76 protein-coding genes, 1 pseudogene and 1 riboswitch (1 of these 78 running past the window's edge) are annotated in these 82,835 nt (G+C 70.5%); of the genes and pseudogenes, 41 read left to right on the plus strand and 36 right to left on the minus strand.

Annotation, left to right across the window (positions count from 1 at the left end):
• Both FXO23_RS20075 and FXO23_RS20080 read right to left on the minus strand, forming a co-directional pair.
• Positions 1-159 (minus strand): annotated as a pseudogene (locus FXO23_RS20075) (metallophosphoesterase family protein); its annotated part reaches 699 nt to the left of the window's first position; the annotation flags it as partial.
• A 207-nt stretch (positions 160-366) separates the two neighbouring features.
• A complete protein-coding gene (locus FXO23_RS20080) occupies positions 367-1,002 on the minus strand; it encodes a TetR/AcrR family transcriptional regulator (RefSeq protein ID WP_158886900.1) in 636 nt (211 codons plus the stop codon).
• A 79-nt stretch (positions 1,003-1,081) separates the two neighbouring features.
• Here FXO23_RS20080 and FXO23_RS20085 point away from each other — a divergent pair, with 79 nt between their 5' ends.
• The 3 genes from FXO23_RS20085 (at position 1,082) to FXO23_RS20095 (ending at position 3,569) form a co-directional block, all read left to right on the plus strand.
• Positions 1,082-1,978, plus strand: a complete 897-nt coding sequence (locus tag FXO23_RS20085; RefSeq protein ID WP_158886901.1) for an oxygenase MpaB family protein — start codon at positions 1,082-1,084, stop codon at positions 1,976-1,978.
• Between the two features lie 98 nt (positions 1,979-2,076).
• Positions 2,077-3,258 carry a helix-turn-helix domain-containing protein gene (locus FXO23_RS20090; protein ID WP_246257577.1) on the plus strand — a complete coding sequence of 394 codons (1,182 nt, stop codon included), beginning with the start codon at positions 2,077-2,079 and terminating at the stop codon, positions 3,256-3,258.
• A gap of 101 nt (positions 3,259-3,359) precedes the next feature.
• The gene (locus FXO23_RS20095; RefSeq protein ID WP_158886902.1) at positions 3,360-3,569 is read left to right on the plus strand and encodes a hypothetical protein; all 210 of its coding nucleotides are present in this window, start codon (positions 3,360-3,362) and stop codon (positions 3,567-3,569) included.
• 3 nt (positions 3,570-3,572) lie between these two features.
• Here the strand turns inward: FXO23_RS20095 and FXO23_RS20100 are convergent, their stop codons facing one another.
• A complete protein-coding gene (locus FXO23_RS20100; RefSeq protein ID WP_158886903.1) occupies positions 3,573-4,028 on the minus strand; it encodes a hypothetical protein in 456 nt (151 codons plus the stop codon).
• 120 nt (positions 4,029-4,148) lie between these two features.
• On the opposite strand from FXO23_RS20100, the gene FXO23_RS20105 reads away from it, so the two are divergent.
• The 11 genes from FXO23_RS20105 (at position 4,149) to FXO23_RS20155 (ending at position 14,664) form a co-directional block, all read left to right on the plus strand.
• Positions 4,149-4,475 carry a helix-turn-helix domain-containing protein gene (locus FXO23_RS20105; RefSeq protein ID WP_158886904.1) on the plus strand — a complete coding sequence of 109 codons (327 nt, stop codon included), beginning with the start codon at positions 4,149-4,151 and terminating at the stop codon, positions 4,473-4,475.
• A gap of 108 nt (positions 4,476-4,583) precedes the next feature.
• Complete coding sequence (locus tag FXO23_RS20110; RefSeq protein WP_218952101.1) at positions 4,584-5,759, plus strand: TetR/AcrR family transcriptional regulator; 1,176 nt, start codon at positions 4,584-4,586, stop codon at positions 5,757-5,759.
• 93 nt (positions 5,760-5,852) lie between these two features.
• Positions 5,853-6,659: an MlaE family ABC transporter permease gene (locus FXO23_RS20115; protein ID WP_158886905.1), complete on the plus strand. Its 807-nt coding sequence runs from the start codon at positions 5,853-5,855 to the stop codon at positions 6,657-6,659.
• On the plus strand, positions 6,659-7,504 hold the full coding sequence (locus FXO23_RS20120; protein WP_158886906.1) for an MlaE family ABC transporter permease: 846 nt from the start codon (positions 6,659-6,661) through the stop codon (positions 7,502-7,504). Before FXO23_RS20115 ends, FXO23_RS20120 begins: the two co-directional genes overlap by 1 nt.
• Positions 7,501-8,724 (plus strand): MCE family protein, encoded by a 1,224-nt coding sequence (locus FXO23_RS20125; protein WP_158886907.1) that lies wholly within the window; start codon positions 7,501-7,503, stop codon positions 8,722-8,724. The genes FXO23_RS20120 and FXO23_RS20125 overlap by 4 nt, the downstream gene beginning before the upstream one ends.
• Positions 8,721-9,740, plus strand: coding sequence for an MCE family protein (locus tag FXO23_RS20130; RefSeq protein ID WP_158886908.1), 1,020 nt, complete (start codon positions 8,721-8,723; stop codon positions 9,738-9,740). Before FXO23_RS20125 ends, FXO23_RS20130 begins: the two co-directional genes overlap by 4 nt.
• The gene (locus FXO23_RS20135; protein ID WP_158886909.1) at positions 9,737-10,729 is read left to right on the plus strand and encodes an MCE family protein; all 993 of its coding nucleotides are present in this window, start codon (positions 9,737-9,739) and stop codon (positions 10,727-10,729) included. Before FXO23_RS20130 ends, FXO23_RS20135 begins: the two co-directional genes overlap by 4 nt.
• A complete protein-coding gene (locus FXO23_RS20140; RefSeq protein WP_158886910.1) occupies positions 10,729-11,802 on the plus strand; it encodes an MCE family protein in 1,074 nt (357 codons plus the stop codon). Before FXO23_RS20135 ends, FXO23_RS20140 begins: the two co-directional genes overlap by 1 nt.
• A complete protein-coding gene (locus FXO23_RS20145; RefSeq protein ID WP_158886911.1) occupies positions 11,799-12,845 on the plus strand; it encodes an MCE family protein in 1,047 nt (348 codons plus the stop codon). The genes FXO23_RS20140 and FXO23_RS20145 overlap by 4 nt, the downstream gene beginning before the upstream one ends.
• A complete protein-coding gene (locus FXO23_RS20150) occupies positions 12,842-14,092 on the plus strand; it encodes an MlaD family protein (RefSeq protein ID WP_158886912.1) in 1,251 nt (416 codons plus the stop codon). The genes FXO23_RS20145 and FXO23_RS20150 overlap by 4 nt, the downstream gene beginning before the upstream one ends.
• Positions 14,092-14,664: a hypothetical protein gene (locus FXO23_RS20155; RefSeq protein WP_158886913.1), complete on the plus strand. Its 573-nt coding sequence runs from the start codon at positions 14,092-14,094 to the stop codon at positions 14,662-14,664. The genes FXO23_RS20150 and FXO23_RS20155 overlap by 1 nt, the downstream gene beginning before the upstream one ends.
• Here FXO23_RS20155 and FXO23_RS20160 read toward each other — a convergent pair whose 3' ends face one another.
• Positions 14,665-15,534, minus strand: coding sequence for an SRPBCC family protein (locus tag FXO23_RS20160; RefSeq protein ID WP_158886914.1), 870 nt, complete (start codon positions 15,532-15,534; stop codon positions 14,665-14,667).
• A gap of 46 nt (positions 15,535-15,580) precedes the next feature.
• Between FXO23_RS20160 and FXO23_RS20165 the strand changes: the two genes are divergently transcribed.
• Positions 15,581-16,102 carry a DinB family protein gene (locus FXO23_RS20165; RefSeq protein ID WP_218952102.1) on the plus strand — a complete coding sequence of 174 codons (522 nt, stop codon included), beginning with the start codon at positions 15,581-15,583 and terminating at the stop codon, positions 16,100-16,102.
• A gap of 33 nt (positions 16,103-16,135) precedes the next feature.
• On the opposite strand, the gene bioB is transcribed toward FXO23_RS20165, so the two are convergent.
• Positions 16,136-17,194 carry a biotin synthase BioB gene (bioB, locus tag FXO23_RS20170; RefSeq protein ID WP_158886915.1) on the minus strand — a complete coding sequence of 353 codons (1,059 nt, stop codon included), beginning with the start codon at positions 17,192-17,194 and terminating at the stop codon, positions 16,136-16,138.
• Between the two features lie 183 nt (positions 17,195-17,377).
• Between bioB and FXO23_RS20175 the strand changes: the two genes are divergently transcribed.
• Both FXO23_RS20175 and FXO23_RS20180 read left to right on the plus strand, forming a co-directional pair.
• Complete coding sequence (locus FXO23_RS20175) at positions 17,378-18,625, plus strand: amidase domain-containing protein (RefSeq protein WP_158886916.1); 1,248 nt, start codon at positions 17,378-17,380, stop codon at positions 18,623-18,625.
• An 8-nt stretch (positions 18,626-18,633) separates the two neighbouring features.
• Positions 18,634-18,954, plus strand: coding sequence for a hypothetical protein (locus FXO23_RS20180; protein WP_158886917.1), 321 nt, complete (start codon positions 18,634-18,636; stop codon positions 18,952-18,954).
• On the opposite strand, the gene FXO23_RS20185 is transcribed toward FXO23_RS20180, so the two are convergent.
• From FXO23_RS20185 to FXO23_RS20200, 4 genes are all read right to left on the minus strand, one after another.
• Positions 18,951-20,216 carry a class I SAM-dependent methyltransferase gene (locus FXO23_RS20185; protein WP_158886918.1) on the minus strand — a complete coding sequence of 422 codons (1,266 nt, stop codon included), beginning with the start codon at positions 20,214-20,216 and terminating at the stop codon, positions 18,951-18,953. The genes FXO23_RS20180 and FXO23_RS20185 overlap by 4 nt on opposite strands.
• Before the next feature lie 29 nt (positions 20,217-20,245).
• Positions 20,246-21,631, minus strand: a complete 1,386-nt coding sequence (locus FXO23_RS20190; protein WP_158886919.1) for an FAD-binding oxidoreductase — start codon at positions 21,629-21,631, stop codon at positions 20,246-20,248.
• Between the two features lie 52 nt (positions 21,632-21,683).
• Positions 21,684-22,175, minus strand: coding sequence for a DUF309 domain-containing protein (locus FXO23_RS20195; RefSeq protein WP_179956815.1), 492 nt, complete (start codon positions 22,173-22,175; stop codon positions 21,684-21,686).
• 92 nt (positions 22,176-22,267) lie between these two features.
• Positions 22,268-23,002 (minus strand): alpha/beta fold hydrolase, encoded by a 735-nt coding sequence (locus FXO23_RS20200; protein ID WP_158886920.1) that lies wholly within the window; start codon positions 23,000-23,002, stop codon positions 22,268-22,270.
• 66 nt (positions 23,003-23,068) lie between these two features.
• Between FXO23_RS20200 and FXO23_RS20205 the strand changes: the two genes are divergently transcribed.
• Both FXO23_RS20205 and FXO23_RS20210 read left to right on the plus strand, forming a co-directional pair.
• Positions 23,069-24,709: an ABC-F family ATP-binding cassette domain-containing protein gene (locus FXO23_RS20205; protein WP_158886921.1), complete on the plus strand. Its 1,641-nt coding sequence runs from the start codon at positions 23,069-23,071 to the stop codon at positions 24,707-24,709.
• A gap of 91 nt (positions 24,710-24,800) precedes the next feature.
• On the plus strand, positions 24,801-26,660 hold the full coding sequence (locus tag FXO23_RS20210) for a sialidase family protein (RefSeq protein ID WP_158886922.1): 1,860 nt from the start codon (positions 24,801-24,803) through the stop codon (positions 26,658-26,660).
• Positions 26,661-26,976: 316 nt separating this feature from the next.
• Here FXO23_RS20210 and FXO23_RS20215 read toward each other — a convergent pair whose 3' ends face one another.
• The 5 genes from FXO23_RS20215 to FXO23_RS20235 all read right to left on the minus strand — a co-directional run bounded on the left by FXO23_RS20215 (position 26,977) and on the right by FXO23_RS20235 (position 33,339).
• Positions 26,977-27,783 (minus strand): MauE/DoxX family redox-associated membrane protein, encoded by an 807-nt coding sequence (locus FXO23_RS20215; protein WP_158886923.1) that lies wholly within the window; start codon positions 27,781-27,783, stop codon positions 26,977-26,979.
• Positions 27,784-27,949: 166 nt separating this feature from the next.
• Positions 27,950-28,561 (minus strand): cell wall protein, encoded by a 612-nt coding sequence (locus FXO23_RS20220; RefSeq protein ID WP_179956816.1) that lies wholly within the window; start codon positions 28,559-28,561, stop codon positions 27,950-27,952.
• An 11-nt stretch (positions 28,562-28,572) separates the two neighbouring features.
• The gene (locus tag FXO23_RS20225) at positions 28,573-29,004 is read right to left on the minus strand and encodes a septal ring lytic transglycosylase RlpA family protein (protein WP_218952103.1); all 432 of its coding nucleotides are present in this window, start codon (positions 29,002-29,004) and stop codon (positions 28,573-28,575) included.
• A 14-nt stretch (positions 29,005-29,018) separates the two neighbouring features.
• Positions 29,019-30,227 carry a hypothetical protein gene (locus FXO23_RS20230; protein WP_158886925.1) on the minus strand — a complete coding sequence of 403 codons (1,209 nt, stop codon included), beginning with the start codon at positions 30,225-30,227 and terminating at the stop codon, positions 29,019-29,021.
• A gap of 148 nt (positions 30,228-30,375) precedes the next feature.
• Entirely contained in the window at positions 30,376-33,339 is a 2,964-nt protein-coding gene (locus tag FXO23_RS20235) for an AfsR/SARP family transcriptional regulator (RefSeq protein WP_158886926.1), read from the minus strand.
• A gap of 146 nt (positions 33,340-33,485) precedes the next feature.
• On the opposite strand from FXO23_RS20235, the gene FXO23_RS20240 reads away from it, so the two are divergent.
• Together FXO23_RS20240 and FXO23_RS20245 are read left to right on the plus strand one after the other, a co-directional pair.
• Positions 33,486-34,145, plus strand: coding sequence for a hypothetical protein (locus tag FXO23_RS20240; protein ID WP_179956817.1), 660 nt, complete (start codon positions 33,486-33,488; stop codon positions 34,143-34,145).
• A gap of 18 nt (positions 34,146-34,163) precedes the next feature.
• Entirely contained in the window at positions 34,164-35,720 is a 1,557-nt protein-coding gene (locus FXO23_RS20245) for an alkaline phosphatase D family protein (protein WP_158886927.1), read from the plus strand.
• Position 35,721: 1 nt separating this feature from the next.
• Here FXO23_RS20245 and FXO23_RS20250 read toward each other — a convergent pair whose 3' ends face one another.
• The 3 genes from FXO23_RS20250 to FXO23_RS20260 form a co-directional block, all read right to left on the minus strand.
• A complete protein-coding gene (locus FXO23_RS20250; RefSeq protein ID WP_158886928.1) occupies positions 35,722-36,411 on the minus strand; it encodes a TetR family transcriptional regulator in 690 nt (229 codons plus the stop codon).
• Positions 36,412-36,619: 208 nt separating this feature from the next.
• Positions 36,620-37,030: a DUF6401 family natural product biosynthesis protein gene (locus FXO23_RS20255; RefSeq protein WP_246257578.1), complete on the minus strand. Its 411-nt coding sequence runs from the start codon at positions 37,028-37,030 to the stop codon at positions 36,620-36,622.
• A gap of 80 nt (positions 37,031-37,110) precedes the next feature.
• A complete protein-coding gene (locus tag FXO23_RS20260; RefSeq protein WP_158886929.1) occupies positions 37,111-38,052 on the minus strand; it encodes an endonuclease/exonuclease/phosphatase family protein in 942 nt (313 codons plus the stop codon).
• Between the two features lie 247 nt (positions 38,053-38,299).
• Here FXO23_RS20260 and FXO23_RS20265 point away from each other — a divergent pair, with 247 nt between their 5' ends.
• Positions 38,300-38,941 carry a helix-turn-helix transcriptional regulator gene (locus FXO23_RS20265; RefSeq protein ID WP_158886930.1) on the plus strand — a complete coding sequence of 214 codons (642 nt, stop codon included), beginning with the start codon at positions 38,300-38,302 and terminating at the stop codon, positions 38,939-38,941.
• Here the strand turns inward: FXO23_RS20265 and FXO23_RS20270 are convergent.
• Both FXO23_RS20270 and FXO23_RS20275 read right to left on the minus strand, forming a co-directional pair.
• Positions 38,913-39,794, minus strand: a complete 882-nt coding sequence (locus tag FXO23_RS20270) for a DUF11 domain-containing protein (RefSeq protein WP_158886931.1) — start codon at positions 39,792-39,794, stop codon at positions 38,913-38,915. The two genes, FXO23_RS20265 and FXO23_RS20270, sit on opposite strands and share 29 nt — an antisense overlap.
• A gap of 68 nt (positions 39,795-39,862) precedes the next feature.
• Entirely contained in the window at positions 39,863-40,600 is a 738-nt protein-coding gene (locus FXO23_RS20275; RefSeq protein WP_158886932.1) for a zf-HC2 domain-containing protein, read from the minus strand.
• A gap of 162 nt (positions 40,601-40,762) precedes the next feature.
• Here FXO23_RS20275 and sigC point away from each other — a divergent pair, with 162 nt between their 5' ends.
• From sigC to FXO23_RS20295, 4 genes are all read left to right on the plus strand, one after another.
• Complete coding sequence (gene sigC, locus FXO23_RS20280) at positions 40,763-41,329, plus strand: RNA polymerase sigma factor SigC (RefSeq protein ID WP_158886933.1); 567 nt, start codon at positions 40,763-40,765, stop codon at positions 41,327-41,329.
• Positions 41,330-41,421: 92 nt separating this feature from the next.
• The gene (locus tag FXO23_RS20285; RefSeq protein WP_158886934.1) at positions 41,422-42,642 is read left to right on the plus strand and encodes an ABC transporter substrate-binding protein; all 1,221 of its coding nucleotides are present in this window, start codon (positions 41,422-41,424) and stop codon (positions 42,640-42,642) included.
• On the plus strand, positions 42,639-43,682 hold the full coding sequence (locus FXO23_RS20290; protein ID WP_158886935.1) for a FecCD family ABC transporter permease: 1,044 nt from the start codon (positions 42,639-42,641) through the stop codon (positions 43,680-43,682). Before FXO23_RS20285 ends, FXO23_RS20290 begins: the two co-directional genes overlap by 4 nt.
• Entirely contained in the window at positions 43,682-44,467 is a 786-nt protein-coding gene (locus tag FXO23_RS20295) for an ABC transporter ATP-binding protein (RefSeq protein ID WP_158886936.1), read from the plus strand. Before FXO23_RS20290 ends, FXO23_RS20295 begins: the two co-directional genes overlap by 1 nt.
• Here FXO23_RS20295 and FXO23_RS20300 read toward each other — a convergent pair.
• Together FXO23_RS20300 and FXO23_RS20305 are read right to left on the minus strand one after the other, a co-directional pair.
• Positions 44,449-45,345 carry an L-tyrosine/L-tryptophan isonitrile synthase family protein gene (locus FXO23_RS20300; RefSeq protein ID WP_158886937.1) on the minus strand — a complete coding sequence of 299 codons (897 nt, stop codon included), beginning with the start codon at positions 45,343-45,345 and terminating at the stop codon, positions 44,449-44,451. The two genes, FXO23_RS20295 and FXO23_RS20300, sit on opposite strands and share 19 nt — an antisense overlap.
• Positions 45,339-46,625 (minus strand): cytochrome P450 family protein, encoded by a 1,287-nt coding sequence (locus FXO23_RS20305; protein WP_158886938.1) that lies wholly within the window; start codon positions 46,623-46,625, stop codon positions 45,339-45,341. The genes FXO23_RS20300 and FXO23_RS20305 overlap by 7 nt, the downstream gene beginning before the upstream one ends.
• Positions 46,626-46,695: 70 nt before the next feature.
• Here FXO23_RS20305 and FXO23_RS20310 point away from each other — a divergent pair, with 70 nt between their 5' ends.
• Entirely contained in the window at positions 46,696-47,517 is an 822-nt protein-coding gene (locus FXO23_RS20310) for an SAM-dependent methyltransferase (protein WP_158886939.1), read from the plus strand.
• Here FXO23_RS20310 and FXO23_RS20315 read toward each other — a convergent pair.
• Entirely contained in the window at positions 47,514-49,856 is a 2,343-nt protein-coding gene (locus FXO23_RS20315; protein ID WP_158886940.1) for a Tex family protein, read from the minus strand. The two genes, FXO23_RS20310 and FXO23_RS20315, sit on opposite strands and share 4 nt — an antisense overlap.
• A gap of 171 nt (positions 49,857-50,027) precedes the next feature.
• On the opposite strand from FXO23_RS20315, the gene FXO23_RS20320 reads away from it, so the two are divergent.
• Entirely contained in the window at positions 50,028-51,497 is a 1,470-nt protein-coding gene (locus FXO23_RS20320) for a chitinase (protein WP_158886941.1), read from the plus strand.
• A 294-nt stretch (positions 51,498-51,791) separates the two neighbouring features.
• Here the strand turns inward: FXO23_RS20320 and FXO23_RS20325 are convergent, their stop codons facing one another.
• Both FXO23_RS20325 and FXO23_RS20330 read right to left on the minus strand, forming a co-directional pair.
• Complete coding sequence (locus FXO23_RS20325) at positions 51,792-53,480, minus strand: GMC family oxidoreductase (RefSeq protein WP_158886942.1); 1,689 nt, start codon at positions 53,478-53,480, stop codon at positions 51,792-51,794.
• Entirely contained in the window at positions 53,477-54,964 is a 1,488-nt protein-coding gene (locus FXO23_RS20330) for a flavin-containing monooxygenase (protein WP_158886943.1), read from the minus strand. Before FXO23_RS20330 ends, FXO23_RS20325 begins: the two co-directional genes overlap by 4 nt.
• Before the next feature lie 115 nt (positions 54,965-55,079).
• Between FXO23_RS20330 and FXO23_RS20335 the strand changes: the two genes are divergently transcribed.
• A complete protein-coding gene (locus FXO23_RS20335; protein WP_158886944.1) occupies positions 55,080-56,156 on the plus strand; it encodes an AraC family transcriptional regulator in 1,077 nt (358 codons plus the stop codon).
• A gap of 114 nt (positions 56,157-56,270) precedes the next feature.
• On the opposite strand, the gene FXO23_RS20340 is transcribed toward FXO23_RS20335, so the two are convergent.
• Genes FXO23_RS20340 through FXO23_RS20350 form a run of 3 tightly spaced genes read right to left on the minus strand, consistent with a single transcriptional unit; the run spans position 56,271 to position 59,052 of the window.
• A complete protein-coding gene (locus FXO23_RS20340; protein ID WP_158886945.1) occupies positions 56,271-56,900 on the minus strand; it encodes a TetR/AcrR family transcriptional regulator in 630 nt (209 codons plus the stop codon).
• A 23-nt stretch (positions 56,901-56,923) separates the two neighbouring features.
• Positions 56,924-57,895: an NAD(P)H-dependent flavin oxidoreductase gene (locus tag FXO23_RS20345; protein ID WP_158886946.1), complete on the minus strand. Its 972-nt coding sequence runs from the start codon at positions 57,893-57,895 to the stop codon at positions 56,924-56,926.
• Between the two features lie 14 nt (positions 57,896-57,909).
• Positions 57,910-59,052 carry an acyl-CoA dehydrogenase family protein gene (locus FXO23_RS20350; RefSeq protein ID WP_158886947.1) on the minus strand — a complete coding sequence of 381 codons (1,143 nt, stop codon included), beginning with the start codon at positions 59,050-59,052 and terminating at the stop codon, positions 57,910-57,912.
• Positions 59,053-59,546: 494 nt separating this feature from the next.
• Here FXO23_RS20350 and FXO23_RS20355 point away from each other — a divergent pair, with 494 nt between their 5' ends.
• Positions 59,547-59,810 (plus strand): hypothetical protein, encoded by a 264-nt coding sequence (locus FXO23_RS20355; RefSeq protein ID WP_158886948.1) that lies wholly within the window; start codon positions 59,547-59,549, stop codon positions 59,808-59,810.
• Between the two features lies 1 nt (position 59,811).
• Here FXO23_RS20355 and FXO23_RS20360 read toward each other — a convergent pair whose 3' ends face one another.
• From FXO23_RS20360 to paaI, 3 genes are read right to left on the minus strand one after another with little or no spacing between them, the layout of a single operon-like run.
• Entirely contained in the window at positions 59,812-60,417 is a 606-nt protein-coding gene (locus FXO23_RS20360) for a TetR/AcrR family transcriptional regulator (RefSeq protein ID WP_158886949.1), read from the minus strand.
• Positions 60,414-61,709 (minus strand): phenylacetate--CoA ligase PaaK, encoded by a 1,296-nt coding sequence (gene paaK, locus FXO23_RS20365; RefSeq protein WP_179956819.1) that lies wholly within the window; start codon positions 61,707-61,709, stop codon positions 60,414-60,416. The genes FXO23_RS20360 and paaK overlap by 4 nt, the downstream gene beginning before the upstream one ends.
• A complete protein-coding gene (paaI, locus tag FXO23_RS20370) occupies positions 61,706-62,101 on the minus strand; it encodes a hydroxyphenylacetyl-CoA thioesterase PaaI (protein WP_158886994.1) in 396 nt (131 codons plus the stop codon). The genes paaK and paaI overlap by 4 nt, the downstream gene beginning before the upstream one ends.
• 111 nt (positions 62,102-62,212) lie before the next feature.
• Between paaI and FXO23_RS20375 the strand changes: the two genes are divergently transcribed.
• The 8 genes from FXO23_RS20375 to paaE all read left to right on the plus strand — a co-directional run bounded on the left by FXO23_RS20375 (position 62,213) and on the right by paaE (position 70,098).
• Positions 62,213-63,076, plus strand: coding sequence for a 3-hydroxyacyl-CoA dehydrogenase family protein (locus FXO23_RS20375; RefSeq protein ID WP_158886950.1), 864 nt, complete (start codon positions 62,213-62,215; stop codon positions 63,074-63,076).
• Positions 63,077-63,079: 3 nt separating this feature from the next.
• Positions 63,080-64,315: a cytochrome P450 gene (locus FXO23_RS20380; RefSeq protein ID WP_158886951.1), complete on the plus strand. Its 1,236-nt coding sequence runs from the start codon at positions 63,080-63,082 to the stop codon at positions 64,313-64,315.
• Positions 64,316-64,414: 99 nt separating this feature from the next.
• Positions 64,415-66,445 (plus strand): phenylacetic acid degradation bifunctional protein PaaZ, encoded by a 2,031-nt coding sequence (gene paaZ, locus FXO23_RS20385; RefSeq protein ID WP_158886952.1) that lies wholly within the window; start codon positions 64,415-64,417, stop codon positions 66,443-66,445.
• Positions 66,442-67,377 (plus strand): 1,2-phenylacetyl-CoA epoxidase subunit PaaA, encoded by a 936-nt coding sequence (gene paaA / locus FXO23_RS20390; protein ID WP_158886953.1) that lies wholly within the window; start codon positions 66,442-66,444, stop codon positions 67,375-67,377. Before paaZ ends, paaA begins: the two co-directional genes overlap by 4 nt.
• The gene (gene paaB, locus FXO23_RS20395) at positions 67,374-67,652 is read left to right on the plus strand and encodes a 1,2-phenylacetyl-CoA epoxidase subunit PaaB (protein ID WP_158886954.1); all 279 of its coding nucleotides are present in this window, start codon (positions 67,374-67,376) and stop codon (positions 67,650-67,652) included. The genes paaA and paaB overlap by 4 nt, the downstream gene beginning before the upstream one ends.
• Positions 67,652-68,533, plus strand: a complete 882-nt coding sequence (gene paaC / locus FXO23_RS20400) for a 1,2-phenylacetyl-CoA epoxidase subunit PaaC (protein WP_158886955.1) — start codon at positions 67,652-67,654, stop codon at positions 68,531-68,533. Before paaB ends, paaC begins: the two co-directional genes overlap by 1 nt.
• Complete coding sequence (gene paaD, locus FXO23_RS20405; RefSeq protein WP_158886956.1) at positions 68,527-69,018, plus strand: 1,2-phenylacetyl-CoA epoxidase subunit PaaD; 492 nt, start codon at positions 68,527-68,529, stop codon at positions 69,016-69,018. Before paaC ends, paaD begins: the two co-directional genes overlap by 7 nt.
• Positions 69,019-70,098: a 1,2-phenylacetyl-CoA epoxidase subunit PaaE gene (gene paaE, locus FXO23_RS20410; protein ID WP_158886957.1), complete on the plus strand. Its 1,080-nt coding sequence runs from the start codon at positions 69,019-69,021 to the stop codon at positions 70,096-70,098.
• Positions 70,099-70,145: 47 nt separating this feature from the next.
• Here paaE and FXO23_RS20415 read toward each other — a convergent pair whose 3' ends face one another.
• Positions 70,146-70,934: a DeoR/GlpR family DNA-binding transcription regulator gene (locus FXO23_RS20415; protein WP_158886958.1), complete on the minus strand. Its 789-nt coding sequence runs from the start codon at positions 70,932-70,934 to the stop codon at positions 70,146-70,148.
• Positions 70,935-71,006: 72 nt separating this feature from the next.
• Here FXO23_RS20415 and FXO23_RS20420 point away from each other — a divergent pair, with 72 nt between their 5' ends.
• From FXO23_RS20420 to FXO23_RS20430, 3 genes are read left to right on the plus strand one after another with little or no spacing between them, the layout of a single operon-like run.
• Complete coding sequence (locus FXO23_RS20420) at positions 71,007-72,515, plus strand: xylulokinase (protein WP_158886959.1); 1,509 nt, start codon at positions 71,007-71,009, stop codon at positions 72,513-72,515.
• Positions 72,512-73,561, plus strand: a complete 1,050-nt coding sequence (locus FXO23_RS20425) for an NAD(P)H-dependent glycerol-3-phosphate dehydrogenase (RefSeq protein WP_218952104.1) — start codon at positions 72,512-72,514, stop codon at positions 73,559-73,561. The genes FXO23_RS20420 and FXO23_RS20425 overlap by 4 nt, the downstream gene beginning before the upstream one ends.
• Positions 73,558-74,592: a zinc-dependent alcohol dehydrogenase gene (locus FXO23_RS20430; RefSeq protein ID WP_158886960.1), complete on the plus strand. Its 1,035-nt coding sequence runs from the start codon at positions 73,558-73,560 to the stop codon at positions 74,590-74,592. Before FXO23_RS20425 ends, FXO23_RS20430 begins: the two co-directional genes overlap by 4 nt.
• A 103-nt stretch (positions 74,593-74,695) precedes the next feature.
• Here FXO23_RS20430 and cobN read toward each other — a convergent pair whose 3' ends face one another.
• From cobN to FXO23_RS20455, 5 genes are all read right to left on the minus strand, one after another.
• Positions 74,696-78,280 (minus strand): cobaltochelatase subunit CobN, encoded by a 3,585-nt coding sequence (gene cobN, locus FXO23_RS20435; protein ID WP_158886961.1) that lies wholly within the window; start codon positions 78,278-78,280, stop codon positions 74,696-74,698.
• A gap of 55 nt (positions 78,281-78,335) precedes the next feature.
• Positions 78,336-78,403, minus strand: a riboswitch (cobalamin riboswitch).
• Between the two features lie 73 nt (positions 78,404-78,476).
• Complete coding sequence (locus tag FXO23_RS20440; RefSeq protein ID WP_158886962.1) at positions 78,477-78,710, minus strand: helix-turn-helix transcriptional regulator; 234 nt, start codon at positions 78,708-78,710, stop codon at positions 78,477-78,479.
• Positions 78,711-78,713: 3 nt separating this feature from the next.
• Positions 78,714-79,568, minus strand: a complete 855-nt coding sequence (locus FXO23_RS20445) for an ABC transporter permease (protein WP_158886963.1) — start codon at positions 79,566-79,568, stop codon at positions 78,714-78,716.
• Positions 79,565-80,449, minus strand: a complete 885-nt coding sequence (locus FXO23_RS20450) for an ABC transporter ATP-binding protein (RefSeq protein WP_158886997.1) — start codon at positions 80,447-80,449, stop codon at positions 79,565-79,567. The genes FXO23_RS20445 and FXO23_RS20450 overlap by 4 nt, the downstream gene beginning before the upstream one ends.
• 204 nt (positions 80,450-80,653) lie before the next feature.
• A partial coding sequence (locus FXO23_RS20455) for an arabinosyltransferase domain-containing protein (RefSeq protein ID WP_246257579.1) occupies positions 80,654-82,835 on the minus strand: 2,182 nt, incomplete at its 5' end.

Here is an 82,835-nt window from a genome sequence, read left to right on the forward strand (position 1 = left end):
CACCACGGCCGCCGGGTTCATCGCGCCGACCAGGGCCGCGGTTTTGGGATGGACGCATTTCGCGTCGCTCGCGGTGCACCGGTCGGCGATGTCGCCCGCGGCGGCCACCACGTAGGTCCCCGGTGCTGTTGTCCACTGTGGACTCGCACCGGCGCTGGAGAGCGGCAGCAGCGCGAGCAGCGCCACGCCGAGGGCGGGGAACAGCCGGGACAGGGATGAGTTCACGTCGTGCTCCTCGGGAACCGGGGCGGCGGTAGGGGAGGCTGCGTGCTCTTGTTAGGAAACCTTCTTAACAAATCTCTTCTTGACAAACCCGCCGCGAACCGGTCAAGCCGCGTTGCTCCATCCGGGGTTCGGCCCCGGGATTCAGCGCGGGGCCGAGGAGACCGAGGCGGCCGCGATGACCAGCCCGGACAGGTGCTCGATCAGGCGCTCCCGCGACACGTCCAACCGGCCGTCCAGGTAGGCGCCGCCGATCTCGGCCAGCGCGCCGACCATGGCCGGTGCGGTGAGCCCGACGTCGACCGGATCGGGCGCCCGGTCGCCGAGGAAGTCGTGGGCGAGTTCGGAGATCAGCGCGGCCTGCGCCTGCAGTGCCTCCTGGCGCCGGCGCTGCAGCGTCTCGTTGGTCATCGCCTCCAGCGCCAGCACGCGTCCCTTGCGCGGATCGCCGGTGAGCAGTTCGACCCCGGCGGTGATCACCGCGCGCACGGTCCGGCCGAAGTCGCGTGGCGCCTGGGCGACCGCCTCGAGGCAAACCCCGATCGCTTCGACCAGGACCTGGTCGTAGACGGCGAGCAGGAGCGCCTCGCGGTCGGCGAAGCTCTCGTAGAAGTAGCGCTCGGTGAGCCCGGCCCGGCGGCAGACCGTGCGCACGGTGGCGGCCGCCCAGCCCTGGGTCCCGATCACGTCCAGCCCGGCCTCGACCAGGAGCTTCCGCCGCTCGGCCCGGCGGTCCTCGGCGCTGACGCCGCGCCAGCTGCGGGTGGGGTTCGTGCGCATGGCTCCCAATCTTGACATCGGCCGTTGTCCATAGTCTATCGTGAAAGTGGACTACGGACGTTGTCCAAAGGAGGGCACCATGGGTTCGGTGCGCATGACGGATCGCGAGGCATTCGCCCTGACGCTCGGCCGGGACTCGGCCTCCTGGCAGTACGCGAGCGATGTCCGGGGTTTCCTGGTCGCCGGGTGCACGCTCCTGTTGCAGGTGGCGCATCCGACGATCGGTTCCGGCGTGCGCGATCACTCGAACTTCCGGCAGGAACCCTGGCAGCGGCTCTTCCGCACGCTCGACTACGTGATGCTGACCGTCTACAGCGGGGACGACGCGGTCGAGGTGACCCGCAAACTGCGCGAGATGCACAAGCGGATCAAGGGGGTCAACCCCGACGGCAGCCGGTACCACGCGCTCGAACCGGGCGCCTACGCGTGGGTGCAGGCGACCCTGGTCTACGCCCTGGTCATGGTGCACGAGCGGTTCGGTCGTGGCATCCGGCCCGACGACCTCGAGCGCCTCTACCAGGAATGGCTCGGGCTGGGACGCCTGCTCGGCATCCGCGAGGGGGACCTGCCACCGGACTGGGCCGGGCTGCTCGCGTACGTCGACGAGGTGGTCGAGACCCGGCTCGAGCACACCGAGACCGTGGACGTCGTGCTGCGCAGCATCGCCGCACCGGCGCGCCCGCCGAAACTGCCCGCGTGGACCGAGCCGCTCTGGCGCGTGGTCCGGGCTCCGGCCGCGCACGTGCTCACGCTGTGCACCGTCGGCCTCCTCCCGCCGGTACTGCGGGCGCGCTTCGGCCTGCGCTGGACCGCGGGGCAGGACCGCCAGTTGCGCGCCCTCGCCGCGGTGTCCCGCGCGCTCACCCCGATTCTGCCCCGGACCCTGCGGATCAACGGGCCGCTTTACCTCCGGACCCGCGCGAAAGCAATACCCCGGGACGAGTTCGCCCCGGCGCAGTACGCGGTTCGGAAATAACACCGAGCAGCGATCGTCTGCGGAAAGAAATTCCGCATATGCTCACCCGACTGAAGTCGATCATGTTCACTCGGTCGTGGTTTCGCTACTCTGGAGTTATGCCATCGGGGATGGGACGCACGCTGCGTCAGATCCGGCATGCTCGCGGCAAATCGCTCGCCGTGGTCGCGGGTTTGGCCGGAATCTCGCCTTCCTATCTGTCGCGGCTCGAATCGGGCGAGCGCGCGCTGGACCGCCGTTCGCTGATCGTCGCGCTGGCGAACGCGCTGGAAGTGGCGCCGAGCGAGCTCACCGGCGAGGCGTCCCGGGTGCCCGGCGAACTCGACGAGGACCGCTCGCTCAACGACGTCCGCCTCGCCCTGCTGTCGGTGAGCATGAACGAACCCGGGGGCCAGGTGGTGCCGGTCGAAATGCTGACCGCCCGGGTCGCCGACGTGCTCGACGCGCAGCGCGACTGCCGGTATCCCGTGGTCGGGGAGGCGTTGCCGTCCCTCATCCGCGATCTGCACACCACGCTGGACGCCGGGCAGGACGAGCGCGCGGTGTTGCGCCTGCTCACCCTCACGCACGTGCAGGGCACCCAAGCCTGGTTGATGGACGTGGGCGCCTCGCTCGATCTCGGCTGGCAGGCCGCCACGCTGGCCCGGGAAGCCGCCGAGCGGCTCGAGGACGATCCGATCTCGCAGGCGGTGAGCGCGTTCGGCACGGCGTTCGGCCTGCTCGGCGCGGGCGCCTTCGAACTCGCCGCCAAGGCCCTGGCGTCCCCCGAAGTCGGCACCGCGACCAGCGAGGACCAGCAGGTCTCCGGCATGCTCGCGCTGACCTCGTCCCTGGTCGCCGCGGCCAGCGGCGATCAGGGCGGCCGGACCGCCGCCCTCGACCAGGCCGCCGCGCTGGCCGACCGGACCGGCGAGGGGAACGCGCTGTGGTTCGGGTTCGGCCCGAGCAACGTCGGCGTCTGGCGGATGTCGGTCGCCCTGGAGATGGGGGAGAACGCCGAGGCGGCGCGGATCGCGACCACGGTGAACCCGCACGCCCTGCCGTCCCCGACCCGGCGCGCGGCCTACTGGCGGGAATATGGCCGGGCGCTGGCGCATCTGCCCCGCCACCAGAACGACGCCGTGCTGATGTTGCGTCGCGCGGAACAAATTTCCCCGGCCCGGATTCACCGGCATCCGTTCATGCGCTCGATCATCGCGGAATTGCTCGCGAGATCCAGGCGGGATTCGGTCGGACGCGAGTTGCGCGGAATGGCATATCGCGCCGGACTGCCGGTGTAGCCCATTCGAGTGTTTGCCACGCAGACAACATTTTCGCGGATTCGTGTTCCATTCTGCCCGGCGTGATACGGAGGTCCTCGGCACCGGGAGTCGGTCGTTGGATGGCGAGTCAGATCGGAGTACCACAGCGCGCCAAGCATTTCGTACCGCAGTCCACGCCGGCCGAGACCGACCACGACGGCTGGCCCGTCGGCTACCTCGCCGACTGCGGTGAACTGTGCATCCCCGCGGACAAGCGCTACCTCGCCGGGCTGCCGTTCTGCGCCCTCTGCAAGGCGCGGCACCTCAACGCCGCCGGGGAGCCGAACTGAACTTCAGTCGTGGCGATGCCGGTCGGCGTCGAACGGGAACGAGGCCCATTCCCGCCAGCGCCGCGCGAAGTCGTCCTCGGCGCTGTCGCCGGTCTCGGGTGGCGGTTGGGCGGGGTCCGGCTCGTCGCCGTCCGGTGTGCTCAGCCGCGCGAGATCGTCCAGGGCCGGTTCGACCAGTGCCACGCCGGTGGTGAGGCAGCCGCGCAGGGCTTTCAGATCGGCGAGCAGATCGCCGAGAACCTCGTGCCGCGCGGGTTCGTCGAGCACCGCGGGCGCCTGGTCGGCGAGTTCGTCGGTGATGGCGGACAGGGTGGTGGTCACGCGGAGCGTGTCGGCGAGTGCGGCGTGCAGGGCCTCGACATCCAGATCGGCCACCCGCAGCCGATCGTGGGCATCCTGCAAAGACCGATGGGCCCGGTGAAGTTCGGCGGCCACATCCGGGGACTGCTGCGCGCTCATCGGAGCTCACCTGTATTCCTCTACCTGGACGCACCAAAACTTCTATCGTGCGGTGCAGATTGAGTCAATGAGCCGATGTAGTTAACATGGATCAACGGTAGCGATTCAGTGGAGTGTCCCGTGGCAGGACTGCACAAGCTCGACGACGAGGACTATCCCGCCTACACCACCGGCCAGGCCGCCGAATTGCTCGACGTGCAACAGGCCTTCCTGCGCAGCCTCGATTCCGCCGGCGCGGTGTCGCCGCATCGTTCGGCGGGTGGCCACCGGCGATACACCCGGAGACAGCTCACCATCGCGGGCCGCCTGCGCGCGCTGTTCGACGAGGGGTACAGCCTGACCGCCTCCCAGCGCATCCTGGCCCTGGAGGACGAACTCGCGCAGGCTCGCGACGAGATCAGCTTCCTGCGCGCCCGGCTCGGTCTCGAGGGCGCCGCCGAAGCCTGATCGAGCGAACCGTCGCTTACTTCCGGACACGAATTCCGCTTGGTTCGAACGAAGTTGACACCGGCCGACGCGATCGACGCCTCACCCGGTCGGCTAGACTCCGCGATTGTGACGTCCAGCAGCCAGGCTCCGGTCCGCCGGCCGAGGAACCGCAAGGCCCAGATCGCGGAGACCGCCGCCGAGCTGTTCTGCGCGCGGGGATTCCACAACGTCGGGGTGGACGACATCGCCGAGGTCGTCGGCATCACCGGCCCCGCCATCTACCGGCATTTCCGCAACAAGCAGGAAATCCTGGTGTGCGCCGCCGAGGAACTGTGCGCGTTGGTCGAATCGGTCATCGAGACCGGCGCGGAAACCGGGGGGCTCGACGGCGCGTTGCGCGCGGCGGCCGCGGTGGCCCTCGACCGCCGGACGGTCGGCCGGTTGTACCAGTGGGAGGGCAGGCACCTGCCCGAAGCGGGTCGATTGGTCTTCGCCGGGCGGATCGAGAAGCTGATCCGCCGGCTGCGCGATCTGTTGCTCCGGAGCCGGCCCGCACTGTCCAAATCGGACGCCCGGTATCTCGTGCTGACGGCGCTGAGCGTGCTGGCCAGCCCGTCGACGCATCGGGTCAAACTGTCCCGGGCGAAGGCGGAGGCGATCCTGCTCGCGATCGCCGACGACGTGCTCGGGGTCGCCGAACTGCCCGCCGCGGGGAAGGCCGCCGACGAGCCCGCCCCGGGCCACGGCGCGCTGCTGCCCCGCCGCGAACGGCTGCTCGGCGAGGCCGTGCGCCTGTTCAACCGGCACGGCTACCACGAGGTGGGCATCGAGGACATCGGCGCGGCCGCCGGGATCAACGCGTCGAGCGTGTACCGCCACTTCCCGGGCAAGGCGAGCCTGCTCGCCGCCGTCTACTACCGCGCCGCCGAACGGCTCAACGTGGCGACCAACGACGTCCTGGCCGCGGCCGTCGATGCCGAGGACGCGCTGAACCGGCTGATCGAGTCCTACGTGCGGCTGACCTTCGACCAGGCCGACCTGGCCGCGGTCTACGTGTCGGAGAACGAGAACCTGCCCGCCGACGACCGGCACGCGCTGCGGGCCGCGCAGCACCAGCACGTCGACACCTGGGTGCGGCTGGTCGGCTCGGTCCGCCCCGGGGAGCCCGCGGCCGAGGTCCGGTTCCGGGTGCACGCCGCGCTCAACGCGGTCACCGACCTGGTGCGCCTGCGCGCATCGGCCCCCACCGGGCCGGAGCGGGTGACCACCCTGGTCGACACCATCCTGCGTGGCACACGGTAGGCGAACCGCGCCTAACAAATCGCAACCTTATTGGTTAGCGGTCGTTGTGTTGTTACAGTCACAACGCGAATGACCGTTAACCAGGAGGCGTCGATGCAGACGGCTGGAGTCGAACGGGGCGCTGTGGGCCGCGCCCTCGCGGAGTCCGGCGAGCTGGTCGCCTTCGCCTGGTACACGGTCCGGTCCGCGCTGCGGACGGTGTTCACCGGCCGGTTCTCCTGGTCGGAATGCCTGCGCCAGATGTGGTTCCTGGCCACCGTGACGACCGTGCCGTCGGTGCTGGTGATGATCCCGTTCGGGGTGGCCGTGGCGCTCAACGTCGGCTCGCTCGCCGCGCAGATCGGCGCCGAGGCCTACGGCGGCGCCGTGGTGGCGTTCCTGATCATCGGGCAGGCCGGGCCGATGGTGTGCGCGCTGATGATCTCCGGGGTCGGCGGCTCGGCCATCACCGCGGACCTCGGCTCGCGCAAGATCCGCGAGGAGACCGACGCGCTCGAGGTGATGGGCGTGTCCACGGTCGCCCGGCTGGTCGTGCCCCGCGTGGTCGCCGCGGTGCTGATCACCATGCTGCTCAACGGCGTGGTGATGGTGGTCGGCATCGGCGCGAGCCTGCTGTTCCACGTCTACGTGATGGAAGGGACGACCGGTGGCTTCCTCGGCACGCTCACCCAGTTCGCCTCGGTGAACGACTTCCTCTCCTCCGAGCTGAAGGCCGCCGCGTTCGGGCTGTGCTCGGCGATCGTCGCCAGCTACAAGGGGCTGACCGCGAAGGGCGGGCCGCAGGGGGTGGGCAACGCGGTCAACGAATCGGTGGTGCTGGCGTTCATCCTGGTGTTCGTCGTGAACACCGCGATCAGCCAGCTGTTCCCGCTCTTCGTCCCGGCGCGGGGGGAGTACTGATGCTGGTGGTCCCCGCGCCCGCCCGGCGGGCCACGCGTGCCGGGGTGGACGGCCTGGCCGCGCTCGGCGGGCAGTTCGTCTTCTACGCCCGCGCGATCGCGGCCGCCCCGCGCACGTGCAAACGCTACTGGCGCCACGTGATCCGGTTGATCGCGGAGATCAGCTTCGGCTCCGGTGCGCTGCTGGCCGGGGGTGGCACGGTCGGCGTGATCTTCGCGATGTCGTTCGTCTCCGGCACCCAGGTCGGGCTGGAGGGCTTCCGCGGGCTCAACCTCGTCGGGCTTTCCCCGATGGCGGGGGTGATGTCGGCGGTCGCCAACACCCGGGAGATCGCGCCCGCGGTGGCGAGCGTGGCGCTGGCCGCGAAGGTGGGCACCGGTTTCACCGCGCAGCTCGGCGCGATGCGGATCTCCGACGAGGTGGACGCGCTGGAATCGATGAGCGTGCCGTCGATCCCGTTCCTGGTCACCACCCGCATGATCGCCGCGTTCGTCGCCGTCATCCCGCTCTACCTGGTCGGCCTGTTCGCGTCCTACGTGGCCACCGGGGTCACGATCGTCAACCTCAACGGGCAGTCCCAGGGCACCTACGACTACTACTTCAACCTCTTCCTGCCGCCGCAGGACGTGGTGTACTCCCTGCTCAAGGCGTTGCTGTTCGCCGGGATCGTCACGCTCGTGCACTGCTACCACGGCTACTTCGCCTCCGGCGGGCCGGAGGGCGTGGGCCGGGCGGCGGGTCGCGCGCTGCGCACCAGCATCGTGCTGATCATGTCCGCCGACGTGCTGCTCACCATGCTCTTCTGGGGCCTGCACCAGACCTTGCCGGGAATGGGGCCGCAATGATGCCGGTCGACTCCCGCAAACGCTTGCGGTACGCCGCGGGCGGCCTGTTCGCGGTGTTCCTGCTGGTCGGCGCCGCGGTGACCGCGGTGGCCTACAGCGGAGGAGCGTTCGACTCCGATCCCGAGGTGACCGTGGTCGTCCCGGCCTCGGCGGGGCAGCTGAAACCGCAGTCCGCGGTCCAGTTCCGCGGGGTGGTCGTCGGCACGGTGACCGAGGTGCGGGGCGATGTCGAGGAATCGACGCTGACGTTGCGGATTTCCCCGGCTCAGCTCGGTCTCATCCCCGGTTCGGTGAAAGCCCGCCTGCTGCCGCGGACCCTGTTCGGCGACACCTACGTGGATCTGAACGCGAGCGGGCCGGCCGCCGAGCCGTTGCACGCGGGCGCCCGGGTCGCGCACGACGACACCGCGGCCACCGCTCAGCTGTACACCGTCGGCCGCCGGTTGTACGACCTGGTCACCGCGGTGCAACCGGCGAAACTGTCCGGCGCGCTGGGTGCGGTCGCCGACGTGCTGCGGGGCCGGGGCGCCGAACTCGGCGGGATGATCGACCGCGCGGGGCAGCTCGCCCGGGACGCCGGCCCGCTCACCGACACGCTCTTCGCCGATCTGTCCCAGGCCTCCGACCTGGCCCGGCAGCTGGCCGCGAGCGCACCGGACCTGTTCCGGGCGCTGGACAACGCGGTGTCCCTTTCGGACACCCTGGTCCAGCGCAAGGAGGATCTCCGGCGGCTGCTCGCGGCCGGGACCCAGGGCGCGGGGACCGTGGAGAACCTGTTGCGGGACAACGCGGATCGGACCATCCAGCTGGTGGGCAACCTGGACCCGATCCTGACCACGATGAACGACCGGTCCGGGGCGTTGCGGGACACGGTGACCAGCCTCGGCACCGCGCTCGACGCCGTTCGCGGGGAACTGTCCAACGGGCCCTGGCTGACCCTGAAGGCGCCGCTCACCTTCGACAGCCCGTATCCGTATACCGCGAAGGACTGCCCGCGCTACGGCAGCCTCGCCGGGCCGAACTGCGGCGCGGCGGCGCCCCAGCGACCGGCGGCCCCGCCGCCCGCCGCACCCGCGCCCGTTCCGCAAGGAGCGGTCGGTCCGGTCGGTGGCGAGCAGGAGAAGAAGACGATCTCCGAGGTGATGACCGGGCCGCCGGATCTGCTCAGCCTGCTGCTGGGCCCGTTGCTGCGCGGCGCGAAGGTGGTGACCGGCGGATGAGGCCCGCCCTGGTGCGCACCTCGATCAAACTCGCGGTGTTCCTGGTGATTTCCGTGCTCTGCCTGGTGATGGTGGTGAACACCCTGGCCAAACCGCTCGACGGCCCCGCGAACCGGTACTCCGCGGTGTTCACCGACGCCATCGGGCTGACCGCCGGGTCGGACGTGCGCATGGGCGGGGTCCGGGTCGGCCGGGTCGACGAGGTCGTCCTCACCGAGGGGCAGGCGAAGGTGACCTTCGACGTGGACACCGCGCAGCGGGTGCCCGCCGACGCGCGGCTCGCCATCCGGTACGCGGACATGCTCGGCGCGCGCAACCTCAACGTCCTGCCCGGCCCCAGCGGTCCACAAGCGACGGAGACCCTGCCGCCGGGTGCGGTCGTCCCGGTCGACCGGACCGTGCCCGCGCTGGACCTGACGAACCTGCTGAACGGTTTCAAACCGCTGTTCGCGGTGCTGGACCCGCAGGAGCTGAACCAGCTCGCGGGCGAGTTGATCGGGATCTTCCAGGGCCAGGGGCCGACCGTGCAGAGCCTGCTCACCCGCACGATCGCGGTGACCAAGGACCTCGCCTCGCGCGACCAGGTCATCTCCGGCGTGCTGCGCAACCTCAACTCGATGGTCGACTTCACGCTGGCGAAACGGCAGGACTTCCGGCAACTGCTCGACGGGCTGAACCAGCTCGCCGCCGGGCTGGCCGAGGACCGGGGGCAGATCGTCGACGCGCTGGACGCGGGTTCGGCGCTGGCCCGGTCGCTGTCCGGGCTGGTCGACCGCATCCAGCCGGAGCTGACGCCGACGGTCGAATCGGTGGACCGCGCGGGCAAGGCGCTGGCCGGCAACACCGAGCAGTTCAACCAGGCGCTGAACCTCGCGCCGGGCCTGCTGGACAACCTGACCCGCGCGGCGGACTACGGCTCCTGGGTCAACGTGTACCTCTGCAACCTCAAGCTGGACACGGGTCTGGGCAATCTCGACCTGTCCGGTGGGCCGCATTCGGAGGTGTGCCGGAAATGATGTGGCTGCCCAAGGGAAATCCGGTGCGGGCCGGGCTCGTCGGCGCGGTGGTGATCCTCGCGATCCTGGCCGCGGCCGTGCTCGGGCCGGCCGCGTTGTTCGCCGCGAAGACCGCGGACTTCCACGCCCAGCTGGCCAACGCGAGCGGGCTGAAACCGGACGATCCGGTGTATGTCGCCGGAATCCCCGCGGGCCGGGTCACCGGGGTCGCGCTCGCCGGCAACAAGGTCGACGTCGCGTTCCGGCTGGACCGGGACACCACGCTCGGCACCTCGACCCGGGCCTCGGTCAAGCTGATGACGATCCTGGGCCGCCGGTACCTCAACGTCGAGCCGTCCGGCGGGGGCCGGATGCGCGGCGGGGACACGATCCCGGTCGACCGCACCACGGTTCCCTACATTTTGGACGATCTGGGGCGGCAGGCGCGGCAGACCACCGAGCAACTCGACCTGCCCCGGCTGCGGCAGTTGCTGAAGACGTTCACCGAGATCGCGCCGAAGGAGCCGGGCCAGCTCGGCGAGGCGCTGGCCGGGGTCAGCGCGGTCACCCGCATGGTGAACCAGAACGACGACCAGATCAACCAGGTGCTGGCCGGGGCGCAGGCGCTGACCCAGTCGCTGCTGGAGCAGAAGGACACCTTCGTCTCCCTGCTGGGCAACGCGGATCTGGTGCTGCGCACCCTCGTCGAGCGCAAGGACGCGGTGACCGCGCTGATCTCCGACGTCGGCAAGCTCACCGACGTGGCCACGACCTTCTTGGCCGAGCACAAGAACGAGCTGAACTCGGTGCTGGACGAACTGCATTCCATCTCCGGCACGCTCTCGGCCAACGAGCGGAACCTGGCCGCGACGATCGAGAAACTCGGCCCCTTCTCGCGCTACCTGGCGAACGTGAGCGGCAACGGGAACTGGGTCGACGTGGCCGCCCCCTCGGCGGTCATCCCGGACAACGTCCTGTGCCTCGCCGGACTCGTCAGCGGGTGCAAGTGATGGGGAAGTGGTACCGGATCGGGGCGGCGGCGGTGGTCGCCGTGCTGCTGGTCGCGGGCGGGCTGTGGTACTTCCGGGACAAGCCCACGCTCACCGTTTCCGCGGACTTCGCGCACGCCGACGGGATCTTCCCGGGCAACTCGGTGAACATCCTCGGGGTTCCGGTCGGCACGGTGAAATCGATCGAACCGCGCGGCGGCACGGTCCGGATCACCATGTCCCTGCCCGCGGACACCCGGATCCCGGCCACCGCGCGGGCGTGGGTGCTGACCCCGGCGGTGGTCAGCGAGAAGTACGTGGAGCTTTCCCCCGCCTACGAATCCGGGGACGCGCTCGGCGAAGGCGCGGTCATCCCGGTCGAGCGCACGCATTCCCCGATCAAATGGGACGATCTGGTGCGCTCGCTGGATTCGCTGCTGACCGCGCTCGGCCCGGAGAGGCTGAACTCCGGGGGCGGTCTCGGCCAGGCGCTGTCGGTCGGCGCGAACCTGATCGACGGCAACGGGCAGCCGTTCCGGGACGCCGTGCGCGGTGTCGCGCAGGCTTCGGAACTGCTGGCCGGGAAGTCCGACGACGTCACCGGGCTGCTGGACAAGCTGAACCAGCTCGTGCAGCTCCTCGTGGACAACAAGTCCACAGTAGACTCATTGACCGGTTCGGTGAGTCAGGCGACGCAGCTGTTCGACCAGCAGCGCGGCGCGATCACGAACACGATCGGGCAGCTTTCCGGTGTGCTCGGGGACCTGTCCGAGCTGATCCAGCGGCACGGCAAACCGCTGACCGAGGATCTCACCAAGCTGAGCCAGTTGAGCGGCAGCATCCTGAGCCGCCAGCAGGCGCTCACCGAACTGCTGGACACCGCGCCGCTGGGCTTCGAGAACTGGACCCGCGCGATCAGCCCGGACGACCGGATCCGCATCCGGCTGAACATCTCCACGAACTTCGCCCAGTTCCCCGCGGGCAAGGCGCTGTGCGACCGGTTGCCGATCCCGTTCTGCACCGGCGCGGGGATCACCAATCCGATCCCGTTCCCGCCGAACATCGCCGGGTTGCTCGGGGGTGCGGCCCGATGAGCGCCCGGTTCAGGATCGCCGCGCTCGCCGTGCTGGTCACCGTCCTCAGTGGATGCGGGGTGAGTTTCCAGAACCTGCCGATCGGCCGGAACCCGGACGGCGACTCGTACCCGATCACGCTGGTCTTCGCGAACGCGGCGAACCTGCCGATCGGCGGCCAGGTCAAACTCGGCCAGTCGGTGGTCGGGCGGGTGAGCGACCTGGCGGCCAAGGACTTCCAGGCGCTCGTGACGGTCCGGATGACCAGGGACGTGCGCCTGCCGATCGGCACGAAGGCCGAGCTGCGGGTGACGTCGGCGCTCGGCGAGGAGTTCGTCAACCTCGAAGTACCGCCCGGAACTCCCAGCGGTTACCTGGCCGAAGGCGCCACGATCGGGGTGCGGGACACGGCCACCGGGCCGAACGTGGAGGACCTGCTGGCCGCGACCGGCACCATGCTGAACGGGGCCGGGCTGGACCAGGTCAAGACGATCGTGGCCGAGACGAACACCGCGCTCGCCGGGCGGGAGCAGACGGTCCGGGACATGTTCGGCGAGCTGAACGGGCTGCTCGGCTCGATCGACGCGCGCCGGGGCGAGCTGACCCGGACCCTCGACGCCCTGAACTCGCTCACCACCACCGTCAACAACGAGCGGTCGACCATCGAAGCCGGACTGACCAGGCTCACCCCGGCGATCCAGGTGCTGCTGGACCAGCGGGGGAGTTTCGAACAACTCCTCGGGCGGGTCACCACGCTGAGCCGCACCACCACCGAGGTGCTCGGGAAGACGCAGGACAAACTGGTCACCGAGGTCCGCAAGCTGCGCCCGGTGCTCGACGAACTCGGCAGCTTCGACCGGACGCTCGGCGACACGCTCGCCAAGGTCGAGCCGATGAGCAAGCTGTTCGCGCGGGCGATCCCGGGGGACTACCTGGACATGGACGGCACCGTGGACGTCCCGAACACCCTGCTGTCGCTGCTGGGCCTGCCGGGCGCGCTGCTCGGCGGCACGCCGCCACCACCGCGGGACCTGAACGACTTCCTGGCGAGGGGGACGCGATGAGCAGGGGCGCCCGGCGCGTCGCGAACGCCACGATCGTGCAGCTCGTGCTGTTCGTGGTGATCGCGATCGCGTGCACCAGCTATGTCGGGGTGCGGGTGCTCGGCGCGAAACCGCTCGGCGGCGTCTACCGGGTCAGCGTCGGCCTGGCCGACACCGGCGGGCTGACCCCGACCTCGGAGGTCACCTACCGCGGGGTGTCGGTGGGCAAGGTCGAGTCGATCCGGATCGACCCCGGTTCGGCGGGGGTGACCGCGGTGCTGGCGCTGGAGCGGGGCACCGACATCCCCGCGTCCAGCCGGGCCGTGGTCAGCCAGGAAAGCCCGATCGCCATCCAGAAACTGGACCTGCGGCCGGACAATGCGAATCCGCCGTTCCTGGCCGACGGGAGCCGGATCGGGAGCGAGGCCACCAGCCGCCCGCTGCCGCTGGAAACCCTGCTCGTGCACTTCATGCGGGTGGCCGATTCGGTGCACACCCAGGATCTCGTGACGCTCGCGAACGAACTTTCCGCCGGACTTTCCGGCACCACCGGGGACCTACGGCGGATCATGCACAGCGCGGACGCCCTGGTCGAACTGATGCGGCGCAACCAGCCGACCATCGTGAACCTGATCAACGGCGGCAAGTCCGTTTTGGACAGTACTGGTAGCGGTGGCGGCCTGCCGGAGATCGCGGCGTCGCTGCGGCGGTTGACCGCGGGTGTCCAGGAGCAGACACCCGCGGTGAACACGCTGCTCGACCGCGCGCCCGCACTGGCCGAGCAGGTGCTGCCGATGCTCGCGAGCAGCGCGCCCGCGGTGTCGGCGATGCTGGCGAACGCGGTGGGCGCCACCCGGATCGTGGCGCTGCGGACCCCGGCGCTCAACCAGCTGCTCATCGCGGCGCCGGAGTTCTTCGGCCGGATCGCCGACACCGTCCACCACGGAGTCGGTGACTTCTACCTGGTCGGCGCGCAGGGCGCGGTCTGCTACTACGACAATCCGCGGCGCACGGTCACCGACACCGCGCCACGGCAACCGAATACGCAATTCGGATGCCGTGGCGACCAGCCCGGCCTCCAGCAACGGGGCGCGGCGAACGCGCCGCGCCCGAAGGAGGAACCGGTGGCGGTGACGACCTACGATCCGGCCACCAACCGGCTGACCGCGCCGGACGGGCAGCAGATCCAGTTGGGTTCCGACGGCGGCCAGGCCAGCGTGCTCGGGCCGCGGTCGTGGTACGCCCTGATGTTGCAAGGAGCTCAGTGATGGTTGCGACCGAGACCAAGTTGAAGCCCTCGCCCCGGCCGCGGACCGAACCGGCCGCGGAACCGGTCGACGAGTCGAAGCGCTCGTTGTGGCGGAAGTGGTTGCGGCCCAAGGTGCTGGCGGTCGTCGTGCTGGTGCTGCTGGTGGCCGGTGGCGCGGTGTTCGGCTGGCTGCGCATCGAACGGCTGTCCGCCGCCGAGGACGCCCGCGCCGCGGCGCTGCGGTCCGGCACCGAACTGGCCACCATGATCTCGACCTTCGACGCCAAGGACCCGCAGGCGAGCGTCAACGCCGTCGTGGCGCACGCGACGGACAAGTTCGGCGCGGAGTATCGGGACACCTCCGGGAAACTGGTGCCCGTGCTGCGGCAGGCGCAGGCCAGTACGCAGGGGACGGTGCTGAAGGCCGCCGTCGCAGAGTCCACTGTGGACCGTGCCGTGGTGATCGCGTTCGTCGACCAGACGGTCCGGAACACCAACCTCAAGGAACCGCGGATCGACCGCAGCCGGATGCAGCTCACCCTGGTGCGGGCGGGCGACGACTGGCGGCTCGACGAGTTCACCCTGCTGTAGTCACTCCTCGTCCTCGGGAAGCTCGGTGCTGGGTGGCTGCCAGCCGGGGCCGGTTTCGTGCAGTTCGACCAGGTTGGCGAGACCGCCCAGCCAGCCCGCTTCGTGCTGGGCGGCGTTGTCGAGTTCGTCCGGGGCGAAGCCGCTCTGGACGAAGGTGAGGTGGGTCTTTCCCGCCGAATCCCGGAGTTCCCAGCGGACGACGGTGCCTTCGGAGTCGCCGTAGGCCAGGGTCCGGCCGGGTTCGAACTCGAAGATCTTGCCGTCCGCGCCGAAGGTCATCCGGCCGCCGAGGCGCGGCTCGATCTCCGGTTCCCAGCCGAACCACTGCTTGATCCGGTGCGGGTCGACGAGCGAGCCGAAGACGTCGTGCGGCGGTGCGTCGATGGTCAGTTCGATGCGGATCTCCGGGGCGCGGGAGCCGCTGAAGTCGCAGCGGGGGAGCGGGGCGCGGCCGCGCAGGTGGGCGTTGAGGTTGGCGAGTGCCATCGGCCAGAACGTGTGCATGGTGTGCAGCCCGTCGCGGCGACCGGCCGGGGCCATCAGTTCTTCGAGGGTGGGCAGCGGCGACTGGGTGAGCGTGAGGGTGGTGCCCCGGGGACCGGGGGCGAGGTCGATTTCGACGGTCGTCGGCTGGTCGTCGAGGGTCCAGGTGAAGGCGAGGCGGGTGCCCGGTTCGGCGTGACGGAGGCGGTGGTGGCCGCGGGCGCCCTGCGGGGTGTGGCGGCCCCAGAACTCGAAGCGGTCGCGGGGAAGGTCGATGTCGGCGTGTTCGGCCAGCCAGGCTCGCACCTCGGTGGCCGTGGTGAGGGCCCGGTAGGTGGTGGCGGGCGGGGCCGGGAGGTGGGCTTGGAGTTTGAGCTGGTTCTTCACGAAGGATAGTTTTTACGTACAAACTCCCTTTGTCAATGGATCCTGGATGATGTCGGACGTGTCCACACCTCGCCCCGTGCCGCCGATGAACGCCGACGAACGAGCCACGCTGGAGGGCTGGCTCGACTTCTACCGGGAAACCCTGGCCTGGAAGGTCGCCGGGCTCGACGACCCGCGGTTGCGGGAAACCTCGGCCGAGCCGTCGCCGCTCACCCTGCTCGGGCTCGTCCAGCACCTGTCCGAGGTGGAGCGGAACTGGTTCCGGCGGGTCCTCGCCGGTGAGGACGTCGGGCCGATCTACCCCTCCGCGGCGGGCCCGGACGGGCACGACGGCGGGTTCGAGCTGACCGAGGACGTGACCGCGGAGCAGGCGCTCGCCACCTGGCGGGCGGAAATCGACCACGCCCGGGCCAACGCCACCACGCGGGCCCTGGACGACTGCGGTGCCTTCCGCGGCGCCCAGGTGAGCCTGCGGTGGATTTACGTGCACATGATCGGCGAGTACGCCCGGCACGACGGCCACGCCGACCTCATCCGCGAGCGCATCGACGGCGCCACCGGGGTGTGACGCTACCAACCGGGGCGCCGCCGTTGCTGCCCGTCAGGCGTTGGCCGGGCGGTCGGTGCCCGCACCCCGGCGGCGCAGCGCCACCAGGTCGTGGCGCGCGTCGGGCAGGGTCTGCTCCGCCAGGCCCTCGATGACGAACCCCGCGTCCGCGATCAGCCGCCGATCGTCCACACCGGACTGTCCTTCGCTGGTCAGGTAGTCGCCGAGGAAGATCGCGTTGGCCAGATGCAGGGCCAGCGATTGCATACCGCGCAGGTGGATCTCGCGGCCACCGGCCAGCCGGACCTCCACGTCCGGGAAGAAGAACCGGAACAGCGCCAGGATGCGCAGGCACCGCTCCGGGGTGAGTTCCCAGTTCTGGCCCAGCGGGGTGCCTTCGAACGGGATGAGGAAGTTGACCGGTACCGAATCCGGATCCAGCTCCCGCAGGCGGACGGCGAGATCGATGATGTCGTCATCGCTCTCGCCCATCCCGAAGATCGCGCCGGAACACGGCGACAGCCCGCCTCGGGCGGCGCGCTGGACGGTGTCCACGCGGTCGGCGAAGGTGTGCGTGGTGCAGATGTCGGCGTAGTTCTCCTCGCTGGTGTTGAGGTTGTGGCTGTAGGCGTGCGCACCCGCCGCGCGCAGGCGATCGGCCTGCCCGTCCTTGAGCAGTCCGAGGCAGACGCAGATCTCGGCGTCGGGCTGGCGGTCCCTGATCGCGTCGATCGTGCCGGCGACGCGTTCGACGTCCCGGTCGCTCGGCCCGCGGCCGCTCGCGACCAGGCAGACGCGTTTCGCCCCGGCGCGCATCGCGCGGTCCGCGGTTTCGGCCGCTTCGCGCTCGCTGATCCAGGAGTACTTCAGCACGTCGGCTTCCGACCCGAGCCGCTGCGAGCAGTAGAAGCAGTCCTCCGGGCACAGGCCGCTCTTCAGGTTGATGATCGTGTTCAGCTTGACCCGGCGACCGAAGTAGTGCCGCCGGACCCGCGCCCCGGCGGCCACCACGTCGAGCAGTTCGTGTTCGGCGGACAGCACGGCCAGCTCCTCGGCCCGAGTCGGCGTTTCGCGGCGGATCGCTTTGGCGGCAAGGGAATCCAGGAACGTCATGCCGCCATCGTTCGGCGGCCCGGCCAGGCCCGGCAATGATGATCACCGACAAGATCGGCGGGACGCGTTTGTACCCGCGTCGCTCACCAGGCGTTTTGTTCCGCCGTGCAGGTGGTGTGTTCCGGCTGCGCAAGGCCCGTCCCACCCCGCAACGCGTCCGGCCGGGCCGTTCGTCGGAGTGGCATGGTCAGCTTTTCGGAATTGCAGAACGCCAAACCCGCGCTGTGGTCGGCGGCCGCGGACGATTGGATCAAGGTGGCGCAGGAGGCCGAGCGCTCCGCGGAGCACATCTACCAGCGGGGCACCGCGAAGCTGGCGGAGCACTGGAGCGACGCCATGGGGCAGCGGGCCAAGGCCGGAATGGAGAAACTGGGCAAGGAGTTCGAGGCCGCCGCGATCGTCGTCCGCGCCGCCGCGACCACCCTGGACGGGTTCGCGGAAGGGCTGGAGATCATCCAGCAGAACCTGAAATCCGCGGTCGCCTTCGCGCGCGGGCACGGCCTCACCGTGCACGAGGACGGGCGGATCACCGATCCGGCCGAGCGCAGCGACCCGGCGAAGGCGGCCTACGCCCGCCAGGCCGCCGCCCAGATCACGGACGCGCTCAACGACGCCAACCGGCTGGACCAGAAGGCTGCCGCCGAGCTGAACAAGGTCAAGGCCGCGGTGGGGGCCACCGATCCGCTGAAGGTGCGGGACACCCTGCTCACCGAGGCGTCCCAGAACCAGCTGGAACTGATCCGGGCCGGGCTGCCGATGGATGCGGATCCGCGAACCCAGGCGGCGTGGTGGAACTCGATGACTCCGGCGCAGCAGGCCGAGTTGAAGAAGGCCGTCCCGGTCGAGCTGTACGACATGCAGGGGCTGCCACCGGAGTTGAAGAAGGAACTCGCCGGGCCCGGCTACAACCGGGTCGAGATGATCCGCTGGGCGCGGGAGAACTGGAACGGCCCGCGGCTGCACGGCGGCAACGACTGCGCCAACTTCGTGTCCAACTCCCTGCACTACGGCGGTGGTCTGGGCGAACGGCAAGCGCGGTGGGGCATCTTCGACGACGACCACTGGGGGCAGGGCGAGCGGACCGGTTTCGGGCCGCTCGACCAGCGCACCCAGTCGGACTCGTGGCACGGCGCGAACGCGCAGCGGGACTTCATGCTCAAACACGGCGGCAAGGAGGTCGGGCTGGCCGGTGCACGGCCCGGCGACCTCATCTACTGGGAACAGTCCGGCGACAGCCCGGACCACAAGCGCGGCGAGGTCTACCACGCCGCCGTGGTCACCTCGGTCACCCCGGACGGCGACGTGCACTACACCCAGCACGGGCCGATGCGCGACGCCAGCCTCAACGGGCGGATCCCGTTCCAGCACGTCCACCACGGCAACGCGCGACCGGTCGTGGTGCACCTCGATCCCGACTGGGCGAAGAAGTAGGAGGAACCATGGCACCGAACATCCACATGAAACCGGACGGCGTGCACCAGGCCGGTGGTCAGCTGAAGGACCTGGCCGCGCAGGCCAAGGGCACCCTCGGCCGCCTGTTCGACAGCAGCGAAACCGCGGCGAACGGCTGCCGCGGTTTCACCACCGCGGGCGCGCTGACCGGCTGCGCGCAGTCCTGGCAGCAGCGGACGAACCAGCTCGTCGACGAGGTGGCGTCCGCGGGACAGGGCCTCGCCGCCGCGGCGGACAAGGTGACCGCCGCCGACGGCGAAGCCCTGCGCCGGTTGAACGCGGTGCTCGGCGAACTGAGGCAGGCCTAGACGCCCCAGTCCGGGCGCAGCGGCATGCCCGCCCGGCCCGAATCGTCGACCTTGACGCCGAGCACCTGGTGCAGCTCGATGTTGCGCTGCTCGAACGACAGCCGGGACGCCGCCATGTACAGCGCCCACACTCGCGCCCGGCCTTCCCCGGCCTCGTGGACGGCCTCGTCCCAGTTCTCGTCCAGGTTCGCGCACCAGGCGGCCAGCGTGGACGCGTAGTGCTCGCGCAGGTTCTCCTCGTGCCGGACCTCGAACCCGTTGTCCTGCATGGCCGCGATGATCTCGCCGACGCCCTCCAGTTCGCCGTCCGGGAACACGTACCGGTCGATGAACGCCTCCGACCGGTGCTTCTCGAACGTGGTCGGGTTCGTGATGCTGTGGTTGAGGAGGCGCCCCTCCGGGCGCAGTTTCGAAGCCAGGAACCGGAAGTAGCCGGGGAGGTTGCGGGCGCCGATGTGCTCGGTGAGCCCGATCGAGGAAACCGCGTCGAACCCGGTTTCGGTGACGTCGCGGTAGTCCAGGTGCCGGACCTCCGCCCGGTCGGCGAGTCCCTTGGCGACGATGTCCTTCTGCGCCCACAGCGCCTGTTCCCGGGACAGGGTGACGCCGAGCGCGCGCACGCCGTAGTGCTCGGCGGCGTGCTCGACCATGCCGCCCCAGCCGCAGCCCACGTCGAGCAGCCGCATGCCCGGGCGCAGGTCGAGCTTCCGGCAGACCAGGTCGAACTTGTGCGCCTGCGCCTCTTCCAGCGTCGCGTCCGCGGTCGGGTAGCACGCGCAGGTGTAGGCCATCGACGGGCCGAGCACCAGCTCGTAGAACCGGTTCGAGACGTCGTAGTGCCGCGAGATCGCGGCTTTGTCGCGGGCCTTGGAGTGCCGCAGCCCGTTCACCGTGCGGCGGAACCGGCCGGGCAGCTCCTCGGCCGGCGCGGGCACCCGGTCCAGCAGGTGCGGGGCCAGCGCGCGCATCAGCCGGAGCCGGTCGACCCAGCGCAGCTCGTGCAGGCGTGGGCCGAGCGTGCGCAGCACGGTGTACACGTCCCCGAAGACCTTGAGATGCCCGGTGACGTACGCGCGGGCGAGGCCGAGCTGGCCCGGCGCCGACATCAGGTAGCTCAACGCCGTCGGCGAGGTGACCTCGAGGCGCGTCGGCGCGTCCGCCGGCCCGGCCGTGCCGCCGTCGTAGGTGGTGATCGCGACCGGCGAATCGACGCCGAGGACGTGCCTGAAGGCATCGGCGAGTTTGGAACGTGCGGAACTCATATGATCCCCTCCCTGGTTGATCCGGGGCGTCACCGCCCGCGCACACATTTGTCGTAGAGGTCGAGCAGCCGGTGGTCCGGGTCGTAGCGGTCCTTGAGCGCTCGGTAGGCGGGTCCGTTGTAGAGTCGCCAGAAGTCATCCTCGTCGTAGAAACTCTCCGAATACAGCGATTTCCGGCCGCCCAGTTCGTCCACTTTGGCCTCGATCATCCGGTTGTAGGTACCGGCGGGCTCGCCCGGTCCGAGCGCGACCGAGGACCAGAAGCCGAAGTTGACGTACAGGGTGTCCGGTTTCAGCGTGTACAGCGGCCATTCCCGCTCGGTGCTGCGCTGCTGGATCGGGCACACCCACACCGGAGAGATCCCGATCTCGCGCTGGAAGAACTCGAGGAACTCGGCCGCTTTGCCCACCGGCACCTCGATGTCCTGGACCACCGGTTCCCGGGCGGGTTTGCCGAGCCGCCGGTTGAGGCGGCTGGTGATGCGGTGCCGCCGTTCGAAGGCGACCACCTTCCAGTACACGTCCGAACGGAGATACCGGCGGCCCGCGAGCAGGCGCACGAACCGGTTCTGCGCGCCCAGCGCCCGCGAGCACCAGAACCAGTCGGTGTCCCAGCGCCACAGGTAGTCGCGCACGGTGAGGTGGTCGGTCACCCGTTCCCGGATGGACTTGTAGTAGATCTCCAGCCACGTGTAGTCGCTGGTGCCCGGCACCCGGTCGGTGAACGTGCCCAGGGTCAGGTACGCCTCCCCGGGCCCGAATACGGTTCCGTCCGCGAAGTCCACCGGTTCGCCCTCGAAGGTCCGGGCGCGGCAGGCCTGTTCCAGCGCGGTGAAGTACTCGGCCGGGTCCTGGTAGCGGAGGTGCCGGAGCCGGACGTACGGGCGCACCGGTTCCAGTTCGATCCGCAACCGCAACGCGTAGCCGAGCGTGCCGTAGGAGTTGGGGAAACCCAGGAAGAGATCGCGGTGCTCGTTGTCCGGCCGGGCGAGCACGATCTCGCCGTTCCCGGTGAGCAACTCCATCTCCAGCACGGATTCGTGCGGCATCCCGTTGCGGAACGAGGACGACTCGATGCCGAGCCCGGTGACCGCGCCGCCCAGGGTGATGGTCTTGAGCTGCGGCACGACCAGCGGCATCAAGCCGTGCGGAAGGGTGGCCGCGACGAGCCGCTCGTAGGTCACCATGCCCTCGACCTCGGCGGTCAGCGTCTTCGGATCCACCTCGAGCACGTTCGTGAACCCGGAGACGTCCAGGCCCGGGGTGGCCGTCTCGCTGCGGCCGCGGAACAGGTTGGACGTGCGTTTCGCCAGCCGTACCGGGGCGCGCGGCGGCAGGGCGGCCAGCTGCTCGCGGAGGCGGGCTACCCGCGTGGCGTGGGCCTCGGAAACGACCTCGGATTCGCTGTCGGGCATCCTTTCATCCTGGTCCGCCGATACTCGGTTGTCGACACGGACGCGAGGAAGATCATCCGTCGGGACGCAGCCGGGGCGCCCGGATGGCGGGGTCGACGGTCGGCGCGCCGCGGTCCGATTCGAGTTCGGCGGACAGTGCGCCCGCCCAGGAAATCAGGCCAGAAATGTCTATTTTGTACGGTTTCTCGGCGCGATAGGACTCGATGTTCCCGGCTCCCCGGCGCAGCAGCGACGCGCCGCCGGTCGGGTTGCCGCGCGCCGCGTGGGTCAGGCCGACCGCGAGCTGGGCGAGGCCCCGCCACAGTTCCCGTTCCGCTTCCGGACCGGATTTCCAGGCGTCCTCGAACACCTCGTGCGCGTGGAAGGGCTTCCCGGAGTCGAGCAGGTCCTGCGCCTCGGCGAGGGTGTCCTCCGGGGTGCGTTCGATGCCTTCGGGCTGCCGTTCGACCCCCTCGGCGCCGTAGGGGAGCGGGCGGCCCAGGCCGTCCCGGGGGCGCGCGTTGCGTGCCCGGCCCTCGGGGTCGCGGTCGCGTTCGGTACCCACGCGGGTGATTCTCGCATCAGCTCGCCCGGTCCAGCTCCCCCGGCGCGGCGACGGGGAACAGTTCGGGAAGCAGGCGCCGGAACCCTGCCGGGTCACCAAGCACCCGGAACGGTGAAATGCGGCGGATCGCCGAGCACGGCGCGCAGCGAGGCCAGCGTGGCGGGCGGGATGACGTCGTCGCGGTCACCGGCGACGGTGACCACCGGCAGCCCGGCCAGGCCCGCGAGCGCGGCGGACAGGTCGGCGGTGCGCGCGAGGTGGCCGACCCGCCAGAGCGCGCCCGGATTGCGCAGGAGGTTCGGCACCGCGCCGCACAGGATCGGCGGGAGGGCGCGGGTGAGCCGGGCGATCGGCAGGAGATCGGCCTGCAGGCGCCACGCCCAGTCCCAGACCGGCCGTTCGCGGAGGCCCCGGCCCGGGGTCCAGGCGTCGCCCCCGATCGAGTTGATCAGGATCAGCCGGGCGACCCGCCCGGGCGCGGCGTGCGCGGCCTGGATGGCCACGCCACCGCCGAACGAATGCCCGATCAGCGTGCACGGCGTGGGAATCCCGGTGGCGCGGGCGAATTCCGCGAGCCAGCGCGCGTACCCGGCGAAGGTGCGGTCCTCCGGTGGCAGGTCCGCGGTGCCGCCGAAACCGGGCAGCGCGGGCGCGCAGACCCGGTGACCGTGGGCGGCGAGGCTTTCCAGCACCGGGGCGTACGCGTGCGGGGTCAGTCCCCACGCGTGCAGGACCAGGACCGGTGGCCCGTCCGTTCCGGCGGTGAGGTACCGGGTTCGGTGTCCGGATACGTCGATTCTTCCCCCGATGAGCATGTCGTCCCCCATGTTCGCTCGTATCTCCGGGAGTCGAAGGCGGGGCGAACCGCGTTACCGCATAGCATCGGAAATCTGATGAGCGCAACACTTGTCGCGAAGGGTCTCGCCGCCGGGCACGGCGATCGCATGCTGTTCTCCGGGCTGGATCTCGTGGTCGCGCCCGGGGACGTGGTCGGGCTGGTCGGCGTCAACGGCGCCGGGAAGTCGACGCTGCTGCGCACGCTCGCCGGAATCGCCGCGGCGGAACGGGGCAGCGTGCGGCTCACCCCGCCGGCGGCGACCGTGGGACATCTGCCGCAGGAACCCGAGCGGCGGCCCGGGGAGACCGTCCGGGCGTTCCTCGCGCGGCGGACCGGGGTCACCGGGGCGCAGCGGGAACTCGACGCCGCGACCGAGGCCCTGACCGAAGGGCACGCGGGGGCCGACGACCACTACGCCACGGCGCTGGAGCGGTGGCTCGCCCTGGGCGGCGCCGATCTGGAGGACCGGACCAAGGACGTGGTCACCGAGGTCGGGCTCACGGTCGACCTGGACCGGCCGATGACCGCGCTGTCCGGGGGCCAGGCGGCGCGGGCCGGGCTGGCGTCGCTGCTGCTGTCCCGGTACGACGTCTTCCTGCTCGACGAGCCGACCAACGACCTCGACCTGGACGGCCTGGAACGGCTCGAGCGATTCGTCACCGGGCTGCGGGCGGGGACCGTGCTGGTCAGCCACGACCGCGAGTTCCTGGCGCGGACGGTGAACCGGGTCGTGGAACTCGATCTCGCGCAGCAGCAGGTCCGGACCTACGGCGGTGGTTACCAGTCGTACCTGGAGGAGCGGGAGATCGCGCGGCGGCACGCGCGCGAGGAGTACGAGGAGTACGCCGACACCCGCGCGGCGCTCGAGGCGCGGGCGCGGACCCAGCGGGCGTGGATGGAGAAGGGCGTGAAGAACGCCCGGCGGAAGGCGACCGACAACGACAAGGTCGGCCGGAAGTTCCGCAGCGAGGCCACCGAGAAGCAGGCCGCCAAGGCGCGGCAGACGGAACGGCTGATCGAGCGGCTCGACGTGGTCGAGGAACCGCGCAAGGAATGGGAACTGCGGATGGAGATCGCCGCGGCCCCGCGCGCCGGCGCGGTGGTCGCGACGCTGTCCTCGGCGGTGGTGCGCCGCGGTTCCTTCACCCTGGGCCCGGTCGACCTGCAGATCGACTGGGCGGACCGGGTGGCCATCACCGGGGCGAACGGGGCCGGGAAGTCGACGCTGCTCGCGGCCCTGCTGGGCCGGACCCCGCTGGACGAGGGGCGGGCCGCGCTCGGGCCCGGGGTCCGGGTCGGCGAGGTCGACCAGGCACGCGGGCTGTTCTTCGGCGAGCAGCCGCTGGTGGACGCGTTCGGCGCGCAGGTGCCCGAGCAGACCCCGGCCGAGGTGCGCACACTGCTCGCGAAGTTCGGGCTCAAGGCCGCGCACGTCCTGCGGCCCGCCGACACGCTGTCCCCGGGGGAGCGCACCCGCGCCGCGCTCGCGCTGCTGCAGGCGCGCGGGGTGAACCTGCTCGTGCTCGACGAGCCCACCAACCACCTCGACCTGCCCGCGATCGAACAACTCGAATCCGCGCTCGCGAGCTATCCCGGCACGCTGCTGCTCGTCACGCACGACCGGCGCATGCTCGACGCGGTGCACACCACCCGCCGGATCCGGGTCCAGGACGGCCGGGTGCGAGAAGAACACTGACGCGGCGCGTTCAAGGGAACATTGGGCGCATTTTCGGTGTACGGCAAGTAAAATGTACCGGCCGTGTACGGCGGCGCGGGACGCTGCGGGCATGTCCAGATCGTTGCGCAGCCGCTTGCTCGTGCTGCTCTGTTCCGCGGTCGCCTTCGCCGGAATCCCGGTGAGCGCCCAGGCCGCGCAGGCCACCGCCATCGCGAACGCGGTGGTGTACCAGAAGAACTCCGAAGGCTACGACTGCTTCCGCATCCCCGCGGTGATCAAGGCGAACAACGGCGACCTGCTCGCGTTCGCCGAAGGCCGCCGGGGCGGGGCGAAGTTCTGCGCCGACGCCGGGGACATCGACCTGATCTACAAGCGGTCCACCGACGGCGGCAAGCACTGGGGGCCGATCCAGGTCGTCATCAAGGGATTCGGCGACACCAAGGGCAATCCGACCCCGATCCTGGTTCCGGGGACCGGCCGGATCGTGCTGCTGTCCACCTACCAATGCGTCAAGGCGCCCGCGTGCGGCCGCATCCCGCGCGTCCAGCACAGCGACGACAACGGCAAGACCTGGACCACACCCCGCGAGATCACCAGGGAACTCGGCTTCCCGTCCGCGCCGGGTTGGCTGGCCACCGGCCCGTCCCACGGCATCGTGCTCACCCGCGGCGCACACGCCGGGCGGCTCGTCGCCGGGATGAGCTTCGGCCAGGGCGAGGGCGCGGGTTCGCTGATCTACAGCGACGACCAGGGCGAGACCTGGCGCCGCGGCGCCACCGACGTGAGCACCACGCCGACCCTCAACCCGCAGGAGATCAGCGTCGTCGAACTCACCGACGGCCGGGTGTACGCCGCCGCCCGCAACGACGCGAACAGCACCGGCGACAAATGCGTCCACCAGGGCCACGACAACCGGGCCTTCGCGATCAGTTCCGACGGCGGCGAGACGTTCTCGCGGAAGTTCGCCTTCGAACCCGATCTGGTCACCCCGCCGGTGCAGGGCTCGACCGTGCGCCTGCGCGCCACCGACCAGGGTTCGAAGTACAACCGCATCCTGTTCGCCGGACCGTCCACATGCGACCGCCGCAAGCGGCTGGTGGTCCGTTCGTCGTTCGACGAGGGCGGCAACTGGCAGAACGCCGAACAGGGCACCCTGGTCTGGGGCGAGGACGCGGCGTACACCGACATGGCGCAGCTCGGCCCGGCCTCGGCCGGGATCCTGTACGAATCCGGACCGGAGTACGACGCCAACGCGACCATCCGCTGGTCGGTGCTGACCGAGGCGGCGCTGGGCCTGCCCGACGGGAACACCGCGGGCCTCCCGGTGACCCCGGATTCCTCGCCGAGCGGCAACCACGCCTGGTTGCGCGGCGGCGCGACCCTCGCCGCGGGCCGGTTCGGCCAGGCGGTCGCGCTCGACGGCAAGGACGATTTCGTGCAACTCCCGTTCGCCGAGACCCTGGCCACCGGGGCGGCTGACTTCACCTGGTCCGGGTGGTTCAACTACGGCGCGGTGAAGACCGGGCAGGCGTTGCTCTGGGCCTACCACCAGGGTGAGGGCTTCTCGCAGGTGTGGCTGCGGGCCGAACCGGGGAGCAAGCGGATCCGGGCGCACGTGGAGAACGGGCCGACCGGCGCGGTCACCGCCGACTCCGCCACCGCGCTGGACGACCGGGCGTGGCACCACTTCGCGCTGCGGCGTTCCGGCGGCACGGTCGGGCTCTACCTGGACGGGAAGCTCGCCGGTTCGGGCACCGGACTGAGCGGCTCGGTCAGCCCGGGTCGGCCGTTCACCATCCACGTCGGCCAGCGGCTGGACGGGCAGAACCGGCTGCAGGGTTCGGTCGACGACTACCGGCTCTATGCCCGTGCGTTGAGCGAAACCGAGATCGCTACGCTGGCGGCGTCCGCGGACGGGCCCACGGCAGGCCTGCGGCTGCATCTGCCGTTCGAGCGTGCATCTTCCTGAGCGTTTCGGCGATTAATCGAACAATGGCAAACGCCAGATGCTCAGTGCAGGTGCACCTGTGCATGGTCATCCGGTAAACGGAGGCGGGGAGTGGAACCTCGAAACCCATGCCAGGACTGCCGCTGTCGCCCCCGCCGCGACAGCGACCACGGCCCGGTGCGGCATGGTCGACGACCGCTCCCCGCCTTCGCGATTAACCGCCCTCCACGATTAATCACGGTGTGATTCAACCGGACTCCGAGCGGTGAGCACTACAGAGCGCCGTCAATGTCACCCGAATGGATCACCGCGTTCGTCGGGGTTTGTGCTCTCAGTCCTAGAAGACCGGTTCCGGTTCGTTCACAAGTGCGCCCCGCACCCGCTCCGGCTCGAAACTCAGCCGCGGCACCGCGAACACCGCGGTCGCCTGCCGCCCCTCCTGGCGCGCCGCGAACGTGAGCATCCGCCACTCGCCCTCGTCCCAGTGCTCGAGCAGGGTGGAGCGGAGCCGGTCGTGCATCGAGCGGTAGGCCGCGCTCCGGTAGAGCTGCTGCAGGCTGGCCTGCACCGGCACGTCATCGTCGGCGGTGCCGCGCAACGGGTGCCGCACCCGGGTGCGCAACCGGCGCAACGGCAGCAGCCAGTGGTGATCCAGTTCGGCGGACAGCGTCCCGAACACCGCGGCCTCGGCGAGCAGCAGCACGGCCGCCGCGACCGGCTCCCCGGCGAGCCCGGTCCACGGGCTGCCGAACGCCGCCACCGCACCGGCCACCGCGAGCAACCCGGCGCGGGCGAAGGACCGCCCGGTGATCGGGGCTTCCTTCGCGCTCAGGCAGCCGCACGAGGAGTCCGGCGCGGTGCGGCGCGCGTACCCCAGGTAGCCGAGCATGCCCAGGCTCCACGCGAGGGCGGCCACCGCGGACCCGGGGGCGAGCGGCGGGAGCAGCAGGGCCGCGGCGAGGGCCAGCTCCGCCCCGCCGACCAGCCGGAAGGCCGCGACGACGCGGTCCGCGCCCACCAGCCGGGTGAGCGCGGACCGGCGAGCCGCGACCGCGGAATCGCGCGCGAACAGCTTGAACGCGCCCGCCGCGGCCAGGGCCCCGGCGACGAACACGAACTGCACGGCGAAAACCCAGTCGATCATGCTTTCCCCTAAGCCGTGTTTTCTTCAGCGCGCCTACGGATCCGTGCAGGCGGACCGCTGCGTGTGTTCAAAGCTCTCCTCCTGCCGGGGTCGTGAGTGGGCAGGCCGGTTGGAACCGGTCCAAACACTCACGACCCGCCCCTGCAACCGGGATCGAGGACCGGCGCTAAGCGACCGACGTGTACAGGGTCGAGATGTCGACCTCGTTGGTCTCCGGTCGCCACGCGCCGATCACCTGGGCGTGCGTGCCGACGCGGACCATCGACATGTCCCGGACCGCGGGCGTGCCGTTGTACACCGCCGCCGAGGTGCCCGGCACGACGTGGCCGACGACGCGTTCGTGGCCGGTGTCCAGGTGCAGGGCGCCCGCGGACATCCCGACGATCGTGCTGCGCAGGTTCACGATGTTCAGCCACACCGAATCGGCGGCCAGCGTGCCGTCCTCCAGGCGCACCCCGCGCGCGTAGAGCCCGTCGCCCACCGCCGCGTCACCGAAGGTGGTGTGCCGCAGTTTCCACACGCTGGTCCCGCTGGTCACGTGGATGCGGTGGAACGACCGGTCTGAACTGGTCACCCACAGCATATTGCCCTTGATCGCGGTGACCCGGCCCTCCACGAAGTTCGGGTCGTACATCTCGGCGCCGAGGCCGACGTCGGCGTGCTGCTCGGCGAGCGCGACCTCCGGGGAGACCGAACCGAGCGCGGTCGCCCCCACCACCCCGGCGGCGGTCCCCAGCACCGCCTTCGTCAGGAATCGTCTTCGATCCACAGTAGACATTCGGCTGCCTCCTAGCTGCGAAAGGTGATCGGGATGAGGCCGGCGTCCAGGCTGCCGATCGCGCTGAACGCGGCCGGGGTCAGATCCATCAGCCGGTTGGTGGCGCACTTGCCGCCGCAGCACTTCTTCTCGCCGCACCGGCGGTCGGTGTCCGGGCCGCAGTCGGCGATCTTCACCGCGATTTCCTTGGTGCCGCACAGGTGCTGCACGTAGAACGTGTGCCCGCAGCCGCGCCGCGCGAGGGTGTCGCCGCACCGGTCCGGGCGGGTGATGTCGAAACAGCCCTGCGAGGCGTTCGGCCAGGCGCAGTGGTAGCTGCCGGACCGGCAGTTGCCGCACGCGCCGCCGCCCGCGGAACTGCACCGGCCCCAGGCCGGACCGCAGCAGAACCAGGACGCTTCGCTGTTCGCCGCGGCGAACGCGCCGATTTCCTGTGTAGACAACGATTTCTCCCTTCTCATGTGCACTTCGGGGCCACCGGGCTGTTCGACCCGGTCTTCAGATACGTGTCGGAGATGTAGTGCCCCGGGCCGATCCGGTCCCAGATCCTGCTGGTGCCCAGGGGGCCGGTGACCGAGTCACCCTCCACGTAGCACTCGACGATGACCTGCGCGTAGTTCGCGGCGAAGCCCTTGATCGCCGCGCTCGTGCTGGCGCTCGCGCGCACGTTCAGCGGGTCGCCCGCGGTGGTGACCACCCCGGTCGGGCCGGAGCCGGTCCACAGGTAGGTGACGTTCACCCAGGCGTTGTCGGTGAGCTTGAGGCCGTCCCAGAACGTGCCGTCCGCGATGTCGATCCCGGCCGGGTTTCCCACCTTGCGCCCGGAGTCGTCCCGGCCGCCGTGATACCCGTCCTGGTAGGCGGCCTGCGCCTCCGGTTTGCCCTGCGGCAGGTCCTTCCACATCTGGCGTTCGGCCGACGGGTTCCAGTAGTCGTCCTTGATGTTCCACGGCCCCTTCTCCCAGACCGGGGCGTACTCGCAGCGGCTGTTGTCGGTCCGGCACACCCGGGCGGTGTAGGTGCCGGTGCCCTTGGGGGACAGCGACTTGCCCGACGGGAAGGAGACGAAGTGGTCCCGGGCGGTGATCACGTGGCCGTTGGCCGTGGTGCCGCCGACCAGGCCCTCGCGGGTGCCGAAGACCCGATAGGTGCGGGGTGCGGCGGCGAGCGCGGTCCGCGCGGCCGGGATCTCGTCGGCGGTGAAGCGGACCTGGTCCAGGCGGGGGAAGGCCGCGGCCGCGTGCAGGGTCAGGCGCGTTTGGACGGACGTGACCGGCTGGGGGAGCAGGGCGGGATCCGCCCCGGCGGGCAGCCATTCGGTCCAGTCGTCGCCCCCGGTCCGGCCGCGCACGTCCACCTCGACGGCGGCGCCGTCCGGGGTGTTCGCGGTGATCTCCGCGCTGATCCGGTTGACCGGGCGGTCCAGTGTTCGTTCGGGGAGCAGGAGATATCCTTCGGTGCCGGTTCCCAGTGTGGCCGGGTGATGTTCGGCCAGGGTGAGCGCGCCGCCTTCGGAGCGGACGTTCACGTCATCATTGTCTACTGTGGATAGATCCGCCTGCCAGGAACTCGGGTTCGGCGTGGCGTGCGCGATTCCCGGGATTCCGGGGAGGGCGAGCAGGGCCAGGGACAGCAGGGCTGCGGATCTTCTGCGGGTCCGGGACATGCCGGGGGATTCCTTCCGCCATTCGAGTGGGTCGGTAACCGGGCGTGCCGATACCTGGCGGATTGTGCGAGCACGATGTACACGATCGATACAAAACGCGCTGTTCTCGTCCCCGGGAAATGACAGTCCGGAATGGGAAAGTGAACGGTCAGGCGGTGGTCGCGATATGCGGGCGTTTGCGTTTCGGGCGGGCGGGTTTCGCGCCCGGCGCCAGTTGCCGCAGGCGGGCGGCGACCGCCGATTCCTGCGGCTGGGCGGGCAGTTCCCGCCAGATCATCAGGGCGCGTTCGTAGTAGGCGCGGGAGCGTTCGGGCTGGTTCAGGATCTGGTGCAGTTCGCCGAGCAGTTCGGCGACCTCCGCCTCGGACCGCCGGTCGCCGTTGCGCCGGTGCACGCGGAGCGAATTGACCAGCAGCAACTGGGCGTGCGCGAGATCCCCGCTGCACAGGCACAGCTCGCCCAGGCTCTGGTGGGCGTACCCGACGCAGTGGTCGTCGCCGAGTTCGTCGAAGATCGCGATCGCCCGGTCCAGGTGTTCCCGCGCCTGGCCGAGGTTGCCCTTGCGCTGGTGCAGCATGGCCAGCCGCTTCAGCGCGTGGGCTTCGCGATGCCGGTCGCCGATGGCCGCGGACAGCTCGTACGCGTCGGAGAACCACCGCCCGGCCGCGGCGTAGCAGCCCAGCCCGAGCCAGGCCGCGCCCACGCCGATTCGCGCGACCGCCTCGCCGTGCCGGTCCCCGGCCGCGCGGAACAGTTCCAGGGCCGCCTGGCAGCGGTCCAGCGCGCGTTTGAACCGGCCCTGGAAGCGCAGCGCGGTGCTCACCCCGGCCAGCGCGATCGCGGCGCCCCGCTGGTCCCCGGCCTGCCCGAACAGCCGGTGCGATTCGTCGAACGCGGCCAGCGCCTCCTGGTAGGTGTCCTGGTACACGTGGATCTGCCCGAGGTTGCGCAGCACGATCGCCTGGCCGCGCAGCTCGCCGGTGCGGCGCACGGCGGCCAGCGCGATCGCGTGCGTGTGCTGCCAGTCGTCGTGGTGGCCGCGCAGATCGAAGTACGGGGTGCACGCGATGGCCAGCCGCCAGGCCAGCTCGTCCAGCCGGAACTGCGCGGCGAGCGCGATCGCGGCGACCGCGGTGCGCCGCTCGGCTTCGAACCACGCCGTCGGATCGGCGAGCAGGCCGTCCGCGCCCGCGGGCCGCCAGGCGCCGTCGGCCGGGCCGACCGAGATCTGCCCGAAGAAGTGGATCGGAATGCGTTCGGCCGCGTCCGTGGCGAGCGAGAGGTAGCCCTCGAGCAGGCGGCGCACCGCCTCCCGGCGATCGCCCTCGGGGGTGCGCTCGGCCTGTTCGGCGGCGAAGCAGCGCAGCAGATCGTGCAGCCGGTACCGCGGCTGGCCGGTCGCGTCCGAACTGACCAGCTCCACCAGGTGCGCGTCCACCAGCAGGTCCAGCACGTCGTCGGCCTCGGTCCGGTCGAGCAGCGCGGCCACCGCCCAGCCCGGGAACTGCATCGGGCCCAGCGTGCCGAGCGCGCGGAACGCCCGGGCCGCTTCGTCCGGAAGCTGGTCGTAGCTCAGGGCCACGCTGGCGCGCACCGCGAGGTCGCCGACCCGCAGTTCGTCCAGCCGCCGGTGCTCGCCGCGCAGCCGGTCGGCCAGCATGCGCAGCGTCCACGCGGGGCGGTGGCTCAGTTTGGCCCCGGCCACCCGGATCGCCAGCGGCAGGTACCCGCACGAACGCAGGATCGCCGCGGCGCTGTCGGGTTCGGCGAGCATCCGCTCCGGGCCGACGATGCCCGCGAGCAACCGCTCGGCCTCGCCCTCGGGCAGCACGTCGACGTCGACCGGCCGCGCGCCCTCCAGATCGGGCATCCGGGCGCGGCTGGTGACCAGGACCGCGCAGCCGCCGCTGCCCGGCAGCAGCGGGCGCACCTGGGCCGCGTTCGCCGCGTCGTCCAGGACCACGCACAACCGTCTTCGGGCGAGCCGCGACCGCAGCAGCGCGGATCGTTCCGCCTGGGTGCGCGGCATGGCGGCGTCCGGGACGCCGAGCGCGTGCAGCAGTTCGGGCAGCACGTCCATCGGGGTGCGCGGGCTGGCCGAGGTGCCGCCGAGATCCAGGTGCAGCTGGCCGTCCGGGAATTCGGCGCGCACCGCGTGAGCGACCCGGACCGCGATGGTCGATTTGCCCACCCCCGGCGCGCCGGACAGCACGGTGACCGCCGGGACACCGCGTTCGCGGCGTGCCCGCAGCAGTGCGACCAGTTCGTCCACGAGATCGTCGCGGCCGGTGAAATCGGGCAGGTCCAGCGGGAGCTGGCAGACCGGGAACGGGGCGGCGGGCTGGGCGGCCGGTTTGCCCGGCCCGCCCAGCTGGGCGCGGAGTTTGCGGAGCTGGGCGCCGGGTTGCGCGTTCAGTTCGTCCCGCAGGATGCGCTCCACCTGGGCGTAGGCCTGCAGCGCCTCGGCCTTCCGGCCGCTCGCGTCGAGCGCGACGATCAGCTGCGACCAGAGTTCCTCGCGCAGCGGGTGATCGGCGAGCAGGCCGCGCAGTTCGACGATCGCGTCGTGGTACTCGCCGAGTTCGATCCGCACGCGCAGCCGGAGTTCCCGCACGGACAGCCGCAGTTCGGACAGCCGCGCGCACGTCGAGGTCCAGCTGTAGCTGTGCGGGAGGTCCTCGAGGATCTCGCCGCGCCACAGCGCCTCGGCGCGGTCGAGCAGTTCCAGCGCGCACTTCGGTTCCCCGGCGGCCAGCGCGCGCTGGGCGCGTGCCGCCAACTCGGTGAACGCGGTCATGTCGAGTTCGTCCGGCGCCGCGGTGAGGATGTAACCCGAGGACCGGCTCTGGATTCGATCGGTCAGTTCCTCGTCGACTTCTGCCAGGCGCCGGCGCAGGGAATGCACATAGGTCCGGATGTTCGCCGCCGCGGAACGCGGTGCGGTGGTGGGCCACAGCACGTCGACGAGCTGGTCGGTGGAGACCGTCACGCCCGCCTGGAGCAGGAGCGCGGCCAGCAGCACGCGCGGTTTGGGCCCGCCGAGAGGCAATGACCGTCCGGCCACCTCGACCTCAAGCGGCCCCAAAACGCGAAAAGAAATCGCAGTCACCATTACCACCCCAGTGGTGAGGAGCCCTGATGAAACCGGATGGTAGGTCCGATGCGTACTGATTGCTAGCGCCGTTGGTATGTCCAGACGGTAAACGCTCGGTACGCCATTTGTATGGATCGTGTACACGAGTGGGTGACGCTGAACGTATGGCGCGCTCACTGATCCGCAGATTGTGCTCGCAAGCGGCGGTGGTGCTGCTTGCCGCGACCGGGTTTCTGCTGGTCGGCATGGGTGTGGCGAGCGCCGCCGAGGGGACCGTGCAGACCGCCGGCGATCCGCTGAATGTGCGTCGCGCACCCAGCACCAGCGCGACCGCGGTGCGCACGGTCGCGAATGGCACCAAAGTCGTCATTGACTGTCAAACGACGGGATCTTCGGTGCAAGGGCCACTGGGCACCACGACGATCTGGGATTACGTCCCCGCGCTCGGCGGCTACATTTCCGACGCCTACGTGCGGACCGGCTCCGACCAGCGCGTCGCCCCGGACTGCGGGGTGGGCACCGGCAGCGCCGCGTGCTCCGCCGGGACCTGCGCGGCGGAAGGCCAGTTCCGCTCGTCGGACGCGCACTTCCTGGTCTACGACCGCGCCGCCGACGGCAAGTCGGCCGTGGTCGCGTACTGGCTCGCCGGGGGCGCGGGCCCGCTCTACGCCTGGAATTCCGGCGGCAACGGCACGCACACCGACCGCCCGGCGAACGTCGGCAAGGGCGGCTGGGTCTTCTACAAGGTCTGCGTCGCGAACTACTCGGCGACCAATCCCGTGCTCGAGTCCTGCAGCCCCGGTCTCACCGACTACGCCGCCTGATTCGGAGGTTCTGCGGAAATGGCCCAGGTCAACAGGCGTCTGGTGCTGCTCGGCGGGCTCGCCGCGGCGGCCACCGGCGCGGTCGCGCTGCCGTCGTCGCTCCCGTCCTGGGCCAGCGCGCGGACTTCCGCCGCGGCTCCGGCGATCGGTGATCCGTTCCAGCTCGGCGTCGCCTCGGGCGATCCGCTGCCCGACGGCGTGGTGCTGTGGACCCGCCTGGCCCCGGCGCCGCTGAACCCGGACGGCTTCGGCGGCATGCCCGACGCCACCTACGACGTGGACTGGGAACTGGCCGCCGATGCCCAGTTCACCTCGATCGTCCAGCGGGGCACGGTGGCCACCACCCGGGCGCAGGCGCACAGCGTGCACGTCGAACCGACCGGCCTCGAACCCGGCCGCGAGTACTTCTACCGCTTCCGGTCGGCGGGTTTCCTGTCCCCGGTGGGCCGCACGCGCACCGCACCGGCCATCGGCGCCGCGGTCAACCAGCTCAAGTACTGCTTCACCTCTTGCCAGCACTGGGAGGAGGGCTGGTACCACGCGCACCGCGGGATCACCGCCGACCACCCCGATCTGGTGCTGTTCCTCGGCGACTACATCTACGAGAAACCGTCCGGGCGCGGGCCGGAGCTGAAGGTGCGCGGGCTCGCGGTGCCGCAGGACACCACCACGCTCGCGCTCTACCGCGCCCGGCACGGTCAGCACAAGACCGACCGCGACCTGCAGGCCGCGCACGCGGTCGCGCCGTGGCTCGCGGTCTTCGACGACCACGAGGTGATGAACAACTGGAACGCCACCACCAGCCCGGCCCCGGCCGCGCGCAAGGCCGCCGCGTTCCAGGCGTTCTACGAGCACATGCCGATCCGGTCGACCGCGAAGCCCAGCGGCGCGACCATCCAGCTGTACCGGCAGTTCCTATGGGGCAACCTCGCGCGCTTCCACATGATGGACACGCGGCAGTACCGCAGCGCGCAGGCGACCGACAACAACTGCACCACCATGCGCGATCCGAAGCGCACGATCACCGGCAGCATGCAGGAGCAGTGGCTGCTCAAGGCGTTCGAGACGCACCCGGCCACCTGGGACTTCCTCGGCCAGCAGGTGTTCTTCGCGCAGCGCGACGGCGACGGTTCGAAGACCACGTGCGAGAACAACGATTCCTGGGACGGCTACCAGGGATCGCGGGATCGGATCACCCGGGGCTGGGTCGACCGCAAGGTGCCCAATCCGATCGTGCTGACCGGGGACGTGCACCGGCACTGGGCCGCCGATCTGCGCCAGGACTACTGGGACCACAGCGATCCGATCGTCGGCTCGGAATTGGTCACCACGTCGGTGACCAGCACCAGCGCCGGGGCGTCCCCGCCCAGCTCCACCTGGTACTCCCGCAATCCGCACGTCAAGTACTGCCAGGGGGAACGCGGCTACGTGCGGGTCACCGCGACGCCTGCCCAGCTGAAGGCCGACTTCGTCACGGTGTCCAACGCGTTGGAGCGGGATCCGGCGAAGGTGACGATCGGCGCTGATGCCACCTTCGTGGTCCAGGCGGGGCGTCCCGGGCTGCAGCGGGTCTAGGTCAGCCTCCGAGCGGTTGGGGTTGCAGGGGTGCGCCGGCGGACAGCGTCGCGTCGCACATCTCCCGGGCGATCTCGGTGATCGACTTGGAGGTGTCGCGAACCCACCAGTACAGGGATTCGCGCGCGAGGGACTGGGCCGCGTTCGCCAGCGCGAGCGGCCGCGGGTCGGACGACACGTCCGCGCCCCAGCGGCTGCAGAGCAGCTCGGCGAACCGGTGCTTCATTTCGAACGAGTGCCGGTTGATCTGGTAGCTCATCTCCGGGCTGGCCGAGACCACGCGCATCATGTTGCGCATGCCGTTGCGGATCTCGCCGTCGATGTCGGGCGAGTCGAACGACCGCACGTAGGTGCCGGGCAGGCACACGCTGACCGAGCGCAGCAGCGACTCCTCCCGCGGCCGCGCGGCGACCAGCATGGCGAGGTTCTCGCAGAGCGTCCGCCAGGTGCCGGTGATCAGGCTCTCCTTGGACGGGTAGTACCGGAAGAAGGTGCGTTCCGACACGCCCGCGGCCTCCGCGATGTCGGCCACGGTGGTGTGCGCCATGCCGCGCTCGGCGAACAGCCTCATCGCCGAGCACCACAGGGCGGTGCGGGTGCGTTGCTTCTTCTGCTGCCGCAGGCCGGTCGGCCGGGGTGGCCGGTTCCTGGTCAGGCCTGGCGGCGCCGGGGGACGGTGTTCTGGCGTCATTTCAGTGCTCCCTGAAATCTGGCAGCGGGGCGTCTCCGAATGTCCTTCGGCGATGTCGTCTTCAACGAGCCGTCGGCCACTTTGGTACGGGCGTCCAGATTGCCACTGCGTAAAGAATCGGCAAGCCCCCTGAATGGGGGAGACTCACTTCACAGGAGGGTGACGGGAACTTTTTCGGTGACGCCGTGAAATTGTTTATTCAAACTAACTACTGGGCGGCGGATTCCCGGACGGGTACCGCCGTCGCGGTGAGTGGCGGGCGCGGGCCGCGCGGCAGCGTAGTGGCCAGGCGGTAGCAGGCCAGCAACCGGAGTCCGGTCCACTCGCCGATGGTCCAGTCGGCGGTCGTGGCGGGCGGTCGCCAGCCGCTCTCGGCGGCGGCGCGGCGGACGTCGTGGGCATGGCTCGCCAGCAGGACCAGGTTGGAAACCGGCTCCGGGCGCCGGACGAGTTCCTGCTCACACCGCACCTCGTCGGCGACCGCGCGCAGGTGCCGTTCGAACTCGTGACGCAGCGGTTCCTGCTGCGCGAGCGCGGTCCAGCCGGAGGCGAGCCGCAGCTCGATCGCGGACAACCAGCGACGCGCGGACCGGTCCGCGAGCAAATCCACCCAGGCCATACCCGATCATCCACCGCGTAGTCGCGTCATCGCCATCGGTAACCGCGAAGTCAGCCCTGACGGGGTACTCCTAACGTGTGTCACTTCGAGCTACTCCCGGTAGTGCCGCGCAGCACGGCCTGGATCGCGCGGTGATCGCTCCCGTTCGCGGCCAGCACGGACCCGTCGCCGAAGGCCAGCCCGCGGTAGAGGATGTGATCGGGCCGGGTGAGCGGGAATCCGGCCGGCCAGGTGAACCCGAAACCGCTCTTGGCCTCGTGCAGGATGCCGGTGAGCGAGTCGAACTCGCGGTCGGTGGAGGCCGTGTTCAGGTCGCCGAGCACGACCACCCGGTCGGCGGTGTCCGCGCGCAGCACCTCGGCGAGCCGGGCGAGGCTGCGGTCCCGCCGCTCGGCGGCGCCGAGCCGAATCGACGCGAGATGCACGACGTACACCGTGAGGTCGCCCTGCGGCGCCCGCACCCGGGCCCGCATCGCCCGCGGCCAGGGCATGCCCAGATCCACCGGTTCGGCTCCGGCGAGCGGGTAGCGGCTCCACAGCCCGACGGTCCCGGCCCGTTCGGCGTACGGATGCGACGGCTGCAGGGCCTCGGCGACCAGCTCGCGGCTGGTTCCGGTCAGCTCCTGCACCCCGATCAGGTCCGCGCCGGTACCGGCGAGCGCGTTCGCGGCGCTCGGCACCTCGCGGTTACCGGCGCCCAGGTTCTGGCTGACCACGCGCAGGTCCCCGTCCCCGCCGGAACCCCAGGCCAGGTCCGGGACGAACAGCGCCGACCAGACGAGTGCCGGGACCAGCGTCGTGGCCAGCGCGATCCGGGAACGCGCGATCAGCGCGCCCGCGGCGATCGGGAGGATCAGGAGCCCGAACCAGGGCAGGAAGCTGTCCAGCACGGTGCCCACCCCGCGGGCCTGGGGCACCAGCCGGTGCCCGGCCAGCAGTGCGGCGACGAGCACCGCCAGCGCCGCCAGGACGATCGGCGCGCGCCGCCGGGCCACCCGCCGGGGTTCGGTTGTTTGGACCATGGCCCCGAGGCTGCCGACGCTCGATGAGAGAACTCTGAGAGTTGTGTTGCGGTTTTCCGGCGATCCGCCGACGATCTCTTGACAGCTTTCCGGTTGCTTCTGTCGTCTTGTCTCTTTTCTGAGGTCCCGCTCACCCTTCTGAGCGAGGCGGTTCGATGGGTTGTCTTCCTTGTCACAAGACCAGCTCGTGGGACGCTCGTTGTTCCAGCGCAGGGGGATGTCGTCGGGAGAAGGGGGCACGGGGCAGATGGCCACGCTGGTGGTGTTCGATCCGTATCCGATTTCCGGGCTCGGCGTGCTCGCCAATGTGAATCTCGCGGTGCCGGAGCTGACCACGACCGTGCTCACCGCGAATGAGGAGAAAACGTTCGAACGGATCGCGGCCACCGATCCGGCCATGGTGATCGCCCGCATCGAACCCGCGTCGGCGGTCCGGTTCGCCACCGAAATCGCGGACCGCTATCCGCAACTGCCGGTGCTGATGTTGTTGCCCGGCACGGTTTCCGCGCAAGTCCTGCGGGCGGTGCGGGCGCGGGGAATCCGCGGTTTGCTGCCCGCGCACGCGAGTGCGGCGGAACTGCGGGTGGCGATCGCGCAGACCTACTTCAGCGCCGCGCAGCGCCCGGCGTCCCGGGACGCGTTCTCCGGCGCCGAATCGCATCGGCGCCCGCTCAGCCAACGGGAATCGACCGTGCTCGCGCTCGCGGCCGAGGGGCTCACCAACGACGACATCGCGCGGCAGCTGTTCCTCAGCCCGGACACCATCCGCTGCCACGTGCGGTCGGTGCTGAGCAAGTTGTGCGCGCACAACCGCACGCACGCGGTCGCGCTGGCCTACCGCCTGGGTCTGCTGGAAACTCCTAGCCGCAGTTCACCAGCAGCGGTGTGACCACCGTGCACGAGGTGCTCGCGCTGTCGTTCGCCGGATCGGGGTCGACGCTCGCCGACGCGGTGCGGGTCGTGGTGAACGTGTAGGGCACGCCGAGCGAAAGCAGGTTCAGCCGGACCGAGAAACCGAGTGCGGTGTTCGCGCCATTGGCCAGTCCGGCGACCGAGCACACGACCTTCCCGGCGCCCGGCACGCAGGCCGGAGTGTTCGAGGTGGCGGTCAGCCCGGCGGGCAGGTTCGTGGTGAACACGGCGTCGCGCAGGGTTCCGGGCCCGTTGTTGGTGATCTTCGCGGTGAAGTCCAGCCGGGACACCAGAAGGCCGAACTTCGGCGCGGCGGTCAGGCCGACGGCCGCGTCCGCCCGCGCATGCACGGTCAGCGCGGGCCCGTCCACCGGGAAGGTGCCGTAGTTCCGGCCCCACAGCTGCCCCTGCAGGATTTCGGTGCGTTCACCGGCGTCCGGGTTGATCCGCAGGGTGAAGGTGACCGTCCGGGATTCGAGGTTGGACATCGCCTCGGCCAGGATCGCCTGGTAGCCGATCGGCCCGTCCGGCCCGTCGAGGGTCGCGCAGCTGGCCACGCCCGCGCCGCCGCAGCTCACCAGCGACGCGTAGGAGGTGAGCACGCTCGGCTTGCTGAGCAGCCGGGCGGTCGGGTTGAGGATCGAGCCGCCGGTGAGGTTGGTGATGGTCTCGGTCACGGTCACGGTTTCGCCGGTGTTCACCGTGGCCGGGGCGACGCTCAGCGCGACCTCGGGGGTGTCCGCCCGCGCCGGTGCCGCGACGGCGAGTCCGGTCACCAGAAGGACACCGGCGAGGGTTGCCCCGCGCCGCAGGAAGGAACTCCTCGCCATGACCGAACCTCTTTTCGCAGAAGGGTCGACCGTGATTCGCGGCACGGGGCGATGTCGTTACACCGGATTCAGGCGGCCCTGCGCCGGCTTGCGGGGCGCCAGAACCGATGTGGCCGATGTGGACGGTCCACCGCGGCCGGGGCGTCCGGTGTGGAAGTTTCCGCCCGCTCGTCCCGCCCGGTAGCGCCGTACCGCTGCGGGCGCGGATCGTGCCGGTTCCGGAACTGCCGCCGGACGACGAACAGCAGGAGCACCCCGAGCACCGCGGGGAGGTGGGAGAAGATCCGTTCGAACGTGACCTCCTGCCCGAGCACGTCCGCGGTGGACAGCGCGGTGAGCATCAGCACGAACCCGGCGAGCAGCGGGAGCTGCCCGGTCGCCGAACCGGGGCGCAGCGCCGCGAAGAGCAGGCCGACCCCGACCGCGAGGTTCCACGCGATGCTCTCGTGGCTGAGGTGACCGACCATGAATCCGCCCCCGTGCTGCCCGTGCAGGCCGTCGGCCCGGCCGAACAGCTGGGCGAAGGCGAGGGTGAGCTGAGCCACCGCGACCACCGCCAGCGCGATCCGGAACCCCCAGCGCTCGCCGCTCGGGGCGGGCGTCCGGTCCAGGATGGCCTCGGTGAGATCGGGCACCGGCGGCGCGGCGCGCACCAGCATCGTCCGATTCAGCCGCTCGGCGCGGGCGAACCAGGAACGGCAGGCCGCACACGTGCCGAGGTGGCGATCGACGGCCTCGGCGGGCACGGGTTCGGCCTCGCCGTCGAGCCGGGCGGACAGCGCTTCTCGGCAGACGTCACATCTCACGTTCCAATGGTCGGCCGTTATAGCCCCCGAGTTCCCGCCCGCGGGCCTAGGGGACGGTCGTGAGTGGATAGACCGGTTAGAACCGTCCCAAAACACTCACGACCCAGCACCCGGTTCCCTGGGCCGATCAGCCACTACTACGACGTGTAATACTCTGGGGTCATGTCCAGATCCCACGGCAGCGACGACGAGCGGGTGACCGCCCTGGCCATCGCCGCCGGCCGGGGTGATCGGCGGGCGCTCGAGGACTGGGTGCGGGCCACCCAGGCCGACGTGTGGCGGTTCGTCGCGCACCTGGCGGACGTGGCCTCGGCCGACGACCTCACCCAGGAGACCTACTTGCGGGCGTTCGGCAGCCTGCGCCGGTTCGCCGGGCGGTCGTCCGCCCGCACCTGGCTGCTGTCGATCGCGCGGCGGGTGGTCGTGGACAGCATCCGGTCGGCCTCCGCGCGGCCCCGGATCTCCGCCGACGCCGACTGGGAGCAGGCGGCGGAACGCTCGCGCGGTCCCGCGGCCGGGTTCGAGGATCTCGTCGAACTGCGCATGCTGCTCGCCGGATTGGACGACGAGCGGCGCGAGGTGCTGGTGCTCACCCAGGTCCTCGGTCTGTCCTATCAGGAGGCGGCCGATGTGTGCGGCTGCCCGGTGGGCACCATCCGGTCCCGGATCGCCCGCGCGCGGGCCGATCTGCTCGACGCCACCTGGGAAGCGGACAACGGCGCCCTCTGAGGCATAGGGCACACCGGGAACTCGCCACCGGTGCGAACCGACCACTGGTCGACGGCCGATCGGCCGGGTTCGCGACCGCGGAGGATGCCCAGATGCACCGGATCGTTCCCCTCGCCCTGGCCGCGGTCACCGCGGCCGCGCTGACCGCGTGCTCGGGCGCTTCCGGCGGCCAGCAGGGAGCGGGCGAGGCGGGCTGCGCGACCTCGTTCGACGCGAACGCGGATTACTTCCCGGACAAGGTGGCCGCGCGGCAGTCGGCGTTGTGGCAGGTCGAGTACCGCAAGAACTACAAGGTGCTGCGGGTGAACTCGGCGCCCTCGGCGATGGCCGGGATGGGATCGATGGGCGGCGCCGCGCCCGCGGAGCAGAAGTTCGTGCTCTACCAATGCGGTACGCCGCAACCGGAACTGACCGGTGACCTCGCCGGCGCGTCGGCGGTGCGCGTGCCGATCAAGGCGGCGGCGGTCGGCGAACCGGCGATCCCCGCGGCCTTCGAGGTGCTCGCCCCGGACAAGCTCGTGGCCTACGACGAGCAGTCCCTCGACGCGACGGTCGCGCGCACCATGCCGAAGGTCGCGCAGCGGCTGACCGACAAGCGAGCGCAGCCGATCGGGCACGGCGCGCAGCTGAACACCGAACGCCTGATCGAACTGCATCCGGACGTGTTCTTCGCCGCCGCGACCGATCAGGCCAAAGCGGACCAGCTGAAACAGGCCGGGATCCCGGTGCTGTCCTACACCGCGTTCAACGAGTCCCCGCGCGGCGCCGCCGAACAGATCAAGCTGCTGTCCCTGTTCACCGGCCAGGAAAAGCAGGCGAACGACTACGCGGACGGGGTGCTCGCGCGCTACGACGCGTTGTCGGCCAAGGCCACCGGCCAGTCCGCGAAACCGGGCGTGCTGATCGGGAGCAACGACCACGGCGCCGAGTTCACCGCCCGGCAGCGCGACTACTTCGACGCGGCGCTGGTGCGGGACGCGGGCACCCGGAACGTGCTGGACCTGCCCGGCCGGTCGATGCAGCAGGTGCCGATGGAGCGGGTGGTCGAGGCCGCGGGCGGGGCCGATTTCTGGTTCCAGATGAACTTCGTGAAGAACGGGCTGACCGCGCAGCAGCTCGTCGAGCAGGTTCCGGCGACGAGCCGGATCCCCGCGCTGGCCGCCGGGCGGGCGTACGCGCGGGCGCAGCCGAAGGAGTACTCGTCCTGGGGCCTGCTCAACCCGGACCTGCTGCTCGCCGACGTGGTGGGGCTGACGCATCCGGAGCTGCTGCCCGGCCACCAGCCCGCGTTCTTCCGCCAGATCCAGCCGTGACGGTGCGCCCGCCGATCCTCCTGCCCGCGCTGGGTTTGCTGGTCGTGCTGCTGCTGGTGCTGGGCATCAGCCTCGGCGCGGTGGACATCCCGCCGCTGGACGTGGTGCGCGCGCTGACCGGGCAGCCGACCGCGCAACCGTCCTGGGCCTACCTGGTCACCGAACTCCGCGCGCCGCGGGCCCTGACCGCGTTGCTGGCCGGTGCCGGGCTCGGCGTTTCCGGGCTGGTCATGCAGACCCTGTTCCGCAACGCGCTGGCCGAGCCGAACATGCTCGGCATCCACGCCGGGGCGAGCCTCGGCGTGGGGCTCATCGTGCTCGGCGGCAGCGGCGCGCTCGCCGGTGCGCTGGCCGGGGCCGGGCTGGGCGCGAACCTCGGCCTGGTCGCCGCGGCCGCGCTGGGCGCCACCGCGGCCATGGCGTTCATGCTCGCGGTGGCCGCGATGATCCGCAGCGGGGTGATCGTGATCATCCTCGGCGTGGTGCTCAACGCGTTCGTGCAGGCCGGGGTCAACCTGCTGGTGTACCTCGGCGACGCGGAGGCGGTGAAGACCTACACCACCTGGGTGGTCGGGAGTTTCGAGCGGACCACGTGGCGGTCGATGCCGGTGCTGGCGCTCGCGGTCGGGCTGGGGCTGGCCGTGGTCTTCACCGGGGTGAAACAGCTGAACCTGTACCTGCTGGGCGAAACCTACGCGGAATCGCTCGGGGTGCCGGTGCGCCGGTTCCGCTGGCTGATGATGCTCGGCGCGGCGTTGCTTGCCGGTGCGGTCACCGCGTATTCCGGGCCGATCCTGTTCCTCGGCATCGCCGCGCCGCATCTCGCGCGCGGCCTGCTGCGCGCAGGCGACCACCGGCTGCTCGTCCCGGCGTCGGCGTTGCTCGGCGCGGCGATCGCGTTGCTCGCCGGGATCATCGGCCAGCTGCCCGGCGCGGAACTCACCCTGCCGATCAACACCTCGCTCGCGATCCTCGGCGCGCCGGTGGTCGCCTGGGTGCTGATCCGGATGGGCCGGTCCGGCCGCGGGCTGGAGGTGTGATGCCGGAGACCGCACTGTCCACAAGGGACCTTTCGGTCGGCTACCACGTCCGCGGCGGAACCAAGACCGTCCTCAGTGGACTTGAGCTTTCCCTCCGCCCCGGGGAGCTGGTGTGCTTACTGGGCGTGAACGGGGTCGGCAAGTCCACGTTGCTGCGCACCCTGGCCGGATTGCAGTCCCCGGTCTCCGGCGCGGTCGAGCTGCTCGGCACCCCGCTGTCGCGGATGTCGCGCAGGCGGCGGGCGCGGGCGCTGGCCGTGGTGCTGACCAGCCGGATCGGGCTCGGCACGATCCGCGGCCGGGACCTGGTGGCGATGGGCCGCGCGCCTTACACCGGCTGGGCCGGGCGGCTCACCGAATCCGACGATCAGGTGGTCACCGAAGCGTTGCGCCGCACCGGTTCGGCCGAACTCGCGCACCGGCCGCTGGACGAGCTCAGCGACGGGGAGCGGCAGCGGCTCATGGTGGCCCGGGCGCTCGCGCAGCAGCCGTCGGTGATCCTGCTCGACGAGCCGACCGCGTTCCTGGACGCCCCGCGCCGCGCCGAGCTGACCGCGATGCTCGGCGGGCTGTGCCGGGAAGCCGGGATCGCCGCGCTGCTGTCCACCCACGACATCGAACTGGCGCTACGCAGCGCGGACCGGATCTGGCTGGTCACCCCGTCCGGTGCGGTCCTCGCCGCGGCGCCGGAGAACCTGGTGCTCTCCGGCGCGCTGCGCGAAGCCTTCAGCGGTCCGGGGTTCGATTTCGACCCGATGTCCGGGGGCTATTCCCTGGCCACGTAATGACTCGGCCGCCCGCCGGCCAGGACGAGTTCGCCCAGTTTCGCCGCTTCCGCCCGGTGGTGCAGGGAGAACCGGTCACCGCGCTGGAGCACGACCGAATGCCACGGCGTCTTCCAGCCGTCCGCCTCGTCCAGCAGCACGATGCCGAGTTTCCCGGTGCCGGCCCGTTGCGGGTGGATGGACAGCCGCAGGGCGTGCGGGAACTCCCGCGCGATCAGCTCGCCCCAGGCCCGGCTGCGTTGCAGCACACCGTAGGCGCGGCGCCGGGAATCCCGCAGCAACGCCGACCGGGTGCCCCGGTAATCCGGGCCGCTGCCGTCCTCCAGCAGGAACCGCGTGGTGCCCCGGTAGTGCCGCAGGGTGTCGGCGTCGGCGTGCACCTCCGCGCGCAGGCTTTCCAGCGACTGGCCGAATTCCTCGACGAGGGCCGTCCGGATGTCCGCACCGGACAGGGAGCCGTACGCCTCGGTGAGGTCGAACGTGTCGATGCGGTGCAGGCCCTCGTCGGCGATCAGCTTGCGCAGCGCGCCCGCGTACTCTTCGACGTGGTCGTCGGGCACCCGGATCAGATCGGCGAACACGTGCCCGTCCGAGCAGATCAGCATCCGCGCGCCCGGCGGGTACACTCGTTCGATCCGCGCGCAGAGGCCGTCCAGGAACCGCAGCGAGAGCCGCTCGCCGAGGTCGGGCAGGTGACCGAGCACCTTGTCCGGGTTGGGCGATTTGCACGGGAACGCGGGCAGGGTGAACACGATCGGTTCCCGCGCGGCGATCGCCTTCGCCAGGACCGCGCGCTGGTGGTCGAAGGAGCCGCCGCTTTCCCCGGGCACGGATCGCCGCTGGGGGAGCAGCAGGCCCAGAATCTCCTCGGCTAGCACGTCCGCACCGGCAACGAGGTCAGCCCGCGGACCAGGACCGCCTGCGTCCAGGTCAGCTCCTCCTCGGGCACCGCGAGCCGGAGACCGGGGAAGCGGGTCAGCAGCACGCGCAGGGCGACCTGCCCCTCCATCCGGGCCAGCGCCGCGCCGGGGCAGTAGTGGCTGCCGTGCCCGAACGCGAGGTGCGGATTGGGGCTGCGGCGCAGGTTCAGCGTGCCGGGCTCGTCGAACCGGGCCGGATCGCGGTTGGCGGCGGCGAGCGAGGCCATCACCGGATTACCGGCGGGCACGTCCCCGCCGAACATCCGTCTGTCCTGTTTGGTCAGTCGCCAGGTGGTCAGTTCGAACGGGCTCTCGAACCGCAGCAACTCGTCGACCGCGCCGGGCAGCAGGCCGGGATCGGCGCGCAGTTCGGCGAGCTGTTCCGGGTGGCGCAGCAGGGTGAGCACCGCGTTGCCGAGGAACGTCATCACCGGGCCGCTGCCGGGGATGAGCAGTTGGAACACCATCGACGAGAGTTCCCCGGCGCTCAGGTCCCCGGCGTCCTGCCGGGCGATCAGCGCGCTGATCAGGTCGTCGCCCGGTGCGCGCCGTTTGAACGCGAGGAGTTCGGCGATGTAGGCGTCCAGTTCGGCCAGGATTCCCACATACTCCGCTCGCCGGGGATGGCGCGGCCCGACCGTGTTCACCGCCTCGCACCAGCGGCGGTCGAACCGGTCGCGGTAAGCCCCGGGCACGCCGATCAGTTCGCAGAGCACGGTGAAGGCGTACGGGAAGGCGAAGGAGGCCAGCAGATCCACCGGTTCCCCGCCGATCCGGTCGGCCAGTTCCCCGGCGATCTCGGTGGCGCGCGGCCGCAGGCGTTCGACGTTCCGCGGGGACAGCGTGTCCGCCAGCATCCGCCGCATCCGGGTGTGGTCCGGGGCGTCGCGGTGCATCAGGTGCACCTGCATCCGGGATTGGTAGGGCTCGGGCATCCGGGAGGCGGTCGCGCGCCATTCCTCCGTGCCGTTGCGGTGGTCCTTGCTCATTTCCGGATCGGTCAGCAATTCGGTGGCCGCGTGATATCCGGTCACGATCCAGCCCACCACGCCGCTGGGGAATTCGACGCGGTGCAACGGCGCCCGTTCGCGCAGCCGCGCGTAGGGGCAATGCGGTTCCCGTTTGAATTCCTCGCCGTACAAGGGGAACGGTTGTTGAGCGGTGGTCACGCCCCACAGGTCGGTGCGGTGCGCGGTTAGTTCCGCGATCAGTCCGTTCGGCGCAGTGAATTGGGCCATTGCGCCCACGTCGCCGGTCTACCCCTAGGATTGGTCCAGACACTGTGAGTAGAGCACAGGAGGACTGGGGATGTCGGGGTTCCCGGAAGACGTGCCACCGGCCGAGGGCAGGGACCTTGAGCTGGACAAACCCAATCCGGCGCGCGTGTACGACTACCTGCTCGGCGGGAAGCTCAACTACGCCATGGACCGCGCGTTCGGGGACAAGGTCATCGAGGAGTTGCCGGACGCGCGCGAACTGTGCCTGGCCAACCGGTTGTGGCTGCGCCGGGCCGTGCGGTTCGCGGTGGAACAGGGCGTCCGGCAGTTCCTCGACATCGGTTCGGGCATGCCCACCGAGGGGCACGTGCACGAGGTCGCCCAGGCGCTCGCGCCCGAATCCCGCGTGGTGTACGTGGACAACGAGCCGATCGCGGTGGCGCACAGCCAGATCGTGCTGGAGGGCAACGACCGCGCCGAGATGGTGATGGCCGACGGGGAGACGCCGGAGAGCATCCTCGAACACCCGACCACGCGGCGGCTGCTCGACTTCGACCAGCCGGTGCTGGTGCTCCTCGCCGCGATGATCCACTTCATCCCGGACGAACGCGATCCCGCCGGGATGATCGCCCGGTACCGGGACGCGATGGCGCCCGGGAGTTTCCTCGCGCTGTCCACCGACACCGGCGAACAGCAGGGGCCGGACCTGTTCCGCACGGTCGAGCTGTACAAGAACACCAGCAACCCGCTCTACCTGCGGGGACGTGCGGAGATTCGCGAGCTGATGGCCGGATTCGACATCGTCGAACCCGGTGTCGTGTTCACCCCGGAATGGCGGCCAGCCCACCCGGACGACGTCGGGGACCGCCCCGAACGCGCGGTGATGCTGGCCGCCGTCGGCCGCAAACCCTAGTTCTTGCCGTAACCGGCGCGCCGCAGCGCGTCGGCCAGGGCGCCGCCACCGCCGGAACCGCCGCGGTTCTGCCGCTGGCCGCCGCCCTTGCGCTGCTGACCTTGCCCCTGCCCCTGGCGCTGGCCCTGCCGGTTCCCGCCGCCGGACGGCTTACCGGCGCCCGGTTCGTCGTCCAGGCGCAGGGTGAGCGAGATCCGCTTGCGCGGCACGTCCACGTCCAGCACCTTGACCTGCACGATGTCGCCGGGTTTCACCACGTCCCGCGGATCCTTGACGAAGTTCTTGGACATCGCCGACACGTGCACCAGGCCGTCCTGGTGCACGCCCACGTCCACGAACGCGCCGAACGCGGCCACGTTGGTGACCACGCCCTCCAGCCGCATCCCGGGCTTGAGGTCGGAGATCTTGTCCACGCCTTCGGCGAAGGTCGCGGTCTTGAACGCCGGCCGCGGGTCGCGGCCCGGTTTGTCCAGCTCGGCCAGGATGTCGGTGACCGTCGGCAGGCCGAAGGTCTCGTCGACGAACTCGCCCGGCCGCAGTCCCTGCAGCACGCGGGTGTTGCCGATCAGCTCCTTGAGGTCCTTGCCGGTCTTCGACAGGATCCGCCGCACCACCGGATAGGCCTCGGGGTGCACGCTGGAGGAGTCGAGCGGGTCGTCGCCGCCGGGGATGCGCAGGAAGCCCGCGCACTGCTCGAACGCCTTCGGGCCCAGCCGCGGCACCTCCTTGAGCGCGCTGCGGGACCGGAACGGGCCGTTCGCGTCGCGGTGGCCGACGATGTTCTCGGCCAGCCCGGTGGTGATGCCGGAAACCCGGGTCAGCAGCGGCGCGGAGGCGGTGTTGACGTCCACGCCGACCGCGTTCACGCAGTCCTCGACCACGGCGTCCAGCGAACGGGACAGCGCCACCTCGGACAGGTCGTGCTGGTACTGCCCGACCCCGATCGACTTCGGATCGATCTTGACCAGTTCGGCGAGCGGATCCTGCAGGCGCCGGGCGATGGACACCGCGCCGCGCAGCGACACGTCCAGCTCCGGCAGTTCCTGCGAGGCGAAAGCCGACGCCGAGTAGACCGAGGCGCCCGCCTCGGAGACCACGGCCTTGGTCAGCTTCAGCTCGGGGTGCTTCTTGATCAGCTCGATGGCGAGCTTGTCGGTCTCCCGCGAGGCGGTGCCGTTGCCGATGGCGATCAGGTCCACCTGGTGCGCGGCGGCCAGTTTGGCCAGCGCGGCGATCGACTCGTCCCACCGGTTCTGCGGCTGGTGCGGGTAGATGGTGTGGGTGGCGACGACCTTGCCGGTCGCGTCGACCACGGCGACCTTCACGCCGGTGCGGAACCCGGGGTCGAGGCCCATCGTGGCGCGGGTCCCGGCGGGCGCGGCGAGCAGCAGGTCGCGCAGGTTCGCGGCGAACACCCGGATCGCCTCGTCCTCGGCCGCCTGGCGCAGCCGCAGCCGCAGGTCGATGCCCAGGTGCAGCAGGATCTTGGTGCGCCAGGCCCAGCGGACCGTGTCGTTCAGCCACTTGTCGCCCGGGCGGCCCTCGTCGGAGATGCCGAACCGCTGGGCGATCTTGCGCTCGTAGTCCGTGGGCCCTGGTTTGGGCTCTTCGCTGGGCTCCTCCGGTTCGACGGTGAGGTCGAGGACCTCCTCCTTCTCGCCGCGGAACATGGCGAGGATCCGGTGCGAGGGCATCTTGGTGAACGGCTCGGAGAACTCGAAGTAGTCGGCGAACTTGGCGCCCTCTTCGGCCTTCCCGTCGCGCACCTTGGAGGCGAGGCGGCCCTGGGACCACATCTTCTCGCGCAGCTCGCCGATCAGGTCGGCGTCCTCGGCGAAGCGTTCGACCAGGATCGCCCGCGCCCCGTCCAGCGCCGCCGCCGCGTCGGCCACGCCCTTGTCGGCGTCCACGAAGACCGCGGCCGCCGCCTGCGGATCGGTGTTCGGGTCGTTCAGCAGGCCGTCGGCGAGCGGTTCGAGCCCGGCTTCGCGCGCGACCTGCGCCTTGGTGCGCCGCTTGGGCTTGTAGGGCAGGTAGATGTCTTCCAGCCGCGACTTGGTGTCGGCGGCCATGATCTGCGCTTCCAGCGCCTCGTCGAGTTTGCCCTGATTGCGGATCGACTCGAGCACCGCGGTGCGGCGCTCGTCGAGTTCACGCAGGTAGCGCAGCCGGTCCTCGAGCGTGCGCAGCTGCGCGTCGTCGAGCATCCCGGTGGCTTCCTTGCGGTAGCGCGCGATGAACGGCACGGTCGCGCCGCCGTCGAGCAGGTCGACGGCCGCCTTGACCTGACCTTCGCCTACGCCGAGCTCCTCGGCGATCTTCTGTTGAACCGACTGCACGGCCGCTGTCACTCCTGATCCGCCCTCTCGTGTGAGTCCGACCTCGCATTCTGCCTGCCGGGGATTCCCGACTTTCGTAGGGCATCCCCAAGCCCGCTCCTTGACAGGAAGTGGTCTAGACCAGATGCTGTGTGTTCCACATCACCCCTGCAGATGTGAGCGGAGAGCCCTGTGCTGCACAAGACAAAACGCTGGTTAGCCGCCCTGTCCGCCGCCCTGGTGGCCGTCGCCACCGGGCTCGTCCTCGCCCTCGCGGGCCCCGCCGCCGCGGCGAACCTGGTCACGAATTCGGACTTCGAAGCCGGGAACCTCACCGGCTGGTCGTGTTCCTCCGGCGGGGGAGTGGTGACCAGCCCGGTCCACTCCGGTTCCTACGCGCTCACCGGCGTGCCCTCCGGTCAGGAGAACGGCCGCTGCGCGCAGGCCGTTCCGGTGCGCCCGAACAGCGACTACCAGCTGACCGCGTGGGTGCAGGGCGCCTACACCTACCTCGGGGTGACCGGCACCGGGACCACGGACACCAACACCTGGACCCCGGCCGGGGGCGCGTGGACGCGGCTGTCGCTGAACTTCAAGACGGGCGCGTCGGCGAGCAGCGTGACGATCTACCTGCACGGCTGGTTCGGCCAGCCCGCGTACTTCGCCGACGACGTGAGCCTGGACGGCCCGGGTGAGCCGCCGACGAGCACCACCCCGCCTTCGTCGACCACGCCGCCGACCACCACCACGACGCCTCCGCCGAGTGGCGCGCTGCCCAAGCACGTGCTCACCGGGTACTGGCAGAACTTCTACAACGGCGCGAAGGCGCTCCGGCTGGCCGACGTGCCGACCAGTTACAACATCGTGGCGGTCGCCTTCGCCGACGCGGTGCCGGGCACCTGGGGCGCGGTGAACTTCACCCTGGACCCGGGGCTGTCCTCGAAGCTCGGCGGCTACACCGACGAGCAGTTCAAGGCCGATGTCAAGACGCTGCAGAGCCGCGGGCAGAAGGTGGTCCTCTCGGTCGGCGGCGAGAAGGGCACCATCTACGTCGGCGACGCGGCCGCCGCGGACAACTTCGCCCGGACCATGACCGAGCTGATCAAGAAGTACGGCTTCGACGGCGTCGACGTCGATCTGGAGAACGGGATCAACCCCACGCACATGGGCTCGGCGCTGCGCCGGATCCACGCCGGAGGCGGCACGGTGATCACCATGGCCCCGCAGACCGTCGACATGCAGTCCACTCAGGGCGGCTACTTCCAGCTCGCGCTGGCGATCAAGGACATCCTGACGATCGTCAACATGCAATACTACAACTCGGGCACCATGCTCGGCTGCGACCAGAAGGTCTACGGCCAGGGCTCGATCGACTTCCTCACCGCGCTGGCCTGCATCCAGTTGCAGGGCGGGTTGCGTCCCGACCAGGTCGGCCTGGGCCTGCCCGCGTCCCCGTCCGGCGCGGGCGGCGGCTACCAGCCACCGGGCAACGTGACCGCGGCCCTGGACTGCCTGGCCCGGGGCACCCGCTGCGCCGGATTCAAACCGTCGGCGACCTACCCGGCGATCCGCGGCGCGATGACCTGGTCGATCAACTGGGACGCCTCCAGCGGTTACGGCTTCGCCAACCCGGTCAGCGCCCACCTGAAAACCCTCCCCTGACGTCCGCTCCCGCGGCGGCAGCAAGGGACCTTCACTCCAGCCAATCCGTAGCGTGGGACCTTTACTACGGTTCAACTGGAGTAAAGGTCCCTTGCTATTTTTTCGGCGGTTTCCGGTGGGGATGGCCGGTGAGCCGGTTGACATCCGGATGCCGCCATGGTCGCGCGCCTGCCTGAACGGCGATGCCGGGCGGGCGCGCGGGATGCTTTGGTTCCGAGTGTGTGGTTCGCGTGCGCGAGTGTGTGGTTCGCGTGCCTGAGTGTGTAGTTCGGTGACCGGACGGGGACTCGCGAGCTACCGGCGGAGGGCGGCGGGGGCGGTGGCCGGGACGGCGGGGTGTTTCGGGGGGATCGGGGCGAGCCGCCGGTACGGGGCGCCGAGTTCGGGGCGCTCGTCGGGTTCCCCGCGGTTCGGCCACAGGGACATCGCCCGTTCGGCCTGGGCGGTGATGGTGAGGGACGGGTTCACGCCCAGGTTTGCCGAGATGGCCGATCCATCCACCACGTGCAGGCCGGGGTGACCGTAGAGGCGCTGGTACGGATCGACCACACCGGTCTCGGGCGAGTCGCCGATCGCGCAGCCGCCGATGAAGTGGCCGGTGATCGGGATGTTGAAGAACTCGGTCCACGACCCCTGCGGCAGGCCGCCGATCTTCTCCGCCACGCGCCGGGCGATCTGGTTCCCGGCGGGGATCCATTCCGGGTTCGGCGCGCCGTCGCCCTGCCGGGTGGTCATCGTGCGGCGCCCGAACAGCCCGCGTTTGGTGTACGTGGTGACCGAGTTGTCCAGCGTCTGCATCACCAGCAGGCCGATCATCCGCTCCGACCAGCGGCGCGGGTTGTGCAGCCGGAGCAGGTGCCGCCACTGCCGGAGCAGTTCGCGCAGGCCGAGCACCCAGCGCCGCTTGCCCGGTTCGGCGTCGACCAGGACCGTGGTGAGCAGGCCCATGAAGTTGCTGCCCTTGCCGTAGCGCACCGGTTCGACATGGGTGACCGCGTCCGGATGGATGGACGAGGTGATCGCCACGCCCCGGGTGAAATCGGAATCCGCGCGCAGTGAACGCGCGGCGAGCACGGCCTCGGAGTTGGTGCGCGCGAGCCGCCCCAGCCGCGGCGAGATGCCCGGCAGCGCCCCGGTGTCGCGCAGGCGGTGCAGCAACCGCTGGGTGCCCAGCGAGGCCGCCGAGAACACCACCTGCTCGGCGGTGAACGCTCGTTTTCCCTTGCGCAGCCAGCGGCCGGTGCGTTCGGTGTGCACCCGGTACCCGCCGCCCGGCAGCGGGCGCACGTCGACCGCGGTGGTCAGCGGATGCACCCGCGCGCCCGCCTTTTCCGCGAGGCAGAGGTAGTTCTTCACCAGCGTGTTCTTGGCGCCCACCCGGCACCCGGTCATGCATTCCCCGCAGTGCGTGCACGCCTGGCGCGCCGGGCCCGCGCCGCCGAAGAACGGGTCCGGCACGTCCCGGCCCGGTTTGCTCCCCGGCTCGCCGAAGTACACGCCGACCGGGGTCGGGCGGTAGGTGTGCCCGATGCCCAGATCCTCGGCGACCTCGCGCAGCACCTTGTCGGCCGGGGTGGTGGCCGGGTTGAGGGTGACGCCGAGCATCCGCTTGGCCTGGTCGTAGTGCGGCGCCAACTCGCCCTTCCAGTCGGTGATGTGCGCCCACTGCGGATCGGCGTAGAAGGTGTCCGGCGGTTCGTAGAGCGTGTTGGCGTAGACCAGCGAGCCGCCGCCGACACCGGAACCGCTCATCACGAACGTGTTCTTGAGCAGGGTCAGCCGCTGGATGCCGAAGCAGCCGAGTTTGGGCGCCCACAGGTACCTGCGCAGCCGCCAGGAGGTCTTCGCGAATTCGTCGTCGGCGAACCGGCGGCCGGTCTCCAGCACGCCGACCCGGTAACCCTTCTCGGTCAGCCGCAACGCGGTGACGCTGCCGCCGAAGCCCGAGCCGATCACCAGCACGTCGTAGTCGAAGTCCGTCATCGCGCACCCGCCTTCGCCTTCGCCGCGTTCACCGTGCGGTATTCGGCCGGGTCGAACCGCCGGGTCCGGAGGTGGTACTCGGAGACCAGGCCGGGCCAGTTGGTGGTGACCCGCCCGTCCGGCTGCCGGTACCAGCTGGTGCACCTGCTCCACACGCTTTTCGCCAGCCTGCGCTGGACTTCCCCGTCGTAGCGCCGTTCCACCTCGGGCCGGACGTCCACATAGGACGCGTCGGGCACGGTGAGGTGCTCGACGGCCTGGCGGATGTAGCGCGCCTGGCGCTCGATCATGTAGATGATCGATCCGGCGCCGAGGTTGGTGTTCGGGCCGTACACGCAGAACAGGTTGGGGAACCCGGGAACCGTCATGCCCAGGTACGCCCGGGCGCCCCCGGCCCAGGCGTCGTCGAGGCTCCGGCCGCCGAGGCCGTGCACCTTGAGCGGGCCGAGGAAGTCGGTCGCGGCGAACCCGGTGCCGTAGATGATCACGTCCGCCCCGTGTTCGGCGCCGTCCGCGGTCCGCACGCCGTTCGGGGTGATCTCGGTGATCCGGTTCGTTTCCACTTGCACGTTCGGCTGGGCGAGCGCGGGCAGGTAGTCGTTGGTGAACAGGATCCGCTTGCAGCCCATCGCGTAGTCCGGTTTCAGCTTGCGGCGCAGCTCGGGATCCTTGATGTGCCGCCGGCGCAGCTGCGCGGTGCGCAGTTCGAAGCCCCTGGCCAGGGTGCGGTGCTTGGTCATGGCGTAGGTGGCGTACTCGGCGAGCAGCCAGATCCGCAGCCTGCCGGCGAGCTGGGTCGCGGGCAGGTGCCGGAACAGCCAGTGCTGCCAGCGCCGGTACTTCGTGTCGTTCTTCGCCATGATGTAGGGCGCGGACCGCTGGAACACGGTGAGGCGCCCGACCCGCGGCTGGATCTCCGGCACGAACTGGATCGCGCTCGCCCCGGTGCCGATCACCGCGACCCGTTTGCCGGTCAGGTCGCAGTCGTGGTCCCACAGCGCGGAGTGGAAGCTGCGGCCGGTGAAACTCGCCTGCCCCGGGATGTCCGGCCAGACCGGCCAGGAGAGCTGGCCGACAGCCGGGACGAACACGTTCGCGTCGAAGGTCTCCCCGGTGCCGGTCTCGACCCGCCAGCGGGCGCGGTCCTCGTCGAAGGTGGCGGAGGTGACCTCGGTGCCGAAGCGGATGTGCGGTTCGAGGCCGTATTTGGCGACGACCCGCTTCATGTAGGCGTGGATGTCGGCCTGCAGCGAGTACCGCTTGGGCCAGTGCGGGTTCGGCTCGTAGGAGAAGGAGTACAGCGGGGACGGGATGTCGCAGCCCGCGCCGGGGTAGGTGTTCTCCCGCCACACGCCGCCGACCTCGGTCGCCTTCTCCAGGATGGTGAAGTCGTGGAAGCCCGCGCGTTTGAGCTCGATCGCGGTGCCGAGGCCGCCGAACCCGGTGCCCACGATGACAACGGAGAGTGACTGCGCTGTACCCATGGCTCGACGTTACGGCGTGCCCGACCCCGAGTGAAGTGCAGAGAAGGCCAGCGAATCGAGATTTCCGGCCAATCCCCCTGGCGCCCGGCGGGGATGTCGATCGATAATTCCGGCCATGGCCGAGCTCGCCGACCCCGCCGTCCGGGACTGGGACTTCCCGCGCAGCACGGCGAGCATCCTGCTGATGACCCGGTTCGCGGAGGAGCACCAGGCCGGCGACGTGCTGGCCGGGGTCGCGTTGACCGCCGACGACCTGCTGGACCCGCGGTTGCAGGTCGACGCCCGGCAGGAACTGGCCGTGGTGCGCAACCTGGCCGCCGCACTGGGACATTCCGAGGTCAACGGGCTCGAGCTGGGCCGCCGGTACCACGTGACGACGTTCGGCATCTTCGGGTTCGCGTGTGTCAGCAGCCCGACGCTGCGCGACGCGATGCGGTTCGCGCTGCGCTACCTGGACCTGAGTTTCACGTTCTGCATCCCGCACGTGTCGGTGGACGGCGACCGGGTGTCGATGGTGCTGGACGACGAACGGGTGCCCGCCGACGTGGCCCGCTTCCTGGTGCTTCGCGATCTGGCCGCGATCTGCACGATGATGCGCGATCTGCTCCCCTCGGTTTGCCTGGGTTCCGTGGAGTTCCGCCACCCGGAGCCGTCCACTGTGGATGCCTACCTGGCGGCGTTCGGGGTGCGGCCGCGGTTTTCCCGCCCGGCGAACGTGTCCACGATCGACGCCCGGTACCTGGACCGCCCGCTGCCGCAGGCCAACGAGCACACGGTGGCGATCTGCGAGGCGCAGTGCCGGGAACTGGTGGCACGCCGCCGGTCGCGGTCCGGCATTTCGCACGAGGTGCGGGAACGCCTGGTCCGCGTCGGCGGCGCGGACACCGGAATGGACGCGGTGGCGCGGGAACTGAACATGAGCCCGCGCACCCTGCGCCGCCGCCTGGAAGAGGCCGGAACCAGTTACCGGGCCCTGGTGGACGAGGTCCGCCAGGCACTGGCCGAGGAGATGCTCGCCACCGGTGCGTTGTCGGTCGAGGACGTCGCCATTCGCCTCGGGTACGCGGAGGCCTCCAGTTTCATCTTCGCGTTCAAGCGGTGGAAGGGCATGACCCCGGCCGCCTACGCGCGGCGCCGCCCGGGCGGTGTTGTCGGGAAACGCGCGGACACGAGCGTGTCGCCGGGGCTCTGACTTGGTCGGTCGTCTCGCCTGCACGCTGTCCGACGCCCCGCCGCCACGCTCGCGGGCTTCGCCGAGCGCGCGTTCTTGGGCTCACCGCAGGTCAGTCCAGTTCGCAAGTCTCTGTCAGGCGTGTTTCGACTCGAGCACTGCCGGAAAAGTTACCCGCAGCAGGTGCAGGATCGAGTCGGTGAGCATGATGTGCAGGTCGGCGCGGGTCAGGGTCTCGCGCACCAGCCATTCCCGCGAGGCCGCTTTGAGCATGCTGCCGTAGGCCCGGATCATCGCGCGCAGTTCTTCGCGTCCCTCGGTGACGTCGGTCATCATCGCGGCCTCGAGAACCCGATCGGCGGCGATTTCGTCCGATTCGAGCATGATCTGCTCGATGTCCTCGTCCCGCCCGATCGCTTCCGGCCCGATCGCGGCGAGCCACGCCCGCTTGTTGCGTTCCACCACGTCCAGCCAGCGGTCCACACTGATCGCGATCCGTTGCTCGACCGTCGTTTTCGGCAGGTGTTCGGTGACCGGCGCCGGCACCACCATCATCTGGCGCACGACCTCCAGGTAGAGGTCGCGTTTGCTCCCGAAGTAATGGTTGATCAGCGGGCGGGCGACCCCGGCCGCCTTCGCGATGTCCGAGGTCGACACCGACGCGTAGTTGCCCGCGTCGAACAGCTTCCGGGCCGCGGCGAGAATCTCGGCGCGCCGCGCCTCCGGTTCCAGCCTGCGCCGTTTCGCCGACGTTTCCACGCTCATTTCGCCAGCCTCCCGGCGATCGGCTAGGTAGTCAATCCGATCAGCCGCTGTTTGATGATCTCCGATGCTTCCTTGACCGTGCGGTGAACAAGTTCCGCGACGCTCGGAATGTCGGTGATCAGTCCCTGCACCATCCCCGCGCTCCAGATCCCGGCGTCGAGGTCCCCCTCGTCGAACACCTTGCGCCCCCGCGCCCCGGCGACGAGATCGCGCACCTCCGGAAACTGCCCGCCATTGTCGAGAATTTCCACCACCTTCCGGCTGATTTCGTTGCTCGCCACCCTCGCCGTGTTCCGCAGCGGGCGGAAGATCAGTTCGGTGTCCCGCTCGCTGTTGGCCACCAACTGCTCCTTGACCCGCTGGTGCACCGGCGATTCCCGGGTGCACAGGAACCGGGTGCCCATGTTGACCCCGTCGGCGCCGAGCGCGAGCGCGGCAACCAGTCCGCGGGCGTCGGCGAACCCGCCGGAGGCGAGCATCGGGATGCTGATCCGGTTCGCCGCGGCGGGGATAAGCACCAGTCCCGGAATGTCGTCCTCCCCGGGATGCCCGGCGCATTCGAACCCGTCGATGCTCACCGCGTCCACGCCGATGGATTCCGCCTTGACCGCGTGCCGCACGCTGGTGCACTTGTGCACCACCTTGATTCCGGCCGCCCGGAAGTCGGGCAGGTGCTCGGCCGGGTTGAAGCCCGCGGTCTCCACGATCTTCACCCCGGACTCGATGATCGCGCGCCGGTATTCGTCGTAGGGCGGCGGATTGATCGACGGCAGGATGGTCAGGTTGACCCCGAACGGCTTGTCGGTCAGTTCCCGGCACCGCCCGATCTCGGCGACGAGATCCTCCGGCGTCGGCTGGGTGAGCGCCGTGAGGAACCCGAGCGCCCCGGCGTTGGCCACCGCGGCGACGAGCTCGGCCCGCCCCACCCATTGCATACCGCCCTGTGCGATCGGGTGCTCGACCCCGAACAGTTCGGTGAACCTGGTGCGCAGCATTGACCCGTTCCCCTTCACAGCCCGTAGGTCTTGCCGATGATGTCCCGCTGAATCTCGCTTGTCCCACCGTACACAGTGGACACCACCGTGGACCGCAGCAGCCGCTCCATGCCGTACTCGGTCGCGTACCCGTATCCGCCGAGCATCTGCATGCCCTCCAGTGCGGCGTGTTTGGCCACCTCGGTCGCCTTGAGCTTGGCCATCGACGCCTCTCGGGGCAGCGGAACCTGCGGCGCCGCGTCGATCTTCTCCGCGACGTCGTACACGAGCAGGCTCGCGCATTCGATCTCGGTCGCCAGATCCGCGATCCGGTGCCGCAGCGCCTGGAAACTCCCGATCGGCCGCCCGAACTGCTCCCGTTGCTTCACGTACTCGACGGTGTCCTCGAACGCCCGCCGCGCGGTGCCCAGCATGAGCGAGGCGAGCATCATCCGCTCCAGGTTCAGCCCGGCCATGAGCTGCGTCCAGGCCTGGTCCACGACGCCCACCACCGCACTGTCCGGCACGAAGCAGTCGGTGAAGTAGAGGTCGTTCACCTCCTTGCCGCCCATGGTCTCGATGCCCCGGATGACCAGCCCCTCCGCCGAGGCGGGCACCATGAACTCGGTCAGCCCGTCGTGTTTCGACCCGCCGGTCGACGTGCGCGCGACGAGCAGGATGTGCTCGGCCAGGTGCGCCCCGGAACACCACGTCTTCTGCCCGTTGATCAGGTAGCCCCCGGCCGTCCGCTCGGCCCGGCAGGTCAGCGCCGCCACGTCCGATCCGGCCCCCGGTTCGGACATCGAGATCGACTCGATCTTCCCGCGCGCCACCCCGCCGAGCACCGTGCGCTTCTGATCGTCTGTCCCGAACTTCTCGTACGCGGCCGCCGCCACCATGGTCGGCGCGAACGAGGCGACCGGCGCCTGGGCCCGGCCGATCTCGTCCAGGAACAGGCAGAGATCGACCATGCCGAGCCCCGAGCCGCCGTACTCCTCCGGAATCGCGATCCCGAGCCAGCCGAGGTCGGCCATCTTCTGGTACAGCTCGGGACTGTGCGGCTCGCGGCCGCCGTCGGTCAGCTTGTCCCGCTGCTCCTTGGTGCCGCACTCCCGCCGCGTGAACTCGCGGATCGCCGCGACGAAGTCTCGCTGCTCGGTGCTGAGATTCGGGGCCATGGTGCTCCTCGTGCCGCCTGCCGTGGAGCCTCCACCCTTACCCATTGTTGACTAGCTGTCAACAGTGTCGACCCTGATCCAGGCGACCCGATGCGCGCCCGGTGGCCCGTGCGGCCGCGGGCTGCGTGACGGCGAAGTGGCGTGCCACCGCGCCCGGTCAGCCGGGTCTGCCGAATGCGAACCGTTCACGGTTCATGCTTGCCCTCCAATCATCGTGGTGAAACCGCCGGTGATGTCGTGTGCGGCGGCGCCCGGCTACCGAGGTGGTGCGGCCGCCGGGAATCCGCCGATGCGCGTGCCCTCCATGCGATTCACTGTATCCCGTTTCGAACGTCTGTTCGACACCCTGATGGGTGAATTGGCGGCGATAGGTTGACGACTCGTCAACTGCTGCGGCGCACCTGCGTTATCGAACCGGGACAACCTGCCGGTAACTAAGGTGGTGCGCCGGACGACGGGAGGGGCGAGGGTCCGTACACCCGGGGTAGGCGGAGATGGAAAGCACTGGTGGGAAACCCTCCGGCTGTCCGGGTCGGTGGGTCCAGATCCTGCTGCGATGCCGGGAGATCGACGTCGAGGTGCCCGGCGGGAACCGGGAGACCCTCTGCTATCCCGGCGTCCTGCTCATCAGCTACGACCACGACCGCAAGGTCGCCGAAACCTGGCTGCCGATCGGCTCCGAACCCACCGAGAACGACGACGAGCGCCTCATCCAGCACCTGCACCGAGCCCTGCTCTGGCAGGCCGAAGCGGAATGACCTAGTCCCGGGACTGCCGCAACCCCTCGAACGCGATCTTGCACACGGCGTCGGCGATCTCCCCGGACGACCCGCGCCGCGGCCGGTACCACTCGATCAGCGAGTTGACCAGGCCGAACAGCAGTCGGCTGGTGACCGCCGGATCCACGTCCGGCCGCACGTCCCCCTCGGCCTCGGCCTGTTTGACCAGTTCGGTCACGATCCGGTCGAACTCCCGCCGCCGGGCGAGCGCGGCGCGTTCCACCTTGGTGTTGCCCCGCACCCGCAGCAGCAGCGTCACGAACGGCAGCCGTTCGGTCAGCACCGCGATACTGCCGCGCACCAGCAGTTCCAGCCGGTCGATGGCCCGCCCGTCGGCCGCCTCGACCTCGGCGGCCACGTCGAACAGCCCGTCCAGCGCGCGGTTCACCGCCAGCCGCAGGAGTTCCTCCTTGCTCGGCACGTGGTGGTAGATCGCGGATTTCGTGATGCCCAGTTTGCGGGACAGGTCCTCCATGCTCGTGCCGTCGTACCCGCGTTCGTTGAACAGCTTCACCGCGACCTGCAGCAGCGACTCCAGGTCGTAGCCGGGCCGGCCCCGGCGGGCGGGTTTCGCCTCGGCGGTCATGGCGTTCCCGCTTCGCGGCGGTCGAGCACGCGCCGCATCTTGCCCATCGAGCGTTCCAGGGTGTCCGGATCGACCACGGCCGCTTCGACGGTCACCCCGACCGCCTCCTTGACACCCCGGACGAGTTCGGCGGCCGCGTCCACCCGCCGCTCGGCGGTCGTGTCGTGCCGCGCCTCCACGTGCACGGCGAGGTGGTCCATCCGCTCCCGCCGCGTGCGCACGAGCTGGAAATGCGGGGACAGCCCTTCGATCCGCAGCACGACCTCCTCGATCTGGGTCGGGAAGACGTTGACCCCGCGCAGGATGATCATGTCGTCGCTGCGGCCGGTCACCTTCTCCATGCGCCGGAACGCGGGCCGCGCGGTGCCGGGCAGCAGCCGGGTGAGGTCGCGCGTGCGGTAGCGGATGATCGGCATCGCCTGTTTGGTGAGCGAGGTGAACACCAGTTCCCCGTGCTCGCCCGGATCGAGCACGTTCCCCTCGACCGGGTCGATCACCTCGGGGTAGAAGTGGTCCTCCCAGATGTGCAGCCCGTCCTTGGTCTCCGCGCATTCCTGCGCGACCCCGGGCCCGATCACCTCGGACAGCCCGTAGATGTCCACCGCGTCGAGGCCGGCGCGCTCCTCGATCTCCGCGCGCATCTGCTCGGTCCACGGTTCCGCGCCGAAGATGCCCACCCGCAGCGAACTCGTGCGCGGATCGATGCCCTGCCGTTCGAACTCGTCGAGCAAGGTCAGCAGGTACGACGGCGTCACCATGATGATCTCGGGCCGGAAGTCGGTGATGATCCGCACCTGCCGCGAGGTCATCCCGCCGGACGCGGGAATGACCGTACAGCCCAGTTTCTCGGCGCCGTAGTGCGCGCCGAGCCCACCGGTGAACAGCCCGTAGCCGTAAGCGACGTGCACCTTGTGCCCGGGCCGCCCGCCCGCGGCGCGGATCGAGCGCGCCATCACCGTCGCCCAGGTGTCCAGATCGTCCGCGGTGTACCCGACCACGGTCGGCTGCCCGGTGGTGCCGCTGGACGCGTGGATCCGGCGCACCTCCGATTCGGGGACCGCGAACATCCCGAACGGGTAGTTGTCCCGCAGATCCGCCTTGGTGGTGAACGGGAACTCGGCCAGGTCCGCCAGGCTCCGGCAGTCCTCCGGCCGCACCCCGGCATCGTCGAACTTCTTCGTGTAGCACGGAACGTTCTCGTACGCGTGCCGGAGTGTCCACTGCAGACGTTCCAGTTGCCGGGCGCGCAGCTCGTCCACGCTCAGCTTCTCGGCGGCATCGAGGTCGGTCACGTGTTCATCCCGTCTCGGTCGATGATCCGGCTCCGGCCGCGGAACTCGGCGATCACCGTGCGGCCCTCCGGATCCTCGCGGTGCACGGTGACGTCGTAGATCCCGCTGCGGCCGTAGCGGGTGCGTTCCTCCGCGGTGGCCACCAGCTGGTCATCCAGTTTCGCCGTCCGCACGAAGGAGATCTCCGCGCCGGCGGCCACGGTCACCGGGCCGTGGCTGTTGCAGGCGCAGGCGAACGTGGTGTCGGCGAGCAGGAACACGTACCCGCCGTGCGCGATGTCGTGGCCGTTGACCATCGCCGGGGTCACCCGCATCGTGGCCACGGCCCGCCCCCGCTCCGCGTCGAGCAGTTCGATGCCGAGCGCGCGGGAGGCCTCGTCCGCCTCGAACATGGCGAACGCGGCATTGCGTGTCAAAGCTCCACCGCCTTGCCAACTGACCGAATGGACGGTTATGTGTCGGCCAGTAAATGCAGTGACCGAGTCGGTGTCAAGAGGAGAGTCATGGCGGACAGCAGCGCGACCCCGGCGACCGTGGGCGTGATCGGTGGCGGCCGGATGGGCGCCGGGATCGCGCAGGTCTTCGCCGCGGCCGGTTCGGCGGTGGCGGTGGTGGAGAACGACGAAACGGCGGCGAAGGCCGCCCGGGAACGGATCGAGGCCAGCATTCACCGGGCCGCCGAACGCGGGAAGCTCACCGTGGCGCGCACGGACCTGCTCGCCCGGATCCGGGTGATCACCTCGGTCGGGGAACTGCCCGCCGACACCGGACTGGTGGTCGAGGCGGTGCCCGAACGGGCGGATCTCAAGATCGAGGTGCTGGTCGCCGCCGAGCGCGCCACCGGCCCGGAGACCGTGCTCGCGAGCAACACCAGTTCGCTGTCCATCGCCGAACTGGCCGCCGCCCTGGCCGAGCCCGCCCGCTTCCTCGGCATGCACTTCTTCAACCCGGTGCCCCCGTCGCAGCTCGTCGAGATCGTCGTCGGACCGCAGACCGCGACGCGGACGTGCGAGCGGGTGGTGTCCTGGGTGCGGGCCCTGGACAAGACCGACGTCGTGGTCCGCGATTCGCCGGGTTTCGCGACCAGCCGGCTCGGCGTGCTGCTCGGGCTGGAGGCGATCCGGATGCTGGAGGAGGGCGTCGCCGACGCCGAATCCATCGATCGGGCGATGGAACTGGGCTACCGCCACCCGATGGGGCCCTTGCGTTCCACCGATCTGGTCGGTCTCGACGTCCGGCTGGCGATCGCCGAATACTTGGCGTCGACGCTGGGGGAGCGGTTCACCCCGCCGCGGCTGCTGCGGGACAAGGTGGCGCGCGGCGAACTCGGCCGCAAGACGGGACGCGGTTTCCACGACTGGGAGTGAGCTATGGGGGTACCGGACGTTTTCGATCCGCGGGTTTTCGCGCACGGCCTGCCGCACGACGAGTTCCGCGTGCTGCGGGACACCGCGCCGGTGTGCTGGCAGGACGAGCACGAGGTGGCCGACTGGCCGGGCGGACCCGGTTACTGGGCGGTGACCCGGCACGCCGACGTCAAGCACGTGCTGCGCACCCCGGAGATCTACTCGTCCTGGCTGGGCGCCACCCAGATCCGCGACCCCGAACCGGATGATCTCGCGTTCATCCGCCGGATGATCCTGAACATGGACGCGCCGGAGCACAACCGGCTGCGCAAGCTGGTCGCCGCGGTGTTCACCCGGCGCAGACTGGAACGGTCCAGCGAGCAGATCGCCGAACGGGCGCATTCGCTGCTCGCCGCGGTGGCCGAACGGGGACACTGCGACCTCCCGGTCGAGGTCACCGACGACTTCCCGCTGCTCAACCTCGCCGATCTGCTCGGTGTGCCCGCCGCCGACCGCGGGCTGCTGCTCAACTGGACGAACCGGGTGATCGGCTACCAGGACCCCGAGCACGCCGAAGTCGTCCGGGACGCCGAGGGCCGGCCGGTCAACCCGCGTTCGCCCGCGATGCTGCGCGACATGTTCGCCTACGCCCAGGAACTGGCCGCCGAGAAGCGCCGGAATCCGGGCGACGACCTGATGACCGCGCTGGTCCAGGCCTCGGTCGACGGGCGCGCGCTGGACGACGCCGAGCTGGAGATGTTCTTCTTCCTGGTGGTGATCGCGGGCAACGACACCGTGCGCAGCGCGCTGCCCGGCGGCGTGCTCGCGCTGGTCGAACACCCCGATCAGTACGCCCGGCTGCGCGCCGAACCGGAGCTGCTGCCCAGCGCGGTCGAGGAGATGCTGCGCTGGCATCCGCCGGTGCTCACCTTCCGCCGCACCGCGGCCCGGGACACCGAACTCGGTGGGCAGGCCATCCGCGCGGGGGACAAGGTGGTCGTCTACTTCGCGTCCGCGCACTACGACGAGCGGGCGTTCGCCGACCCGTTCCGGTTCGACCTCGCCCGCGAGCCCAACGACCACCTCGCCTTCGGGCAGGGGCCGCACCTCTGCCTCGGCGCGCATTTCGGGCGGTTGCAGATGCGGATCTTCTTCCAGCAGTTCCTCACCCGGTTGCCCCGGGTGGAGCTGGACGGCGAGGTCAAGCGCCTGACCTCGAACTTCATCAACGGGGTCACCCACCTGCCGCTGCGCTGGTGACCGCCGCGCACTTTCGGGGTCGGGCGCGGACCGCTACGATGACTTACTGAACGAACGGTTGGTAATTCCTGATCCGGCGAACTGGAGAGGTCAGCTCCGATGGCGTTGCTGCGCAGTTACGTATCCGGCAAGTGGCAGACGGCGACCGATGAGGGGGCGCCGCTGCACGACGCGGTCACGGGCGAGGAGGTCGCCCGCATCTCCTCCGCCGGGATCGACATGGCCGCCGCGCTGGACTACGGCCGCAACGTCGGCGGGCCCGCGCTGCACGATCTGACCTTCCACCAGCGGGCCCCCCTGCTCAAGGCGCTCGCCTCCCACCTGCGCGAGCACCGGGACGAGCTGTACGCGCTGTCCGCGAGGACCGGGGCGACCCTGGGCGACGCCAAGTTCGACGTCGACGGCGGGATCGGCGTGCTGTTCGCCTACGGCAGCAAGGGGCGGCGCGAACTGCCCAATGACACGGTCTACGTCGAGGGCGCCGTCGAACCGCTCAGCCGGGGCGGCACGTTCGTCGCGCAGCACATCGCGACCCCGCTGCGGGGCGTCGCGGTGCAGATCAACGCGTTCAACTTCCCGGTCTGGGGCCCGCTGGAGAAGTTCGCGCCCGCGTTCCTCGCCGGGGTGCCGAGCCTGGTCAAACCGGCCAGCCAGACCGCGTACCTGACCGAGAAGCTGGTCGAGCTGATCATCGGCTCCGGCCTGCTGCCCGAGGGCACGCTGCAGTTCGTCGCCGGGAGCGTCGGCGACCTGCTCGACCACGTCACCGAACAGGACCTGGTGTCGTTCACCGGTTCCGCGTCCACCGCGCGGAAACTCCGCGCGCATCCGGCGATCGTGCGCAACGCGGTCCGGTTCAACGCCGAGGCCGATTCGCTCAACCTCTCGATCCTCGGCCCGGACGCCAAACCCGGCACGCCCGAGTTCGACCTCTACGTCAAGCAGCTGGTCACCGAGATGACCGTGAAGGCCGGGCAGAAGTGCACCGCGATCCGGCGCGCGTTCGTGCCCGCCGAACTGCTCGACGACGTGGCCCAGGCGGCGAGCGAGCGGCTGGCGAAGGTCGTGGTCGGCAACCCGTCCAGCGAAGGCGTCCGGATGGGCGCGCTGGCCAGCCTGGAGCAGCGCGAGGAGGTCCGCCGCTCGCTGAAGGCGCTGCTGGACACCGCGAGCGCGGTGTACGGCGACCCGGACCGGGTGGACGTGGTCGACGCCGACGCCGAACGCGGCGCCTTCATCTCCCCGGTCCTGTTGCGCGCCGAGGACCCCGAACGCGCCGAACCGCACGAGGTCGAGGCGTTCGGCCCGGTGGCCACGCTGCTGCCCTACAACTCCACCGAGCAGGTCGTCGAACTCGCCGCGCGCGGGCAGGGCAGCCTGGCCGGTTCGATCGTCACCGGGGACGCCGAGTTCGCCCGCGAGGTCGTGCTCGGCGTCGCGCCGTGGCACGGCCGCCTGCTGGTGCTCGACACCGACGACGCCAAGGAGTCCACCGGCCACGGTTCGCCCATGCCGGGGCTGGTGCACGGCGGTCCCGGCCGGGCCGGCGGCGGCGAGGAGATGGGCGGGATCCGGGGCGTGCTGCACCACATGCAGCGCACCGCGGTGCAGGCCAGCCCGAAGGTGCTCAGCGCGGTCACCGGGCGCTGGGTGCCCGGAGCGCCGCGGACCGAGGGCACGCACCCGTTCCGCAAGTCGCTGGCCGAGCTGAAGATCGGCGACACGGTGGTCGCCGGGCCGCGCACGGTCACGCAGGAGGACATCGACCACTTCGCCGAGTTCACCGGCGACAAGTTCTACGCGCACACCGATCCCGAGGCCGCCGCGGCGAACGAACTCTTCGGCGGGATCGTCGCGCACGGGTACCTGGTGGTGTCGTTCGCCGCCGGGTTGTTCGTGGCGCCCGAACCCGGGCCGGTGCTGGCCAACTACGGCCTGGAGAACCTGCGGTTCCTCACCCCGGTCAAACCGGGTGACGCGCTGACCGTGACGCTGACCGCGAAGCAGATCACTCCGCGCGTGGACAAGGACTACGGCGAGGTGCGCTGGGACGCCGACGTCACCAACGCCGAGGGCGAATCGGTCGCCAAGTACGACGTGCTCACCCTGGTGGCCAAGGAGAAGTCATGACTGAGGATCTCGAGCGGCACTTCGAGCGCACGCTGGAGCGCGACCAGCGGATCGAGCCCCGCGACTGGGTGCCCGACGGGTACCGCAAGACCATGATCCGGCAGATCGCGCAGCACGCGCATTCGGAGATCATCGGCATGCAGCCGGAGGGCAACTGGATCACCCGCGCGCCTTCCTTGCGGCGCAAGGCGATCCTGCTCGCGAAGGTGCAGGACGAGGCCGGGCACGGGCTGTACTTGTACTCGGCCGCGGAAACACTGGGCGCGGAGCGCGGTGACCTGACCGAGCGGCTGATCACCGGGCGGCAGAAGTATTCCTCGATCTTCAACTACCCGACGCTGACCTTCGCCGACGTCGGTGTGATCGGCTGGCTGGTCGACGGCGCCGCGATCTGCAACCAGGTGCCGCTGTGCCGCAGTTCGTACGGGCCGTATGCGCGGGCGATGATCCGGATCTGCAAGGAGGAGTCCTTCCACCAGCGGCAGGGCTACGAACTGCTGATGACCATGATGCGCGGCACGCGGGCGCAGCGGGAGATGGTGCAGGAGGCGGTGAACCGCTGGTGGTGGCCGTCGCTGATGATGTTCGGCCCGCCGGACGCGGATTCGCCGAACACCGCGCAGTCGATGGCGTGGAAGATCAAGCGGCACACCAACGACGAGCTGCGCCAGCGCTTTGTCGACATGTCCGTCTCGCAGGCCGAGGCCCTGGGCGTGACCTTCCCGGATCCGGAGTTGAAGTGGAACGCCGAGCGCGGGCACTACGACTTCGGCGAGATCGACTGGGACGAGTTCAAGAACGTGCTCAAGGGCAACGGCCCGTGCAACGCGCAGCGCGTCGCGCGGCGGCGCAAGGCGCACGAGGACGGCGCGTGGGTGCGCGAGGCGGCGTCGGCGCACGCCGCGAAACGGGCGGCGAAGGAGGCGGCATGACTTGGCCGTTGTATGAAGTGTTCGTGCGGGGCAAACGCGGGCTCAACCACGTGCACGTCGGTTCGCTGCACGCGGCGGACGACGAGATGGCGCTGCGCAACGCCCGCGATCTCTACACCCGGCGTAACGAGGGTGTGAGCATCTGGGTGGTCAAGGCCGCCGACATCACCGCGTCCAGCCCGGACGAGAAGGATTCCTTCTTCGAGCCGAGCGGGGACAAGGTGTACCGGCACCCGACCTTCTACGAAATCCCCGAGAACGTTCCGCATATCTGATGTCTTTCGACAACGCCTACGAGGCGATCACCGAGGAGAACGACTCCCGCTGGGCGTTCGGCACCGGGTTCGACGATCCGTTGTCCGGTGTGGACACCATCGTGCCGTCTCATGTGGACGGTGCGGATCTGGCCGCCTACTGCCTGATGCTCGGCGACGACGCGTTGATCATGTCGCACCGGCTGCAGGAGTGGTGCACGAAGGCGCCGGAACTGGAGGACGAGGTCGCGCTGGCGAACATCGGGCTGGACCTGCTCGGCCAGGCCCGCCTGCTGCTCGCCCGCGCCGGGAAGGCCGACGGCGGCGAACGGGACGAGGACTCGTACGCGTTCCTGCGCGACGAGCACGAGTTCCGGCACGTCCGGCTGGCCGAACTCGTCGACGCGGACTTCGGCGCGCTGATCGCCCGGCTGCTGGTGTTCGCCACCTGGCGGCTCGCCCTGCTGCGGCGGCTGGTGGATTCGGCCGATCCGGTGCTGGCGGCCATCGCGGCGAAGGGCGTCAAGGAGGTCACCTACCACCGCGACTACGCCGCGCAGTGGGCGGTCCGCCTCGGCGACGGCACCGAGTTCTCCCGCGAACGCCTGCTCGACGGGTTCGCGGCGGTGTGGCCGTATGTCGGCGAGCTGTTCGCCCCGCACGAGATCGAGCTGCGGCTGGCCGAGGCGGGGGCCGGGGTCGATCCGTCGGCGGTGCGGGCCGAGTTCGACGACGTGCTCGAGCAGGTGTTCGCCGCCGCGACGGTCGACCGGCCCGAGGCGGGCCCGCTCGCCGGGGTTTCCGGCCGGATGGGCCGCGACGGCGTGCACACCGAGCACCTCGGGTACCTGCTCGCCGAACTGCAGAGCGTCGCCCGGGCCCATCCGGGGGCGACGTGGTGAGCGCGCAGGCCGTCGCGGAGACGGTGACCGATCCCGAGCTGCCGATGGTCACGCTCGCCGATCTCGGCGTGCTCCGCGAGGTGTCCGAAGCAGACGGACGCGTGGTCGTGTCGATCACGCCGACCTACACCGGCTGCCCGGCGATGGACACCATGCGCGACGACCTGGTGCACGCGCTCACCGCGGCCGGGTACCACGAGGTCGAGGTGCGGACCGTGCTCCAGCCCGCCTGGAGCACCGACTGGATCTCCGAATCCGGGCGGCGCAAGCTCGCCGAGGCGGGAATCGCGCCGCCGGGCACCGCGCCGAAACGAACCTCCGGGCCGATCCCGCTCACCCTGGGCGCGCCGGTCCGCCGGGTGGCGTGCCCCCGCTGCGGGGCGCCGGACACCGAACTGCTGTCGGAGTTCAGCGGCACCGCGTGCAAATCGCTGCGCCGGTGCCGGGCCTGCGCCGAACCGTTCGAACACGTCAAGGAGATCTGAGTGACCGCGACGATTACCAGGCGCCGGACGGGTTTCCACCCCCTGACGGTCGCGGAGGTCGCGCGGCTGTGCGCGGACGCGGTCGCGGTGACCTTCGACGTGCCCGCGGAACTCGCCGAGGAGTTCGCGTTCCGGCCCGGCCAGTCGCTGACCCTGCGCCGGGTGGTCGACGGCCGCGACGAGCGCCGGTCGTATTCGATCTGCGCGGCGGTGGGGGAGCGGCTGCGGATCGGCGTGCGCGAGGTTCCGGACGGCCTGTTCTCGCAGTGGCTGGTGCACCAGGTGCGGCCCGGGGACGAGATCGAGGTGCGGCCGCCGACCGGGAACTTCACCCCTGACCTGGACACCGCCGCGCACCACGTGCTGATCGCCGCCGGTTCCGGGATCACGCCGGTGCTGTCGATCGCGGCTTCGCTGCTGCGGAACCCGGACACCGCGGTGACCCTGCTGTACGGCAACCGGCGCACGGACACCGTGATGTTCGCCGACGAGCTGGCCGATCTGAAGGACCGCTACCCGGCCCGGTTGGAACTGGTGCACGTGCTGTCGCGGGAACCGCGCGAGGCGGAGCTGTTCACCGGCCGCCTCGACGCGGCGAAGCTGCACCGCATCTGCGAGGTGCTGCTGCCGGTCGAGGAGGTGGCGCACTGGTGGCTGTGCGGACCGTTCGGCATGGTCACCGACGCGCAGGACGTCCTGGAGGACCTCGGCGTGCCGCGGCACCGCGTGCACCAGGAGCTGTTCTACGTGGACGAGCTGCCGCCGGAGCCGGTGCGCCACGAGGAACCGGGTTTCGCCGGAGCGGCCAGCGAGGTGACCATCGTGCTGGACGGCCGCGCGACCACGCTGTCCCTGCCCCGGGAGACCCCGGTCCTCGACGGCGCGCAGCGGTTCCGGCCGGACCTGCCGTTCGCCTGCAAGGGCGGGGTGTGCGGCACCTGCCGCGCCAAGGTCGTCGACGGGGAAGTAGCCATGCGCCGCAACTTCGCGCTCGAACAGTCCGAAGTGGACGCCGGATTCGTGCTCACCTGCCAGTCGTTGCCGGTGACCGAGAAACTCACCGTCGACTACGACGCCTGAACGAACGGGTCATGAGTGTTTGGACCGGTTAGAACCGGCCCAAACACTCACGACTGAGCGATTTCCACGGGCACTCCCAGGTCGCCGATCGCCTGGAGTTCGGCTTCGGGGGTGTCCTGGTCCACGATCACCAGGTCGAATTCGGTCAGCGCGGCGAGCCGGTACAGCGCGCGCTTGCGGAACTTGGTGTGGTCGGCGAGCAGGATCCGGCGCCCGGCGGCGCCCATCAGCGCGCGTTTGACCAGGATCTCCTCCTCCGACTGGTGGTAGCAGTAGCCCTCGGTGATGGCCGAGGTGGACATGAACAGCACGTCCGCGCGCAGCGGCCGGGCGGCGTCCGCGGTGCTCATCCCGAGGAACGCGTCGTACGGCGGAAAGTAGGTGCCGCCGAGTGAGATCAACTCGATTCCGGATTCCCCGGCCAGCCGGTTCACCACCGCGAGGAAGTTGGTGATCACGGTCATCGGCGCGAACTCTGGCAGCCGTTCGGCCAGGTGCAGGCAGGTCGTGCTGTCGTCCAGCACGATCGCCTGCCCGCGCTCGAGCTGCCGGGTCGCGGCGTCGGCGAGGCGGGCCTTCGCGGCTTCCTGCTCGGCCATCCGGTAGCGCACGTTCGACTCGAACAGCGCCGACTGCTCGGCGGTCGCCGCGCCCCGGACCTTGCGCAGCCAGCCCTGTTCGGCCAGCCGGTCCAGGTCGCGGTGGATGGTCATCGGGCTCACCGCGAGTTCGGCGGCGAGGTCGTCGATGCGGACGGAACCCAGTTCCAGCACGCGGTCCCGGATCCGGTCCCGCCGTTCCCGCGGCGAGCCGCCCGGTCTTTCGGTCTCGGTCACTCACGCAATGTAACACCAAGCTCGCGGAAAACCACGATTGACTTGTTAGATCTAACGGCTAACGTGTGATCTATGACGGGTCCCTGCATCGTGGGAGTGGACTGCTCCACCACCGGCGTGAAGGCCGTGGTCTTCGACGCGGCGGGGGAGTGCGTCGCGCAGGGCCGGGCGGACCTCGAGCTGTCCATGCCGCATCCGGGCCGGCACGAGCAGGATCCCGCCGCGTGGTGGACCGGCACCCTCGACGCGTTGCGGGGTGCGCTCGCCACGGTCGAGAAGTCCCGGGTGGCCGCGATCGCGGTCTCGCACCAGCGGGAGTCCTTCGCCTGCCTGCGGGCCGACAGGACGCCGTTGCGTCCGGCGGTGCTCTGGCTGGATTCCCGCGCGGGCGACCAGGTCGTCGCGTACGGCGCGGACTGGGTGCACGAGCTGACCGGCAAACCGCCGGACGTCACCCCGGCGCTGTACAAGCTGCTGTGGCTGCGCGAACACGAACCATCCACTCTGGACTCCGCGGCGCGTGTGGTGGATGTGGCGGCATACCTGCTGCACGAGCTGACCGGGCGCTGGGTGACCAGCTGGGGCAGCGCGGACCCGTTGGGGCTGCTGGACATGCGCACCTTCCGCTACGCGCCGGAAGTGCTGGCGCTGACCGGACTGCGCGAGGACCAGCTGCCGGAGCTGGTGGCTCCCGGTGCGGTCGTCGGCACCCTGACCGACGGCCTCGCCGCCGAACTCGGCCTGAACCCAGTGCCGGTCGTGGCTTCGGTGGGCGACGGCCAGGCCGCCGGGCTCGGGGCGAACGTGCTCGACGCCGACGCCGCCTACCTGAACCTGGGCACCGCGATCGTGTCCGGCACGCACGCGGACGAATACCGCCACGCGAAGGCGTTCCGCACCCTGGCGAGCCCGCTGGCCGGGGCGTACACACTGGAAACGCTGCTGTCCTCGGGCACCTACCTGGTGCGCTGGTTCGTGCGGCGGTTCGGCGGGAACCCGAGCGGGGTGCCGGACCCGGAGTTGCAGGCGGCCGTCGCGGAGCTGCCACCGGGCGCGGACGGCCTGCTCACCCTGCCGTACTGGAACTGCGCGCAGACCCCGCACTGGGATCCGTTCGCCAGCGGCGCGGTGATCGGCTGGCGCGGTGTGCACGGACCGGAACACCTGTACCGCTCGCTGCTGGAGGCCGTGGCGTTCGAACTGCGCGTGCAGGCCGAGGGCGTGCACGCCGAACGGGGCACGCCGATCCGGCGCTACTTCGCCATGGGCGGCGGTTCGACGAGTCCACTGTGGACGCAGATGATCGCGGACGTGACCGGGGCCGCGGTGACCGTGTGCGCGGACACCGAGACCACGGCACTCGGCGCGGCGGTGCAGGGGGCCGCCGCGCTCGGCTTGCACGGGGGTTCCGGGCACGACGCCGTGCGGGCGTCGGCCGCGGCGATGGCCCGGTTCGCGCACACCGTCGAACCGGGCCTGAATGCCGCGCCCTATGAGCCGTTGTTCGAGATCTACCAAGGGTTGTACGAGCAGCTCGCGCAAACGTTTGCGGCGCTGCACGAGCTGCGGGAGGCGGGTTGACCGGGGAAACGATCACGATTCTCGGCGCGGGGGCGATGGGCGCCGCGCTGACCACACCCGCCGCCGAACGCGGGCACGAGGTGCGGTTGTGGGGGACCTGGCTGGACGACGACCTCCTGGCCGCCGTCACCCGCGGTGATCCGCATCCCCGGCTGGGGGTGCGGCTGGACCGCCGGACGCGGATCTACCGGTCCGGCGAACTGGCCGCCGCCCTGGACGGCGCCACGCTGGTGGTGCTCGCGGTGTCCTCGGACGGCGTGCTCGGGGTCGCCCGGCTGGTGGCCGGCCACCTGCCGCCCGGGGTGCCGGTGCTGCTCACCACCAAGGGGTTCGGGCGGTGCGCCGACGGCGGTGTGCGGCTGCTGCCGGAACTGCTGTCCGGGATCCTGCCCGTGCTGAACCCGCTGGTGGTCGCCGGCGGGCCGGGCAAGGCCAACGAGGTCGCGGCGGGGCGGCCGACCGCGGCCGCGTTCGCGTCCCGGGACGAGGGCGCGCTGCTGCGGGCCGCGGCGGTGCTCGGCGGTGCGGCCTACCGCGTCGAGCTGCTGTCCGATGTGGACGGCCTGGAGGTGGCCGCGGCGATGAAGAACGTGTACGCGATCGCGCTCGGCATCAGCGACGGCCTCACCGAGCGGGACGAACAGCCCTGGCACAACCTCAAGGCCGCGCTCTTCGCGCGGGCGGTGCGGGAGATGTCGACGCTGGCCACCGTGCTCGGCGGCTCTCCGGCCACCGTGACCGGGCTGCCGGGCGTGGGCGATCTGGAGGTGACCGGGCTGTCCGGGCGGAACAAGGTCTACGGCGCGCGGATCGGCGCGGGCGAGCACCCGGCCGAGGCCCTGGCCGCGATGCGGGCGGCCGGGCAGACGGTCGAGGGGGTACCGGCGTCGGAGCTGGCCGAGGACCTGACCGCCGAACTGCTCGGCTGCGAACTGGTGGAACTCGCGGATTTCACCTTGTTGCGCGCGTTGCGCCTGGTGCTGGCCGGTGGCGCCGACGCGGCGCGGGTGCTGGCCGAGGCGGCGCTGCCCGGGGTGCCGCGATGAGGGCGGCGATCTTCCGGGGCCCGGGTGAGCTGGCGATCGAGGAGGTGCCCGAGGCGCCACCCGGCCCCGGGGAACTGACCGTCGAGGTGCGGGCCGCGGTCACCTGCGGCACCGACCTCAAGTCGTACCGGCGCGGCCACCCCAAACTGTTCCCGGAGTTGCCCGCGCGGTTCGGACACGAGTTCGCGGGCGTGGTCGGCGCGGTCGGGCCCGGGGTCACCGGGTGGGCGCCGGGGATGCGCGTGGTCGCCGCGAACACCGCGCCCTGCGCCTCCTGCTGGGCGTGCACGCGGGGCCGGGAAAGCCTGTGCGAGAACCTGGAGTTCCTCAACGGCGCGTTCGCCGAGCAGGTCACCATCCCGGCCGCCATCGTCGCCCGGAACACCTACCGGCTGCCCGGGCACGTGTCGTTCGCCTCGGCCGCGCCGCTGGAGCCGCTCGCGTGCGTGGTGCACGGGATGGCGGAGAGCGGCATCGAGCTGGGCGACACCGTGGTCGTCCACGGCGCGGGCCCGATCGGGTTGATGTTCGTGCGGCTGGCCGGATCGCGCGGGGCGCGGGTGGTCGCGGTGGACGCCTCGCCGGTGCGGCTGGCCGCGGCGGCGGAGTTCGGCGCGCACTCCACAGTGGACATCTCCGGACTCGGCGCGGCGGAACGGATCGAGGCGATCCGGGCCGAAACCGAGTCCGGGCGCGGGGCCGACGTGGCGATCGAGGCGGCCGGGCTGGCGCCGGTGTGGGAGCAGGCGGTGGCCAGCCTCCGGCCGGGCGGCACCGCGGTGCTGTTCGGCGGGCCGAAGCCGGGCAGCGAGGTCCGGCTCGACCCGGTCGCCATGCACTACGGCGAGTACACCCTCAAGGGCGTCTTCCACCACACGCCCCGGCACGTCCAGACCGCGTTGCGGCTACTGGAATCCGGCGCCCTCGACGGTTCCGCCCTGATCTCCGGGGAACGTCCCCTGGAGTCCCTTGTGGACAGTCTGGAGGACATGGCGGCGGGACGGGGGAACAAGTACCTCCTCGTGCCGTGATCCGTAAGGAAACCGAGTGCTGGGGTCGTGAGTGTTTGGGCCGGTTAGAACCGGCCGGAACACTCACGACCCCCAAGACTCGGTCACCTTGGCGGACGTGCTGCTACTCGCCTTCCAGGTCGCCTTCGAGGCGGAGGTAGACCTCGCGGAGCTGGGCGAGGGTGTCCGGGTCGGGTTCGGCCCACAGGCCGCGGTCGGCGGCCTCGGTGAGCCGTTCGATGATCCCGCGCAGCGCCCACGGATTGGCCTTGGTCAGGAACTCCTGGTTCTCCGCGTCCAGCACGTACGACTCGGACAGCTTCTGGTACATCCAGTCGTCGACCACCCCGGCGGTCGCGTCGAAGCCGAACAGGTAGTCCACCGTCGCGGCGAGTTCGAACGCGCCCTTGTACCCGTGCTTGCGCATCGCCGAAAGCCACCGCGGGTTCACCACCCGGGCCCGGAAAACCCGCGCGGTCTCCTCGCCGAGCGTGCGCGTGCGCACCGCGTCCGGGGACGTGCTGTCGCCGACATACGCCGCCGGGGCCTGCCCGGTGAGCGCGCGGACCGTGGCGACCATCCCGCCGTGGTACTGGAAGTAGTCGTCCGAATCGGCGATGTCGTGTTCCCGGGTGTCGGTGTTCTTCGCCGCGACCACGATCCGCCGGTACGAACTCTCCATGTCCTCGCGCGCGGGCCGTCCGTCCAGGTCGCGGCCGTAGGCGTACCCGCCCCACACCGCGTACACCTCGGCCAGGTCCGCGTCGTCGCGCCAGTTCCCGGAGTCCATCAACGGCAGCAGCCCCGCGCCGTACGCCCCCGGCTTCGAACCGAAGATCCGCGTGGTGGCACGGCGTTCGTCGCCGTGCGCGGCCAGATCGGCCCGCGCGTGGGCCCGCACGAAGTTCTCCGCTTCCGGCTCGTCCAGCCCGGCGACCAGCCGCACCGCGTCGTCCAGCAGGTTCACCACGTGCGGGAACGCGTCGCGGAAGAACCCGCTGATCCGGATGGTCACGTCGATCCGCGGGCGCCCGAGTTCGGCCGGCGGGATCGGTTCGATACCGGTGATGCGCCGGGACGCCTCGTCCCACACCGGCTGCACCCCGAGCAGCGCGAGCACCTCGGCCGCGTCGTCGCCGGAGGTGCGCATCGCGGACGTGCCCCACACCGACAGCCCGACCGAACGCGGCCAGTCGCCGGTGTCCTCGCGGTAGCGGCGCAGCAGCGAATCCGCGAGCGCCTGACCGGTCTCCCAAGCGAGGCGGCTGGGGATTGCCTTCGGGTCGACGGTGTAGAAGTTGCGGCCGGTGGGCAGCACGTTCACCAAGCCGCGCAACGGGGAACCGCTCGGACCCGCGGCGATGTAGCCGCCGTCCAGCGCGTGCAGCACCGCGTCGAGTTCGGCGTCGGTACCGGCCAGCCGCGGCACGATCTCGGTCGCCGCGAACTCCAGCACCCGTGCCACGGATTCGTGCGGGGCGCCGAGGATCTCGGTGCACACGCCCGGCACCGCATCCGGTGCCCACGCCCGCGACTCCATCGCCTCGACCAGCGCCCGCGCGGTCGATTCGACGGAGTCCACTTCGGACGTTGCCGCGTCTTCCTTGAGCCCCAGCGCGGAACGCAGCCCGGGTACCGCACCCGCGGTGCCGCCCCACATCTGCTGGGCCCGCAGCATCGCGAGCACCAGGTTCACCCGCGCCTCGCCGGTCGGCGCCTCGCCGAGGATGTGCAGCCCGTCCCGGATCTGCGCGTCCTTGACCTCGCACAGCCAGCCGTCGATGTGCAGCAGGAAGTCGTCGAACTCCGCGTCGTGCGGGCGTTCGGCGACGCCGAGGTCGTGGTCCAGCTTCGCGGCCTGGATCAGCGTCCAGATCTGCGCCCGGATCGCCGGGAGCTTCGCCGGGTCCATCGCCGCGATGTTCGCGTGCTCGTCGAGCAACTGCTCCAGCCGCGCCAGGTCGCCGTAGCTCTCCGCCCGCGCCATCGGCGGGATGAGGTGGTCGACGATCGTGGCGTGCGCGCGCCGTTTCGCCTGCGCGCCCTCGCCGGGATCGTTGATCAGGAACGGGTAGATCAGTGGCAGGTTGCCCAGCACCGCGTCCGGGGCGCAGGCGGGGGACAGGCCCGCGGTCTTGCCGGGCAGCCATTCCAGCGAGCCGTGCTTGCCCAGGTGCACCACGGCGTGCGCGCCGAACTCCTCCTCCAGCCACCGGTACGCGGCGAGGTAGTGGTGGCTCGGCGGCAGGTCCGGGTTGTGGTAGATCGCCACCGGATTCTCCCCGAACCCGCGCGGCGGCTGGATCATCAGCACCACGTTGCCCGCCTGCAGCGAGGCGAGCACGATGTCGCCGTTGTCGACGTACAGCTCGCCGGGCGCGGGACCCCAGTGCTCTTCCATCTCCTCGCGCAGCGCGGCGGGCAGCGCGTCGAACCACTCCCGGTACCGGGCCGCCGGGACGCGGATCGGGTTCCCCGCGAGCTGTTCCTCGGTGAGCCATTCCGGATCCTGCCCGCCCGCCGCGATCAGCGCGTGGATCAGCGCGTCCCCGTCGGGCTGGTCGGTTCCGGTGGGCTCCACGCCGGGGAACGGCTCCGCCCCGAGGTCGTAGCCCCGATCCCGCATGAGCCGCAGCAGTTTCACCGCGGACGCCGGGGTGTCCAGGCCGACCGCGTTGCCGACCCGGGAGTGCTTGGTCGGGTAGGCGGAGAGCATCAGCGCGATCCGGCGCTCGGGAGGCGGGGTGTGCCGCAGCCGGGCGTGCGCGAGCGCGATCCCGGCGACCCGGGCGGCGCGTTCGGCGTCGGGCTGGTAGCGCGGCAGGCCGTCGTCGTCGATCTCCTTGAACGAGAAGGGAACCGTGATCAGCCGACCGTCGAATTCGGGCACCGCCATCTGGTTCCCGGCGTCCATCGGGGACAGCCCCTCGTCGTTGCCCTCCCAGGTCTCCCGGTCGCTGGTCAGGCAGAGCGCCTGCAGGGTCGGGATGTCCAGGGCGGCCAGTTCGGCCACGTCCCAGGCTTCGTCGTCGCCGCCCGCGCCCGCCTCGGACGGCCGGGTGCCGCCCGCCGCGAGCACGGTCACCAGCAACGCGTCGGCCAGCCGCAGCTCGGCCATCATCTCCGGTTCGCGGTTGCGCAGGGAGGCGCAGAAGATCGGCAGCGCCTGCCCGCCCGCGTCTTCGATCGCTTTGGACAAGGAATCGATGAACTGGGTGTTCCCGGCCAGGTGGTGCGCGCGGTAGTAGAGGATCGCGACGACCGGCCCGTCGGTGCGGCGCCCGGGCCGGTCCAGCACGCCCCACGGTGGCTGCTCGACGGGCGGTTCGAAGCCGTCGCCGGTGAGCAGCAGCGTGTCGGACAGGAACCGGTACAGCTGGGTGAGGTTGTCCGGGCCGCCCTGGGCGAGGTAGGCGTGCGCCTCGGTGGCGATCCCGGCGGGCACGCTGGACAGCTTCATCAGCTCGGCGTTCGGCGCCTGCTCCCCGCCCAGCACGATCACGTGCGCCCCGCTCGCCCGGACCGCGTCCAGCCCCTCCGGCCAGGCGCGTTCGGAGCCGAGGATGCGCACGACGACGATCGGCGCCCCCGCCAGCAGTTCCGGAAGCTTGGCGAGATCCAGCCGGGCCGGATTGGCCAGCCGGTAGTCGCCTTCACTCGCACGCGCGCTGAGCAGATCGGTGTCCGAAGTGGACAGCAAGAGAATCACTGACGGGCTCCTGTCCAGGGGTGTCCTCGCCCCGGGTAGCAGTGCGCGCGGGCCGGAGTTCCTGGCTCCCGGATCGCTCCGGTCACAGTGGCGGGACCGCCCCGGATTCGCACCGGGTTCCTCCGCTCGCCCACGCGTTCGGGTCGCTGAACACTCTCCGGGAGCCGTTCGCGCGCGTCAAGGTGACGTATTCCGCCTACGCGGTCTGATCGCCGATTCGGGGGAACGGGGCGGTGGAGAAGATGACCTCCACCGCCACCTCGAAGTACTCCGCGATCCGCAGCGCGAGGTAGAGGCTGGGGCTGTACTCGCCCCGCTCCAGGTAACCGATCGTCTGGTAGTGCACGCCGAGCGCCTCGGCGAGCTGGCGGCGCGAGATCCCGCGCTCGGCGCGCAGCATGGCGATCCGGTTGTAGATGACCTCGCTCATGACCTAACCAATCCGCTGCATCGCCTTCTCGCGGCGCGCCGCCACGCTCGACCCGGACTCGCGGCGGGCCATCCTACGCAACACGATCGGCGCGATGATCAGCCCGGCCGCGGCCCAGAGACCCAGCACACCCAGGGTTTCCAGGTGCCGCCAGGATTCGCCGATCTCCACGGCCGCCAGGGAATCGGGCAGCAGGGCCGAGCGCATGCCGAGGCCCATCCAGTAGATCGGGAACACCTGCCCGACCCACTGCAGCCACTCCGGGAAGTGCGACAGCGGGTAGAAGATGCCCGAGGTCGCGGTGATCCCCATGATCGGCATCATGATCACGCCCATGTTGCGCGGGTTGGAGAACAGCGATCCGATGATCGCGCCCAGCGGCAGCGAGGCGATCAGCCCCAGCGCGAGCACCCAGGCCAGGGTCAGCCAGGTGCCCGGGCCGGTCTCCATCCCGTCGAACAGGAACAGGCTGGGCACCAGGGTCAGGATCAGGCCCACCAGCGTCTGGCCGGAAATCGAGACGATCTTCCCGATGAGGTAGCCCAGCATCCCGTCGGGCACGGCCTTCGCCCGCAGCAGGGTTCCGTCCTCGCGCTCGATGGTGAGGATCTGCGCGATGCCGAACAGGCCGTTGAACACGACGCCCGCGCCGAGCACGCCCGCCATGCTCATCGTGCCGATGGACAGCTCGGTGCCCGGCACCTTGGCGTCCCGCAGGAAGATCATCACGACCAGGAAGATCGCCGTGGGCAGCGCCAGCCCCAGCAGGTCGTCGGCATTGGTCATGGCCTGCCGGAACTCGATCCGGCCGCGGACCAACCCGGCGCGAATCGCGGCGCTGGTGGAGTTCGGGGTCATCGGCTCGCTCCTTCGAAGTCGCGCACCGCGGCGTAGGTGTCGCCGGATTCGGACTGCCGCACCAGGGCCATGTACGTGTCCTCCAGCGACGCCCGGTGCACCTCCAGGTCGGCGATCGATTCGCCGTACTGCTTGAACAGGTCGTGGACGTACCGGGTCGCCTCGGTCGTGGTGTGCACGAACCGCTGGCCGTCCCGGGTCCAGCGGATCTCGGCCTCGGTGGACATCCGGCGGGACAGCTCGTCGGCCGAACCGTCGGCGATGATCCGTCCCCCGGCCAGGATCAGGATGCGGTCGGCGAGCTTCTCCGCCTCGTCCAGATCGTGCGTGGTGAGCAGGATCGTGGTGTCCCCGGTGTCGGCGAGCCGGTGCACGAGGTCGTGGGACTCGCGCCGCGCCTCGGGGTCGAAGCCGGCGGTCGGCTCGTCCAGGAACAGCAGCTCCGGGCGGCCGACGATGCCGATCGCCACGTCCAGCCGCCGCCGCTGCCCGCCGGAGAGCTGCCGGACCTTCTTGTGCGCGTGCTGGGTCAGCCCGACCGCGGCCACCAGCTCGTCGGCGTCCCACGGCCGCCGGATCTGCGCGGTCGAGTAGCTCGCGTAGTAGAGCCCCAGGTGGGCGAGCAGCTCGCGCACCCGCCACTTGCCGTGGTCCCGCCAGGACTGCAGCACGACCCCCAGTCGCGCCCGCCAGTTCTCGTCGCCGTGCGCCGGGTCTGTCCCGAGCACCTCGACCTGGCCCGCCGAGCGCATCCGGAAGCCTTCCAGGATCTCGATCGTCGTCGTCTTCCCCGCCCCGTTCGGGCCGAGCAGCGCGACCACCTCGCCCCGCCGGGCCGTGAAGTCCACCCCGGTGAGGACGTCGTGGGAGCCGTACCGCATCCGCAGGTCACGCACGTCGAGCACGGTTTCCGCACCGGGTTCCGCGCGCGTGGTCTGGTCGGCACGCTCCTTGACGGTAGTCACAGACCTTCACCTCCCCATCTCATGTCTGCCGCGAAATGTAGCACACCTACTACATATCGATGCAGACCTCGAGAACAAGAGGGGCCGACGACGCGCTGCCGTCGGCCCCTACTCGCCGGGTCAGTGGGTCGCGGTGGCCCCGTTCGGCTGCCGCGGTCCCGGGCCGGGCGACCACCAGCCGGGCACGGTCTTCTGCCCGCGGATGATCTGCGGCGGCGCTCCCTCGGTGTACGGCTCGATCTGCTTGAGCTGGCCCCACGGCTGGGCGGGGTTGTTCTTGAGGAAGCTCGGCACCTCGGGTTCGTCGGCGACTTCTTCCAGCCACCCGTTCGGCCCGCCGCCGGCGCTGTTGGCCCAGTCGCCCTCGTTGGCCAGCGGGCCCGCGGTGATGCGGTAGGCGGGCAGCGCGGAGATGCCGTCGTGCGAGGTCACCGGGTTCATGCACGGGTAGACGAACGACGAGGGCCAGTCCATGTAGACCGGGGCGTTGCCGACGCGTTCGGTGAGCGTGGTGAACGACGGAACGCGGGGCGCGGTGACCGCGACCCAGCCGTCCTCGGTCAGATCGTCGTCCTTGGCCACCACGCGCGCGAGATTCACCTCGGGCGGCAGGTCGCCCAGTTCCAGGCGGACGTCGCCCCAGCTGCCGCTGCCCGCGCCGTTCCCGAGCACCGTGTACTTGCGGGCGATCTTGATCCCCTCGCCGGTTTTCGCGCCGAATTCGACCTCGACGCTGGTGGCCTTGCCGTGCGGCGAGTCCATGGCGACGACGATCTGCTTGCCCGCGCGCTCATCGGGCAGGGCGTACCAGTCGGTGCGCAGCCGCCCGGTGGGCTGGTTCGGGTCGTGCTGGTAGCTGCTCCACATCGGCACGGTCGACGGGGTGAACCCGTGCGGCGGCTTCTCCAGCGGATCCTCGTCCTTTGTGGACGTCGTGTGGAACCCGGTCTCGGTCTTCCCGGTGCCCTCGTCCGGGTCCGGCAGCTGCGGGTTCTGCTGGGGCGGGGTCGGCGGCTTGTCCTCCAGCACGGTGGCGCCCGCGGTGCCCGGGGCGGGCTGCAACACGCTGTCCACCGGATCGGTCTCCACCATCACGTGGTCGGACAGGTTGCAGCTCTTGCCGAACAGGTGCTCGACGTTCGCCGCGCCCAGGCTGTAACTGGTGCGCTGCTTCTGGATCGCCTTGGCCATGCTCGCGAACTCGAACGCGGCCACCAGGCCGCACACCACGACCAGGGACAGCGAGCCGAGTTTCAGCGCCCGGCTCCGGCCTTCCTGCGGCCCCGGCGGTCCGGGTCGCTGGGCGCGCACGTTCTCGATGAACGCGTAGATCGCCGCGATCCCCGCCGCCACCAGCAGCAGTGTCGCCAGCGAGAAACCCCCGATCGAGGGTGCCTTGTCGTACCACGGCACGCCGAGGTTCGACACGAACCAGTAGGCGTTCGGGCCGGTCGCGGCCAGGGCGGCGACCACGAGCAGCCCGGCGACGAACGCGGCCCGGTTGCGGTTGGACCGCAACACCGTCGAACTCGTCGCCAGCGCGGTCAACGCGGCCATCGCGGCGCCGACCGCCGCGAACGCGCCGAAGTGGTGCGTCCACTTGGTCGGGGTCAGCGCGAGCAGCAGGAAGAACAACGCGACCGTGCCGATCAACCGGCGGCTCGGGCCCAGCGCCGCACCGGGAATCCGGCCCCGCCGCAGCAGCACCACCAGGCAGGCCCCGGTGCACAGGATCAGCAGCAGCACCGGGAACCGGCGCGCGGCCGAACCGTCCGCGGTGTTGTTGAACAGGAGTTCGTACCGGGACAGTTCCTCGAACCAGGACAGGCTCGGGCCGACCTGGCTGCGCAGCCGGGTCGCCTCCTGCACGGTCGCGAACGTCTGGTCCGCGAAGATCACCACGAGCACCAGCAGGCCCGAACCGAGGATCGGCAGCAGCACCGACAGCCAGCCTTCGCGGGCGCGGGCGCGCAGCAGGTGGAACAGCGGTCGCGCGGCGACCAGGAACGGGGCCACCGCGATCAGCCCGGTCGGGGTCGCGGCGAGGGTGAACGCGGCGGCCAGCAGGCCGAGGTTCAGCGGCAGCAGCCGCCGGGTGACCAGGGCTCGTTCGACCGCGCAGATCGCCAGCAGCGAGCCGACCGCGGCGACCGGTTCCGGCCGGACGCCGTTGTTGTACGGCATCCACCAGACCAGGAACACCGCCGCGGCGGCCCAGCCCGCGGGCTTGCTCGCGCGGACCTGGCTGCCCAGCCGGGGCATCACTTCGCGGCTGATCAGCAGCCAGCTGATCACCCCGAGC

Origin of the sequence: Amycolatopsis anabasis, assembly GCF_009765355.1 — a bacterium.
In the GTDB taxonomy this organism is placed as follows: Bacteria; Actinomycetota; Actinomycetes; order Mycobacteriales; family Pseudonocardiaceae; genus Amycolatopsis; species Amycolatopsis anabasis.

Coding starts and splice junctions, on each gene's coding strand:
- FXO23_RS20095 (WP_158886902.1), top strand. CDS start 3,360: ATGGCGAGTCAGATCGGAGTACCACAGCGCGCCAAGCATTTCGTACCG.
- FXO23_RS20255 (WP_246257578.1), bottom strand. CDS start 37,030: ATGGCCTGGGTGGATTTGCTCGCGGACCGGTCCGCGCGTCGCTGGTTG.
- FXO23_RS20135 (WP_158886909.1), top strand. CDS start 9,737: ATGATGTGGCTGCCCAAGGGAAATCCGGTGCGGGCCGGGCTCGTCGGC.
- FXO23_RS20175 (WP_158886916.1), top strand. CDS start 17,378: ATGGTCAGCTTTTCGGAATTGCAGAACGCCAAACCCGCGCTGTGGTCG.
- FXO23_RS20100 (WP_158886903.1), bottom strand. CDS start 4,028: ATGAGCGCGCAGCAGTCCCCGGATGTGGCCGCCGAACTTCACCGGGCC.
- bioB (WP_158886915.1), bottom strand. CDS start 17,194: ATGACGTTCCTGGATTCCCTTGCCGCCAAAGCGATCCGCCGCGAAACG.
- FXO23_RS20305 (WP_158886938.1), bottom strand. CDS start 46,625: ATGGCCCAATTCACTGCGCCGAACGGACTGATCGCGGAACTAACCGCG.
- FXO23_RS20180 (WP_158886917.1), top strand. CDS start 18,634: ATGGCACCGAACATCCACATGAAACCGGACGGCGTGCACCAGGCCGGT.
- FXO23_RS20210 (WP_158886922.1), top strand. CDS start 24,801: ATGTCCAGATCGTTGCGCAGCCGCTTGCTCGTGCTGCTCTGTTCCGCG.
- FXO23_RS20355 (WP_158886948.1), top strand. CDS start 59,547: ATGGAAAGCACTGGTGGGAAACCCTCCGGCTGTCCGGGTCGGTGGGTC.
- FXO23_RS20240 (WP_179956817.1), top strand. CDS start 33,486: ATGGCGCGCTCACTGATCCGCAGATTGTGCTCGCAAGCGGCGGTGGTG.
- paaC (WP_158886955.1), top strand. CDS start 67,652: ATGTCTTTCGACAACGCCTACGAGGCGATCACCGAGGAGAACGACTCC.
- FXO23_RS20360 (WP_158886949.1), bottom strand. CDS start 60,417: ATGACCGCCGAGGCGAAACCCGCCCGCCGGGGCCGGCCCGGCTACGAC.
- FXO23_RS20150 (WP_158886912.1), top strand. CDS start 12,842: ATGAGCAGGGGCGCCCGGCGCGTCGCGAACGCCACGATCGTGCAGCTC.
- FXO23_RS20285 (WP_158886934.1), top strand. CDS start 41,422: ATGCACCGGATCGTTCCCCTCGCCCTGGCCGCGGTCACCGCGGCCGCG.
- paaA (WP_158886953.1), top strand. CDS start 66,442: ATGACTGAGGATCTCGAGCGGCACTTCGAGCGCACGCTGGAGCGCGAC.
- paaI (WP_158886994.1), bottom strand. CDS start 62,101: ATGTTCGAGGCGGACGAGGCCTCCCGCGCGCTCGGCATCGAACTGCTC.
- FXO23_RS20235 (WP_158886926.1), bottom strand. CDS start 33,339: ATGGTGACTGCGATTTCTTTTCGCGTTTTGGGGCCGCTTGAGGTCGAG.
- FXO23_RS20380 (WP_158886951.1), top strand. CDS start 63,080: ATGGGGGTACCGGACGTTTTCGATCCGCGGGTTTTCGCGCACGGCCTG.
- FXO23_RS20295 (WP_158886936.1), top strand. CDS start 43,682: ATGCCGGAGACCGCACTGTCCACAAGGGACCTTTCGGTCGGCTACCAC.
- FXO23_RS20430 (WP_158886960.1), top strand. CDS start 73,558: ATGAGGGCGGCGATCTTCCGGGGCCCGGGTGAGCTGGCGATCGAGGAG.
- FXO23_RS20375 (WP_158886950.1), top strand. CDS start 62,213: ATGGCGGACAGCAGCGCGACCCCGGCGACCGTGGGCGTGATCGGTGGC.
- FXO23_RS20350 (WP_158886947.1), bottom strand. CDS start 59,052: ATGGCCCCGAATCTCAGCACCGAGCAGCGAGACTTCGTCGCGGCGATC.
- FXO23_RS20250 (WP_158886928.1), bottom strand. CDS start 36,411: ATGACGCCAGAACACCGTCCCCCGGCGCCGCCAGGCCTGACCAGGAAC.
- FXO23_RS20155 (WP_158886913.1), top strand. CDS start 14,092: ATGGTTGCGACCGAGACCAAGTTGAAGCCCTCGCCCCGGCCGCGGACC.
- FXO23_RS20335 (WP_158886944.1), top strand. CDS start 55,080: ATGGCCGAGCTCGCCGACCCCGCCGTCCGGGACTGGGACTTCCCGCGC.
- FXO23_RS20445 (WP_158886963.1), bottom strand. CDS start 79,568: ATGACCCCGAACTCCACCAGCGCCGCGATTCGCGCCGGGTTGGTCCGC.
- FXO23_RS20325 (WP_158886942.1), bottom strand. CDS start 53,480: ATGACGGACTTCGACTACGACGTGCTGGTGATCGGCTCGGGCTTCGGC.
- FXO23_RS20330 (WP_158886943.1), bottom strand. CDS start 54,964: ATGGGTACAGCGCAGTCACTCTCCGTTGTCATCGTGGGCACCGGGTTC.
- FXO23_RS20230 (WP_158886925.1), bottom strand. CDS start 30,227: ATGTCCCGGACCCGCAGAAGATCCGCAGCCCTGCTGTCCCTGGCCCTG.
- FXO23_RS20310 (WP_158886939.1), top strand. CDS start 46,696: ATGTCGGGGTTCCCGGAAGACGTGCCACCGGCCGAGGGCAGGGACCTT.
- FXO23_RS20085 (WP_158886901.1), top strand. CDS start 1,082: ATGGGTTCGGTGCGCATGACGGATCGCGAGGCATTCGCCCTGACGCTC.
- FXO23_RS20450 (WP_158886997.1), bottom strand. CDS start 80,449: ATGCGGTACGGCTCCCACGACGTCCTCACCGGGGTGGACTTCACGGCC.
- FXO23_RS20125 (WP_158886907.1), top strand. CDS start 7,501: ATGATGCCGGTCGACTCCCGCAAACGCTTGCGGTACGCCGCGGGCGGC.
- FXO23_RS20115 (WP_158886905.1), top strand. CDS start 5,853: ATGCAGACGGCTGGAGTCGAACGGGGCGCTGTGGGCCGCGCCCTCGCG.
- FXO23_RS20345 (WP_158886946.1), bottom strand. CDS start 57,895: ATGCTGCGCACCAGGTTCACCGAACTGTTCGGGGTCGAGCACCCGATC.
- FXO23_RS20120 (WP_158886906.1), top strand. CDS start 6,659: ATGCTGGTGGTCCCCGCGCCCGCCCGGCGGGCCACGCGTGCCGGGGTG.
- FXO23_RS20340 (WP_158886945.1), bottom strand. CDS start 56,900: ATGAGCGTGGAAACGTCGGCGAAACGGCGCAGGCTGGAACCGGAGGCG.
- FXO23_RS20080 (WP_158886900.1), bottom strand. CDS start 1,002: ATGCGCACGAACCCCACCCGCAGCTGGCGCGGCGTCAGCGCCGAGGAC.
- FXO23_RS20440 (WP_158886962.1), bottom strand. CDS start 78,710: ATGAGCGAGGTCATCTACAACCGGATCGCCATGCTGCGCGCCGAGCGC.
- FXO23_RS20090 (WP_246257577.1), top strand. CDS start 2,077: ATGCCATCGGGGATGGGACGCACGCTGCGTCAGATCCGGCATGCTCGC.
- FXO23_RS20190 (WP_158886919.1), bottom strand. CDS start 21,631: ATGCCCGACAGCGAATCCGAGGTCGTTTCCGAGGCCCACGCCACGCGG.
- paaB (WP_158886954.1), top strand. CDS start 67,374: ATGACTTGGCCGTTGTATGAAGTGTTCGTGCGGGGCAAACGCGGGCTC.
- FXO23_RS20220 (WP_179956816.1), bottom strand. CDS start 28,561: ATGTCTACTGTGGATCGAAGACGATTCCTGACGAAGGCGGTGCTGGGG.
- FXO23_RS20245 (WP_158886927.1), top strand. CDS start 34,164: ATGGCCCAGGTCAACAGGCGTCTGGTGCTGCTCGGCGGGCTCGCCGCG.
- FXO23_RS20165 (WP_218952102.1), top strand. CDS start 15,581: ATGATGTCGGACGTGTCCACACCTCGCCCCGTGCCGCCGATGAACGCC.
- FXO23_RS20215 (WP_158886923.1), bottom strand. CDS start 27,783: ATGATCGACTGGGTTTTCGCCGTGCAGTTCGTGTTCGTCGCCGGGGCC.
- sigC (WP_158886933.1), top strand. CDS start 40,763: ATGTCCAGATCCCACGGCAGCGACGACGAGCGGGTGACCGCCCTGGCC.
- FXO23_RS20205 (WP_158886921.1), top strand. CDS start 23,069: ATGAGCGCAACACTTGTCGCGAAGGGTCTCGCCGCCGGGCACGGCGAT.
- FXO23_RS20145 (WP_158886911.1), top strand. CDS start 11,799: ATGAGCGCCCGGTTCAGGATCGCCGCGCTCGCCGTGCTGGTCACCGTC.
- FXO23_RS20185 (WP_158886918.1), bottom strand. CDS start 20,216: ATGAGTTCCGCACGTTCCAAACTCGCCGATGCCTTCAGGCACGTCCTC.
- FXO23_RS20420 (WP_158886959.1), top strand. CDS start 71,007: ATGACGGGTCCCTGCATCGTGGGAGTGGACTGCTCCACCACCGGCGTG.
- FXO23_RS20265 (WP_158886930.1), top strand. CDS start 38,300: ATGGCCACGCTGGTGGTGTTCGATCCGTATCCGATTTCCGGGCTCGGC.
- FXO23_RS20130 (WP_158886908.1), top strand. CDS start 8,721: ATGAGGCCCGCCCTGGTGCGCACCTCGATCAAACTCGCGGTGTTCCTG.
- FXO23_RS20270 (WP_158886931.1), bottom strand. CDS start 39,794: ATGGCGAGGAGTTCCTTCCTGCGGCGCGGGGCAACCCTCGCCGGTGTC.
- FXO23_RS20140 (WP_158886910.1), top strand. CDS start 10,729: ATGGGGAAGTGGTACCGGATCGGGGCGGCGGCGGTGGTCGCCGTGCTG.
- paaZ (WP_158886952.1), top strand. CDS start 64,415: ATGGCGTTGCTGCGCAGTTACGTATCCGGCAAGTGGCAGACGGCGACC.
- FXO23_RS20200 (WP_158886920.1), bottom strand. CDS start 23,002: ATGGGGGACGACATGCTCATCGGGGGAAGAATCGACGTATCCGGACAC.
- FXO23_RS20260 (WP_158886929.1), bottom strand. CDS start 38,052: ATGGTCCAAACAACCGAACCCCGGCGGGTGGCCCGGCGGCGCGCGCCG.